Annotated in this window: 101 protein-coding genes (1 of these 101 running past the window's edge); 32 read left to right on the top strand and 69 right to left on the bottom strand. The window is 49.0% G+C overall.

Annotated elements, in window-relative coordinates; genetic code table 11:
* Positions 1–803, bottom strand: partial view of a serine hydrolase domain-containing protein gene (locus Q0577_RS22450; protein WP_298740322.1) — the 5' portion only. Its footprint begins 595 nt before the window's first position; only the first 803 of its 1,398 coding nucleotides appear in the window; it begins with the start codon at positions 801–803; the stop codon falls past the left edge of the window.
* Between the two features lie 205 nt (positions 804–1,008).
* Between Q0577_RS22450 and Q0577_RS22445 the strand changes: the two genes are divergently transcribed.
* The gene (locus Q0577_RS22445) at positions 1,009–4,347 is read left to right on the top strand and encodes a carboxypeptidase regulatory-like domain-containing protein (protein ID WP_298740321.1); all 3,339 of its coding nucleotides are present in this window, start codon (positions 1,009–1,011) and stop codon (positions 4,345–4,347) included.
* A gap of 138 nt (positions 4,348–4,485) precedes the next feature.
* Here Q0577_RS22445 and Q0577_RS22440 read toward each other — a convergent pair whose 3' ends face one another.
* Together Q0577_RS22440 and Q0577_RS22435 are read right to left on the bottom strand one after the other, a co-directional pair.
* Positions 4,486–5,418, bottom strand: a complete 933-nt coding sequence (locus Q0577_RS22440; protein ID WP_298740320.1) for an SPFH domain-containing protein — start codon at positions 5,416–5,418, stop codon at positions 4,486–4,488.
* Between the two features lie 307 nt (positions 5,419–5,725).
* Entirely contained in the window at positions 5,726–6,433 is a 708-nt protein-coding gene (locus Q0577_RS22435) for a LuxR C-terminal-related transcriptional regulator (protein ID WP_298740319.1), read from the bottom strand.
* 324 nt (positions 6,434–6,757) lie between these two features.
* On the opposite strand from Q0577_RS22435, the gene Q0577_RS22430 reads away from it, so the two are divergent.
* Entirely contained in the window at positions 6,758–7,366 is a 609-nt protein-coding gene (locus Q0577_RS22430; protein WP_298740318.1) for a superoxide dismutase, read from the top strand.
* 103 nt (positions 7,367–7,469) lie between these two features.
* Here the strand turns inward: Q0577_RS22430 and Q0577_RS22425 are convergent, their stop codons facing one another.
* The 26 genes from Q0577_RS22425 to Q0577_RS22300 all read right to left on the bottom strand — a co-directional run bounded on the left by Q0577_RS22425 (position 7,470) and on the right by Q0577_RS22300 (position 35,436).
* Entirely contained in the window at positions 7,470–8,270 is an 801-nt protein-coding gene (locus Q0577_RS22425; RefSeq protein WP_298740317.1) for a DUF1080 domain-containing protein, read from the bottom strand.
* A 10-nt stretch (positions 8,271–8,280) separates the two neighbouring features.
* The gene (locus Q0577_RS22420; protein WP_298740315.1) at positions 8,281–9,666 is read right to left on the bottom strand and encodes a Gfo/Idh/MocA family oxidoreductase; all 1,386 of its coding nucleotides are present in this window, start codon (positions 9,664–9,666) and stop codon (positions 8,281–8,283) included.
* A 129-nt stretch (positions 9,667–9,795) separates the two neighbouring features.
* Positions 9,796–10,599, bottom strand: coding sequence for an endonuclease/exonuclease/phosphatase family protein (locus tag Q0577_RS22415; protein ID WP_298740313.1), 804 nt, complete (start codon positions 10,597–10,599; stop codon positions 9,796–9,798).
* Positions 10,600–10,711: 112 nt separating this feature from the next.
* Positions 10,712–12,406, bottom strand: a complete 1,695-nt coding sequence (locus tag Q0577_RS22410; RefSeq protein ID WP_298740311.1) for a RagB/SusD family nutrient uptake outer membrane protein — start codon at positions 12,404–12,406, stop codon at positions 10,712–10,714.
* Positions 12,407–12,414: 8 nt separating this feature from the next.
* Positions 12,415–15,915: a TonB-dependent receptor gene (locus Q0577_RS22405; protein WP_298740308.1), complete on the bottom strand. Its 3,501-nt coding sequence runs from the start codon at positions 15,913–15,915 to the stop codon at positions 12,415–12,417.
* 15 nt (positions 15,916–15,930) lie between these two features.
* Positions 15,931–16,965 (bottom strand): FecR domain-containing protein, encoded by a 1,035-nt coding sequence (locus tag Q0577_RS22400; protein ID WP_298740306.1) that lies wholly within the window; start codon positions 16,963–16,965, stop codon positions 15,931–15,933.
* A 77-nt stretch (positions 16,966–17,042) separates the two neighbouring features.
* Positions 17,043–17,705 (bottom strand): sigma-70 family RNA polymerase sigma factor, encoded by a 663-nt coding sequence (locus Q0577_RS22395; protein WP_298740304.1) that lies wholly within the window; start codon positions 17,703–17,705, stop codon positions 17,043–17,045.
* A gap of 112 nt (positions 17,706–17,817) precedes the next feature.
* Positions 17,818–19,476 (bottom strand): S41 family peptidase, encoded by a 1,659-nt coding sequence (locus Q0577_RS22390; protein ID WP_298740302.1) that lies wholly within the window; start codon positions 19,474–19,476, stop codon positions 17,818–17,820.
* A 121-nt stretch (positions 19,477–19,597) separates the two neighbouring features.
* Positions 19,598–19,792, bottom strand: a complete 195-nt coding sequence (gene yidD / locus Q0577_RS22385) for a membrane protein insertion efficiency factor YidD (RefSeq protein ID WP_298740560.1) — start codon at positions 19,790–19,792, stop codon at positions 19,598–19,600.
* 41 nt (positions 19,793–19,833) lie between these two features.
* Entirely contained in the window at positions 19,834–20,217 is a 384-nt protein-coding gene (locus Q0577_RS22380) for a ribonuclease P protein component (protein ID WP_298740558.1), read from the bottom strand.
* A 21-nt stretch (positions 20,218–20,238) separates the two neighbouring features.
* Positions 20,239–20,394 (bottom strand): 50S ribosomal protein L34, encoded by a 156-nt coding sequence (gene rpmH / locus Q0577_RS22375; RefSeq protein WP_012788729.1) that lies wholly within the window; start codon positions 20,392–20,394, stop codon positions 20,239–20,241.
* A 218-nt stretch (positions 20,395–20,612) separates the two neighbouring features.
* Positions 20,613–21,122: an OmpH family outer membrane protein gene (locus tag Q0577_RS22370; protein WP_298740300.1), complete on the bottom strand. Its 510-nt coding sequence runs from the start codon at positions 21,120–21,122 to the stop codon at positions 20,613–20,615.
* 52 nt (positions 21,123–21,174) lie between these two features.
* Entirely contained in the window at positions 21,175–21,693 is a 519-nt protein-coding gene (locus Q0577_RS22365; RefSeq protein WP_298740298.1) for an OmpH family outer membrane protein, read from the bottom strand.
* Positions 21,694–21,767: 74 nt separating this feature from the next.
* Complete coding sequence (locus Q0577_RS22360) at positions 21,768–24,506, bottom strand: POTRA domain-containing protein (protein WP_298740296.1); 2,739 nt, start codon at positions 24,504–24,506, stop codon at positions 21,768–21,770.
* A complete protein-coding gene (locus tag Q0577_RS22355) occupies positions 24,487–25,248 on the bottom strand; it encodes an isoprenyl transferase (RefSeq protein ID WP_298740295.1) in 762 nt (253 codons plus the stop codon). The genes Q0577_RS22360 and Q0577_RS22355 overlap by 20 nt, the downstream gene beginning before the upstream one ends.
* A 269-nt stretch (positions 25,249–25,517) precedes the next feature.
* Positions 25,518–26,387, bottom strand: a complete 870-nt coding sequence (locus tag Q0577_RS22350; protein WP_298740293.1) for a DUF6089 family protein — start codon at positions 26,385–26,387, stop codon at positions 25,518–25,520.
* A gap of 113 nt (positions 26,388–26,500) precedes the next feature.
* Positions 26,501–27,391 (bottom strand): NAD kinase, encoded by an 891-nt coding sequence (locus Q0577_RS22345; protein WP_298740291.1) that lies wholly within the window; start codon positions 27,389–27,391, stop codon positions 26,501–26,503.
* Between the two features lie 139 nt (positions 27,392–27,530).
* Positions 27,531–28,949 carry a BamA/TamA family outer membrane protein gene (locus Q0577_RS22340; RefSeq protein ID WP_298740289.1) on the bottom strand — a complete coding sequence of 473 codons (1,419 nt, stop codon included), beginning with the start codon at positions 28,947–28,949 and terminating at the stop codon, positions 27,531–27,533.
* Between the two features lie 186 nt (positions 28,950–29,135).
* Positions 29,136–29,798: a CBS domain-containing protein gene (locus Q0577_RS22335; RefSeq protein ID WP_298740287.1), complete on the bottom strand. Its 663-nt coding sequence runs from the start codon at positions 29,796–29,798 to the stop codon at positions 29,136–29,138.
* A gap of 197 nt (positions 29,799–29,995) precedes the next feature.
* A complete protein-coding gene (locus Q0577_RS22330; protein ID WP_298740285.1) occupies positions 29,996–30,769 on the bottom strand; it encodes an alpha/beta fold hydrolase in 774 nt (257 codons plus the stop codon).
* Positions 30,770–30,840: 71 nt separating this feature from the next.
* Positions 30,841–31,383 carry a CvpA family protein gene (locus Q0577_RS22325; protein ID WP_298740283.1) on the bottom strand — a complete coding sequence of 181 codons (543 nt, stop codon included), beginning with the start codon at positions 31,381–31,383 and terminating at the stop codon, positions 30,841–30,843.
* A 7-nt stretch (positions 31,384–31,390) separates the two neighbouring features.
* On the bottom strand, positions 31,391–31,843 hold the full coding sequence (locus Q0577_RS22320; RefSeq protein WP_298740282.1) for a GatB/YqeY domain-containing protein: 453 nt from the start codon (positions 31,841–31,843) through the stop codon (positions 31,391–31,393).
* A gap of 1 nt (position 31,844) precedes the next feature.
* Positions 31,845–32,189, bottom strand: coding sequence for a gliding motility protein GldC (gldC, locus tag Q0577_RS22315; protein WP_298740280.1), 345 nt, complete (start codon positions 32,187–32,189; stop codon positions 31,845–31,847).
* Between the two features lie 36 nt (positions 32,190–32,225).
* The gene (locus tag Q0577_RS22310; protein ID WP_298740278.1) at positions 32,226–33,353 is read right to left on the bottom strand and encodes a glycosyltransferase; all 1,128 of its coding nucleotides are present in this window, start codon (positions 33,351–33,353) and stop codon (positions 32,226–32,228) included.
* A 337-nt stretch (positions 33,354–33,690) separates the two neighbouring features.
* Positions 33,691–34,125, bottom strand: coding sequence for a hypothetical protein (locus Q0577_RS22305; protein ID WP_298740276.1), 435 nt, complete (start codon positions 34,123–34,125; stop codon positions 33,691–33,693).
* 156 nt (positions 34,126–34,281) lie between these two features.
* Positions 34,282–35,436, bottom strand: a complete 1,155-nt coding sequence (locus Q0577_RS22300) for an ABC transporter permease (protein ID WP_298740275.1) — start codon at positions 35,434–35,436, stop codon at positions 34,282–34,284.
* A 118-nt stretch (positions 35,437–35,554) separates the two neighbouring features.
* Between Q0577_RS22300 and Q0577_RS22295 the strand changes: the two genes are divergently transcribed.
* A complete protein-coding gene (locus tag Q0577_RS22295; protein WP_298740274.1) occupies positions 35,555–36,766 on the top strand; it encodes a glycosyltransferase family 87 protein in 1,212 nt (403 codons plus the stop codon).
* A gap of 104 nt (positions 36,767–36,870) precedes the next feature.
* Here Q0577_RS22295 and Q0577_RS22290 read toward each other — a convergent pair whose 3' ends face one another.
* Together Q0577_RS22290 and Q0577_RS22285 are read right to left on the bottom strand one after the other, a co-directional pair.
* Positions 36,871–38,004, bottom strand: coding sequence for a glycosyltransferase (locus Q0577_RS22290; RefSeq protein WP_298740273.1), 1,134 nt, complete (start codon positions 38,002–38,004; stop codon positions 36,871–36,873).
* Between the two features lie 105 nt (positions 38,005–38,109).
* Positions 38,110–38,910 (bottom strand): alpha/beta hydrolase, encoded by an 801-nt coding sequence (locus Q0577_RS22285; RefSeq protein ID WP_298740271.1) that lies wholly within the window; start codon positions 38,908–38,910, stop codon positions 38,110–38,112.
* A gap of 197 nt (positions 38,911–39,107) precedes the next feature.
* Here Q0577_RS22285 and Q0577_RS22280 point away from each other — a divergent pair, with 197 nt between their 5' ends.
* The 4 genes from Q0577_RS22280 (at position 39,108) to Q0577_RS22265 (ending at position 44,428) form a co-directional block, all read left to right on the top strand.
* Positions 39,108–40,901, top strand: coding sequence for an acyl-CoA dehydrogenase family protein (locus tag Q0577_RS22280; RefSeq protein ID WP_298740269.1), 1,794 nt, complete (start codon positions 39,108–39,110; stop codon positions 40,899–40,901).
* 160 nt (positions 40,902–41,061) lie between these two features.
* Positions 41,062–42,801, top strand: a complete 1,740-nt coding sequence (locus tag Q0577_RS22275; RefSeq protein ID WP_298740266.1) for an N-acetylmuramoyl-L-alanine amidase — start codon at positions 41,062–41,064, stop codon at positions 42,799–42,801.
* Between the two features lie 172 nt (positions 42,802–42,973).
* Positions 42,974–43,318 carry a carboxymuconolactone decarboxylase family protein gene (locus Q0577_RS22270; RefSeq protein WP_298740264.1) on the top strand — a complete coding sequence of 115 codons (345 nt, stop codon included), beginning with the start codon at positions 42,974–42,976 and terminating at the stop codon, positions 43,316–43,318.
* Between the two features lie 75 nt (positions 43,319–43,393).
* Positions 43,394–44,428 (top strand): 2-oxoacid:ferredoxin oxidoreductase subunit beta, encoded by a 1,035-nt coding sequence (locus Q0577_RS22265; RefSeq protein WP_298740262.1) that lies wholly within the window; start codon positions 43,394–43,396, stop codon positions 44,426–44,428.
* Positions 44,429–44,506: 78 nt separating this feature from the next.
* On the opposite strand, the gene Q0577_RS22260 is transcribed toward Q0577_RS22265, so the two are convergent.
* Both Q0577_RS22260 and Q0577_RS22255 read right to left on the bottom strand, forming a co-directional pair.
* A complete protein-coding gene (locus Q0577_RS22260; RefSeq protein WP_298740260.1) occupies positions 44,507–45,148 on the bottom strand; it encodes a LysE family transporter in 642 nt (213 codons plus the stop codon).
* A gap of 129 nt (positions 45,149–45,277) precedes the next feature.
* The gene (locus Q0577_RS22255) at positions 45,278–46,816 is read right to left on the bottom strand and encodes a GH3 auxin-responsive promoter family protein (RefSeq protein ID WP_298740258.1); all 1,539 of its coding nucleotides are present in this window, start codon (positions 46,814–46,816) and stop codon (positions 45,278–45,280) included.
* A gap of 165 nt (positions 46,817–46,981) precedes the next feature.
* Between Q0577_RS22255 and Q0577_RS22250 the strand changes: the two genes are divergently transcribed.
* Complete coding sequence (locus Q0577_RS22250; RefSeq protein WP_298740256.1) at positions 46,982–47,752, top strand: inositol monophosphatase family protein; 771 nt, start codon at positions 46,982–46,984, stop codon at positions 47,750–47,752.
* Between the two features lie 12 nt (positions 47,753–47,764).
* Entirely contained in the window at positions 47,765–48,799 is a 1,035-nt protein-coding gene (thiL, locus tag Q0577_RS22245) for a thiamine-phosphate kinase (RefSeq protein ID WP_298740254.1), read from the top strand.
* A 20-nt stretch (positions 48,800–48,819) separates the two neighbouring features.
* On the opposite strand, the gene Q0577_RS22240 is transcribed toward thiL, so the two are convergent.
* From Q0577_RS22240 to Q0577_RS22175, 14 genes are all read right to left on the bottom strand, one after another.
* Positions 48,820–50,502, bottom strand: a complete 1,683-nt coding sequence (locus Q0577_RS22240) for a glycosyltransferase family 39 protein (protein WP_298740250.1) — start codon at positions 50,500–50,502, stop codon at positions 48,820–48,822.
* A 14-nt stretch (positions 50,503–50,516) separates the two neighbouring features.
* The gene (gene nagA, locus Q0577_RS22235; protein WP_298740248.1) at positions 50,517–51,635 is read right to left on the bottom strand and encodes an N-acetylglucosamine-6-phosphate deacetylase; all 1,119 of its coding nucleotides are present in this window, start codon (positions 51,633–51,635) and stop codon (positions 50,517–50,519) included.
* A gap of 10 nt (positions 51,636–51,645) precedes the next feature.
* On the bottom strand, positions 51,646–52,029 hold the full coding sequence (locus tag Q0577_RS22230) for a VOC family protein (RefSeq protein WP_298740246.1): 384 nt from the start codon (positions 52,027–52,029) through the stop codon (positions 51,646–51,648).
* Positions 52,026–52,820 carry an amidohydrolase gene (locus Q0577_RS22225; protein WP_298740244.1) on the bottom strand — a complete coding sequence of 265 codons (795 nt, stop codon included), beginning with the start codon at positions 52,818–52,820 and terminating at the stop codon, positions 52,026–52,028. Before Q0577_RS22225 ends, Q0577_RS22230 begins: the two co-directional genes overlap by 4 nt.
* Before the next feature lie 137 nt (positions 52,821–52,957).
* Positions 52,958–53,419, bottom strand: coding sequence for a regulatory protein RecX (locus tag Q0577_RS22220; RefSeq protein ID WP_298740242.1), 462 nt, complete (start codon positions 53,417–53,419; stop codon positions 52,958–52,960).
* Between the two features lie 99 nt (positions 53,420–53,518).
* Complete coding sequence (locus tag Q0577_RS22215; protein ID WP_298740240.1) at positions 53,519–55,867, bottom strand: ATP-dependent helicase; 2,349 nt, start codon at positions 55,865–55,867, stop codon at positions 53,519–53,521.
* Positions 55,868–55,919: 52 nt separating this feature from the next.
* The gene (locus Q0577_RS22210) at positions 55,920–56,420 is read right to left on the bottom strand and encodes an RNA polymerase sigma factor (protein ID WP_298740238.1); all 501 of its coding nucleotides are present in this window, start codon (positions 56,418–56,420) and stop codon (positions 55,920–55,922) included.
* 507 nt (positions 56,421–56,927) lie between these two features.
* A complete protein-coding gene (locus Q0577_RS22205; RefSeq protein WP_298740236.1) occupies positions 56,928–58,511 on the bottom strand; it encodes a M28 family peptidase in 1,584 nt (527 codons plus the stop codon).
* Between the two features lie 138 nt (positions 58,512–58,649).
* On the bottom strand, positions 58,650–59,108 hold the full coding sequence (gene rpiB / locus Q0577_RS22200) for a ribose 5-phosphate isomerase B (protein ID WP_298740234.1): 459 nt from the start codon (positions 59,106–59,108) through the stop codon (positions 58,650–58,652).
* A 34-nt stretch (positions 59,109–59,142) separates the two neighbouring features.
* Positions 59,143–60,006: a twin-arginine translocase subunit TatC gene (tatC, locus tag Q0577_RS22195; protein ID WP_298740232.1), complete on the bottom strand. Its 864-nt coding sequence runs from the start codon at positions 60,004–60,006 to the stop codon at positions 59,143–59,145.
* A 607-nt stretch (positions 60,007–60,613) separates the two neighbouring features.
* Positions 60,614–61,870 carry a hemolysin family protein gene (locus Q0577_RS22190; protein ID WP_298740230.1) on the bottom strand — a complete coding sequence of 419 codons (1,257 nt, stop codon included), beginning with the start codon at positions 61,868–61,870 and terminating at the stop codon, positions 60,614–60,616.
* Between the two features lie 163 nt (positions 61,871–62,033).
* A complete protein-coding gene (gene gmk / locus Q0577_RS22185; RefSeq protein ID WP_298740228.1) occupies positions 62,034–62,600 on the bottom strand; it encodes a guanylate kinase in 567 nt (188 codons plus the stop codon).
* A gap of 75 nt (positions 62,601–62,675) precedes the next feature.
* A complete protein-coding gene (gene murA, locus Q0577_RS22180) occupies positions 62,676–63,986 on the bottom strand; it encodes a UDP-N-acetylglucosamine 1-carboxyvinyltransferase (RefSeq protein ID WP_298740223.1) in 1,311 nt (436 codons plus the stop codon).
* Positions 63,983–64,690, bottom strand: a complete 708-nt coding sequence (locus Q0577_RS22175) for a DUF4290 domain-containing protein (RefSeq protein ID WP_298740222.1) — start codon at positions 64,688–64,690, stop codon at positions 63,983–63,985. Before Q0577_RS22175 ends, murA begins: the two co-directional genes overlap by 4 nt.
* 216 nt (positions 64,691–64,906) lie before the next feature.
* Here Q0577_RS22175 and Q0577_RS22170 point away from each other — a divergent pair, with 216 nt between their 5' ends.
* Positions 64,907–65,659 (top strand): glucose 1-dehydrogenase, encoded by a 753-nt coding sequence (locus Q0577_RS22170; protein ID WP_298740220.1) that lies wholly within the window; start codon positions 64,907–64,909, stop codon positions 65,657–65,659.
* An 18-nt stretch (positions 65,660–65,677) separates the two neighbouring features.
* On the top strand, positions 65,678–66,364 hold the full coding sequence (locus Q0577_RS22165; protein WP_298740218.1) for an alpha/beta hydrolase: 687 nt from the start codon (positions 65,678–65,680) through the stop codon (positions 66,362–66,364).
* A gap of 140 nt (positions 66,365–66,504) precedes the next feature.
* Here Q0577_RS22165 and Q0577_RS22160 read toward each other — a convergent pair whose 3' ends face one another.
* On the bottom strand, positions 66,505–66,972 hold the full coding sequence (locus Q0577_RS22160) for an Lrp/AsnC ligand binding domain-containing protein (RefSeq protein WP_029465139.1): 468 nt from the start codon (positions 66,970–66,972) through the stop codon (positions 66,505–66,507).
* Between the two features lie 517 nt (positions 66,973–67,489).
* Between Q0577_RS22160 and trmB the strand changes: the two genes are divergently transcribed.
* From trmB to Q0577_RS22125, 7 genes are all read left to right on the top strand, one after another.
* The gene (gene trmB, locus Q0577_RS22155) at positions 67,490–68,197 is read left to right on the top strand and encodes a tRNA (guanosine(46)-N7)-methyltransferase TrmB (RefSeq protein WP_298740216.1); all 708 of its coding nucleotides are present in this window, start codon (positions 67,490–67,492) and stop codon (positions 68,195–68,197) included.
* Positions 68,169–68,381: a DUF5522 domain-containing protein gene (locus Q0577_RS22150; RefSeq protein ID WP_366884893.1), complete on the top strand. Its 213-nt coding sequence runs from the start codon at positions 68,169–68,171 to the stop codon at positions 68,379–68,381. Before trmB ends, Q0577_RS22150 begins: the two co-directional genes overlap by 29 nt.
* The gene (locus tag Q0577_RS22145) at positions 68,299–68,703 is read left to right on the top strand and encodes an MGMT family protein (protein ID WP_366884891.1); all 405 of its coding nucleotides are present in this window, start codon (positions 68,299–68,301) and stop codon (positions 68,701–68,703) included. The genes Q0577_RS22150 and Q0577_RS22145 overlap by 83 nt, the downstream gene beginning before the upstream one ends.
* An 11-nt stretch (positions 68,704–68,714) precedes the next feature.
* Positions 68,715–69,158: an IPExxxVDY family protein gene (locus Q0577_RS22140; RefSeq protein ID WP_298740215.1), complete on the top strand. Its 444-nt coding sequence runs from the start codon at positions 68,715–68,717 to the stop codon at positions 69,156–69,158.
* Positions 69,159–69,243: 85 nt separating this feature from the next.
* Positions 69,244–69,474 (top strand): 4a-hydroxytetrahydrobiopterin dehydratase, encoded by a 231-nt coding sequence (locus Q0577_RS22135; protein WP_298740213.1) that lies wholly within the window; start codon positions 69,244–69,246, stop codon positions 69,472–69,474.
* 17 nt (positions 69,475–69,491) lie between these two features.
* Complete coding sequence (locus Q0577_RS22130) at positions 69,492–71,573, top strand: histidine kinase (RefSeq protein ID WP_298740212.1); 2,082 nt, start codon at positions 69,492–69,494, stop codon at positions 71,571–71,573.
* A 35-nt stretch (positions 71,574–71,608) separates the two neighbouring features.
* The gene (locus tag Q0577_RS22125) at positions 71,609–72,352 is read left to right on the top strand and encodes a response regulator (RefSeq protein ID WP_298740210.1); all 744 of its coding nucleotides are present in this window, start codon (positions 71,609–71,611) and stop codon (positions 72,350–72,352) included.
* Between the two features lie 170 nt (positions 72,353–72,522).
* On the opposite strand, the gene rho is transcribed toward Q0577_RS22125, so the two are convergent.
* Positions 72,523–74,220 carry a transcription termination factor Rho gene (rho, locus tag Q0577_RS22120; RefSeq protein ID WP_298740553.1) on the bottom strand — a complete coding sequence of 566 codons (1,698 nt, stop codon included), beginning with the start codon at positions 74,218–74,220 and terminating at the stop codon, positions 72,523–72,525.
* Between the two features lie 477 nt (positions 74,221–74,697).
* Here rho and asnS point away from each other — a divergent pair, with 477 nt between their 5' ends.
* The 5 genes from asnS (at position 74,698) to chrA (ending at position 81,062) form a co-directional block, all read left to right on the top strand.
* The gene (gene asnS / locus Q0577_RS22115) at positions 74,698–76,134 is read left to right on the top strand and encodes an asparagine--tRNA ligase (protein WP_298740209.1); all 1,437 of its coding nucleotides are present in this window, start codon (positions 74,698–74,700) and stop codon (positions 76,132–76,134) included.
* A gap of 333 nt (positions 76,135–76,467) precedes the next feature.
* Positions 76,468–76,992 carry a biopolymer transporter ExbD gene (locus Q0577_RS22110; protein WP_298740208.1) on the top strand — a complete coding sequence of 175 codons (525 nt, stop codon included), beginning with the start codon at positions 76,468–76,470 and terminating at the stop codon, positions 76,990–76,992.
* A gap of 195 nt (positions 76,993–77,187) precedes the next feature.
* Positions 77,188–78,606, top strand: coding sequence for an FAD-binding oxidoreductase (locus Q0577_RS22105; RefSeq protein ID WP_298740207.1), 1,419 nt, complete (start codon positions 77,188–77,190; stop codon positions 78,604–78,606).
* A 157-nt stretch (positions 78,607–78,763) separates the two neighbouring features.
* The gene (locus Q0577_RS22100; RefSeq protein ID WP_298740206.1) at positions 78,764–79,723 is read left to right on the top strand and encodes a 2-oxoglutarate and iron-dependent oxygenase domain-containing protein; all 960 of its coding nucleotides are present in this window, start codon (positions 78,764–78,766) and stop codon (positions 79,721–79,723) included.
* Between the two features lie 136 nt (positions 79,724–79,859).
* A complete protein-coding gene (chrA, locus tag Q0577_RS22095) occupies positions 79,860–81,062 on the top strand; it encodes a chromate efflux transporter (RefSeq protein WP_298740205.1) in 1,203 nt (400 codons plus the stop codon).
* Positions 81,063–81,086: 24 nt separating this feature from the next.
* Here chrA and Q0577_RS22090 read toward each other — a convergent pair whose 3' ends face one another.
* Genes Q0577_RS22090 through Q0577_RS22075 form a run of 4 tightly spaced genes read right to left on the bottom strand, consistent with a single transcriptional unit; the run spans position 81,087 to position 85,663 of the window.
* The gene (locus Q0577_RS22090) at positions 81,087–81,566 is read right to left on the bottom strand and encodes a hypothetical protein (RefSeq protein ID WP_298740204.1); all 480 of its coding nucleotides are present in this window, start codon (positions 81,564–81,566) and stop codon (positions 81,087–81,089) included.
* 42 nt (positions 81,567–81,608) lie between these two features.
* A complete protein-coding gene (ligD, locus tag Q0577_RS22085; protein WP_298740203.1) occupies positions 81,609–84,167 on the bottom strand; it encodes a DNA ligase D in 2,559 nt (852 codons plus the stop codon).
* Entirely contained in the window at positions 84,164–84,961 is a 798-nt protein-coding gene (locus Q0577_RS22080) for a Ku protein (protein ID WP_298740202.1), read from the bottom strand. Before Q0577_RS22080 ends, ligD begins: the two co-directional genes overlap by 4 nt.
* A 21-nt stretch (positions 84,962–84,982) precedes the next feature.
* Positions 84,983–85,663, bottom strand: coding sequence for a DUF6766 family protein (locus tag Q0577_RS22075; RefSeq protein ID WP_298740201.1), 681 nt, complete (start codon positions 85,661–85,663; stop codon positions 84,983–84,985).
* A gap of 90 nt (positions 85,664–85,753) precedes the next feature.
* Between Q0577_RS22075 and Q0577_RS22070 the strand changes: the two genes are divergently transcribed.
* Positions 85,754–86,101 carry a hypothetical protein gene (locus Q0577_RS22070; RefSeq protein WP_298740200.1) on the top strand — a complete coding sequence of 116 codons (348 nt, stop codon included), beginning with the start codon at positions 85,754–85,756 and terminating at the stop codon, positions 86,099–86,101.
* 90 nt (positions 86,102–86,191) lie between these two features.
* Here Q0577_RS22070 and Q0577_RS22065 read toward each other — a convergent pair whose 3' ends face one another.
* The 4 genes from Q0577_RS22065 to Q0577_RS22050 all read right to left on the bottom strand — a co-directional run bounded on the left by Q0577_RS22065 (position 86,192) and on the right by Q0577_RS22050 (position 88,700).
* Positions 86,192–87,253 (bottom strand): DNA topoisomerase IB, encoded by a 1,062-nt coding sequence (locus tag Q0577_RS22065; protein WP_298740199.1) that lies wholly within the window; start codon positions 87,251–87,253, stop codon positions 86,192–86,194.
* A 3-nt stretch (positions 87,254–87,256) separates the two neighbouring features.
* Positions 87,257–87,775 carry a CinA family protein gene (locus Q0577_RS22060; RefSeq protein WP_298740198.1) on the bottom strand — a complete coding sequence of 173 codons (519 nt, stop codon included), beginning with the start codon at positions 87,773–87,775 and terminating at the stop codon, positions 87,257–87,259.
* A 90-nt stretch (positions 87,776–87,865) separates the two neighbouring features.
* Positions 87,866–88,468, bottom strand: a complete 603-nt coding sequence (locus tag Q0577_RS22055) for a ferritin-like domain-containing protein (RefSeq protein WP_298740197.1) — start codon at positions 88,466–88,468, stop codon at positions 87,866–87,868.
* Between the two features lie 40 nt (positions 88,469–88,508).
* Positions 88,509–88,700 (bottom strand): hypothetical protein, encoded by a 192-nt coding sequence (locus Q0577_RS22050; RefSeq protein WP_298740196.1) that lies wholly within the window; start codon positions 88,698–88,700, stop codon positions 88,509–88,511.
* 283 nt (positions 88,701–88,983) lie between these two features.
* On the opposite strand from Q0577_RS22050, the gene Q0577_RS22045 reads away from it, so the two are divergent.
* Positions 88,984–90,402 carry a sensor histidine kinase gene (locus Q0577_RS22045; protein WP_298740195.1) on the top strand — a complete coding sequence of 473 codons (1,419 nt, stop codon included), beginning with the start codon at positions 88,984–88,986 and terminating at the stop codon, positions 90,400–90,402.
* Between the two features lie 104 nt (positions 90,403–90,506).
* Entirely contained in the window at positions 90,507–91,940 is a 1,434-nt protein-coding gene (locus Q0577_RS22040) for a hybrid sensor histidine kinase/response regulator (RefSeq protein WP_298740194.1), read from the top strand.
* Positions 91,941–91,946: 6 nt separating this feature from the next.
* Here Q0577_RS22040 and Q0577_RS22035 read toward each other — a convergent pair whose 3' ends face one another.
* From Q0577_RS22035 to Q0577_RS22020, 4 genes are all read right to left on the bottom strand, one after another.
* On the bottom strand, positions 91,947–92,456 hold the full coding sequence (locus Q0577_RS22035; protein WP_298740193.1) for a low affinity iron permease family protein: 510 nt from the start codon (positions 92,454–92,456) through the stop codon (positions 91,947–91,949).
* Positions 92,457–92,467: 11 nt separating this feature from the next.
* Complete coding sequence (locus Q0577_RS22030; RefSeq protein WP_298740192.1) at positions 92,468–93,904, bottom strand: sigma-54 dependent transcriptional regulator; 1,437 nt, start codon at positions 93,902–93,904, stop codon at positions 92,468–92,470.
* A 61-nt stretch (positions 93,905–93,965) separates the two neighbouring features.
* On the bottom strand, positions 93,966–94,328 hold the full coding sequence (locus Q0577_RS22025; protein ID WP_298740191.1) for a response regulator: 363 nt from the start codon (positions 94,326–94,328) through the stop codon (positions 93,966–93,968).
* A gap of 4 nt (positions 94,329–94,332) precedes the next feature.
* Positions 94,333–96,615, bottom strand: coding sequence for a glycosyltransferase (locus Q0577_RS22020; RefSeq protein ID WP_298740190.1), 2,283 nt, complete (start codon positions 96,613–96,615; stop codon positions 94,333–94,335).
* A gap of 446 nt (positions 96,616–97,061) precedes the next feature.
* On the opposite strand from Q0577_RS22020, the gene Q0577_RS22015 reads away from it, so the two are divergent.
* A complete protein-coding gene (locus Q0577_RS22015; protein ID WP_298740189.1) occupies positions 97,062–97,193 on the top strand; it encodes a hypothetical protein in 132 nt (43 codons plus the stop codon).
* A gap of 123 nt (positions 97,194–97,316) precedes the next feature.
* Here Q0577_RS22015 and Q0577_RS22010 read toward each other — a convergent pair whose 3' ends face one another.
* The 8 genes from Q0577_RS22010 to Q0577_RS21975 form a co-directional block, all read right to left on the bottom strand.
* On the bottom strand, positions 97,317–98,342 hold the full coding sequence (locus Q0577_RS22010) for an NAD(P)H-dependent glycerol-3-phosphate dehydrogenase (protein WP_298740187.1): 1,026 nt from the start codon (positions 98,340–98,342) through the stop codon (positions 97,317–97,319).
* Between the two features lie 112 nt (positions 98,343–98,454).
* Positions 98,455–99,843, bottom strand: a complete 1,389-nt coding sequence (locus Q0577_RS22005; protein ID WP_298740186.1) for an efflux RND transporter periplasmic adaptor subunit — start codon at positions 99,841–99,843, stop codon at positions 98,455–98,457.
* A 28-nt stretch (positions 99,844–99,871) separates the two neighbouring features.
* Positions 99,872–101,320: a TolC family protein gene (locus tag Q0577_RS22000; protein ID WP_298740185.1), complete on the bottom strand. Its 1,449-nt coding sequence runs from the start codon at positions 101,318–101,320 to the stop codon at positions 99,872–99,874.
* 178 nt (positions 101,321–101,498) lie between these two features.
* Positions 101,499–102,161, bottom strand: a complete 663-nt coding sequence (locus Q0577_RS21995) for an ABC transporter ATP-binding protein (RefSeq protein ID WP_298740184.1) — start codon at positions 102,159–102,161, stop codon at positions 101,499–101,501.
* 11 nt (positions 102,162–102,172) lie between these two features.
* Positions 102,173–104,590 (bottom strand): ABC transporter permease, encoded by a 2,418-nt coding sequence (locus tag Q0577_RS21990; protein WP_298740182.1) that lies wholly within the window; start codon positions 104,588–104,590, stop codon positions 102,173–102,175.
* 13 nt (positions 104,591–104,603) lie between these two features.
* Positions 104,604–106,970, bottom strand: a complete 2,367-nt coding sequence (locus Q0577_RS21985) for an ABC transporter permease (protein ID WP_298740181.1) — start codon at positions 106,968–106,970, stop codon at positions 104,604–104,606.
* A 148-nt stretch (positions 106,971–107,118) separates the two neighbouring features.
* The gene (locus Q0577_RS21980; RefSeq protein ID WP_298740180.1) at positions 107,119–107,808 is read right to left on the bottom strand and encodes an ABC transporter ATP-binding protein; all 690 of its coding nucleotides are present in this window, start codon (positions 107,806–107,808) and stop codon (positions 107,119–107,121) included.
* A 59-nt stretch (positions 107,809–107,867) separates the two neighbouring features.
* The gene (locus Q0577_RS21975) at positions 107,868–109,115 is read right to left on the bottom strand and encodes an efflux RND transporter periplasmic adaptor subunit (RefSeq protein WP_298740179.1); all 1,248 of its coding nucleotides are present in this window, start codon (positions 109,113–109,115) and stop codon (positions 107,868–107,870) included.
* Between the two features lie 267 nt (positions 109,116–109,382).
* Here Q0577_RS21975 and Q0577_RS21970 point away from each other — a divergent pair, with 267 nt between their 5' ends.
* From Q0577_RS21970 to Q0577_RS21950, 5 genes are read left to right on the top strand one after another with little or no spacing between them, the layout of a single operon-like run.
* Positions 109,383–110,726 (top strand): sigma-54 dependent transcriptional regulator, encoded by a 1,344-nt coding sequence (locus tag Q0577_RS21970; protein WP_298740178.1) that lies wholly within the window; start codon positions 109,383–109,385, stop codon positions 110,724–110,726.
* A complete protein-coding gene (locus Q0577_RS21965) occupies positions 110,723–112,060 on the top strand; it encodes an ATP-binding protein (protein WP_298740177.1) in 1,338 nt (445 codons plus the stop codon). The genes Q0577_RS21970 and Q0577_RS21965 overlap by 4 nt, the downstream gene beginning before the upstream one ends.
* 15 nt (positions 112,061–112,075) lie before the next feature.
* Positions 112,076–112,747, top strand: coding sequence for a lysoplasmalogenase (locus Q0577_RS21960; protein WP_298740175.1), 672 nt, complete (start codon positions 112,076–112,078; stop codon positions 112,745–112,747).
* Between the two features lie 30 nt (positions 112,748–112,777).
* Positions 112,778–114,373, top strand: coding sequence for an L-aspartate oxidase (gene nadB, locus Q0577_RS21955; protein ID WP_298740174.1), 1,596 nt, complete (start codon positions 112,778–112,780; stop codon positions 114,371–114,373).
* Between the two features lie 34 nt (positions 114,374–114,407).
* Entirely contained in the window at positions 114,408–115,265 is an 858-nt protein-coding gene (locus tag Q0577_RS21950) for a lysophospholipid acyltransferase family protein (RefSeq protein WP_298740173.1), read from the top strand.
* Positions 115,266–115,343: the final 78 nt, after the last annotated feature.

The raw sequence follows: 115,343 nt of genomic DNA, 5'->3' as shown, positions 1-115,343 counted from the left end.
GCATCTGCAGGGCTTTCTTTCTCGTCAAAGCGGTTGGCCGCACTGGCCTTCTCCATCATCATGCGGTGAGTGGCGGGTTGCAGTCCTTTACCGCGGAGCAGGGCCTGCAGAAAGATATTGAAATCACGCGCGTTGGTGGTCAGGCTGAAAGCGGCGTTGGCGTTGCGATGCCTGTTCTTATCCACACCGGTCAGCCCTTTGGCGGCCGCCGCATCCATATACCGGTTCCACACGTAGCTGCTGTGCTTCATCCCCAGCGGGGTAAATACTTCCTGCTGCATCACCGTATTCAGGGGCTTACCGGTGACCTGTTCTACCGCACGCTGCAGGAACCAGTATCCCTCTCCTGAATAGGAAAAGCAGCTGTCTGGTTTGAACTGCAGCACGGCGCCGCTGTCTGTTCCCCAGCCGGGCAGACCGCTGGTATGCCGAAGAACCATCCGGGCCGTTATCTTAGCGTAATCCGGGTTGGGCTGGGTAAAGCGCTCGTAAGCGCCGCCCAGGTATCCCAGCAGTGGAGAATCGAGGCTGATAAGGCCCTTGTCATACAGGCGGAGCACTGCGTAGGCAAATACCGTTTTACTCAGGGAGGCCGCTTCGAAAATAGTACCGGAGCTCACCTTATGAGGAGCGCCGTCTTTTTCCAGGCCCATGTTATAAATATGGGAAGTATTGTTGTTGGTATACACCAGTTGGATGCCCGGCACATCTGCTTCCGCGATAATGCGGGCCAGCCGCTGGGTTTGAGTAAAGGCAGGCCGGCAGATGAGCAGCAGCATGAACAGGTAGAGCGTGCTTTTCATAACGAATGCCTGGTGGTTAAGTAGAACAGTCTCTTAATAAAAGACACTTAAAACCTGAAAAAGTTGTGTTTACTTATTATCTTGGTAATGCCTTTGTAATTCCCGTCTCATATCATAATTAATGATTTTATAATAGTATCTGCTATTATTAATTGAAAGCTGTACAGACCTTTACCAAAATCTAAAATAAACTTAAGTCGAGCACATGAAAAAACACTACAACCTTGTAGTAAATATGCTGGTATGCATATTACTGCTCTGCCCTATGCTATCATTTTCACAAGAGACTACAGCCGAGATTGCAGGTATTGTAACCGGCCAGGAAGGCCCCGTACCCGGCGCTTCCGTACTGGCGGTACACCAGCCTTCGGGTACCCGGTATATGACCGTTACCCGTAAGGATGGCCGTTACAACCTGCCTAACCTGAGAGTGGGCGGCCCGTATGTGATCACCGTCAGTTACATTGGTTTCCGGGAAGAAAAACAGGAGCACATTCAGCTCTCCCTGGGGCAGGATTTTAAAGCCGATTTCCAGCTGTCTGCTGCTGCCAGTACGCTGGGAGAGGTGGAAATAAGATCCGCCCGGCAGAACAAAGTGTTCAACAACAGCCGTACCGGCAGCCAGGAGATCATTACCCGTTCGCAGATGGACCGGCTGCCTACCATCAGCCGTTCCATGCAGGATTTTACCCGCCTTACCCCTTCTACAGGCAACAGCTCGGGCAACAACGGCCTGAGTTTTGGCGGCCGCAGCAACCAGTACAATAACGTAACGGTAGACGGCGCCAATTTCAATAATACGTTCGGCCTCTCATCCACCCTTGGCGGACAAACCTCTTCCCAGCCTATCAGCCTGGATGCCATTGAGCAGATACAGGTGAACATCTCTCCGTATGACGTGCGGCAAGGCGGCTTTTCGGGCGCGGGTATCAACAGCGTTACCAAAAGCGGCACCAACGAATTCAAAGGCTCTGTTTACACCTACATCCAGACACCGGGACTGCAGGGCCTGAAAGTAGGCAACACCCAGGTGCCCAAACCTGATTTCAGCTACAACCTGCGTGGTTTTTCTGCAGGCGGACCCATTATCCGGAATAAACTGTTCTTCTTTATCAGCGCCGAACAGGAAAGGATCAAAGCGCCTGCTACCAACCTGGTGGCCAACACACCAGGCGGCGTAGCCGGCGGCAACGTATCTCAGGCAGTGGCCGATACGCTGGATCAGCTGAAACAGTTCCTGATAGATAAATACGGCTACGATCCCGGTGAATACCAGGGCTACAGCTACCGCACCCAGAGCGATAAGATCACTGCCAAGATAGACTGGAACGTGAACGATCACAACACCTTTACGTTCAAATACAGCTACCTGAAGTCTTTCAGGGATATTGCCGCCAGCAACAGCGGGGCCCCTGGCAGCGGCCGTCAGCCCAGCAATACGGGGCTTCCCTTCAGCGGCAGCGGTTACACTATCAACAATAACTTCAACATCTTTATTGCAGAGCTGAACACCCGCTTTGGCAATACAGCCGCCAACAAATTACAGGTAGGTTATTCTGCGCTGCGCGATTACAGGAACAGCCTTTCCGGCGGTAATTTCCCGCTGGTGGACATATTGAACGGACAAGGGTCCAGCTACACCGCTTTTGGCTATGAGCCCTTTACCTACAATAACATGCTGAACACAGATGTATACCAGCTGTCTGATATCTTCACGCTGTATAAAGGTGCGCATGAACTGACCTTCGGCACACAGAACTATTACAAGCGTTTCCTGAACGGCTTTGCACCCAACTACAACGGCATCTACCGTTTCAATTCGCTGGCTGATTTTTATAACAGCGCCAATAACGGCGCAGCCACCACTACCCGTTATGCCTTGCAGTACGCCAGCACCAAAGACGGCGCTTTTCCTTACGGCAGGATCAACATGCTGGAACTGGGCTTTTTTGCACAGGACAAGTGGAGGGTGAACAACAATTTCACCCTGACCTACGGCCTGCGTATAGACCTGCCCGTATTTGGCAACAGCTTTACCCGGAATGATTCACTGACAGCGCTTACCTTCCGCGATGGCCTGCAGGTAGACGTTGGACAGAAACCTAAAACGTCTCCCCTGTTCTCTCCGCGTGTTGGCTTTAACTGGGATGTATGGGGTAACAAAACCACGCAGCTGCGCGGCGGCGTAGGCATATTTGCAGGCGCTCCCCCGGCCGTATGGATCAGCAACCAGGCCAGTAACAATGGCGTGCAGTTTGGCTCTTTTGTAGCGCAAACAGGAACCGGTACGCCTGTGATCCCCTATCCCTTCAACCCCGATCCGAATGCTTACCGTCCTGCAGGCGGACAGCTGTCTACCTCCTATAATATAGCCGTTACCGATAAGGACTTCAAATATCCGCAGGTGCTGAAAGCCAGCCTGGCGGTAGATCAGCAGCTGCCCTATGGCATTATTGCCACCCTGGAAGGTAACTATACCAAAGACATCAACGCGGTGTACTTCCAGAACATTAACCTGCCCAACACCGGTGCCAAACTGGACAGCACACCGGATAACCGTATACGTTACAGCGCATCGCAGATCTATGGTCCCCGTACACCCAATACGCTCAGCCAGCCCAATATCAGTGACGCCATCCTGATGCGTAACTCCGGTAAAGGATATGCTTACTTCATCACCCTGCAGGTGCAGAAAACCACGCAGCATTTTTATGCCAGTGCCGCTTATACCTACAGCAAATCACGCAGCCTGAACGACGGCGGCTCTATTGCCCAGAGCAACTGGCGCGACCGCCCGGTAAGCGGCGATCCCAATGCGGATGTGCTGGGCTTTACTAATTTCTACACCCCTCACCGCATTGTGGCAGCGGCTTCTTACCGCATACCTTATGCAAAGTATTTTGCTACCTCTTTCGGTATTGTGTTTGAAGCCACCAACAACGGCGCTGTTTCCTATACTTATAACGGAGACCTGAACAACGATGGTGCGGGCGGTAACAATGACCTGATTTACATCCCCGCCTCGCAGAACGAGATCAGGCTGGTGCCCGTAGGTTATGGCGACAGGAACTACGATCCTGCCACCAATGCAGATAAGCGCACCCCCACACAGATCTGGAACCAGCTCAATAACTTCATTAACCAGGATAATTACCTCAGTCAGCACAGGGGCCAGTATGCAGAACGTAACGGTGTAACGCTGCCTTTCTACAAACGTGCAGACGTGAACATTACGCAGGACATTTACCTGTATACCGGTAAAGCAAAAACCAAGCATACCCTGCGTATCACTTTCGACATCGTGAACGTAGGCAACCTGCTGAACAGAAGATGGGGCACTTTCAAACTGGCCAACTCCACTTCTTTCCTGAAGTATGAAGGCATGGTACGCGACGCCAACGGTGTTGCCACCAATGTACCTGCATTCTCTTTCCCTTACCTGGATCCGGCCAACCAGATACCTTTAACCAGCTCCTGGAGAGATGATACGTCGGCAAGGTCGAGGTGGCAGGGACAGTTGGGAATACGGTACATCTTTAACTAATAATGAAGAATTAAGCATTGCGAAGAGGTGACTTACATGAAACGGCCCCGGACTATGATCAGTCCGGGGCCGTTTTTATTCCAGGTGTTTAAGTATTATTTGCCTTTTGGAATTTGGTATTTGGAATTTATAGTCCCCCTACTTCTTGGGTTCCATCAGCTTGTGCAGTCCCATCATTTGTTGCATGGTATGGTCCATACCTTCTGAGGAGCCGTCGAGGAAGATGACGTTGCCTTTGCCGTTTTCAGCGAAGTGTTTGATGGCTTCGGTCCACATAGAGAAGAGGATCACAGAGGTATCGAGGTTGGCCTGCTGCATTTCTTTAGCCGCCATGGTCATACCCTTGGCCACTTCTTCACGGAAGAGGGCAACGCCCTGGCCACGTAACTGGGCCGCCTGGCGTTCTGCTTCTGCAGCAATTTTGATAGCGTTACCATCGGCTTCGGCAGCTTTGGTTTTGGTGATCAGGAGGGCCTGACCTTCATTCTCGGCAGCGGCTTTCAGGTTGTTGGAGGCCACTACCTGCGCCATGGATTTCATGATGGCATCGTCAAAGGTGATATCGTTCATCTGGAGGTCAAGCAGGTGGTAGCCCCATCCTTCCAGTGTTTTGTCTATCTGCTCTTTTACGTTCTCGGTGATCTCGCGGCGAAGGCCCAGCACTTCAGACTGGCGTTTGGTGGCTACATAGCCGCGGATGGAACCTTCGATGGTACGGATGAGGGCCTGCATAAAGCTACGCTCGTCCATAAACTTGAAGGCAACGTTCTTTACCGTTTCTTCCTCCTGGTTCCAAACGGCGTACAGCAGCATGGCCTTGAAATACACGTTGGCCTGGTCTACCGTAATGGCCTGGAATTCCAGCTCTACGGAGCGGTTCTGGATAGAGATGCGTTTGAAGATCTTTTCGATCAGGGGGATCTTGAAATTTAACCCTGGATAAAGGCTGCGGTTATACTTTCCGAAGATGGTGGTCACCGCTATTGTTCCTTGCTGTACGGTAACGAAGGAAGAAATCAGCACCCATATTGCCAAAAAGACGAGGGCTGCTGTAAGGATTGTACTCTCCATATGTTGTGGTTGTTTAGGGATTTCAGGAGGTAAATATAACCAAATTCCTTTATGGAGACAGGGAAGGAAGGGAGAAGGGAGGGAGAAGGCAAACAATGGATGAAAGAGAGTGCTAAAAAACAACGAATGAATTGTGCAGTAGCTTTGATATATCTTTACATCCCTTGTTTGAATAATGCTTTTTCCATGGTGATCATAGTATCTGTGGCTCTTAATTAATACGAATTCACTAATTTAATAGACATTATCTAGTGGTGAAATACCCAAGCTTGGGTATTTTTGGGGTCTTTCTCCACATAAGTTTAGTTTAATTAAACCCGATCTTCCGGGCTAATGCGACGAGCTCGGTAGTATTACGCACTTTCAGTTTCAGGCGTATGTTTTTACGGTGTGTTTCTATGGTATAACGGCTAAGGCTCAACTGGCTGGCGATCTCTTTGTTGTTTAGTCCGCGTACCGCCAGTGTGAGCACATCTATTTCACGGGCGGTGAGCTTACTGAGCAGGGCTTCGTTCTGGCGGCGCAGCATATCGCTCATAGCTTCTGCCAACTGGTTATGCGTATCCATGGCCACGGTAAGATCCAGCAGGGCGCAGATCACTTCTTTCACTTCACCGTGATCGCCGCGGGTAAAGGGCACGGCCAGGCCCACCAGCCAGCGCCAATCGTTCTCTCCTTTTCTGCGTACACGGGTTACGCCGCCAAAGATATTTTTGTTATCACGGAAAGACTGCCGGGCGATACCCGTCAGCTCAAAATCGTCCGGATGCAGGATGTGGCGGAAAAACTCCAGTCCGAGGTTATTCATTTCACCGAAAGTAAAGCCGGTGATCTCTTCCATGCGCTGGTTACACCAGCTAACGGTATTCAGTTCTGTGTCTGCCGTATAGAGCATTGCCGGAACCTGGTGAAGAATGTTCTCCAGTTGCCGCAGGCGTTCTGTCAGCAAGTAATTCTCCTTTTGCAGGGTTTCGAGGGAAAAGTTTGGGTTCATACCCGGGTTCTCTAGCGACATACATATCAGTTTTAAACAAACAATAGTGAAATTGGGCTCATCTACCGGTACACATGAACAGACGTGCTCAAAATCTGTTACAACACTTATTCTGTAAATTTAAAATAAAATCCCATATGTGCAAGTTTATTTGTGGATGGGCTGTATACTGTCTGAACTGTCCCGGTGGTGCTTATACCGGGGAAGATCACAGGTATAGCAAGCCCATGCTATGGAACATGGACGATGGACGCCCGGCTCCCCTGTTTGATATTTCCCTTATTAGGCAGTAAATTTGAGACCCGTATTCTTCACATACTATTATTAACAATAAAACATTTAGTTATGGCATTTACACTTCCGAGCTTACCGTATGCTACTGACGCCCTGGAGCCGCATATTGATAAAACCACCATGGAGATCCACCATGGCAAGCACCATCAGGCTTATGTAGATAACCTGAATAAAGCGATCGCAGGCACTGAGCATGAAAATAAATCATTGGAAGAGCTGGTTGCCAACGCTGGTAAAATAAGCCCTGCTGTTAGGAACAACGGTGGCGGTCACTGGAACCACAGCTTTTTCTGGAAAATACTGGGCCCCAATGCAGGCGGCGAACCTACAGGTGCGCTGGGCGATGCAATTAAAAGCGCCTTTGGCTCTTTCGAAGCTTTCCAGGAAAAACTGAACGCTGCAGGCGCTACCCGCTTTGGTTCAGGCTGGGCATGGCTGATCGTGAAAGATGGCAAACTGGAGGTAACTTCTACCCCTAACCAGGACAATCCCCTGATGGACGTTGCTGAAGTAAAAGGCACTCCGATCCTGGGCGTTGACGTTTGGGAACATGCTTATTACCTGAAATACCAGAACCGTCGTCCTGAGTACCTGAAGGCTTTCTGGAATGCCGTGAACTGGGATGAAGTGAGTAAGCATTATGAAGCAGCGGTTAAATAAGCTGTTGGCTGTTAGCTTTTAGCTAATGCAGCGAATAAAGAAGGGGGCTGTTTTGAAAACAGTCCCCTTCGTATTTTCTAGCTAATAGCTAACAGCGCTGTTATTACAATGCCTTGACCTTAACATTCTTAAACCATATCTCGCTGCCGTGGTCCTGGAAGCAGATGTGGCCTTTCTTTTTGGCGGCGTATGCAGGAGCGTCTTTCCACTTACCGGTTTCTTTCAGTTTCTTCCATTCGGGAGCGCCCAGCTCATATTCCGCGGTTTTCTGACCGTTGAGCCAGTGTTCCACATGATTGCCGTTTACGATGATGCGGGTATTGTTCCATTCGCCGATAGGTTTGGCGGCAGCTACCAGCGGGCCGCCCATTGCGTAGTTGGCGCCGGTTTTCTGCCAGTCTTCCAGCTTCTCGGGAAAGTTGTTGTCATCGATCAGCTGGTATTCCGGACCGGTTTTATAAGAGGCGTCCTGGTCTTCGTTCACCATGTACAGGATACCGCTGTTGCCCTGTGGCGCCAGTTTCCAGTCTACGCTCAGTTCAAAGTTCTCGAACTGGTCGTTGGTGATCAGGTCTGCACGTTTATCGCTTTTATCTGTTTTGCTGCCCAGGCAGTGAATGGTGCCGGTGGCGCTGTCTACCGTCCAGCTGTCTGCAGGTTTGTTCCTGAAAGTGCGCCAGCCATCGAGGCTTTTGCCATCAAACAGGAGTTTCCATCCTGCACCTTCTTCTTCGGCAGTGAGCATATTGGCAGCGGCAGTATCTACGGTTGCATTTACGGTAGTATTGTCTGTTGCAGTTGCTGAAGAATCGGCAGCTGTTTCAGTAGTAGTGCCGGAACCACAAGCCATTGCTGTAGTGAGCAGCACGGACATTGCAGGTACGAATAATTTTCTCTTCATCATGGTTTCGTGTTTATTTAAGTTTCAGTTGCTGAGGATCCCATTGAATGATCTTGTTCTGGAAGTAGCTGTCGTTACACAGCAGGGCCGGAGCCGCTGCACGGAAACCGAACAGCGCATCTTCAGACACTTTACCACCGGTACGCATGGCGTTGAACAGGTTGTAGAAGTGATCAAAATGGGCGCCTTTGTAACCTTCTTCTGCAACGTATTCCAGTTTCTCGGGAGGCGTCATCTGCTTCCTGTCGTATACATACGGTTTGCTGCCTTCAGGGCCGCTCTTGGTTTGCAGTAAAGGATCGTCTGTTGCAGCGTATGCCTTGTTACGGTACAGTGTTACCTTATCCCATTCTACGGTCATAGAGCCTTCGCTGCCCACCATACGCAGGTAGTTGGTACCACCGGTGCCGTCTACAAAGTTTACACGCAGGGAGAGGTTGAAAGCGGGATGTACTTCTGTAGCAGGATAATCAAACATACCCAGCATGATATCGGGCACTTCACGGCCGTCTTTCCAGTAACGCAGGCCGCCGGTAGCCATCACCTTATCGGGACCTACAGAACCGGTTACAAAGTGCAGGCTGGAGAACAGGTGCACGAAGAGATCGCCGGATACACCGGTGCCATAATCGCGGTAGTTGCGCCAGCGGAAGAAACGCAGCGGATCAAAGTCACGTTTCTTTGTATTGGAAAGATAGGCGTCCCAGCCTACTGTTTTAGCAGATGCATCTGCAGGGATGGGATACTGCCAGGCGCCGAAGGGAGACATACGGGCCCAGAATCCTTCTGCATAGTTCAACTCACCGATAGCGCCTTCTTTCAGCAGCTGTTTGGCCTTTTCATTACCCAGTGAGCTCATGCCCTGGCTACCTACCTGGTATACCACTTTGGAATTCTTCTTCTGCGCTTCCACTACTGCGGGGCCTTCGCTGATGTCGTGCACCATAGGCTTTTCGCAGTAAACAGATTTGCCTTTGTTCATGGCAGCCACAGAAATGTCTTTATGCCAGAAATCAGGTGTGGCAATGATCACCGCATCAATGTCGCTGCGCTCCAGTATCTCGCGGTAGTCGCGGGTGGTATAAATGTCATTGCCCCATTTCTTCTTTGCATCTGCAAGACGGCCGTCGTACAGATCGCAGGCAGCTAGCAGCTTTACACCCGGAACGGTAATAGCCGTATTGGTATCTGCGGTACCCATACCGCCCGCACCGATCACCGCCAGCTGGATCTGATCATTGGCGCTGTACTTTTCATTTTTGCGCGCTGACAGCAATTCGATCACACTGCGTTGCCTGTCGGCAGCCGTAATGATATTCGGCAACAGGGAGGCGCCTACTACTCCTTTGGCGACCTTGCTGATAAAACCCCTGCGGGAGTTCTGATTAGACTTTGGCATGCTTTTCTAAATTATTATAATTAGCGTTCTGGTTACGTGGTGATTAGATTAAAACATCTAAGCTGGTAATTTAAAATTAAAAAGCGGTAAATCATAATTCTTTTGCGGCCAGCGGCCGTTTTCCACCTCTTAATCGTTTACAATCAGTGTGGCGGTCACTGGCAGGTGATCTGATGCATAACGTTCAGGTATCACATCATGGCGCAGCACCCGGAAAGCATTGCCGGGTGCAAAAGTGATGAAGTCGATGGTGCGGTTGGGCTGATCTACCGGTATGGTGAAAGGGCAGCTGTTACAGGTACGTGTAAAGCTGCTGTCCAGCAGCCGGATGGCGGCGCTACCGGGGCGTGCGTTAAAGTCGCCCGCCAGTATCACCGGCATGCCTGCTGATCCCAGTATACGGCTGATCTCGCGCACCTGCAGCAGGCGGTTGGTATCTGGTTTCAATACATCGAGATGCGTGCTGGCCATCATGATCCGGCGGCCGTTGGGTAATGCAGCGGTAACCGTGCATAAGGCCCTTGGTTCTCCCTTTGATCCGGAAGCAGACGGCAAAGCATATCCCTTTCCCTCCAGGATAGGATAGCGTGACAATACGGCTATACCATACTCCCCGCCATCGTAAGGAATGGACTTCGTAAAATAAGCATGCATACCCGTTTTGGCAGCCAGCGCTTCTGCCTCATGTACATCGCGGCCTGAGCGCCCGGTGTGTACATCTACTTCCTGCAGGGCCACGAAATGCGGCTGTTGCTGGCTAATCACCTTTGCAATGGCATCAAGATCTATGTAGTCCTTACGCGATGGCGGATTAGCATGATGAATGTTGTAGGTAAGTACTTTGATGGTGTCTGTGTGAGCGGTTTCCGTTCCTGTTGCCAACCTGTTGGTACTGCAGGCAAACAGGAAAATAAGCAGTGGCAGATATTTCATGGACATTAAGCGTTGGTTGTTTGAGGTTTGATGTTGGTTGAAAGGTTCAGAACAGGTTTGCCAACAAACCTGTTCTGAACCTCCTATTTCAAACCTCACTTCAAACGTTTTGTTATTCCCACCCGGGGTTCTGGCCCAGGTTGGGATTGCGTTGGAACTGTGTTAAAGGAATGGGCCAGAGGTAGTTTTTCGGATCAACGAACCTTCTGCCGGTGTTTACGATCATGTATCCCTGGGCGTCTACGGGTACGCTGGCCACGTAGGGCTGCATGTAGCTGGGCACAAAGGCCTTCTTCATACCTTTTACATCAGCCGCCAGCAGGTTGCCCTGTTTCCAGCGCAGGATGTCGAAATAGCGCTGACCTTCCAGCGCCAGCTCTACACGGCGCTCCCGGCGGATCTCATCGCGAACGTTCATCCCCCAGGCATTGAGTTCGGAGATCACCATGGGATGCATGCCGGCGCGTTTACGCAGCAGGTTAATGCTCATATCAAGATCAGCCTGTGTAAGCTTGCCCTGCATTTCGCGGGCTTCGGCGTAGTTGAGCAGCACCTCGGCGTAACGCATGATGTGGATATCGTTCGGGTCTTTGTTGTAGGTAGCTACCGCCGACACCTGTACGTATTTGGTGAAATAGAAACCGGTAGCGGTTACACATCCTTTCTTATCGGAATTGAATTTAGGCAGCTGGAAAATCTCTGAGGGATTGGCGTCCTGGTCGCCATCATCCTTACCGCCCCATTCACTGCCGGGCGCCAGGATGGTTTGGGACATGCGCGGATCACGGTTCTTAAACACATCGCCATAGGCGGTTTGTGCGCCTTCGTTATAAAGCGGCGATTTATCAATGGGCATGCCATCTGTGCAGAGGTAAGCATCCAGCAGTGATTTGGTAGGATTGAAACGGGCCGTCTGATCGGGTACCTGGGCCTCGCGGCTCATATTATGCATGGATACGTCTATGAGATACAGGCGGGCCAGCATGGTTTCTTTATTGGCGCCGGCGGCCAGCTTGCCTTTGTGCGTAAACAGTTCATTATAGCTGTTCGCGCTGTCTGCAGCGTAATAGAGGCGGTAAACGCCCAGATCCATTACTGCTTTGGCGGCTGCTTCTGCTACATCATACTTGCCATAGAAGAGCGCTACTCTTGATTTCCAGCCCAGTGCAGCGCCTCTGGTAATGCGGCCCAGGTCTGCCGCCCCATAACTAAGGGGCAGTTCTGCCGCGGCGGAGTCCAGCTGCTGGAGAATGAAATCCACCACCTGTGCACGGGGTGTACGCGGCCCGTAAACTATATCATCATCCCCGATGTTCACCGTATTGGTAACAAGGGGTACATCGCCATAGAAGAAGCTGAGATAGCTGTAAAGAAAAGCCCGCAGGAAACGGGTTTCGCCTGCATACTGTTTCAGCTTGGACTCCTGGATGCCCTGTGCTTTCTTATAATTCTCCAGGAAGTGATTGCAACGGCGGATGCCTTTATACTGGTTCACCCATTCGTTGTTGACGGTGCCTACCGTAAAATCAAAATTACCGGTAGAGATGTTCAGGTAGTCAGACAGGGGCGGATAGATGGTATTATCGCCCAGGTTCTCCATATCCACCACATTCTTTCCTTTGAGGTAATCGTAACAGGCATTGGCGGCCAGTTTCAGCTGCTGCTCTGATTTCCAGAACTCATTGTTGGGAATGGCATCCAGCGCATTGCGGTCCAGGAAATTCTTTGAACAGCCAGCCAGGCCCCACGTGATCAGGCCTCCCCAGAAGACGGCACGGATTGAACGGAATATATGCTTTTGCTGCATGGCAGTGATCATTTAAAGTTAATGTTGAGACCAAATACAAATGTTTTCACCTGCGGATATTCACCTCCTGCGCTGGTGACCGTTTCAGGATCATAGGCGTAGAAGAAATCCGTTTTGGTGAGCAGGTTATCTGCAGAGATGTAGGCCCTTAAGCGCTGTATACGCAGCCGCTCTGTCCAGCGTGCAGGCAGGGTATAACCCAGCTGGATATTCTTGAGGCGGAGGTAGGCGGCGTTCTGCAGCCAGTAGTCAGACTGGCGTGCAGTGGTGTTGCGGGTATCCAGGTAAGTGAAGCGGGGATACCAGGCGTCTGTATGCTCCGGCGTCCAGTGATCGCGGTGCACTTCCTGCGGATAAGACCCGTAAGCCTGGAAGGTGTGGATACCGATGCTGCTGATATAGCCGTTGCCTTTACCCACGCCCTGCAGGAAGAAGGAGAAATCAAAATTCTTCCAGCCCAGGTTACCCCTCAGTGAATAGGTGTAACGGGGGAAGGCGTCGCCTATCACTTCCCGGTCTTTATCGGCCGTTATTTTGCCGTCTCCGTTCAGGTCGCGATACCTGATATCGCCGGGGGCTACCTTGCCTTTATCGGCGTCAAAAATGGCAAAATTGGGAATGTATTTACCGGAAGCGTCTTTGGTGAAGTCTGCTTCCTGTGCCAGGCCATCTGTTCTGTAACCGTAGAAGGCGTTGATGGGATAGCCTACCTGCAGGATCCTGTTATCGAGCACAGGCGGTGCGCCGCCCAGGTTCTCCACCCTGTTGCGCACATCAGACAGCTGCGCGGTGAGGCCGTAGGTAACATCGTTGATATGATCGGTCCAACCCAGGCTGAGTTCCCATCCTTTGTTGGACACTTCGCCAATGTTCTGATCGGGAACCTGCAAACCAAGAATATCGGGCATGGGCTTTTTCATCTGGATGTCTTTGGTGCGCTTGTCGAACCAGTCGCCCGTAAAGGTGAGGCGGTTGTTCAGGAAAGCGAGATCGATACCGAAGTTGAGCATGTTCATCTTTTCCCAGCGCAGCAGGGGATTGGCCAGTGTAACCTGTGCCACGCCGCGGGTAAGGATGTTGCCGATGGGCATGGTGCCAACACCTGTCAACACCTCCATATAGGGATACCACTCTGCATAAGAGTTGGCGGCATCTGCACCATACTGGTTACCCAGGCTGCCGTAGGAAGCGCGCAGCTTACCTTCATTCAACCAGCTGAAAGCGCTGTTGTCCTTAATGAAGTTTTCGCGGCTGAAACGCCAGCCTGCTGAAGCGGAGGGGAAGGTACCGTAGCGCAGGTTGGAGGCATACCTGGAAGAACCATCGTAACGTAAGTTCAGCTCCAGCAGGTATTTCTCGTTATAGTCGTAGTTGATGCGGCCAAACCAGGAACGCAGGGCATACTGATAAGCATCGCCGCTGGCGTTCGGATTATCAGAGCCCAGGTTGAAGATGGGTACATCATCACTCGGGAAATTCTGTTTGCTGGCAGCCCAGGATTCATAGCGGTAGGTTTCCTGCTGATAGCCTGCCAGTAGTTTGAAGTTGTGCTTATGCACAGAAAAGGAATAGTCAAGCACCCCGGAAATGTTTTGCAGGCGACTGGTATAATCACGCATTTCAAGACTGTTACTGGTGGCGTTGGAATACCAGAAATCGCCGCTATCCGGGTAGTAGTAATCTATTTTACGGCTAAAAGTAGAACGGCGCTGGTTGATCACATTGGTGCCGTACTGTCCTGTAAAATCAAGGTTCTTCCAGATGTGCACTTTGGCAGACACGTTGCCGGTTACTTCCTGCGAGCGGAAATTGTTATACCCTCCGTCTGTAGCAATGGCCAATGGGTTGCTGGAACCGCCGCCGTAACCCCAGTTACCGTTGGTGAACTTCACCGGGTTCAGGGGCGACATGGTAAGCGATGTATAGATAGGTCCCTGGTCGCCGTCTGTACCGCCGGCGGGCTGGTTCTGCATACGGTCTATATAACCCAGGTTACCATCAATATCAATAAAGTTGAACAGACGGATGGCATTCAGACGCGCCCTTACGTTATTTCTCCAGAACTTGTACTGGTCTCCTCTTACCAGGCCTTCCTGGTCCTGGCGGCCGTAGGAAAGGTAATAGGTAACATCCTGCGAACCGCCGTTGATGCTGAGGTTATGCTCCTGCTGGGGCGCGGTGCTTTTGAACAGGGCTTTGGGCCAGTTGGTGTTGGCAAAGTAATCGGGGTCTGTTCCGTCTTTTGCTTTCTGAATGTCTTCTGCCGTATAGGTTTCAGGCAGGTTCACATTACGCTGCGCCTCATTCAGCATTTCCATATACTCAGCAGAACCCACCATTTTAGGCAACGAATAGGGTTTCTGAAAACCATAGTATCCATTGTAGGAAACGGTAGGTTTCTGGTTCAGCTTACCTCTTTTGGTGGTTACCAGTATTACACCATTGGCTGCGCGCGAGCCATAGATAGCGGCGCTGGCGGCGTCTTTCAGTACTGATACGCTTTCAATATCCGTAGGGTTCAGGAAGTTGATATCACCCGGGATACCGTCTATCAGGATAAAAGGATTGGAATTGTTGGTGGTACCGGTACCGCGTACACGTAAAGTGGTTTTATTATCTCCCGGGAAACCGGTGGCGCTCACAGCCGCCAGACCTGGTAAAAGGCCCTGCAGTGCGGTAGACATAGAGGTTACCGGGCGGCCTGCCAGCTCCTTCTCTCCCACCTGTGCCACAGCGCCGGTGAGGTTTACTTTCTTCTGTGTACCAAAACCTACTACCACTACCTGGTTCAGCTGGCGGGTATCTTCGCTCAGTACCACTTCCAGATGGGCCTGATCTCCTACCAGCACTTCCTTTGGAAGGTAGCCTACATAAGAGAACACCAGTACGGCATTGCCGCCGGGCACATTGATCTCAAAGCGGCCTTCGGCACTGGTAACGGTACCATTGCCGGTGCCCTTCACGCTTACGGTTACACCGGGCAGCAGCTGATTGCCTGCACCTCTAACGGTGCCAGTTACACGCTGTACCGTGATAGCGCTCCAGTTACGGCTGTCAAACAGCTGGGCGTTCACCCCGCTGATACCCGGACTGCTGGGCTGCAGAAGGGCTGGTTGGTCTGTATGATCATCGCGGCGCTCCTCTTCCTTCACAGCGGAGATAGCGAACTGCTGGTCTGTGATCTGTTTCAGGTCAAGACCATAAGGTTTGATCACTGCCACCAGGGAGCGTACAAATGCTTTCTCCCTGAAATTTTCCTTACCGGTGTTGATCTTTATCTGCAACAGTTCTGATCTGCAGATAAAGCTAACATCGTGTTGTTTTTCGATCTGCTGCAGTATCTCTCCTAAAGTTTGCAGCTGTTTGGTCTGGGCCTGGTAAGTGTATACACTGTTTGCAGCCGCGCTGTAGGCTGCGAAGTCCTGTGCATAAAGAGAAGACCCCGCCAGGCAGGCGGCAAACAGCAAAGCGCTTCTGCCTACCGTTTTTAAAGGTACAGTTGTCAGCATATTCCCGGAGTTTTATTACTTACGTTTTGGTTGAATGAAGAGTGTGTCGGCTTTCTTGTCTATCCGGAGATCAAGTGCAAATGCCAGGGTTTCCAGCAGCAGCTTTTCATCTTTCACACGCAGGCCGCCTGACAGCTCTGCTGCTGCCAGACGGCCGTTGCTGATCTGCACATGGTATCCATAGATGTCTTCTATGTATACCGCGATCTCCTTCAGTGTTACATTTTTCAGTTGCCTTCCTTCCTCTTTCCATACAGCATATAGGTCAGCGTTCACACGCTTTTTAGTGATCTTATTATTACGGGCGGAGTATTGCACAAAGTCGCCGGGAGCCAGGTAAAACTGCTTTTCCGGCAGGTCGCCGAAACGTACTTTGATTTTCCCGGTGTTCAGCGTAACGTTGGTATATGCCGCTCCTTCTTTTACGTTAAAGGAGGTGCCCAGTACATCAATATCCGAGTTGGCGCTATGCACAGTAAAGGGATGTGCGGGCGCCTGTTTAATATCAAAGAATGCTTCGCCTTTCAGCCACACTTCACGTTTGGCGCCATGCTGCCAGTCCGGGTGGAAGGAAATGGAAGCCCTGGCATTCAAGATCACCTCAGAACTGTCTGGCAGCCGTACATTACGCACCCCATCTGCAAAACCGCTGTATACCACCAGGCGCGGCTGTTGCTTTTGCAGGAACTGGAAACCCGCCAATGCTACGAGGCCTGTTACTGCTGCAGCTGCGGCCCAGCGCCATACGCGAAGGCTTCTGCGGCGGATAACCGGTGCATCCTGTTCTTTTTCCAGCGCTGCGATCATGGCCAGGTTGCGTTCCAGCGCAGCATCCACATCTGCGGCGGCAGGGCGCTGTTCCTTAAAACGGAGCCCCTGGATAAATGCGCGGGCTGCTTCTACCTGCTGCCGCTTGTGCGGGTGGGCGGCTATCCATCGCTGCCAGAAAGCGTCTGTTGCCGCATCAGGAAACCTTACCCATTGCAGGAAATAATCGTCTGTAATAAAATCTTCAATGTTATAATGCCCGTACTCTTTTTGATGCTCCATTTCGTGTGCTTACAAAAGAAGGAGCCGGGGAAAAGTTGTTTTACCCCACGGGAGCAGCAAATTTTTCAAAAAAAGTTTCAGAGTGAGCGGGGAAGTTGCTGGGCGCAGATCATCATGGATAATTGCATACTGCCCAAAGCGAGTGCCAGCGGCGTTACGGTAAGCAGTGCCCTGAGGAGGGGCTGGGTGTGGTAGGCGTCGCGCAGCATGATAATGGCGCGGGCTACTAATTTATAGGTGGCCTTTACAGAGATATTGAGGATACCGGCAATCTCTTCATAGCTCATGTTTTCGTAGAAACGGAAGAACACGGCTTCTTTCTGCCGGGGCGTTAAACGGCGCATGGCGGCCGCCAGCAATAGTATTTGTTCCTGTTGTTCTTCTGCGTCCATACGCTGCTGCTCTGCGGATACTTCCAGCTCAAAGGCATAATCGTCTGTAGCGGACACGTCTTCCCGGATCCTTTTATGTTGTGAGAGCAGCTTTAACAGGTAGTGCCGAAAGGAAACAAACAGGTAGCTTCTGAGCTCTCTTACGGCGGACAGCTTTTCGCGGTTGGCCCAGAAGCGCACAAAGATCTCCTGTATGCTGTCCTCTACGAGGGCAGCATCTGCAGTAAACTTGCAACCATAGTTAAACAGCCCGGGATAGTACAGTTTATAGATATGCGCGTAGGCATTTTTGTCCCCTTCCTTACAGGCCTCCCAGATGGCAAGATCTATGTGTTGATACTCGTTCATGCGGTGGGCGGAAAGCGTAAAATTATTAATTCTGCTACAGCCGATATGTTATCTTTCAATTAACAGTGGAATGTCAGCACTGACGGCTAACTACTATTGACCAGCGATGTTATTACTTCAGCAATTGCTGATATTTCGCGGGCGTATGCAGCAGTTTGACTGCTTCAGTTACTTCATTGTCCCAGGCTAATGATCTTTCTATACGTCCTTTCTGTAAATAGTAACGGTTTACGATCTCTTCTTCCAGCAGGCGTTTGATCTCTGCTTTATGCTTGAGCAGGTCCTGCTTTTTATCGTGTTTCATCTTCTGCTGCAGGGCTTCGAACTCTTTGGCTACTGCGTCATAATATTTTTCCTTGCGGGCGGTAGATTCGAAGCTTTCCAGCGCTTCTTCGCTGTGTGTTTTATAACTGTAGTCCTTCCCGTCGAGATAGCGTACAAAATTATCAAAATCCTCATCGCTGAGGGAGAAATCGCCGGCGGCGGTTATTGTAGGATGAGCGTAATAATATTCGGTAGCGTAGTCAAAAATGTATTGCCTGCGCAGCAGGGTAATGGCTACCTGGCTAAGGTATACCGGGTCTACCGGGGCGTCTGGCTCTATACCGCCGCCGTCTTTCACTTTACGGCCGGCTATGGTGGTAAAGGAACGGCGCAGTGAATCGGGCACATAGTCCACCTCTCCTTCCTGGTTGCGGTGGGAATAATCTATTGCCTGGATACAGCGGCCGCTGGGCGTGTAGTATTTGGCGGTGGTAACTTTCAGTTTGGCATTATAGGGCAGCGGGCGGGTGGTTTGCACCAGTCCTTTACCGAAGGAGCGCTGGCCCACTACCAGGCCGCGATCAAGATCCTGCACGGCGCCTGCCACTATTTCCGCTGCGGAGGCAGAAGAGCGGTTGGTGAGCACCACCAGGGGGATGTTTACGTCTACAGCCGGTTGCTCAGTCTTGTATTCGCGGTCCCAGTTCTTCACTTTGCCTTTGGTGCTTACTACCAGTTTGTTCTTATCTATGAAGATATTGGATACGGCTACGGCTTCGTCCAGCAGTCCGCCGGGATTGCCCCGGAGGTCGAGTATCACGCCTTTAAGGCCGGGATGTTCCTTTTTCAGCTGTTCAAAGGCCATCTGTACCTGGGCGCCGCTGTTCTCGGTAAACTGCACCATCTTGATATAGCCTACATCGTTGCCTACAAGGCCGGCGTAGCTTACGGGTTTTACGTTGATCTCTTCGCGGGTGATCTTCTTGGTGGTCTGGGCGCCGTTATGAGGGTTTTTAAGCACCATATCCAGCGAGGTACCGGGCACGCCCTTCAGGAGGCGGCTGATCTCTTCCTGGTCCATGCCGTGGGTGGACTTGCCATCCAGGGAGATGAGGATGTCTCCGGGTTTGATGCCTGCTTTGTGCATGGGGCTGCCTTCATACACGTCTGTGATCACGGTGGTATCACCGCTGGTATTGATAGAGGCGCCTACCCCGCCGTATTTACCGGTGGCCATGAATTTGAGATCGTCCAGGTTCTCTTCGGGCACGAAATCGGTGTAGGGGTCTGTTTCTTCCAGCATGGCTTCAATGCCTTTGTGCATCACTTTCTCCGGCGAGAGGTCGTCTACGTAGTAGGTGTTCAGCTCGCGGTAAAAGGCGGCGAAGATATCCAGGTTCTTGGCGATCTGGAAGTATTTATCGCTCTCACTGAAGGCATAGATGCCTGCGCCCAGCAGGATAGCGGCCAGCAGCAGTTTTATCTTGATATTGCGGATCTTTCGCATGATGAAGTAAAAAGTAAGAAATAAAAAAGTAAAAACGCAGCAAAGTGCCGGTGTTAAGCGTAAAAATAGGCAACTATCGGATGATCCGGCTTTCCCTGTTTCATTTTTAACGTTTCATTTGTTATGGTACCGGATCATATCCGTGGCCGCCCCAGGGATGGCAGGAGAGGATCCTTTTGATGGTAAGATAGCCTCCTTTGAAGATCCCGTACTTGCGGAATGCGATGATGCCATATTGAGAGCAGGAGGGTGTATAACGGCATTTTGCGCCTAGTAAAGGCGAAATAACCCATTGGTATATCCTGATCAAGGCTATAAACGGATAACCCAGCCACACTAAAACAGACGGTCTTTTCTTCACGTGAGTTCTTTCAAACGCTCTAAAATTACCGAAATTTTGCGGTGGAGTGTAGTGAAGGGGGCTATTTTTTTGTCGGTATAAATAAGGAAAACCGCTATCTGCCGGGATTGCTGGCGGAGGTGGTCATGGAGGGGTTGTTTCTGGAGGCGCCAGGCTTCGCGGCCCAGGCGTTTTACGCGGTTGCGGTCTACGGCGCGGGGAAAATGGCGGGAACCGGCGCTAAAGCCTACCTGCACGGGATATTTCTGCGTAGGCAGTTCTACCGGCATGTAGATCACGCGGTATGGAAAAACAGAAAACGCTTTTCCGTCCCGAAAAAGCGTTTCAATCAGTTTTCTGCTTTTTAACCTTTCTTCTTTTGTAAAAGAATAAGTCTTTATAGCGCAAATAGTTTTACGATCTTATTTCAGTTTCCGCTCGTCGGATACCGTCAGCTTCTTACGACCCTTTGCCCTGCGGGAAGCCAATACTTTACGGCCGTTAGCAGTTTCCATTCTCTTTCTGAAGCCATGGACGCTCTTTCTGCGCCTGTTATGCGGTTGAAAAGTACGTTTCATTTCTAATTGTTTGTTTTACCTGTACTATACTAAATCCGCCATAGACGGATATCCTGTTTTCAAAATGGAAGGCAAAGGTAGTGTTTTTTTTAAAACAACACAACTATTAACATAAAAACACGCAAACTGCCTGACTTTTATACGAAAACAGCCCTGCCCGGAAAGAAAAAAGCCTGTCCACCGGGTGGCTGGACAGGCTTTCCTGTACTATTTATCAATTATTTAAGGCCCAGTTTGGTCTTTACCAGGGGCAGCAGGTCGTCACCGGTGGGAGATACCAGCAGTACGCCTACAGAGCTGTCCAGTACATAACCATAACCTTTTTCTTTGGCTACATCTTCGATGGCTTTACGGGCTTTATCGTAGATGGGTTTCAGTACTTCCTGTCGTTTTGCATCGATCTTCTGATCAGCAGCGCTGCGGTACTCTTCAATACGTCTCTGGATATCCTGGATCTCTTTTCCTTTAATTTCTTTCATGTTGTCAGTCATGCTGGCAGCTTTCTCATCAAATTCCTTCATCTTTTTGGTGTACTCGTCTACCAGTCCTTTACCGTCAGATTCGAGGGACTGCGCATAGGTTTGCAGGGTGGTCTGTGCTGTTTTGGTTTCGGGCATAGCATCCAACAATGCCTGAGTATTGATGTGTGCTATCTTAGATTGTGCCATTGCATTCACGCTAAACAACCCGGTTACAGCCACAAAGGCAATAATTACGAACTTCTTCATGATGTTGTCTGTGTTTAAAAAAAATATAAAACTTATTGGTTAAAAAAATGGTTTACTGTTTCTTAACGCCCAGCGATGTGAGTATATCCTCGCTCTTGTCCAGCTTGGGATCTGAGAAGATTACCGTGATCCCGCCGGATTTATCCAGCACGAAATCATACATCCTGCTGGCAGCCAGTTTCTGCACCGCGTTATAGATCTTATCCTGTATTGGTTTTATCAATTCCTCTCTTTTCTTGAACAGGTCTCCTTCGTAGCCGAAACGTTTACGCTGCAGTTCTTTCGCTTCCTTCTCCTTGTTTACGATCTCTTCTTCCCTTTTCTGTTTCAGTTCTTCTGTAAGCATTACCTGCTCTGCCTGATATGCTTTATACATCTTATCAATATCCTGGAACTTTGCATCAATTTCCTTCTGCCACTGTTCTGCGATGGCGTCCAGTTTCTTCTGCGCATCCTTATAATCGGGGATGCTTTCCAATATATACTTCGTGTCTATCACACAATACCGTTGCGCATTTACAGCGCAGGTAGTCACCAGGATAACAGCTAATGTGATGAATATCTTTTTCATCTTTTATTTTTTAGTTCGCAATTTTACTAAACTGCAATATATAATTTAAATATCTATTTCGTTCACATTTAACATCATTCCGGTTCAAAGCCTAACATAAAGGTGAACTTAGCTGCATCCTTTAAACCGTTGCCGGGTGTCAACCGGTCAAAACCTATGCCATAGTCAAACCCGAGCAATCCAAACATGGGCAGGTAGAAGCGCATACCCAAGCCGGCAGAGCGACGCAGCCTGAAGGGGTTATATTCGTTGAAATCACGATAACCGTTTGCGGCTTCTATGAATGCCAGGCCAAAGATGGTAGAGCTGGGGCTGAGGCTGAAAGGATAGCGCAGCTCCATTACATACTTGTTGAATATGGTGAACCCTTCGTAACCCACGGGCTGTCCGCTTTCGGGGTTGATCTTCGGGTTGCTGGTATAATATACCGGGTAACCGCGTTGTGAGATGATATCACGATCGTAGATCGCAAAGTTACTCAGACCATCGCCACCCAGCTCAAAGCGTCCGAAGGGCGACAGGGTAGTGCGGTTGTTGTAGCGCGTGATATAACCATACTTGGCGGCCACTTTCAGTACAAAAGATTTGTTATCCGAACCGGTAGGACGGCTCAAAGGCACATACCATTCTGCGTTGAAGCGGTATTTCTGGTATTCTATGAAGTTGAACTGATCGGAGATCGGTTCTTTGGTATAATCCTTTTCAGGATTAAACAAAGAGTAAGGCGGTGTGAACTGACCGCTGATCAGGAAGTTGGAACCGCTCCTGGGGAAGATCTGCTGATCCACAGAAGATCTTGCCAATGTCAGCTTGAAGCTGATGTTGTTGGAAGTTCCGTTATCGAAACCGGCAATGTTGAAGTAGTTATAGTTCTTCAGCTTGTACTGCTGGTAGTTCAGTGCATAGATGAGGGTGAAATAGTCATCCGGCCATTTCAGCTGCTTACCCAGTGATACGGAGGCGCCCAGTACCTTAAAGTATGCATCGGTACTGGTGGTGGTACCATATATATACTGGTTGTAGGCGCTGGGATTCTGGTAGCTGCTGTAGAAGCTTACAGAGAACTGGTTCTGCTTCTTGCCACCCAGCCAGGGCTCGGTGAAAGAGAAGTTGTAAGAGCGGTAGGCTTTACCGTTTGAAGATACCCTTACAGACAACTTCTGGCCATCGCCGCTGGGCAGCGGGTCCCAGGTTTCCTTGCGGAAGATATTACGCAGGGAGAAGTTGTTGAAGGTTACACCCAGGGTACCGGTCAGACCGATATAACCACCCCAGCCGGCAGAGAGTTCCAGCTGGTCATTGGCTTTTTCTTCTACAGTATAATCAATATCCACGGTACCGTCCTGCACGTTGGGCACAGGGTTCATACCTATTTTTTCAGGGTTGAAGTAACCCAGGTTAGCGATCTGGCGGTTAGAGCGGATCAGGTCAGCGCGGCTGAACTTTTCACCGGGCAGGGTACGCAGCTCACGGCGGATCACGTGCTCGTTGGTTTTGTCGTTACCGGCTATACGCACTTCCTTGATGGTAGCCTGCGGGCCTTCGGTGATACGGATCTCGTAATCGATGGTATCTCCATGGATGCCAGTTTCTACCGGGTCAATACGGAAGAAGAGGTAGCCATAGTCCATATACAGGCCGCTGATATCGCCGCCTTCGGGAGACATTTGTTTACCGAGGCGTTTTTCCAGCAGTTCCAGGTTATATACATCTCCTTTCCTGATGCCCAGTACGCGGGTAAGCAGGGAGTCGTTATAGCGGGTATTGCCTTTCCAGGTAATGTTACCGAAGTAGTATTTTTTACCTTCTTCGATGTCCAGGTCAATGTTCATACCGCCGGCCCTTGTTTTGTAGGTGGTATCCCTTACGATCTGGGCGTCGCGGTAGCCCTGTGAGTTATAGTAGGCGATGATCTTCTCTTTATCCTCCAGGTACTTGGTTTCGTTGAACTTGGCGGATGAGAAGAGTTTAAAGCGGAAGTAGGGGTCCAGCTGTTCCATGGTACGGGAAGGTACCAGGAAGCCGAACGTTCTCCAGTAGTCAGACTGTTCGTGTACACTGTCAGGATACACCTGTTCTTTATCAGGATGGATGGTAAAGCGGGTACGCTCGTGGGTGCCCTTCATTTTCTTCTTTACCCTGGAGTCTTTGATATTGGAGTTATTGACGATGTTGATATCGTTGATCTTCACTTTACCGCCTTTGTTCACGGTAAAGATCACGTCTGCAGCGTTCACCTGGGAGGTATCTGTGCGCTCGGTAACGTTCACGGTTACGTTGCGGTAGCCTTTTTCTTCGTAGTTCTTACGCACCACGGCGATCACATTCTGCTTCATGCTTTCTGTTACCACGGCGCCTTTGCGGAGGGATGCCTTTTTGGCGATATCCTCTGCTTCCGACTTTTTAATACCGCGGAAGATGAAGTTGGAAAGGCGGGGCCTTTCGGTCAGGTTTATTTCGAGCCATATTTTACCATCGTCAATCTTGGTAACGTAGATGGCTACGTTGGCAAAGAGGCGTTGTCCCCAGAGGGTTTGGATGGCTTTTGCGAACTGGTCGCCACCGGGGTATACTATTTTGTCTCCCACGTTCAGACCGGAGAGGGAAATAAGCAGGGCTTTATCGAGATACTGGGTACCGGTAACGGAGATCTCGGCAATTTCGTACTGCTGGGGATTTCCAAAAGCCGCTGGTATTTCGGGCTGGCTGGTCACAGGTTCAGGTATGGTATCTGTCTGCTGAGCGGATACACGAATGCCTGCACTGCAACATAAAACTATGGCCAGTAGGCTCTTAGGAAATAATTTCTTCATTCTGCTGAATTTGTTCGCTAGTTTTGCCAAAACGCCGTTCTCTGGTTTGAAAGTTTAAAATGGCTTCATACAGATTTTCTCTGCGGAAATCCGGCCAACGGGTGTCGGTGAAGTACAATTCCGCGTAAGCCAACTGGTATAATAAGAAGTTACTGATCCTGCATTCCCCGCTGGTCCTAATCATCAGTTCAGGGTCTGGCAGGGCAGCTGTACATAGGTATTGCTGCCATACGTCCTGGGTAATATCTGCCGGGTTAAGTTTGCCCGATTTTGCATCTTCTGCGATCTTTTTGGCTGCATTCACGATCTCCCACCTGGCGCTGTAGCTGAGGGCCATGACCAGGTTAAGGCCTTTATTGCCGCTGGTGATGGCAATGGCTTCATTCATTTCACGCTGGGCCTGGGCGGGCAGCATGTCCATGTCGCCGATCACATGCAGGCGTATATTATTCTTGGTTAGGGTGTTCACCTCTTTGCGGATGGTATTCACCAGCAGTTCCATAATGCCGTTCACTTCATAAACCGGACGGTCCCAGTTCTCCGTTGAAAAGGCATATAAGGTCAGGTACCCGATTCCCAGCTCTGCGGTTGCCTCCACGATGTTCCGCACACTTTCTACGCCTTCGTGGTGCCCGTAAAGCCTGTCCTGCCCCTTTTCCTTTGCCCAACGGCCATTTCCGTCCATAATAATAGCTATATGGCGCGGCAACCGTTGCAAGTCTAATTTATCCTTCAAACTCATGAGTGTGTCAGGCGTAATATAATAACAGAATAACAGTGATTTACTAAAAGTGTGCAAAGATACAAAAATAGATATATGCCTTTTGTGGCAAAGTTCGGCAAGGGGTTTTAACGTAGTTTTAACAGCGGAAACGGTTGCCAGCAGGCGGTTTGCCGGATTGGGCGGGGCTTTGGGGGCTTGTTCCGCGGTGTATTTTTCAGCGGGCGCCGGGTATTTTACCCTGAACGCCCGTTATTTGTCGCTAAAAGTTAATTTTCAAAGGGTATACCCTAGAATTTACACTTGTAGGTGGTAAAAAGGATACTTACGGTAAATTCTACGGAAACGAACTGGTCTTTATCCCGGCTGTTACCACGCTGACGGCCGGCTTCCCCGATCATACCGGTACCGGTGGCCCAGGATCGGTCCTGCAGCAGGTAGGCCACGGTATTCTCCCCGTTGGCCTTGGGCGGGAAGAGGGCCTGCCCCGCGTAGGTGGTGCTTACATCGTCCAGGTAATCAGTCCGGCTAAAACGGTAGAGCACTTCCATGCCGATGTTCACGGAGCGGGAGAGGTTGTATTTAAAGCCGCCGCCCAGCAGGAAGGCATAAGACACCAGGCCGTAAGGCTTACGGTCAGGATACTGGGCAGAGCCCTGACCTTCTGTACGGAGCGGCTGCAGATCATATCTTTTTCCATCCAGGTAGGCATAGGGGTTGAAATGGAAGATCCCTGCGCCACCGGTCAGGTAAGGGGTGAAACGGTAATTATAACTGCCCGGTTCAAAACGGAAGAAGTTGAAATCACCCTGCAGGTCAAGTTCCTGCACATTGGTATTGAAGCTCAGGTTACGCCTGCGCTGAAACTCATTCTTGTTATATACATCGGAATACCCCAGCTGGGTGATGCGCAGGTGGGCCCTTAACCCGATATAATCGTTCAGGTATTTACGGTAAAAGATACCAACGGTAGGTTTAATAGTATTGAGCGCACCCCTGGTATTCAGGTCGCCAAAGTATTGTGCACCGCCTACTGAAAATCCCAGCTCTCCAACATACGACAACTCATTCTGCGCCACTGCAGGGCTTGCGCAAAACATTCCCAGCGCAACGAGGGCGGTAGTAACAACACGCTTAGTGTGGAAAATAGGTTTCTGCATAAAATTGTCCTTACTTAAACGCGGTAAGCCCTGCTTTTGGTATTAATATTATAAAAATATGAGACAAAAGTAATTAATAAAGTTTGAAGTTGCTTCAAACCTCCAACCTCAAACTACTTCCACCGGTTCCTGGCATCCACTCCCCACAACAGTTTGTGACGCAGGGTGTTGAGGAAATTATTATCGTCCAGGCGGAGGAGGCTGAGGGTAAAGGCTTCTTTCTTGACGGCCAGCTGCACGGTATTGTCAATGGTTTCCATGCGGCTGTCAAGAGAGCACATAAACAGGTCGCTACGGCCTTCCACCTCAAAAGAAATAATATTGTTATCGGGTACGATAATGGGCCTTACGTTCAGGTTATGCGGGGCTACGGGCGTGATCACAAAGCTGCCCGCTTCGGGAAATACCACGGGACCGCCGCAGCTGAGCGAGTAGCCGGTAGAACCGGTGGGGGTGGCTACAATGAGGCCATCTGCCCAGTAAGTGTTCAGGAATTCGCCGTTCAGGTAAGTATGGATCTTTACCATGGCGGAGGTATCCTTTTTATGGATGGTAAAATCGTTCAGGGCATAGGGCACGTCGCCAAACATGGGGATGTTGGCATCCAGGTGCAGGAGAGTACGTTTATCCACTACGTAGGTGCGGTTAAGCAGGGCCTTTACCGCGGCGTGGATGGCATCTTTACCGATACTGGCCAGGAATCCCAGCCGGCCAAAATTAATGCCCAGCACGGGAATGTTCTTATCTCTTACATAACAAACCGTATCCAGGAGGGTACCATCACCGCCAAGGCTCACCAGGCTGTCTATGGTAAGACTGTCCAGGTCTTCCGGGCGGGAAAAGGTATGGGGCCGTTCCGTGAACTGCACATGTGGCTGCAGGCTATGGTAAAACGGCTCATAGATCACCGGGGTGATCTCTTCTCGTTGTAATTCATCCAGTAATAAGCGGATGTTGGCCAGATCGTCTGTGACAAATCCACGGCTGTAAAGCGCAATCTGCATGGAAAAAAAAGCGATTAGCTGCCAGCTGCCGGCTATTAGCTGATTGCTAAAAGCCGGTAGCTAGCTGCCAGGTATTACGAAATGAGCGATTAGTTGTTAGTTGCCGGCTATTGGCTAATTGCTGGTAGCTGGCTGCTATTTACATGTCAATTTTAGTGTGTAAAAATAGCCCTTTTTGGCCTAACTGGTTTATGCTGTACTCCAAACGGATACAGGTATCGTAAAACGAAACAATATCAAAACCCATACCGCCCGTATATAGCATACGGTTATTCAGGAAGCTGTTGCCGGGAAACTTGCTGTAGGCATAGCCCACATCGCCATAAGCCTTTAGCAGCAGGCGGATGGGAATGGTGTTGAATTTCTGCGGCACCCAGGGCAGGTGAATGTCGAAGGTCAGTATCTGGCGGCGGAGGTTGGACTTTAAGATAAAAAAGCTGGTACCATCCACCACATAATATTCCAGGCCGCGCAGGTAATCTTCCTGGTAACCCATGGCCTTCTGGTTAATATAGGGCTGATCTGCCGGGAACTTGGCCTGGCCCCTCAGTCCCAGTGCGGCGTAAGTACCGGGAAACAGCTGCCAGTATTTGTTGATCCGCGCCCTGAATTTCCAATGATCTATATCGCTGAAAGGGGCAAAGCCCAGTTTCTCTATTTCACCCTGCAGCACAATGCCTCTGAGGGGATAGATCCAGCTGTCTGCCTTTGTATAGGTTACCCGGTACAGCAGGTCAAGATACTGTACCCTGCTGCGGCCATTGCCCAGGTAATTGGGCGTATGATTTGCCACGGTATCGGCTACCTTTTCAAAGTTATAGGTGAGGAACACCTGGTGGCGGGTATTGATGGCACGGCGGTAGGCATAACTAAGGCCGATGGTATACAGTTCACGCAGGAAATTATCCTGGCGGTAAAAGGTTTGTTTGTTAAGGATGGTGCTGTCGTTGATCTCACGGTTACGGCTATAGGCAAAGGTAAGGCCGATACCGTGACGGAAGCCCCTGTCTACATAAGGCAGGCTGTAGGTAAAAGCCAGCTGCTGGGTATAGCCTATCTGGATGATACCATTGAGGTTGTCATTACGGCCGGTGAGGTTACTGTGGTCTCCCCTTAGGCCTACGTTCACACGGTTCAGGCTTTTGCCCTGCTCTACCCACCACTGGTTAAAGTTACGGTCTGCCAGCTTAAAGATGGGAAATGCGAGGAGTGGCCAGCGTTCATACACGGCAAATTCCAGGTCGGCCGTGGTTCCCTCCCAGTTGCGTACATTGGGTATTACGTTCAGGAAAAGGGCGGTATTCATTAACTGGCGGCGGCCTTTCTCCAGTGTGGCGGAAAGGTCCCTGAGGCGGATGGTATCGCCGGGCACCACACCCAGTTCGCGCAGCACATAGCTGCTGCGGGTTCTTTTATTACCGGTGATCAGCACATTGCGCACAATGAAGTAGCTGGTATCTGTTACTACTGCCAGCGGCTGTTGGCCAGGCTCCTGCGCCCTGGAAGGCAACAGGAAGCAAAGACATAAAATGCCCGACAGGAAACAGAATTTGAACATGCAGTTTGGACCGTGCGATTAGCTAAAAATGTGAAAACGGCCAAAGGTAAGAAAAGAGTTTCAGGTTTGAGGTTGGAAGTTTGAAGTTCGTTAAAGGATAAAAGTTTGGGACAAGTCTGTCGGATGCGTCGCTGAACCTTCACCTGCAACTTGTAACAAACAGCAAACTTCAAACATTAAACTGCATTATATGCTGATGTAGTTCATGAGCAGATCGTAGTTCTTTTTAAGGGTATCTTCCTCTTCTTCAGCGGTGATGGTGTATTTGATCACGTAGTATTTGAAGCGCTCGAAGGTGGCAACGAGTGACTGCAGTTCCTGGCGGTTGGTTTTGAGCAGTACTTCCAGGCGGCCGGTAGTGGGATTGGTGATGGTATTGACGCTAAGCAGGATCACATCATTGGATTCTGCGATACGGGCTATCTCACTGAGGCTGTAATCACGCGGTTCTACTTCCAGGGAAAGAATACCGCCGGGTTCTTTTACGCCGTTATACTGGGCCAGTACGGCCAGCAGGCAGTCGCGCGTAAGGATGCCGAGGTATTCATTTTCTTTGGAGATGACCGGTAGTGCAGACAGCTTCTGGTCGTAAAATAATTTCAGTGCTTCGTAAAAGTGTACGGTCTCGTGTATGGCGGGCTTGTTGCCGTTATACTCCATGTTCTCCAGCAGCGTATCCGGATCTTCCAGGTCCAGTATATCGTCTTCTTCTACCAGTGCCAGGTATTTATTTTCCAGCACCATGGGCAGCTGCGTGAGATGGTATTCGTTCATGAGGCGTAAGGCCCTGGCTCCCGAATCCATTGGATGCAGCACCGGTACTGTTGTTATCAGGTCTCTCGCCAACATGACTAAATGGTTATGGTTTCACTAATGGTATAACAAAGAATATTCCAATTTCCTTCTCCCCAATATACCTAACCGTTAGGTCAGGCCGCTATAACAAAGATACGAGTATTCACGGCGCAGAGATTGCAGGGAGCATAATTAAATTACGAATGGGCGTATATGAATTACGAATGGCGTTTTTCACCCCCGGCTATTACTCAGCTAACCTGCTTTTTAAGCTTTTCCAGGAAGCCCCCCAGGATGACATTGAATTCGGCGGGCACTTCCATCATAGGTGCATGACCGCATTTATCGATGAAGTGTAACTCAGAATTCGGTATCAGGTGGTGAAATTCCTCCCCTACCATTGGCGGCGTAATAGTGTCGTTCTTGCCCCAAACAAGCAGGGTAGGGATTTTGATGTCGCGCAGCTCTTCACCCAGGTTGTGACGGATGGCTGATTTTGCCAGTGCGATGATCTTGATCACCTTCAGGCGGTTATTGACAATCTCGAACACTTCGTCTACCAGCTCTTTGTTGGCAATAGCCGGATCGTAGAACGTGAGCTCGGTCTTTTTACGAATATACTCATAATCTCCACGCTTGGGATAGGTTTCTCCCATGCCGTTCTCAAACAGGCCGGAACTACCGGTAAGGGTAAGCGACCTCACAGGCGCTTCCGGGTGTTTGAGCAGGTAAACCAGCGCTACGTGCCCTCCCAGGGAGTTGCCCAGCAGGTGTATATCTTTGTAGCCAAGGGCTTCAACGAATTTATGTACAAACTTGGCCAGTCCGCTAACGGTTGTTTCGAGGATATTCAAATCAAACAAAGGCAACATCGGGATCACAACTTTGTTGGTTTGACGGAAATGCTCCAGCAGGTCCCTGAAATTACTCAGTGCACCAAACAATCCATGCAGCAATACCAGTGGCTCCCCCTCCCCTTCCTCGATGTATTTAAACTTTCCCTGTGTTTTGATTTCGTAATCCATTGCCAAAGCTTGAAAGTCAATTTTGCGCTAAAATAATTCTTTTTATTAATTCAAATAATCTTTGAAGCGAGTCAGATAGCCTGTAATTCTTTAGCTGCATGATCGAAAAAAGACTGTAAACCTGCAAACATATCCTTGAACATCGGTATTACCACACCGATGCCATCCATTGCTATCGGGCCTATAGGTGCGATATAGGGATATGTTACAGACTGCAGCTTTGTTTCAGGGCTCAACCAGTACAGCTGGTTGGCAATCCATAGTAAAATGCTATAATTTATTGTAAATATAACACAGTACAGCAGAATACCACCCAGGCGATTCAGCCACCCCAGCAGGGCCAGCTCCACCAGTTTCTGCAAGGCGGTTGCGCCAAGCCTGACCAGCAGTATAACGCCCAGGAATAGAACGATAAAACATAGTACGGGTAACCATCGCCAATTAGTGTGCCAGTGCTGCTGGGCATACAAGGCTGACACGGCGGTTAGCTTCAGAGCGGCCGCCAGACCCAGCAGCACTGCTATAAAGGAGAACACGGCAACGATGAGACCCCGTGAGTATCCTTTATAGACAGCGATCACCAGGATGATGGCCAGGAGAATATCTATAACCAAGTTAAGGCTATTTACTTAACAATTCCTTCACCAGGGCGGAGATGGCTTTACCATCGGCCTTACCGGCCAGTTGTTTTGTGGCGGCGCCCATTACTTTTCCCATCTCTGCGGGGGTGGTAGCGCCTGTTTCGGCAATGATGCGGGTCACGGCCTCGCGCAATTCGCTCTCAGATAGCTGTTTAGGCAAAAAGCGCTCAATCACTTCCAGCTCTTCCTCTTCTTTTTTGGCCAGGTCTTCACGGTTCTGCTGTCGGAAGATATCCAGGGAGTCTTTCCGCTGCTTGGCCAGTTTCTGCAGCATCTTTGTTTCGTCTGCTTCGGTCAGTTCACCGCTGCCGCCTTCTGCTGTTTTAGCCAGGAGTATAGCGGCCTTAATGGCGCGCAAAGCGCGGAGCTCGGCTTCGTTCTTAGCCAGCATGGCGGTTTTGATAGCGGAGTTAATGGTGAGTTCGAGTGACATACTATTGTTGATTTTTCAGCTTTTCATTCACTTTTTCGAAGAATTCCTTTGCAAACCTGCGCATATCTTCAGACTGGTCTTTATAAGGAGTGGCGCGCTGCCAGGTATCTGCCATGGTCATCATGGTCTGGTAGAAGAAGTCGGCCATTTCGTCCAGCATCATGTCTTTGGTCCAGAGATCGATACGCAGGGCGGTAGATTCTGCCCTGTCCCAAAAGGCGATCATCATGGCCTTGGCCTTATTCATGCGGTCTGCGGTGGTATCAGATGCGTTCCATTCTATTGTTTCCGGTACTTTGTTGTCATCCAGTCCTACCTGGATCTGGATGGTGGATACTTTACCCATATCAGTTATTTTTCTTTCAGAGGGCAAAAATAGGGTTTAATGTGCTGATGTGCTAATCAGGTGGTCAAAGAGCAGTGCCGCGGCATGGTCCCATGATCCGGGAAGCGGCAGTGTTTCCATGTTGGCCAGCAGGCGGGAACGCAGCTGCTCATCCTTGTAAAGCAGGGCCAGTTTGTCTGCCAGGTCTTCCAGGTTTTGGGGATCCGTGTACACTACGGCATCTTTCCCGGCTTCCCGGGCGGCGGCGCCGTCTATTGCGATCACGGGAACCTGGCAGCGGATGGCCGCGTAAACAGGCAGCGCTACCCCGTCTGTACGGCTGGTATATACCATGGCGTAGGCGGCAGCCGTAAGCTTAGCCAGGCTGGGCTGATCTGCCTCCTGCAACCAGATCACATCCTGGCGGAACTTGTAGGTACGCAGACTGGCGGCTATTTCCTGCCCTGCTGCCGTAGCGCTACCCGCCAACACCAGTTTCATATTGGAGCGCAGGCGGCGTTTAAAGGCGGAAAATGCCTTTAACAGGGGCATGATATTGTTACGTGGATGCAGTGCGGCGGTAACTATAAAATATTCCACCCCGTCGGTATATTCTTTCTTTACGGCTTCCCGCTCTTCCCAGGAAAGGGGCTGGCAGCTTTCATGGATGGCCGGCGGCAATACCTGCAGCCGGGAAGCGGCGGCGGGATCATATTGCAGCAGCTCCTGTTCCAGGCTTAGCGAGGGTACGGTCACTTTTGCGGCTTTGGCCAGGTATTTCCGCGTCTGGCGCTGCAGCAGGCGTTGCCAGTTAAGCGGTTCGCCGCTTACCTCATGCAGGAAATACAAGTCTTTGATAAAGAGCAGGGAAGGGATGGAGCTGCGCAGGGGTAAAAGACCGTCCATGGCCAGGAATGCATCCAGCCGGTAGCGTTTCATGGCCCTTGGCAGCTGCCATTGCAGCCACCACTGGCGGCGCCACAGCGCTGCGCCTTTGCGTGGTACCTCCACGGCGCTTGCGTTGGCGGGGAGCGCCAGTCCGGGTGGAGCGGGACGGTCAAAAAAGAAGATAAATGAGTGCTCAGGGTGCTGCAGGCACATCCGCCGTGTTAGTTCCGTTTGTGCGTTGGCCGTATCTGCGGGAGCATCCTGGCTTATACCAATTGCGCTAACTCCAATTATCATGGCCGCAAAATTAGTTGTTAGTTGTAAGTTATCAGTGATGGAGTTTGGAAAGGGGTACAGGGCTTAAAGACGAACAGCACATTACCTGCACTAAGACGGCACTAAGCTGGTACTAAATTAACACTACAAGCATATCCTGGGTAAAAGACAAGGAAAAGGCCAGTAGAACTGAAGTTTAGGTGGATGTAAGGTGGACATGAGGTGGACTTGATGCCGGGTAAAATTGTACCGGCAAGCGGGCGGAAGTAGGTGGAGGGCAGGCGGAAGATGGCATACCTGAAAAAAAAGATCCATGCCGGTGACATGGATCTTTTGTATCGGGAATTTATATATGCGGTTATTGATCTGCCTTATTGGTGATCCAGAACTCCTTGATGATCTGGTTATTAGGATTACTCAGGGAGCTGATGGTCACTATCACCTTTACGGTGCGGATGGGCGGCAGGTCTTTCAGGTTAATGGTAATGTTCTTGCTGTTTACCGGTGAAGGAATAGGATCCTGCGGTATGTTCTGACCTCCCGGGTCTGTAACAACCGATACGGTAACGGATACCCCGCTGGCGGGCAGCTCAGAGGTAATGTTGGCGGTAAAAGAATGCGTTGGACCAAGAGCAGCTGTATAGTTGCCCTCCTGTACGCCGTCAAGCGATGATGTAAGCTGTACTTCCTGGGGAGGAGGTGTATCTCCGCCGGAGCCTTTTTTCTTTTTACAGGCGGTTACAGTGATTAACAACAGGGCACAGCAGGCTAAAAGATATGATCTGATAGGCATAGTCTTTCAAAGGATTTGCATAAAATTATATTAAATTATAATACCAAACAACAAAAGGCAGTTTGAACGTTTGAAAGTTTGAAAGTTTAAAGGTTGGGAAGGGGCTTACATCAACAGGACACCTTCAAACATTCAAACCTTTAATCCCCCAAACCTTCAGCCCCTCTTTACATCCATCGCGTCACGGAGGCCGTTGCCCAGGAGGTTGAAGGCCAGTACCATCAGCATGATGGCTACACCGGGGGCCAGGGCCAGGAGCGGGTTATGGGTGATGATGAAGTTGTAGTTTTCCTTGATCATCAGTCCCCAGGAAGGCTGGGGCGGTTGTACACCTACCCCCAGGAAACTAAGGCCAGCTTCTACTACGATAGCAGTGGCAAAATTTCCTGCCGCCACCACCATTACGGGCCCCAGTATATTGGGCAGAATATGCTTTACTATGATACGTGTATGGCCATAACCCAGGGCGCGGGCGGCTTCTGTAAACTGCAGTTCACGGATGCTGAGCACTTGTCCGCGGATGATACGCGCCACCCCCACCCACATGGTGAGCCCTACCGCAATGAACACCTGCCAGAAACCTTTGCCCAGGGCCAGTGTAATGGCAAATACCAGTAGCAGGGTAGGTATAGACCAGATCACGTTGATCAGCCACATCACCAGATCGTCTACCCAGCCGCGAAAGTACCCGGCCACCGCTCCTAATAAAACACCAATGCTGAGGGATATAAGCACAGCGATACAGCCCACGCTGAGGCTTACACGAGTACCGATGAGCAGGCGGCTGAGGATGTCGCGTCCAAAACGGTCGGTACCCAGCCAGTAAGTTTTTGTGAGGATACGCTCCTGTATGATCTTCTGCTGTATGCTTTGCAGGGGCTCTTTCAGCGGCTGATCATGACCATACCATACGGTGGCCAGGCTGTAGCGTTCGGGGATGGTGGTTTCTTCATCCGCATATTTCTGTACAACCATATCATTGCCTTCAAAGCGGAAAGCACGTATAGGAACATACGTTAGCGCTGCTTCCTTTCCATACAGCAGGCGCTGAAAGAAACCGCCCTTTGCAACAGGACGTTCTTTTTGTATGGCCAGCATCGTGATATGGAAACCGGGGCGCTGGCCGCTTATCTCCAGCACCATACGGTTGGCATAAGGGGTGGAGTCCGGCGCTATCCAGTAAGCAGCCATACTTACCAGGATGGCGCATGTTATGAGACAGAGCCCCGCCATAGCGCCTTTGTTGCGCTGCAGGCGCCTCCATGCCTGGAGACTGAAAGAAGAGCGTATGTTATCAGTGCTGTTAGTCATGAGCGGTTAGCTGTTGGCAGGGCGCCGGCAGCAGGTCAGAAAACTAAGCATTTAAGTTAAAAAATATATATCATTGCCGGGCGGTAAGTTACAAACTCTGCGGACATTCATTCACCCTATGAACACACAAACACATTCGTCTACCGGCTTTGCGCGCTTCTTTGTTACAGTGGCCAGCAAACTTTCATCAGTGCCGGCGAAATATCTTTTCGGGTTCTTCATCCTCCTGGCAATTGGCATATCCTGCCATTCCTGGTTCAGCTCACAGGATATGGCGCAATGGACAAGATATAACAACTATGTGATCTTTAAACAATCGTTCTTTCACCTGGTACATTCGCAGGACCTGTACCCCGAGTACCCGGCAGAGCATTATGATGTATACAAATACAGTCCTTCGTTTTCTTTGTGGATGGGCGTCTTTGCCTGGCTGCCCGACCTGCCGGGCCTGATACTCTTTAACCTGATGAATATTGTAGTGTTCATCATCGCACTGCGTACACTGCCCCTCAGCAAACCCAGGCTGAGCCTGTTCCTGTTCTTTATACTGATAGAGGCCATGATCTCGCTGACCAGCTCACAGACCAATGTACTGATTGCGGGCCTCCTGATACTTGCCTGGCATTTCATGGAAGAAGATAAAGTATGGTGGGCTGCATTAATGGTCATGATCACCATCTACATCAAGATATTCGGTATTGTAGCGCTGGCGCTGTTCCTGCTATACCCATCCCGGTGGAAGGCCGCTATCGCCACCATTGTCTGGGCAGTAGTATTGGGCCTGATGCCGCTGCTGGTGATCACCCCTACCCAGCTGCAGTTCCTCTACAAGAGCTGGGGACAGCTGCTCACCATGGATCATGATGCTTCCACCGGTGTATCGCTCTACGGGTGGTGGCACACCTGGTTTGGTTTCAATATGAACAAACAGGTATTTGTACTGGCAGGCGCCCTGTTGTTTTGTGTGCCCCTGCTGCGTTTCAAAGCATGGGCACAACCGCTGTTCAGGCTGCACATCCTTGCATCCGTACTGATATGGGTAGTGATATTTAACCACAAGGGAGAATCTCCTACCTACATCATTGCCATGACCGGAGTTGGTATCTGGTATTTTACACAAAAGCAAACAGGCATCAATCTGGCTTTATTGCTACTGGCCCTTGTATGTACCTCTTTCTCCTCTACCGATCTTATCTTCCCTTACAAACTTGCCAGAACCTATGTAGAGCCCTTCGCCGTTAAAGCGGTATTCTGTTCCCTGGTGTGGTTCAAGTTGATTTGGGACAGTACCACTGGCAACGGTGCTGAATTAATAGGTAATAATGAATAATTATAGCACTTGTGGCACAGCGGGGTGCTTATCTCACATCCTGTTACTTATAACAACTAACGCCAATTGTATCACCTCCTGACAGCTGTCCCGCTATTGTTAATTTAATTAACGCGCCGCCCCTTCCACTGGTAAGACCCAAATTTCCCCAGCCATCCGGCTACCACAATGTAGGGAATGTGGAAGAGTTGTCCGGGGATAACCCAGCCAAGGAATTTTGTTTTGCCGAAGAAGCGGGCAATGGGGAACATGAAGCATAACTCTGTTATGATCTTGAAGAGCAGAGAGAGCAGCAGCCAGCGCCATACAAAGGGGAACAAAAGGGCGGCGATCCCCATAAAAAGCAGCGCAGCATTCCATAAATATACAATGGCCAGCATCCAGGTAAGGCGCTTATCATCGTATTTATCTGCCTTGGACGACCAGCGGATACGCTGTTGCATAAACGCAGGGAAAGTATCAACGGGGAGGGTGCGTACAATGGCGGCTTCATGCTTCAGGTAACCGATGCTGCCGGGAAATTTGCGGTATACCTTATACATAAGCAGCATATCATCGCCGGAGGCAATATTATCGATGCCTTTAAAGCCGCCCACTTCCAGGAAAGCTTCCTTTTCATAGGCCAAGTTGGCCCCGTTACACATGGTGCCGATACGAAGCTGGGCCACCGCACCGGTAATGCCCTGCATGTTCATAAAGTCAAGCGACTGCAGGATCTTGAAGAAATTAGTCTCCTCGTAAAAGCTGACAGGAGCGGCAATGAATTTAGGGCGGTGTGTTTCATAGAACTGCACCATCGTTTCTATCCACAGCGGCCCCATTACACAGTCGGCATCAGTGGTAACGATCAGCTGACCGCCTGCCTGGCCAATGGCCATTTCAATAGCTTTCTTCTTATAAGAGTTGAGGCGTTGTGTAATATCCAGGTGATCGCTGAGGCGCAGCAGTTTTATATTAGATGCAGGAAAGGAGTTTACCACCTGCGCGGTATCGTCTGTAGAAAAATCGTCTATCACTATCACTTCCAGCAGGTCTGCGGGATAGGTTTGCGACTGCAGCGCTGCCAGGAGGGGCGGCAGGTTGGCTGCTTCGTCGCGTGCGGGGATGATCACGGTAACGCGGGTACGCCCGCTTACAGGTGTTGAAGGAATAAATGCAGGGAGCTGCTTCCACCCAAGCGCGTACCAAAGCAGCAGCAGGCCGTAGCTTATACCCAGTAACGATATAGTAATGAGCAAGATATTCATGTTAATTTCCCGTCAGGCGGCCGTCAAAAGTATATCATTCTCTGTAAATATGCTACTTCAGCTGTTGCAGGTGGCGGATGTATAGTTTTATAGATATTATATCTTGGAAAGGATGGCGCTGCCTAATTCTTCGGATATGAGCTGGTGGCCTTTATTCAATATCACTATCTCACCGGGGAAAGTACCATCTACCAGGCGTTGCCCCACCACTGCAGGGATAATGCGGTCGTACCTGCCATAAAAAAGCAGGGTGCGTATATTATACTGCGCCAGCGACGCCTTGCATTTCTGCAGATCAGGCAGCATGCGCCGCATGCAGGTCCACACATTGTACACCAGCAGGCGTTTATCCAGCTTATCCATACTATGGAATGCAAACTTGTACACGCTCTCATTCAGGGTGCCCAGCTTACGCACCAGGGTAAGTAGCCTGAAGAACAGCTGTGGTTTATAGGTAACATATCTGAACAGGCGGTTACCCAGGGCAGTGCGGGTAACAAACATGTGCCAGGGGTTATTCTTAATACCATCGGGCGCCAGCAGTATCAGATGGCGCAGCCGCGGGGCCATTACAGGTACCATGGAAAGCGCCAGGCGTCCGCCCATGCTGTATCCCAGCAGGGAGAAATGGTGTTGCTGTTCTTTTTTGAGGATCCTCTCTATCAGCACCTGCAGATCCTGCGGGGTGAAAGGGCGGTTTTCCTGCCAGGTGGTCTGGCCGTGAAAAGGCAGATCGATCCCTACAATGGTAAAACGGCTACCCATATATTTTGCCAGGGGTACAAAGTGCATGGCGCTTTCTCCAAAGCCATGCAGGCATATCAGCAGCTGGGGCCCCGTACCTTCCCGGATACCGTGAAAGCGGCTACTGGCATATGTAAAGAAAAACGACGGCATGATAATCAGCGCAATTTTAATCAACTTTTGCCATTTGCCCCAAACTAAGTAAATTACGAAACACCGAACCCAACTCATGTTAAGGTTTGAAAGTTTAAGCGTTTGATAGCCGGAAGGATCACACACAGTAAGCCACCTTCAGACGCAAACCTTTAAACCTTCAAACGCTCAACGCTCAAACTAAAAAATTCGAGGTTATGGACACAACTGTTGAAAAGAAGGCTGCCCTGAAAGGAGCCGAATACCTGGTAAAGGAAAGCAGGCCGGAGGACGTATTTACCCCTGAAGATTTTTCTGAAGAACAGCTCATGATCAAAGAAATGGCAGAGCAATTTGTGACGATGGAAGTAACACCGTTGCTGGACCGTATTGACAAGCTGGAAGAAGGACTAATGCCCTCCCTACTGGATAAGGCGGGCGAACAGGGATTGCTGGGCGCTTCCTTCCCGGAGGCATATGGCGGACTGGGTAAAGACTTTGTGACCGCTACGCTGATCAATGAAGCATTAGGCTCAGGCCACTCTTTCTCTGTAGCCATGGCCGCACATACAGGTATCGGCTCGCTGCCTATCCTGTATTTTGGTACCGAAGAACAGAAACAAAAATATATTCCCAAACTGGCCAGCGGCGAAATGAAAGGCGCCTATGCGCTTACAGAGCCCAACTCAGGCTCTGATGCACTCAGCGCCAAAACCACTGCCAAGCTCTCTGATGATGGTAAATATTACCTGCTGAACGGACAGAAATGCTGGATCACCAATTCCGGCTTTGCGGATGTATTCACTGTATTTGCCAAGATAGACGGCGATAAATTTACCGCCTTCATCGTTGATAAAGACACCCCGGGATTCACGCTGGGTGCAGAAGAACATAAGATGGGCATCAAAGGATCCAGCACCCGGCAGATCTATTTCCAGGACGCTAAGGTACCTGCAGAAAATGTGCTGGGCACTATTGGCAAAGGCCACCTCATTGCTTTCAACATCCTGAACATAGGCCGTCTGAAACTTTGCGCCGCTGCACTGGGCGCCTGTAAACGCTCGCTTACCAGTACCATTCAGTACGCTACCACCCGCGAGCAGTTCAAACAGCCCATTGCCAATTTCGGCGCCATCAAACACAAACTGGCAGAAATGGCCATCCGTACCTGGATGTGTGAATCATCCCTGTACCGCACGGCCCAGCTGATAGAGCAGCAGGAACAGGAATTACTGGCTGCCGGCAAACCCTTTAACGAGGCTGTACTGGGCGCCGCAGAAGAATATGCGGTAGAATGCGCCATCCTGAAAGTAAACGGCTCTGAAGTGCTGGACTATGTAGTGGATGAAGGCGTACAAATACACGGGGGCAACGGTTTCAGCGATGAATACGTGATCTCCAAATCATACCGCGACGCCAGGATCAACCGCATATTTGAAGGCACCAACGAGATCAACCGCCTGCTTACACTGGACATGACGCTGAAACGCGCCATGAAAGGCAAGCTGGATCTTATGACGCCCGCCATGAATGTGATGAAGGAGCTGATGAGCATTCCTGAATTCGGCAACGATGATGAAACACCTTTTGCCGAAGAGAAAAAAATAATCAGCAACCTGAAGAAAGCCATCCTGCTGGTAGCCGGCGCCGCCGTACAGAAACTGGCCATGAAGCTGGAACAGGAACAGGAAGTGCTGATGAACATTGCCGACATGGCCATAGAAACCTTCACCGCAGAAAGCGGTTTACTACGCCTCGTTAAGCTCACAGATAAACAAGGCGAAAGCGCCGCCGCCCTGCAGGCTGATGCGGTTCGTACCTACCTCACCGATGCTGCCGACCGTATACATAAATACGGCAAAGACGCCATCAACAGCTTTGCAGAAGGCGATGAACAACGCATGATGCTGCTGGGGCTGAAGCGTTATACCAAAACTCAGCCTTATAACACCAAGGATGCACGCAGAAGAATAGCAGACAAGCTGATTGCAGAGAACAAGTACATCTGGTAAAGTTTGAAGTTTGAGGTTTGAAGTTTGAAGTTTGTTAGCAGTTAGATGTTTAAATAAGTGTCCGGCATTAAGTTTGAACGTTTAACTTTCAACAAACCTCAAACTTCAAAACCTCAAACTTTTAAACTTTTTGCATCTTTGCGCGTTAGTAGGGATCATTATGAAATTAGTGCATGGCCGGCTGTTGGGAGTAGCCGTTTTGCTTTGTGTATATCAGCTGGGTTACGGACAGGCTTTTATACATCTGAGCCAACCAACACGGGAACAAAACAATGTAAACAACGCTAAACAATATATTTCAGGACGCACCTGCAAAGGCTGCCGTTTACAGGTAAATGGCGACAGCGTTCATGTATATACTACGGGGTCTTTTGCCATCAAACAAGAGCTGAAAACAGGCAGAACACCCCTGGTATTAACTGCCACAGACGCCACCGGTAAAACCTATACAAAGCATATCACCTATTATTATCAACCCGTACCACCACCTGCACCTACCCCCGTTTTCAGGATAGACTATTTTACCATTACACCACAGGGCAACCTGCAGCTTACGGAAGGAGACACCCTGCGCATCAGAATGAAAGCCTTTCCCGGATGCCAGGCCAACTGGATCAATAACGCCCCCCTGCAGGAAGTGACTTCAGAGAACGGCACGCCCGGCTTTTATGAAGGCGCCTATGTGATCAAAGCATCAGACAGCCTGCTGAACGGCCGTATCAGGGTATCATTGCGCAACAGCAACGGCACCACGATTGTTAAGGAGAGCCCGCAACGCTACTCCTACATGCCGAATGAAGGCCTGTTCACCGGCCGTACCATCGACAATATGACCTACCTGACCGTTTCTCCACATGGCGATCGGCTGGGCCCCCAGAAGCTGGGCTACCTGGATGAAGGCGTATTGCTGCAGATCAGCGGCCGGGAAGGGAATTATTATAAGGTAAGACTGGCCGCAGGGCGTTTTGCCTATATACCCGAACCGCTGGTGGATACCGCCACCCTGGCTGAGCCTTCGCCCGTGAGCATCGTGAACCAGGCCCGGGTATGGGCAGATGAAGATTATGACTATGTGTCTATCCCCCTGGCCAACAAACTGCCCTATATCTCCACCCAGGAGGTACGGCCGGGCAGGATCATCGTAGACATATTCGGCGCCTATGCGGAGGCTGGTTTACAAAGCCAGATAGGCAGCACCCTGGAGATACAGCAGGTAGCCTGGCAGCAACCCGAACCGGAAGTATTCCGCACGGTGATCAACCTCCGGCACGCATTTCCCTGGGGATACAAAACCTATTACCAGGGCGATACGCTGACCATACAGGTAAAACGCACACCAGACAGCCTGCAGCTCAGGCACCTTACCATTGGGCTGGATGCAGGCCATGGAGGCAGCAATGTAGGCGCCCTGGGACCCGCCGGCGTTTATGAAAAAGAGCTTAGCCTGTCTATCACCATGCTGCTGAAGGCAGCGCTCGAAAAAAGAGGGGCCACCGTACTGACCACCCGCACCCGGGATCAGTTTGTAGCCAACGAGGAGCGCCTTTCCTATTACCGCCGTACAAACCCGGACCTGCTGCTGAGCATTCACCTGAATTCATCCATCAACCCGGTAGACATTAAAGGAACCGCTACCTACTATAAACATCCTTTCTGTGAACCCCTGGCCCGGGCTATTTATAACCGCATGCTGGAAACCGGCCTCTCGGGCTTTGGCTGTAACGGTGATTTCAACTTTATCCTGAACAATCCCACAGAGTTCCCGGATGCACTGGTGGAAACGCTGTTCATCAGCAATCCCGGCGATGAGGAAAAAGTGCTGGATCCCGCTTTCCAGGCAGCCATGGTGGAAAAGATCATACAGGGACTGGAAGATTATCTTGCTGCCGCAGGGCAATAAGCCGGCTCCGCATAATTTAAAGTTATCACCTATAACCTTTTATTATCCCTCGGAAGAGGCTTACTAGTCTACCCCCACAGTAGATTATTATATATTTGCAACAGGGTTCAAGCAACAAATAATCACTACCTTGCGTATTGAATGATTATTTTTGATAATGTAACCAAAGTATATGCCAGACCAGATCAGGGAATTTAACGATTACAGGGGCAGGATGAATGAGGTGATCCTTGGTAAGCAGAACAAGGTGATCAACCGCCTGTTTAACCTGGACACCAACACCTATATGGAAGGCGCACTCAGCACCAAGGTAAAGGAGATGCTGGGCCTGGTATCTTCCATGGTGCTGCGCTGCGACGATTGCATCAAATACCACCTGGGTAAATGTCACGAACAGGGCGTTACCACCGAGGAAATGTATGAGATCTTTGCCGTTGCCAATATAGTAGGGGGCACTATTGTGATACCGCATACGAGGCGGGCGGCAGAGTACTGGGAGCTATTAATTAATAATTAATAGTGAAGAATTAGTACTTACAGAACAGGTGTCAGGGGGAAGTTTTTAAATTTGCATACTATTTAATATCAAACGATGTCAACAACAACAATTGCCCCGCAGGCGTTAACGGCGAAGGATTTTGCAACGGACCAGGAAGTACGCTGGTGTCCTGGCTGCGGGGATTATTCTATATTAAAACAGGTTCAGACCATCATGCCGGGATTGGGAATTCCCCGGGAAAACATTGTGATCGTTTCCGGTATCGGGTGTTCTTCCCGGTTTCCGTACTATATGAACACTTACGGTATGCACTCTATCCACGGACGCGCTACCGCCATTGCTTCCGGCCTGAAGGCTACCCGCCCCGAGCTGAGCATATGGGTGGTAACCGGCGACGGAGACGGGCTGTCTATCGGTGGTAACCATACCATTCACCTGCTGCGCCGTAATTTTGACCTGAACATCATGCTGTTCAACAACCAGATCTACGGCTTAACCAAAGGACAGTACTCCCCTACTTCTGAAGAGAATAAGGTGACCAAATCCACTCCCTTTGGCAGTATAGACCATCCCTTCAACCCCCTGGCACTGGCAATGGGCGCAGACGCTACCTTTATTGCCCGCAGCATGGACCGCGATCCCAAGCACCTGCAGGAGCTGCTGAAACGCAGCCATGCCCATAAAGGGGCTTCCTTCCTGGAAATATACCAGAACTGCAACATCTTCAACGATGGTGCTTTTGAAATATTCACTGAAAAAGGCAGCAAACCGGAAGAAACCCTTTTCCTGGAACAGGGCAAACCGCTGATCTTTGGCGCACAGAAGAACAAAGGCATCCGCCTGGATGGCTTTAAACCGGTGGTGGTTGAGCTGGGCGCCGGCTACAGTGCTGACGACCTGTGGGTACATGATGAAGCTGATTTCTATAAAGCGCAGGTATTAACCCGTATGTTCGATGACCCGCGTATCGAGGGACACTTACCGCGGCCCTTTGGCGTGTTTTATCAAACCAGCCGTCCTACCTATGAGGATGTAATGGCACAACAGATAGCCGATGCAGTTGAGAAGAGAGGTCCGGGTAACCTGGACAAACTGCTGGCAGGAAACGAAACCTGGACCATCAGGTAGCAAGTAAAAGAAACAAGTAGCAATAAAAAAGGGAGCAGGTGGTGATGCCATCTGCTCCCTTTTTATTTCATTATCTTTTTAGTGACCGGTGAGCGCTGTTACGTCAAACAACACTTTATACAGCAGGATGAGACCGAACATTACCATACAGGCGCCCGCTATCCGATTCAGCCATACCACATTGTTAAGGGTGAGCTTATGGCGGATCTTATCGCTGACAAACACTTTCAGTATATCCATGGATAATACCAGGCTGAGGCACACGCCATACATCACGAAGCGATGGCTTACGGTGGTGGCGCTGTTGGCTACACATACGCCCAGCCAGAAAATAAGTACACCGGGGTTCAGGGTGTTCATCAGGAAACCGGCCAGCCATATTTTAAGATAGTCATGCGTACGGAACATTTCGGGCTTTTCTTCTCCGGTGCTGATCCTGATCTTCTTGAGAAAGAGGCCGTAGAGCCCCATGCCTACCAGCATGATGCCGCCTACAATACCAATGCTGCGCTTATAATCTTCCAGACCTTCGATAAAGGAAGTAGCCAGGTTGCCGATCAGTACAAACATAATATCGCTGAAAGACACGCCCAGCACAAAGCTGATACCGGCCTTAAAACCATTGTTGATACTATATTTGATAATGGCAAATATTACCGGGCCCACCGATACAGATAGAAATATTCCCAGTCCTAAACCTGCTACGATTCCTGCAACCATTTTCAGAAAAATTCAAATTCCAAATCCCAGATCCCAAAGCAAGATGAATGTCAGAAGGAAAAGCAATATGCATTTGGTTCAGACATCCATTTACTCCGAATTTGGAATTTGGAATTTGGTATTTGGAATTTATTTACCCACAGTTTTTGTTTCGAGGAAACTTTCCCAGTCTTTCAGCTTATCACCCTTCATCACCCTGGGAAACTTGTTCATAGCACCTTCCTTGCCTTTGCAACGCAGGTAGTCAATAAATATATCGTTTGGCAGCACTTCCACAAAGATCTCTTTCAGCGCGGAAGTTCTTTCTACTGCATAGTCGTCGTTTACTTCAGAGAGCGTCTGATCGATGATCTCGCGTATCTTGTTGCTGTCTACCGCGGTATCGTCTGTACCAATGTACCAGCGGTGGGCAAACAGGTTCTGATAAGGGAACCCGGCAATGGTAAATTCCTTTACCGTAATACCCAGCTTTTTCTGCACGGTATCAATGGCCTTGTTCATGTTATCAATGCTCATATGTTCGCCGCAGAGGCTCAGGAACTGCTTGGTACGGCCAACAATGATGATCTCATGCTCTTTAACGGAAGTGAACTTCACCACATCTCCTATCAGATAACGCCAGGCCCCTGCACAGGTGCTCAGCATTACGGCGTACTCTACATCTTCTACCACTTCGTGGATCATGTAGGATTTTGGATTGGGCTTCACCTCTCCGTCTGCATCAAAGTTCTCTTCATTAAAAGGAATGAATTCAAAAAAGATACCGGCATTCAGCACCAGCTTAATGCCTTTGGTACCCGGACGCGCCTGGAAACCAAAAGACCCTTCTGAGGCCATGTAGGTTTCAATGAATGTGATGGGCTTGCCCAGCAGTTTCTGGAAACTTTCCCGGTAAGGCTCGAAAGAAACCCCTCCATGTATATAAATAGCCAGGTTAGGCCATATCTCGTGAATATGCTTTACACCGTGGTATTTGATGATCTCTTCCAACACGATCTGCACCCAGGCAGGTACACCGCATACGGTACCTACATCCCACTGGGGAGCCTTACGCACGATGAGCTTGATACGCTGTTCCCAGTTTGGTTTTTTGGAGATCCGGCCGCCGGGCTTATAAAAGCGGCGGAACCAGCGGGGAATATTTTTGGCCTGTATACCGCTCATGTCGCCTTCGTAATAGTCGCCTTTTTCGTACAGGGAAGTAGTACCTCCGAGCATCAGGATACCTTTTTCAAAAGATTTAGGCGGAATATTGAAGTTGACCATGGAATACAGCTGCTTTACCCCTACTTTTTTCACGGTACGCAGCATGTCGCGGGTAACGGGGATATGTTTGCTGGCAGATTCGGAGGTGCCGGAGCTGAGGGCAAAATACTTGATCTTTTCTGGCCAGCTTACATTTTCCTCTCCTTCCAGGCATTTATGCCACCACTCGCGGTACATTTTATTGTAGTTGTGCACCGGGATACGGGCTCTGTACTGGTTTATAAAGCTTGGGCTATCCAGGATCTCCTGGAATTTATAGTGACGGCCAAACTGGGTGTGTTTTGCCTTCTCTAAGAGCCGGTGCAGTACCTGGAGCTGGTATTGGCGCGGTGTCCCTAACTTAACCGTGAATTGTTTACGGATACGGAGTGACCTGGATATAAGATTACCGATGATGGCCATTAATTTTCCTTCACATTATTTGAAATGCAAAAATACGGGAAATAAGTTGTTAGTTGCTAGTTGTCCGTTGTTGGTAGTAAATGCCTGAAAGATAGCGCTTCCTTCACTTAAATCACTGATAACTGACAACTAACAACTGACAACTAAATCTCCTACCTTTGCGACATGTTAAAAGCCACATTACTTAAAGCTACGGAGGCCGGTGGAAAGATCTTACAGCAATATTTTAACGGCAGCTTCCAGATAGACAGCAAAAGCACTGTAAATGACCTGGTTACAGAGGCTGACAAGCAGGCTGAAACCGCTATCCTGAGCGCTATCCGGGAAACCTACCCCGACCATTACATCCTCAGTGAGGAAGCCGGGGAGATCAGCACTCCTTCCAACACGAAATGGATCATAGACCCGCTGGACGGAACAGTGAATTTTGCCCACGGCATTCCCTTATGCTGTGTATCCATTGGCGTGGAAGTAGACGGCGAAGTGATCATGGGCGCCGTGTATAACCCTTTCATGAATGAATTCTTCTTTGCAGAGAAAGGACAGGGCGCCACCCTGAACGGCCAACCTATCCGCGTATCTGCAAAACCCGAGCTGGCAAAGGCTTGCCTGGTGACGGGCTTTCCATATACCTGGGAAGACGAGCCAAACGATCCTGTAGTGGTGTTTGGCCGCTTTATACGGCAGGGACTGCCGCTGCGCCGCCTGGGATCTGCCGCCATTGATCTTTGCTGGGTGGCTGCCGGACGTTTTGATGGTTTTTATGAACATAAGCTGAATGCCTGGGACTCTGCCGCAGGTTTCATTATCGTAGAAGAAGCGGGCGGAAAAGTGACCGATTTCAAGGGCAATCGCTTCTCTCCCCATCAGAAAAAAATCATTGCCACCAACGGGATCATTCATGATGAACTGCTGGCGGCCGTAAACGGTAAATAAATTTTTAGCGCAATGAGCGAAGAAAGGACAGAGGTCGGCTCCCTCGGGGAATTCGGCCTGATAGACTATCTCACAAGAAATATAGAAATTCAGCAGGCCAGCACCGTGCTCGGCGTAGGCGACGATGCGGCCGTAATAGACCATTTTGGCAAACAAACCGTGATCAGCACGGATATGCTGGTGGAAGGCATTCATTTTGACCTGGCATACACCCCCCTGAAACACCTCGGGTATAAATCAGTGGTGGTGAACCTGTCTGACATCTACGCCATGAATGCCACCCCTACCCATATCACCGTCAGCATTGCCTTCAGCAACCGCTTTTCCGTTGAGGCCCTCAGCGAATTTTACGATGGTGTTTATGCCGCCTGCGAAAGATACGGTGTAGACCTGGTAGGAGGCGATACCTCCTCTTCCCAGAAGGGATTTGTGATCAGCGTAACGGCCATCGGCGAAGTTGCCCCTGACCAGTTCGTAAAACGCTCTACCGCCGAAAAAGGAGACCTGATCTGTGTATCCGGCGATCTGGGCGCTGCCTTTCTGGGGCTCACCCTGCTGGAACGCGAAAAACAGGTACACCTGCAGCATCCTCAGCTGCAACCAGACCTGGAAAACCAGACCTATATCATTGGTCGTTTACTGAAACCGGAAGCCCGCAAAGATATTATTGAGTTCCTGGAGTCTTCGGAAATCAGGCCTACCGCCATGATGGACGTGAGCGACGGCCTCAGTTCAGAAGCCCTGCACATCTGCAAGCAAAGCAACCTGGGCTGTGTGATCTATGAAGACAAATTACCCATACATGATCAAAGCAGGCAGCAGGCAATGAAATTCAGCCTGGACCCCACCGCCTGCGCATTGAGCGGCGGCGAGGATTATGAATTGCTGTTCACCATTAAACAGGCGGATCATGAAAAGCTGTTACTCAATGAGCAGATCAGCGTGATCGGCTATATGACAGACATCAGCGAAGGAGCGCATATTATTACCAAAGGCGGTAATAAATTCAAGCTGGTAGCCCAGGGGTGGAATGCATTTGAACAATAATAGCTAACAGCTGCTACTCATTACTCTTCTACTTTTATTTTGATGCTTTCGCTGTTGTGGGTGGGCGGCAGTACGCCTGCGAATACACAGAATTTGAGCTGGTATTCGCCGGGTTGTTCGGGCATGGTTACTTCCATCCGGATCATGTGTCGCTGCAGCGCTTTGGTAAGGCTGATATCTGATCTTACCGGGGCTAATCCTTCTCTTTTACGCATAAACGCATAGCCCAATACCGCTTCGTGGGCGGTGTCTTCGGGTACCGGCTGATGGTAACCGCTACGCATCTTCAGTACGAAAGCCATACGCTCTCCCGGCTTTACCTGCAGCTTTTTCATGGCAGGCACCATCCAGATCAGTGAGTATGAATAGTATTGTGGCTGTATGTAATATTCCCAGGTGCCTTTTACCGTGTGTATACTATCGGTCACCGGCAATTCTGTTCCCGGCTGATAGGCAATCATTACCGGTTTGCCCCATAACTGTTCTTCGGTGTTCCAGTAATTGTATTGATTACGGCGGGCATAACGGCTGTTAACGCTGTAGGCCGGTTCTCCGTCTGAATAGAACATGTACTTGGAGGCCAGCTGGTAACTGTTCAGGAACACTACCGGTATGCCGGCGGCCTTATCTTCCAGGGCCTTTGCCCATTCGCGGTTATGATGGATCTCCGGGCGGATCTTTACCCCCGGCAAAAAATCCCAGGCCATATACACCCTTGTGATGAGCACTACTATCAGTGTGGCAATAGTGAGATAACGCAACAATTTCCAGGAGCCCCTGCGTCGGATAATGGCCTGGTGCGCCAGTATAACGGCTGGCGTAAACACCATCACCGTCCAGTTGGCCTCTACCCGGCCTTTAAAAGTGCTGAACAGGAAAAAGGCCAGCACACCTATCAGGCACACCTTGAGCGTACGTTCAAAACTGCTCTGGATGGGGCAGATAAAAGCATAGTACAATATCAGCCAGCCGGCAATTGGCCCGAAAAGCAATAGCTGTCCGAGGATATAGTCCAGTGAATACGAAATATGGTAACCCGGGGCATTCCTTTCAACCAGGTGGTACTGGATGGAAGGATAGCCGTGGCTGTACTGCCAGTAAAGGTGTGGCAGGTATAGCAGCGCAGTAATGATACACGCTATATAGAACTTGAATACCTGCAGCAGGCTGGGGGTGGATACCAGGGTAAAGAACACCAGCAATATCCCGTGATACTTACTGTAAAACATCAGGGCCATGCTCAGGCTCAGGAGCAGGGTATTCTTCCAGCTTTGCTGTTCGGTGAAACGCCGGTAAACCCAGAAATATAAGGTGGCAAAAAAGATCAGGGGTACATCGGGCACGGCCAGCATTCCGCCTATCTGCATGGCGCCCATCGCACCCATTACCAGGTAAAACAGGCGGTTATGCTTCTGAGGGATCAGTTCCCAGGTAAGCCAGAGGGTCAGCACATTGAGCAGCACCATCACTAAGCGTACTCCAAGCTCATTATGAAAGATAGCGTACCCTGTCTTTATCAGCAGCGCTATCATGGGCGGATGATCAAAATATCCCCAGTCCAGGTGGCGGGAATATACCCAGTAGTAGGCTTCATCATCCATCAGCTCTGTGAACCCTGCCTGCAATAAGCCCAGCAACAGCCAACCCAGTAAAAAGGAATACTTGTAATGATCTCTGGTTAAAAAACGCTTTAGTGCCGACATACAATGTTTGCAGGTTAAGGATTTGTTAACTGCGAAGGTAAAGAATAGTGCACCTCAAAATACTCATCAAATGCCACCATGCTATCGCGGTAACCGGCAGCTATGCGGCCCAGCTCATCACCCTTCCCTGCCAGGGCAGCCGGGTAGGTACTGGCCATGCGCAGGGCTTCATCCAGCGGAATACCCACCTGCTGTACGCAGTTTTTCACGGCCTGTATCATGGTAAGGCAGGACCCTGCAAGGGTTCCCTGTGCATTTACATAACGGTCGTTCTCCCTGATATAGATATAGTCTCCCTCCAGGCATTCTGCTACGGCGTCTGTAATCAGGTAGAGGCGTTCACCCATAATCTTCTTGCTGATGCGGATAGAGGCAAAGTCTACATGGATACCATCTGCCACCACGCTGGCGCATACACGGCTGTGATCATAAATAGCGCCTACCATGCCGGGGGCCCTGCTCTGAAGGGCAGACATGGCATTGAACAGGTGGGTGGCGGCGGGTATACCGTTTTCAAAAGCAGTATAGGCCTGCTGATAGGTGGCATTACTATGCCCGGCGGAAACCAGTATACCGGCGTCCTGCAGCTGTTTAACCAGTGTGGGGTCACAACATTCAGGGGCCAGTGTCATCATCTTAATGATTCCCCTGCCATGTTCCAGCAGGCGGTCAATATCGTATTGCGTTGGCGCTGTGATGTATTGCAGCAGGTGAGCGCCGCGTTTTTCGGGGTTCATGAAGGGGCCTTCCAGGTGAAGGCCCAGTACGCCGGCCCCACCCTCGTCCCAGTATTGTTTTACGGCCTGTATGGCTTTCAGCATCACTTCCCAGGAACTGGTAGGCACGGTAGGCATGAAATAAGCTGCCCCGCCCCCACGGCAATATTCATAGGTAGCTTTCAGTGAAGCCGTATCCAGGTCGTATGGAAACAATTTATTGTTACCTCCGTAGATCTGGAGGTCTATCAGCGAAGGGGCCAGTGTAAGGCCCGAAAGATCTATCCGCTGCGTGTTTGCAGGGATCTCTGAAACCGGCAGTATACCGATGATACGTCCTTCGTCTGTTAATACCGCATGATCTTCCAAAAAGCGGTCTCCGGTGAAAATACGTGCATTAACATAAGTAACTGCCATAGCGGTATGTTTAGGTTTCGTATAATTCCAGCGGCAAGCCGTCGGGGTCTGAAAAGAAGGTAAAGCGTTTACCGGTGTAAGGGTCAACACGTATGGGCTCTGCCGCTACGCCATGCTGCTGCAGCGCTGCCACTGATTGTGCTATATCCTGTACGGTAAAAGCCAGGTGTCTCAGTCCCTGCGCTTCGGGGCGGGTGGGCCGCGGAGGCGGATCGGGGAAGGAGAACAGTTCAATGATATAATGACCGTTCAGGGCCAGGTCCAGCTTCCAGGACCTGCGCTCTTCGCGGTATACTTCTCTTACAATCTGCAGGCCCAGTACCTGGGTGTAGAAGGCCTTGCTGCGTTCATAATCTGCACAGATAATGGCGATATGGTGTACTGCAGTAATCAAAACACCTGGAATTTATCTGCATCCTTCAGGAAGGGCAGGCGCTGCCTGATGTCGTCCAGGCGGTTGCGCTGGAGGGTATATGTGAAGATATCCTCGTCGTGACTTTTCTGGTAAATGATCTCTCCCACCGGGTCAATAATGCTGCTGTCGCCGCTGTGGTAGATATTGTTGCCGTCATTGCCTACCCGGTTTACGCCTACCACATAACTTTGATTCTCGATGGCGCGGGCCTGCAGTAAGGTTTTCCAGGGCGTGCTGCGGGCTTCGGGCCAGTTGGCCACGTTGATCAGCACATCGTATACGGGCGCCCCGGTATCCGGGGAGATGGCGTTACGCGCCCATACGGGGAAACGCAGATCGTAACAGATAAGGAGGTTTATTTTCCAGCCTTTTACCTGGGCTATCAGGCGTTTATCGCCCGGCTGATAATGCTCATGCTCGCCTGCAAAAGCAAATACATGACGTTTATCGTACGTGCCGTATACACCGTTGGGTTGCATCCAGATCAGGCGGTTCAGGTAATGATCGCCTTCCTTAATGATAAGGCTGCCGGTGATGATCACATTCTTTTCTGCTGCTTTCTTCTTCATCCACTGCACTGCGCTGCCATCCATGGTCTCTGCCAGCTTTTCGGGCTGCATGCTGAAACCGGTGCTGAACATCTCGGGCAGCACTACCACTTCCGTACGCTCGGGAATAGCGTTCACTTTTTCATCAAACATCCGCAGGTTAGCTGCAATATCTTCCCAGTGAAGCTGCGTCTGGATGAGTGTTACTTTCAGATCTGACATAATTAAAAATGCTTAACGCTGAATGCTTAACGCCCAACGCCGTCCGCACAATGCATGGAGCATTACGCGTAAACCGTTAAGACTGATTGACAAATTTACGCTCTGCAAGCTTAAAAACTATTGAAAATATTGACGCTTTAACCGGCATCATTTGCAATTCCTTCAACAACAGCCAGTATGAGGTCTGTTTCAAAACCCTTCTGTATAAGGTGCTGGATGGTTTTCTGCTTCCGTTTCAGGGGGTGTTCGCCTTCCAGGGAGGCATATTTCTTTCCGGCCAGCTTATGGAGTGTTTCGCGGTAGTCTGCATCATCTATTTCCTGCAGGGCTTTTTTGATGCAGTAAGGTGATACCTGCCTTTGCTGCAACTCGATGGTTATTTTGCGGCGGCCCCATTGCTTCAGGCGAAACTTACCACCGGCAAAGGCTTTGGCAAAGCGTTCCTCATTCAGGAAATTGTCTGCTATGAGGTCTGCAATGGCTGCATCTGCAGCATCGCCACGCAGGCCCAGTTCGCGGCACTTAGCCGCTACTTCACTGTGACAACGTTCCTGGTAAGCGCAATAATGACGGAGTTTCTGCAAAATGGAAGGATCCATGGGGAGGTAGTGGTGGGCCGATCGTCATTAGCTGTTAGTGATAGATGCCCCGGAGATCTCCTGCGCGGCCATCACTAACAACTAACGATCGGCTTCAGACTATTTTTTCACAATCATTAAACGTGCATAATTCAGCATGATCTTTTTCTCGCCGCCGCCTTGGGGAAACACTACCGTAGCAATACGGTTGTTGGGCGCGCCTTCCAGGCTGAGGATGGTACCGAAGCCAAACTTCTGGTGCTCTACTTCCATACCTGCTTCCATGATAGCCGGATCATCCGGCGTAAAGCCGGGCGAGGGCACATGCGTACCTGCCGCCTGCGTGGCCGGTTTGGGTGCGGGCCTGGATTGGGCAGCAGAAGAGGAGCCGGGAGAAGAAACAGGCGACTTTTTCTGCATGCGGTCAAACATATTGGAACCACCGTTATTCCATAAGCCGCCACCACCGCCGCCAAAGGTGTTGCGCATAGCGCCGCCGCCGGCGTAGCTGCGGTCTATGAACTGCTCGGGCATTTCTTCGAGGAAACGGCTGGGCTCATTCTGTACCAGGCTGCCAAAACGGTAACGGCTGTTGGCGTAGGTAAGCCACAGGCGTGATTTGGCGCGGGTAATGGCCACGTAGAACAGCCGGCGTTCTTCCTCCAGCTCTTCGCGGGTGTTGATAGAGAGCGTGCTGGGAAAGAGGTTCTCTTCCAGCCCCACAGAAAACACCACCGGAAACTCAAGGCCTTTGGCTGCGTGGATCGTCATCAGCTTTACCACATCGCTGTTCTCATCGTTACCCTGGTCTGCATCCGTGAGCAGGGTGATCTGCTGCAGGTAGGACCCCAGGCTTTTATCCAGCAGTTCGCCGTCTTCCGTAGGGGTTTCGGTGAACTCCTTGATAGAGTTGAGCAATTCCTGGATGTTCTCGTAACGGGCCAGGCCTTCAGTGGTTTTATCATTGAAGAGCTCTTTTACGAGGTTGGTGCTTTTACCTACCTGTACGGCCACATCGTAAGCATTCTGCTTATCAATGGTAACCTGGAAACTGCGGATCATGGTAACAAAGCCTTCTATCGCTTCCAGGGTACCGCCTTTGAAACCAAACTCGCGGGCGCGCTCCAGCACTTCCCAGAGCGTGATATTGTGTTCATTGCTGTAAACAACGGCTTTTTCTATGGTGGTTTTACCGATTCCCCTTACCGGGTAATTGATGATCCGTTTCAGGCTCTCCTCATCACGGGTGTTGATAGTAATGCGCAGGTAGGCCAGGAAATCCTTGATCTCTTTACGCTGGTAGAAGGAAACACCTCCGTAAAGGCGGTAGGGAATGGCCTTGCGTCGCAGGTTTTCTTCAAAAGAGCGGCTCTGGGCGTTGGTACGGTAGAGGATCACAAAGTCGCGGTTTTCCAGGTGATTGCGCAGCTTTTGCTCTGCAATGGTATCTGCCACGAACTTGCCTTCCTCGTTATCCGTCATGGTACGCACCAGCTTTATCTTCTCTCCCTCCATGTTGTTGGTCCACAGCGCTTTTTCAATCTGTCCTTTGTTATGCGCTATTACCTCGTTGGCTACATTGAGGATGGATTTGGTACTGCGGTAGTTCTGTTCCAGCTTTACCACTTTGGCATCTTCATAGTCTTTTTCAAACTGGAGGATGTTCTGGATGGTAGCGCCGCGGAAGGAGTAGATACTTTGTGCATCATCGCCCACCACGCAGATGTTCTCGTGTACGGCCCCTAACAGCTTAATGATCTCGTACTGTGCCGGGTTGGTATCCTGGTACTCATCGATCATGATGTACCTGAACTTGTGCTGGTATTTATGCAGTACTTCGGGAAACTGTTTCAGGAGCACATACATTTTGAAAAGCAGATCGTCGAAATCCATGGCGCCGTTCTTGAAACAGCGTTTGGCGTACATATCGTATATCTTACCGATCATGGGGCGGTTACCGCGCATATCTTCCTGCTGAACGTAGTAGTCATGCTGGTATTCTTCCGGGCCCATCAAACTGTTCTTGGCGGCAGAGATACGGTTATATACAAAGTTGGGTTTGTAGTGCTTGTCGTCCAGGTTCTGCTCATTGATGATGGTCTTGAGCACACTCTTGGCGTCATCTGTATCGTAGATAGTAAAATCGTTGGGGTACCCCAGGCGGTGCGCTTCTGCGCGCAGCAGTCTGGCAAATACGGAGTGAAAAGTACCAATGTAGAGGTTACGGGCTTCGCTGCCGCCCAGTATCTTCTCCACACGCTCCTTCATTTCTCTTGCCGCCTTGTTGGTAAATGTAAGTGACAGTATGTTAAAGGCGTCTACCCCGTTCCGCATAAGATGAGCTATGCGGGTGGTAAGCACTTTGGTTTTCCCGGAACCTGCACCGGCCACTATCATCAGCGGTCCGTTGATATGGACTACGGCTTCCCGCTGGCGTTCATTCAGTTCGTCTAAATAGTTTGGCTTCATTCACATTTATTGAAAATGTAAATGTACCAAATTCTAAGTTCAGGCACCGGATTTAATACCGCGCAAGGCGGGATTTCAGCATTTTACGGGCAAAGTGGATACGGCTCTTTACCGTGCCCAGCGGCTCATTGAGGATCACCGCTATCTCGTAATATTTATACCCTTCGAAATATAAAAGAAAGGGTTGCTTGAAGATGGGAGGCAGATTATAGATGGCCATGTGCACATCTTTTACCCGAAGGCCATTTTCTGCATAGTTTCCGATTGCAGGCTGCTGGTGGTGTAGCAGGTAATCGCCCATGGCGTTGTCCAAAAGACGGAACTGCCGGTTACCGCGCCGGTAGTTGTTGATAAAGATGTTGCGCATGATGGTATATAACCATGCCCTGATGTTGGTGCCTGCCAGGTATTTATCCCTGTTGGCCAGCGCGCGGTAAAGTGTTTCCTGGTAGAGGTCTTTGGCAGATTCCGAATCCTTGGTAAGTGTAATTGCGTATGGCCGGAGAAAATCAGCATTTCCCATTAACAAATTGTTGAATTCGGTGGATGACATATTGATACGCTTTTAGGATTAGACAATAGGGTTACGTCTCGGGTCCCAGGTAGCTATCACGCCGGATACATGAACGGCCCGGGGGTACGTACAGCGGGAGGTCTTCTCATGACGGTAAGGTTTTATGGTTACCAATATAACGGGGCACAATAAGCCTGCATTCTACAAATTATGATCGCTGATGCCCATCATTAGACTCTATTAATGACTGTGTTTCAGCTATTTGCACTTATTATACGTGGATTTTCCAGCCTTGCTTGCCTATCGGAAATCACTGCTTACAACAGAAAAATGGAAAGTACGTAAAAATTCTGCTTAGTGTTTGGTATTACTCATACCTAAGTTATTGAAAAAAAAGGGGAATACCTATTTTTTTTGCGGCTATACGAAAAGAATGTAGAAATACACGGGAGAGGGCTACGTGAAACCATGCGTGTTAATGTGCAAATGTGTTGACAGCAGGATATGCCGGTGTGCCGCCTGTGGGCACACCAGCATATTGCCGGCTTATTTTTCGTGCCTGTCCACTTTCAGTCTTTCATCACGGTTGGCTATTTCCCAGGCGGTATAGAATACAAGCTGGGCGCGGCGCGCCAGCAGCGGGTAGTCAATCTTTTCAACGGTATCGGTTATACGGTGGTAGTCCTCATGGGTGCCATTAAAGTAGAAGATCACCGGTATATTGTTGCGGGCAAACATATAGTGGTCAGAACGATAATAGAAACGGTTGGGATCTTCGGGATCATTGTATTTATAGTCCAGGTGCAACCGGGTAAAGGTGGCATTGGCCTTTTCATTGATGTCCCGCAGCGCAGAGCTGAGCTTATCATCGCCGATAACGTATACGTAGTTGGTGTCTTTCTCATGCATGGGATCTATACGGCCGATCATATCAATATTAAGGTCTACCACGGTCTTATCCAGGGGATAGATGGGATTCTCCGTATAGTATTTAGATCCCAGCAGTCCTTTTTCCTCGCCGGACACTGTCATGAAAACAATACTGCGGCGCGGTGCATGCCCCTCCTTTTTAGCCCTGGCAAAAGCCGCGGCAATCCCCAGTACGGCCACTGTGCCTGAGCCGTCGTCATCTGCGCCATAGTAGATCTGGCCATCCTGCGTACCCAGGTGATCGTAGTGGGCGGTAACAAATACCACCTCCTCTTTTTTATCGGTGCCTTCCAGGTAAGCCAGTACGTTGCTGGACTTCAGCTCGCGAACACCTTTCCTGAATTGTATATCTACCGCCCGGTTGATCATGCCCGGTTTCAGCTTATCGGCTGTCTCCTGGTTCAGCAGGGATTCGGGAGATGTTACGGCCAGCAGCGTTGCGGCCATTTCCGGGGAGATAAAATATACGTTTGGCTTGCTGTTATCTTCCTGTTTGCTGTTGCTCGTATATATACTGGTTCTCCGTAAACGGTTGCCGCTTACCTGTTCTATGCGGGTAGCGCCCTCATTTACCACCAGCACCGCGCTGGCCTTGCGGTTGGCCGCCTCAGTGATCTTCTTGCCAAGACCGCCCCAGGTAGAAGCGCGGCGGGCGCCGGTAAGCAGGTAGGCGGTATCATTCTTACGCGGCTCTCCCGGCAGGATGAGCACTACTTTGCCTTCAGCATCCAGGTTCTTATAGTTATCGTATTCCGGAGTGGAAATGCCGTAGCCTGCAAAAAGAATACGGGAAGCCTGCAGCTGTTGGTCTTTACACTCCTTTATGCTGCTGTAATAATCCTTGCCAAAAACATAGGAGTGATTGTTTATGCGGATGCTTCCGCCCGCAAGCGTATCCTGGTACAGGTAAAAGTACTGTTCCCATTTGCCTTTGGCCCCGGGCTGAAGGCCCAGTTTCTTAAACTGTGAAATGATATAGGAAGCCGCCTTACGTTGCCCCTCTGTGGCTGTTTCCCGGCCTTCCATACCGGAGCCCGCAACAATATGCAGCTGGTCTTTAATATTGTCTGCGGTGATGCTTTCCCCGTACCTGGCGGCTACTGCCGGTTGTTCCGCGGGCGCGGCCATACGCCCGTCGTACTGTGCCCAGGCAGGTATACATAACAGCAGTGAGATAGTGATGAGTGAAGTTGATCTCATGTTAAGCAGTTGAAATGAAAGGATGAAAATAAAAGCCGGGAACTGCATAGATAGCTGCATCCCGGCTTTAAAAGTATGATCACAGTCCAGGCAACCCATTACTGATCGCCGGTCATTTTGAATGTCTCTGGCACTGCCTCAGAGGCAGGCGATCTTCCTGACCCTGGTTTCGTGACGACCGCCTTCAAAGGGGGTGGTCATAAACACTTCTACCATTTCCTTGGCCACCGCAGTATCTACAAACCTGGCGGGTATGCAGATAATGTTGGCCTCATTATGGCCACGGGCCAGCCTGGCCAGCTCTTCGCCCCAGCATATGGCGGCTCTTACACCCTGGTGCTTATTGGCGGTAATGGCCACGCCGTTTGCGCTGCCACATACCAGGATCCCAAAAGCCACTTCTTCCCTTTCTACGGCGGTGGCCACCGGGTGGGCATAATCCGGATAGTCTGCGGAGTCTTTTGAATGGGCTCCAAAGTCTTTTACCTGAATCCCTTTTGCTTCCAGGTAGGATATGATCTCTTCTTTGTACTCAAAACCGGCGTGGTCAGAACCAACCGCCACCGGTAATGACATGTTGAACAGTGTTGCGTGCATGATTGCTAGTGTCTAAAACAGTAATCGGAATTTATCAGGACCACTCGTCATCTACTACTACCGGGTTCCTGTCTTTTTCATCCATTTCCTTTAGCGCTTTCCGCGATATAAAGATACTGATTTCATAGAGCAAATACAGCGGCGTAAATACGATCAGCTGATCTATCACGTCCGGAGGCGTAATAACGGCTGCCAGCACCAGGATCACCACAATGGCATGACGACGGTAGGAACGCATAAAATCAGGCGTTATCAACCCTATTTTGGTAAGGAAGAACACCAGAACAGGCAGCTCAAACAAAATACCCATGCCGAGAATGATCTGCGTCATGAGCGAGAAATAGTCGTCCAGGAAGAACTGGTTCACCGCTTTATCGGTGATGGTATAACCTGCCAGGAAGTTGATGGTAAAAGGCGCCATCAGGAAATAGCTGAAGCCTATGCCCAGGAAAAACTGGAAGGAAACCCAGAAGATAACGCCCCTGGCGCCCCTTATTTCCTTTTCCTTTAAAGCCGGCTTAACAAAGCGCCAGAACTCATAGAAGATGTAAGGAAATGCTACTACCAGCCCAATGATGAAGGCGAGCTTAAACTGCAGCATTACCTGTCCGGCCATTTTAAAGTTCTGGAACTGCACCTTTACGGGCGTAATGCAGAGCTTATCTCCCATACCGAGCCAGTGGCTGATCTTGCACATGGCAATATAGGACGGGAAAGATGCATTGGTGGGGCCGAATATCACATTGTCCAGAATCTCTTTCGTGTAAATAAAACCAAATACGCTTACCACCGCTATTGCCGCCACTGATCTGATGATGTGCCAGCGCAGGTCCTCCAGGTGGTCAAAAAAAGACATTTCTGCCTTGTCGCTATTATTCGCAAATATCTTCTTAAACATTTTCCAGTTAGATCAGTGTAGAATGAGTATTCAAGATCACAAATATATAGAAAGGGGAAAAGGAAAACGGAAAAATTAGATAAAGCAGAATTGAGTCGTAGTAAAGGTTTCTGCAGGTGTTGAAGGGACAGGGGGATGCGGATGGTACAGGTATAAAAAAAGAGCCAGCCCAAGAAGAATCAAGAGCCGGCCTTTCATCCATTGTTTGTTAACCCCAAAAAAGTTGAATTCGAGAATGTCTTCTGCTTCCAGATCTGCTACTTATTCGATTGATGGCAAGCTTTCAAAATAAGTTTTATTTCTGGTTGCGTCTAAATTTCTATCACAAAAATAGAAAGAATTATCTTATTACCAATGTTGTAACAATATTTTTTACAACCCTTTAACAAAAATCAAATAATAGTGTTACATCACCTACAGCAAATGTATAAAATCTGTGTTAATTTCCTACTACTTTTTTTAAAAACGATTTAGCTGTCGGTTTAAATCGATTTAGCAGGCTTTTCCCGCTTTCACAATGCAAATATATTAAAAAAAAGACAACAATGTCAAGCAATCCTTTATTTAGGCATAAAAAACTTTTCCCTGCGCCTGAATTGCATCCATCTCAGGCTAAAATCCTCATCTTGACCATTTCTATCCGCGTATCTGTTACGTTCAGTACGTCAAACTCATAGTCGTCTATAATGATCCTTTCTTTCAGCTTCGGGATGGTTTCGTGGTGATTGATAATGTACCCGGAAAGTGTTTCACTCTCATCTTCCGGGAAATCAAAACCATAACGCTCATTCAGGTAATCCAGCTCCAGGCGGCCTGAGAAGATGTATTCTTTCTCAGCGATCTGCTTCTCTACAAACTCCTCCACATCATGTTCATCCTTGATCTCCCCGAAGATCTCTTCCAGTACATCTTCTATGGTAACAATGCCGGCGGTACCGCCAAACTCGTCTACCACCCAGGCAATGCTTTTGCGTTCTTTATTAAACTTGCTCAACAGGTCTATCGCGCTCATCGTCTCCGGCACTACCATAATCGGGTGGATAATAGCCGGGATATCCTGCGGGTTCTTGAACATATCAAGCTGGTGAATGTAACCCAGGATATTGTCTATTGTGCTTTCGTAGATGATGATCTTTGACAGCTTTGTTTCCATGAACTTACGCCGCGCCTCGCTGATAGGGCTGGTAATTTCCAGCGCCTCTATCTCCTTGCGGGGAATGAGGCAGCCGCGGATCTTTACATGGGCCAGGGAGAGCGCATTCTCAAACAGCTCGGTGTTCAGCTCCTGGTTCTCGGCAAAATGCTGCTGCGACTGGCGGATGAAGTGTTCTACATCTACCCGGGCAAAGGAAGGCCTGTTTTCTATAATGCGAACGTTGAACAGGTATTTGAGTATCCATTCAGATACGGACACCAGCAGGTTACCGATCACATACAAAGGCTTGGAGATCACAGACACCGGCAGGGCAAAAAAGCTCAGCAGGGCTTCCGGCCGGGAACGGAATACGGCCCGCGGAATGAAGAAACCCAGTAAAAGCATGATAAAGGTAGCTGCCAGCACTTCCATCAGTAATAAGAAGGGCTGGTACTGCGGCGGCATTACATTGTCCCACACAGGCTGAAACATGCCCGCGAACATGATCCCGTAGACCACCACAACAATGGTCAGGCCCAGCAGGCTGGTGGCCAGAAAACGGCCGGGGCTTTCAGTAAAGCTGGCCAGGATCTTACCGGTAGCCCTGCCCTGCTTCTTTTTCAGCTCTATACTGAGCTTATTAACGTTGGCAAAAGCTGTTTCCAGGCCCGCAAAGAAGCCTGCCAGCAATACCATCATGATGAGTATAAGGGTTGTGTAACTGTCCATGTATTAACAAATATACCAAAAACAAAATTCCAGACTTCAAATACCAAATGCCAAATTCCAAATACCAAATTCCAAATGGTTAAGATAGGCCTCTACCTTCAAGAAATCCGTCATCTGGGATTGTGCATTTGGTTTTTGGAATTTGGAATTTGGAACTTGGAATTTACTTCAAGAAATCCAGCACCAGCGCTTTTACGGTAGCATAAGCCTTTTCCAGCTCATCATTCAGCACAATGGTATCAAATTCATGGGCAAAGGAAAGTTCGTAGCGGGCTTTGGCAAGGCGTTCCTCCAGGGAGTCTGCGGTTTCTGTGCCGCGTTCGCTGAGCCTTGCCCGGAGGGCTTCCAGGGATGGGGGTTGTATAAAGATAGTTAACGCGGCCTCCTGGTAGGTTTCCTTGATGGACAGCGCGCCCTTCACGTCTATGTCTACCATAGGCACCTGCCCATTGCCCCATATACGTTCCAGCTCGCTTTTCAGGGTGCCGTAATATTTGCCTGCATACACCATTTCGTATTCGGCAAATGCATTCTCCTCAATCTTATGATGGAATTCTTCTGTGCTCAGGAAGTAGTAATCCTTTCCGTGCACTTCATTCTCCCGGGGCGTACGGGTACTGGCAGAAATGGAAAAAGCCAGCTGCGGCAGCTCCGATAATAATTTCCTTACGATAGTGGTTTTCCCTGCACCGGAGGGTGCAGTGATGATAATGATCTTTTGTGATGACATCTGTTTAGCTATTAGCTGCTGGCATTTAGCCATTAGCTAAGAGAACAGCTAACGCCTAAATGCCAATAGCTGACTTTACACTCTCTTTATATCCGCGCCCAGCCTTCTCAGCCTTTCGTCGATATATTGATAGCCGCGGTCAATCTGTTCTATGTTCTGGATAGTGCTTTTGCCTTCGGCGCTCAGCGCTGCGATCAGCAGTGCCACACCCGCACGTATGTCTGGCGATGACATGGTAATGCCTCTCAGCAGATGCTGTCGGCCAAGCCCTATAACTACCGCCCTGTGCGGATCGCACAACACGATCTGGGCGCCCATATCAATGAGCTTGTCCACAAAGAAGAGACGGCTCTCGAACATTTTCTGGTGGATCATTACACTGCCCCTGGCCTGGGTGGCTACTACCAGCACAATGCTGAGCAGATCCGGCGTAAAGCCCGGCCATGGGTGATCATATACCGTGAGGATGGAACCATCCAGAAAGGTTTGTATTTCGTAAGACTCCTGTGCGGGAATATAGATATCATTACCCCTCAGCTCCAGCTGAATACCCAGCTGACGGAACTTTTCAGGGATAATGCCCAGGTGCTCCACACCCGCATTGCGGATGGTGATCTCGCTCTGCGTCATAGCTGCCAGGCCGATGAAGGAACCGATCTCGATCATATCCGGCAGCATGCTGTGGCTGCAGCCCTTCAGGGAGTTCACCCCTTCAATGGTAATGAGGTTGGAACCTACCCCCTGTATCTTTGCCCCCATGCTATTCAGCATTTTGCAAAGCTGCTGTATATAGGGTTCGCAGGCAGCATTATAAATAGTGGTGGTGCCTTTTGCCATTACGGCGGCCATAATAATATTGGCCGTACCGGTAACAGAAGGCTCGTCCAGCAGCATATAGGTGCCTTTCAGTCCATCAGCTGCTTCCAGCCGGAAGAAGTTATCATCAGTATCGTATACAAACTGAACGCCCAGCTTCTCAAAGCCGATAATGTGGGTATCCAGCCGGCGGCGGCCTATTTTATCGCCGCCCGGTTTAGGGATATAGGCCTTTCCATAACGGGCCAGTAAAGGGCCGGCTATCATAACGGATCCCCTCAGCCTGCCGGATTTCTTTTTGAATTCCGGGCTCTGGAGATAGGCCAGATCAATATCAGCGGCGGTGAATTCACAGGTATCGCGGCTCACGCGGTTTACCTGCACGCCTATATCGGCAAGTAGCTCTATCAGCAGGTTCACATCTAAAATGTCCGGAATGTTACTGATGGTAACGGTTTCCGGCGTCAGCAACACCGCGCTGATTATCTGTAAAGCTTCGTTTTTGGCACCCTGGGGCACAATTTCCCCCTTAAGGCGGTTACCGCCTCTTACTTCAAAAGCGCTGCTCACTTGTTCCTGTTTTTATTGTATTTATTGCTGTGCTTATTGGTTTTTCCGTTTCCGCTTTTATACTTGTTCTGCTGGTAAGACGATTTGCTGCGTTTGAGGATAACGCCGCTGCCGCTTACATTGGCGCTGCTGCTGCGGTTAAAGTCGCCACCGCCACCTGCAGGCGTGAAAGCAGGAGCCGCCCCGCCGGTATGGAATTCCAGCTTGCCGTCTGTGATAGTGGCCAGCTCTGATCTTACAGCGTCATCATGTACGCTTTCTTTATGCCAGTTGCTGTAGGCCAGCTTCATATAGTTGCCGATGGTCTGGGTAAAGCCTTCCTTCTTCTCCGGGTTCTCTTCGTGCAGCGCTTTATCGATCACCATTTCCAGGTTCTTTCCAAAGTGACGCAGCTTGGGATACTTTTTAGGATAAGGAAGCCGCTCGGGCTTGTACCTTAACGTTTCGCGGGTGGGTATGGGGTAGGGAGATTCTACATCCAGTTTAAAATCGGAGATCAGGAAAAGGTGATCCCACAGTTTATGCCTGAAATCTTCAACGTTCCGCAGGTGGGGGTTCAGGGTGCCCATCAGTTCTATCAGCGCCATGGCATTGGCCTGGCGTTGATCCCTGTCTTCTATGGTCAGCAAATATTCAATCATCTTCTGAATATTCCTGCCATACTCTTTCATTATTAAATGATTACGTGTGGTATTATATTCCATTATCTTAAATTATGAGATAATTTACCGGATTAATTTAATTATTAAGTCAACTTTACGAGAAGGAACAAAGTAAGGAATTAAGTGTACTTTGTACTGTGAAGTAACCGTATGCGCAAACTTAGCAAAAAAACCTCAAATGAAAAACCTAAAACTTAGCGCTGGCAACCTGCTCTTACGGCCGGAAATTTGATGACTCATTTCTTAAAAACAACCCTTATGGAACTGCTTAAAAACAAGATCGCACTGGTAACGGGCGCCGGTTCTGGTATCGGGTACAGTGTGGCTACTTTATTTGCCCGCAACGGGGCCCGGGTAGTAGCCGCAGACATCAACGAAGAAGGAGGCGCGGCCGTAGTGGATGAGATAAAGCGCGCCGGTGGCGACGCCATCTTTATCCGCTCCGACGCCGGGAAAGCCGAAGATGCGGCAGCACTGGTAGAAAAAACCCTGCGGCAGTACCAGCGGCTCGACATCAGCTGCAATAATGCAGGTATCGGCGGCGAAAGCGCGCCGGTGGGCGAATATTCCCTCAGCGAATGGCAGAAAGTGATAGATGTAAACCTCAGCGGCGTTTTCTACGGAATGCGCTACCAGATCCCTGCCATGCTGGCTACGGGCGGCGGCGCCATTGTAAATATGGCTTCCATACTGGGCCAGGTGGGCTTCACAAATTCCTGCGCTTATGTTGCCGCCAAACATGGTGTGGTGGGACTCACCAAAACGGCCGCCCTGGAATACAGCGCCCGGGGTATACGCATCAATGCCGTAGGGCCCGCCTTTATAGAAACGCCCCTCATCACCCGGCATATGACGGAAGAAGCCATTGAGCAGCTGGTGGGCATGCACCCCATGGGCAGATTAGGTAAACCGGAAGAAGTGGCTGAGCTGGTACTATGGCTGAGCGCCCCGGTGTCTTCCTTTGTTACGGGTGCTTATTATGCCATAGATGGCGCTTACCTGGCAAGGTAAAAAGTTATAAATTAGCCTATGAACCCCATTTTACTCCTTCATGGCGCGCTGGGTACCAAAGCGCAGCTGCAACCATTAGCCTCACTGCTGCGGCAGTACGAGGCACATACCATTAACTTCAGCGGTCATGGGGATGCAGGCCCTGCAAAAACAGCCCTCAGCATTCCATTGCTGGCAGCACAGACCGCCGCCTACCTGGAAGAGCATGCCCTGCCGCCGGTTCCCATTTTCGGGTACAGTATGGGCGGCTATGTGGCCATGTACCTGGCCCGGCATTATCCCGGCCGGGTAAGCCGGCTGATCACTTTAGGCACCAAATACCACTGGAATGCAGCTACCGCCGCCAGAGAACTGAAAATGCTGGATGCGGGCGTGATTGAACAAAAAGTTCCCGCCTTTGCAGCGGCCCTGCAGGAACGGCATGCCCCTCATAACTGGAAACAGGTGCTGAGTGCCACCGCCACCCTGATGCAGGCGCTGGGGCAGGCTCCCGCCCTGGGCCGGGAAGATTATGCCGCCATCAGCCAGCCCTGCCTGTTGATGCTGGGCGACCGCGACCAAATGGTGTCTTTACAGGAAACCGTGGATGTATATAAAGCACTACCGCAGGCTCAGCTGGCCGTGCTGCCTGGTACACCGCATCCCATAGAAAAGACGGACCCCAGCCTGGTGGCCGCGCTGGTGCAACGTTTCCTCAATGGCTGACGCCATTATGCGCTTACTATGCTTTTTCGCTTACGTAAATGTGAAAGTATATAATGCTATCCCTGGTGATTCCTTTAACTGCTATAGGTTGATTGCTATAGATTTATCAAATAATTTCACAACGTAGATCCGGGGAGCGTTTACTCCACCACATTAATAGTACGGTAAAAGCTCTCCTCTAAAGAGATGAGCGTCTCTGTTCTTTCTATTCCCTTGATCTTCTGCAGCTCATCATGCAATATGCGGCGAAGCTGGGTAATATCCTTGCAGATGATCTCTGCAAACATGCTGTAGCTCCCGGTAGTATAATTAAGGCGAACCATCTCAGGTATCTTGCGTAACTCTTTGGCTACCGTATCATACATGGAGCTTTTTTCCAGGTAGATCCCGATGAAGGCTATCACATCATAGCCGATCATTTTTAAATCTACATGTAATTTTGTACCTTTAACAATACCCAGTTCTTGCAATTTCTTCATTCTTACGTGGATAGTACCGCCGGAAACAAAGAGTTTCTTTCCCAGATCGGCGTAGGATATCTCCGCATTGTTCATCATCTCACTGATGATCTGAAGATCAAGTTTGTCAATATTCAAATTGTGGCTCATTTTTACAATTTGTTTTTGATTGTTTTAAACACACTTGCAAATATTTAAAAAATATCGAAATTTCAAAAATTTTTCTTAAAAAATTTGCAAAAAATACCCCGCGTCTTTAGATTTGCATCATTGAAAGTTTGAAATCAGAAACGCTGCCGGGTAAATTACCAAGGGCACTTCAGATAAAGAAGCTTTCAATTATAATGTGGGGTGATGGAATTGGCAGACATGCCCTCTTGTCTCGAGGGTGGGGAGTCCGGGATAAACGTAGCATAATGGGTTGACCACTAATCTTATTTGTGCTAAGGCTAACCGCCCCGTGGAGGTTCGAATCCTTCTCCTACAGCTTGGCAAAGGCCGTTTCAGGTAACTGGAACGGCCTTTTTGATATTAAATTCTCATTTCTTCACCCGGGCTTCTCTAAAGGTTTCACATGGGCTTCTCCTTGTTCCGGGTATAATTTCCCTTTTGGGTTAATATAATATCGTTCTGACCGTACCGGGGGAAATCTATACTTTTGCATCCCATGGGACAAAAAAAACTGCAACGTTTTGCCGAAATAGAGACTTTTCCTAATGTGCTGATCTACCCGGAAGGCATGCCCGGACAGTGGAAGCCGTTCTTTAAAAACGATCATCCGCTTACCCTGGAACTGGCCTGCGGTAAAGGCGATTATACCCTGGCGCTTGCCCGCCGCTATCCCGAAAGGAATTTCCTGGGGGTAGATCTTAAGGGCAACCGCATCTGGCGGGGCGCCAAAACCGCCCTTGAAGAGCCCCTGCCCAATGCCGCCTTCCTGCGCAGCCAGATAGACAAACTGGACCATTACTTTGCGCCGGGAGAAATATCCGAGATCTGGATCACCTTCCCCGATCCCTTCCTGCGTAAGTCAAAGTCCAAAAAACGGCTTACCCACCCCAAATTCCTCCAGCTGTATCAGCCATTACTGGCGCCCGGGGCTACCATCAACCTGAAAACAGACTCCCCCGAGCTGTATGCCTTTACAAAAGAGGTAACGGCCGCCTGTAATTGCCAGGTACTGGAAGATATACCAGACGTATATGCATTACCGGAGGTGCCCGAACTGCTGCAGATACGCACTTATTATGAAGGCATGCACCTGGCAGACGGCCGTACCATCCGGTTCATTAAATTTGCACTACCGGAGGCCCCGATAGACTGGCGCCGGGTTAAACTGCCCTCCGATGCAGACGCCGCTGAAGGAACATATTGATTTCTACTACAACGAGCAGGGCTATATGGTGTTCACTGAAAAATACCACCTGGAAAGAGGCCATTGCTGTGGCAACGGATGCAGACATTGTCCATTTGATTATGAAAACGTACCGGAGCAAAAAAGGGCTGCCCTCCTTGCCGCCCGCTGGCAACAGGAAAACCGGCCCGAAGGAACCAGCTGACACACCCTCCTTCTTTGAAAGGATCTATGAGCTGGTACGGCAAATACCTAAAGGCCGCGTAACCACGTATGGCGCACTTGCAGAAGCATCGGGCCTGAAGATCACCGCACGTATGGCAGGCTGGGCCATGTATGCGGCAGACCGCGCCCAACCTCCCATACCCGCACACCGCGTTGTGAACAGCAGTGGTGTACTGAGTGGCAAAGACCATTTTTCAACACCTACCCTCATGCAGGAATTACTTGAACAGGAGGGAATTGTTGTGAAGAAGGATAAAATCCAAGACTTTAAAACCGTATTTTGGGACCCGAAAAGCCCCTGAATAGATAATATATGTCGGCACTGAAACTAAAACTGGACCAGGATCAGCTTATAGAAGATTTCTTTGACAGCACTCACCTGCTTGGCATTGTTTCCACTGCACGCGATTACCAGCTTTGCTGGCAGATCAACCGCCAGCTGCGCTACCATTTCAGGGTGAACAATTCACTGGAGATCAATCTCTCCAAACACCAGCGTTCCTTCTACTTCACCGTGTTTGAATACCAGGAACCTACCAAATCTGTTGCCCATTACTTTTATAATAACCACTGCAAGGCAGAATTTTTACTGCCCGAGCTGAAACATATAGACTACCTCTGGCTGATCAAAGGAGACTTTTATCAACTGCAGGATGTAAAAAAATTAATAGACGAATTGCGCGATGTGGAGCTGGTACAATTAGTATCTTTATTGGATCTTAGAGAGATAAAAAATAAGGTGAATCTTATTTTTTAAAACAGGACAGTAAGCGTACATATTTTTTAAGATCCCCCCTAATATGCTCCCGGCAATATAATTGTTGGATACATAAATTTACTTTATGTGGCAGGAAAAAGATAATCAGCTGTACCGCTCTTTTGAGTTCAGCGATTTTAAAGACGCCTTTGCCTTTATGACAAAGGTGGCACTGGTAGCGGAAAAAATGAACCATCACCCGTACTGGATCAATGTGTACAACAAGGTAGAGATCTACCTCAGCACACACGATGCAGGTAACGTGGTGACGGAGAGGGATCACCGTCTGGCAAAAGCTATTGACGGTTTGTTGTAAAATTTATATTCATTCCCGTGAGTCGTTTTTGCTTTCTGCTATTGTTTTTATGTTACTCCACCGGCATTTTCGCATTAGCCCCCGCTGAAGATACCACCACGCTTGACCTGGCCGCTTTGCCCGCCAGTACAGACATGCGTTTCTATATCTACACGCTGGAAGAAAAAGACCGACAGCCTTACGATCCGTCACAGGTGCCACAGCAAAGCTTTACGGCTAACCCGCGCCTGTTTCACCAGGGCAAACAGAACAACCAGCGCGCACATGCCTTCTGGCTCAAATTATCTGTAAGGAACACCGGCACCATGGATTCCAGCCTTACCTTTTTTACCGGCTGGCATGATTATATGTACTGGTATGCCGCAAAACCCGGCGGTCCCTTAACCCTGGTATCAAAAGCCGGCCTGATGCTGGACAAGGGTGATGTAGACCGATGGGAAAATTATGGTTTCCCGGTACAGGTTCCTGCAGGGCAGACACGCGTTTTTTACCTGCACATCATCAACAAATCGTATAACGAGAATACCCTGATGCCGGTGTTATACAACGCACTGCAGTTTGAGCGCTTCCGTAATCAGCAGATGACCACTTACCGGGCAGAAGCCGTTGTGATACAGGTGCTGCTGGGTATGCTGATGGTGCTCCTCAGCATTGCCATCATTAACTATATACAGCTGCCCGACCGGTCTTACCTTTATTTTGCGGCCTATATCCTGGGCCTCATCCTTTTCTTTGCGCTGCGCCTGGAAAGCAAACCCTATCAGCTGTCTGTTTTCCATAACTGGCCGATGCTCAAATACTACTGGGACATACCGGCGCTGCTCTTTTGCTTTTACCTGATGTACCTGCTTTTTGGCAATGCCTTTCTCAACCTGAAGGAAAGGTACCCATACATGGAGGGCATCTTCACTATTGCGGCAGCATGTACAGGCGGCATTATCATTGTCTGCATGTATTGCATTGCCATTGAACGGTACCATTTACCCCGCATCATTTACAGCTACGTATACCTGGCCACGCTGCTGCCCCTGCTGCTGATATTTGTGGCCCTGGCCAAACGCTCCCGCCATCACCCGCTCGTGCGTTTCTTTTTGCTGGGCTCTGTGTGCTTTTATGCCGCCTGCCTGGGCGCTTTTCTTATGCAGATACGGCCCCTGGGGCTCACCAGCGCCCTGGGAGAGCTCTCCGCCCCTTCCATGCTGATGATCACCGGCGTATTGCTGCAGGCCATGTTCTTCCTGGCGGGGCTCAGCTATCGAAACAAACTGGCGCACCATGAACGGACCAAAACGCAGGAAATGCTCATTAAACAGCTGAACAAGAACAAGGAACTGCAGCGAAAGCTGAACGAGCAGCTGGAAGAACTGGTAAAAGAACAGACCTCCGAAATACTGCGCAAAAAACAGGAGCTGGAAGAACAACGGCAGATCCAGCTGGACATTGAATATGACAAGAAGCTCACCGAAATAGAACTGAAGGCCATACGGGCCCAGATCAACCCCCACTTCATTTTCAACTGCCTGAATTCCATCCAGTTGTTTGTGATGCAGCGGGACTATGAATACGCGCAGAAGTACCTGTCAGACTTTTCTTACCTGATCCGTAAGACACTGGATTTTTCCCGGCGTAACTTTATTTCGCTGGCAGATGAGATCACCTACCTGAATACTTATCTGGGTCTTGAAAAAATGCGCTTTGAGCATAAAATGGAGTACGATATCCGCCTGGACCCCGCCATTGCCACTGCAGAACTGGAAATACCCGCCATGCTGCTGCAGCCTTATGTGGAAAATGCCGTCAAATACGGGATGACCAACCCCAACCAGCCCATAGGACGGCTCACCATCCACTTCCGGCAGCTCCCGGGAGATATGCTGGAATGTATTATAGAAGATAACGGAATAGGTATAAACCGTTCCAAAGAACTCCGTACCTTGCCCAAACATCATCAGTCGTCTGGCATGGAAATCAGTTTTAACCGTGCAGAATTGCTGAATAAAATGTATAATAGCGGTATCCACATTGAAGTAATCGATAAATCAAGCCGTAACTTTGCTGAGAGTGGTACAATTGTGAGAATCTTAATACCGCAACTGTAGTATAGCGAAACCCCATTTTAACTAATTTATAATAAATGATAAAAGCAATTATTATAGATGACGAACGTAACAGCCGGGATATTATAGCCTTGATGCTGGGAAAATACTGCCCGCAGATACAGATCGTCGATACCGCATCAGATTGTAACGACGGTATCAGCAAAATAAAACAACACCACCCGCAACTGGTATTCCTTGACCTCGAAATGCCGGACGGCACCGGGTTTGATGTGATACAAGGCACACAGGGAGAAGCTTTTGAAGCAGTATTTGTCACTGCTTTTGAAAAAAAATTCCTGCACACCATCCGGTTCAGCGAAGTGGAGATCATCCTGAAACCCATTGATAAAGAAAGCCTGCTGCAGGCCGTACAAACCGTTAGCCGGCGTATCCTGGCGGAAGCCAGCAAACATCGCTACAAAGTATTGCTGGACAATTTCAATAACGGTAAACATACCTCCTGGAACCTGTTGCTGCCCCTGATCAATGGATCAGAAACCACTATACCCACCAATGCCATTGAATACCTGGAATCAGCTACCGATAAATGCACCTTTTACCTGGAAGATGGCGCAGTGCTGCAGGCAGACCGGAGTTTCCGGCATTATGCAGACCTTTTTATCCCCCTCAGGTTTTACCAGGTGAATAATACACAAATGGTACAGCTCTCCCATATCCACCGGGTATTGCAAGACAGCCAGCATATTCTGCTGAACAGCGGGGTACAGCTGGAGATCACCGAAAGACGTAAAAAGGACCTGCTGAGCTTCTATAAATAGTGGTGCTGGCATAACCACCGGCAAGGCCAGGAAGATACATGGCACCAAATCAGCCAAACCATTTGCACCCGGGCAACAGAAGAAAGCATACTGAGAAAGTATAAAAGCAATAAAAAAGGACGCGAATAATCTCCGCGTCCTTTTTTCTATTGCTTACTTTTTCTGGTCGGTTATCCGTTCATGGATATCAGGAACTCCTCGTTGTTCTTTGTGCCACGCATGTGCTGCAGCATAAAGTTCATGGATTCTTCCGTATTCATGTCTGCCAGGTGGTTACGCAGGATGTAGATACGTTTAAGCATATCCTTGTCCAGCAGCAATTCGTCACGGCGTGTAGACGAAGCAGTAACATCTATTGCAGGGAATATACGCCTGTTGGCCAGTTTACGGTCAAGCTGCAATTCCATGTTACCCGTACCTTTAAATTCTTCGAAAATTACCTCGTCCATTTTGGAGCCGGTATCTATCAAAGCGGTAGCCAGTATGGTGAGCGAACCACCGTTCTCTATCTTACGTGCGGCGCCGAAGAACTGTTTAGGTTTCTGCATGGCGTTAGCTTCCACACCACCGCTCAGTACCTTACCGGATGCAGGGGCCACCGTGTTGTGCGCTCTTGCCAGACGCGTAATGGAGTCCAGCAGTATCACCACATCATGACCGCATTCTACCAGGCGTTTAGCTTTCTGCAGTGCGATAGCAGATACCTTGACGTGTTTTTCTGCAGGTTCGTCAAAGGTAGAGGCAATCACTTCCGCCTTTACGCTGCGTTCCATGTCTGTTACTTCTTCCGGGCGTTCATCTATCAGCACCACCATCAGGTATACTTCCGGGTGGTTGGTAGCGATAGCATTAGCCACTTCTTTCAGCAACATGGTTTTACCCACTTTAGGTTGCGCAACTATCAGACCGCGCTGCCCTTTACCGATAGGGGTAAACATGTCCATGATGCGGGTAGAGTAGTTATTGGAAGTGGTTGTAAGCCTTAATTTCTCGAAGGGGAACAGCGGCGTAAGGTAATCGAAAGGTACACGGTCGCGCACTTCTTCCGGTTGTTTACCATTGATGGTCTCTACCTTCAGCAGTGCAAAATATTTCTCCCCTTCTTTAGGCGGGCGTACGGAACCTTTCACCGTATCGCCTGTTTTGAGGCCGAATAATTTTATCTGCGAAGGAGACACGTAAATATCGTCCGGAGAGCTGAGGTAGTTATAATCAGAAGAGCGCAGGAAACCATAACCATCGGGCATCATTTCAAGTACGCCTTCGCTTACAATAATACCGTCAAATTCTATGTTGAATACTGGTTCTTTCTTTGCGAAACGCTGTTGCTGGCGGGCCGGAGCAATAGGCTCTACAGGCAGTTCATCCGGTAAAACAAAATCATCCTCATCATCATCCGCAACAACTGGTTCTTCCTCTTCTTCCTGTTCATCTTCTGTGAATGCCGGCAGCACTATGTCTTCATCATCATCAAATGTAAGGGAAGGTATACTGTCAAGATCTATATCGAAGTCTTTTGTTTTGGATTTGGGAGTTTCTGTTTTTGGCTGTTCTTCTTCATGTTCCTGTTCGCCGGCTTTTTTTGTTCCGGGCTTTCTGCCCCTCTTGGCTGGCTTTTCCTCTACTGCGGCAGGTTCTTCAACAGTTTGTGTTTCTTCTTCTTCTTTTTTAACTGGTTTCCGTTTACGTGTTTTCTTTTCTTCGCCGTTGGCCGGGTTACCTTCTGAGGCCATTACAGCCTGCTTGTCCAGGATTTTGTAGATAAGGTCCTGTTTGCTGAGTTTCTTTGCGTTAGTTACATCGAGTTTTTCTGCAATATCAAGCAGCTCAGGAACGAGCATGTCGTTCAATTGTAAGATGTCGTACATCATCGTGAGTTGTCTAATTTTAGAAGTGTGTTGAGGCGGGTACCACTACATACCAACATACACCAATTACAAATAATTGTTTTTTTGAGTCCAATAAATTTAATTTGGTTTATTAAATCTGATAGGGATTGCTGAGTTCAGGACTGCTGATGAAGATGGAAACTTAAACTTAATCAGACAGATTGTAACTGCAAGATTAATACAAGTTTTACTATTATCCAAAAAAAAGTCCCCCTACGAAAGGGGCAGAAACCATTACCCACGGCAGTCCCCAGGCCTTCTAATCTCATACAAATCAATGCCATAGCCAGTCCCGACCATTTCAGATTTTTATCATCTTTAACCTCCTGCTGGATATCCCGTGTAGATTTAACATTTCTTTGCGCTGGCGGCCCTTTTGAGGGAACCCGTAACCCGGGCTATGGACTCTGCGCTTTAACCCTTATTTTTGCAATCCTAAAAATTAAAAAACAAATTATGAGCCAAAGAACGAAAGTCAGGCAAGTCCTGATAGACGACAAGGTCGATTACGACGTAACGGTAAAAGGTTGGATACGGTCTTTCCGTAATAACCAGTTTATAGCGTTAAACGATGGCTCAACCAATAATAATCTCCAGATCGTAATAGACCCTGCAACAGACCCTGCAGTAATTAAACGGCTTACCACCGGGGCAGCTATCAGCGTGAAAGGCACGGTGGTTGCCTCTCTTGGTAAAGGCCAGAAAGTAGAGGTAAAAGCCCTTGAACTGGAAATACTGGGCGACTGCGATCCTGAAAAGTATCCTTTACAGCTGAAGAACAGGCCCAGCCTGGAGTATCTGCGGGAAATAGCACACCTCCGTTTCCGCACCAATACGTTCGGAGCCGTGTTCCGCGTACGTCATGCTTTGGCTTTTGCCGTACACAAATTCTTTAACGACCGGGGCTTTGTATACCTGCACACCCCTATTATTACCGCTTCCGATGCAGAAGGCGCCGGTGAAATGTTCCGTGTTACCACACTTCCCCTGAACAACCCTCCCCGGAATGTAGACGGGGATATTGATTTCACCGAAGATTTCTTTGGAAAAGCCACCAACCTGACCGTATCCGGCCAGCTGGAGGGTGAACTGGGCGCAATGGCTTTTGGTGATATCTACACCTTTGGCCCTACTTTCAGGGCAGAGAACTCGAACACCGCCCGTCACCTGGCGGAGTTCTGGATGATAGAACCGGAAATGGCTTTTTATGACCTGGAGGATAACATGAACCTGGCGGAGGCCTTTATTAAATCGGTGATCGGCTATGTGCTTGAGCACAACCGGGAAGACCTGGAATTCCTGGCGCAGCGCCTGGCAGATGAGGAAAAACAGAAACCTCAGCAGGAACGCAGCGAAATGAGCCTGCTGGAAAAGCTGGAGTTTGTACTCAATAATGAGTTTGTACGGATCACCTACACAGAAGCCATCAATATCCTGAAAGATAGTAAGCCGAACAAAAACAAAAAGTTCCAGTACCTCATAGAAGAATGGGGCGCCGACCTCCAGAGCGAGCATGAACGCTACCTGGTAGAAAAGCATTTCAAAAAACCCGTGATACTGACAGACTATCCCAAAGCCATTAAAGCGTTTTACATGAAGCAGAACGACGATGGTAAAACAGTAAGGGCAATGGATATCCTTTTCCCGGGCATTGGCGAAATAGTAGGCGGCTCACAACGGGAAGAGAATTACGACAAGCTGGTGCAACGCATGGAAGAACTGCACCTGCCCGTGGAAGAACTGTACTGGTACCTCGACACCCGCCGCTTCGGCGCCTGCCCTCATGCCGGCTTTGGTCTTGGCTTTGAACGCCTGGTACTGTTTGTAACCGGTATGGGTAACATCCGCGATGTAATACCTTTCCCCAGAACGCCAAAGAACGCTGAATTTTAATCAACAGCATAAAGTAAAGAGAGGGCGGATCCGCCCTCTCTTTTTTTGTTGCCTCCCAGTCAAACTCCTATCACATTACTATCAAACTCCTGTTTTCCCGGTAGATATCCCGTATGTTACCTGTAACTTACCGGTATATCACCTGGCACTTTATATAAACAGCTTATCTACCGGTATTTACCGGCTGCCTTAAAAAGAAAATATTTATGCGAGATGAATCTTCACCGGCAACGGCGCGGCGCTATGCCTGAAACGATTTTTATGGAATCTGCTTCCTAACGCATCTCTATATACGAAAGCACATCCATTTTCTCATATATAAACCTTTACGCTATGGCAGACATTAACACTGCGGCCTCCGGCCGTAACAGGGGAAATACGCGCCGCAAGATCCACTCCACCCGCGTTGATATGACACCCATGGTAGATCTTGGCTTCTTACTCATCACCTTCTTTATGCTTACCACCACCTTATCACATCCCAAAACTATGGACCTGGTAATGCCGCGGTCAGACGGCGACGCTATGCAGCTGCCGCTTTCCAAAGCGCTCACTATAATACTGGGACGCAATAACCAGATCGCTTATTATGAAGGTATGGGTAATGATCCTGCGCAGCCTCCGCAGGTAAAATATACCGGCTTTGCCTCCCGCAACGGCATTGGCGATGTGATACGCGCCAAACGCAGCCAGGTGATACAAACGTCCGGAAAGAACGACCTGATGGTATTGATAAAAGCGGATGACCAGGCTAACTACAAAAACGTGGTAGATATTATGGACGAAATGCTGATCAATGATGTAGACCGTTATGCCATGGTGGACATTACGCCCATGGAAGCCGCCTTTCTGAAGTGATGCTGTGCTGTTTACCAGTTTTCATCCATTTCTTCCCGTTCTCCTGACGGATTGCGTTAATTAGTAACTATTTATTGTTGCTCATGCAGGTGAAACATAGTTTAGCATTTGGCTTTTAGCCTTCGGCCGTTCGGCCCCGCCGGTAGCCGGAAGCTAAGAGCCAATGCTATTTTTAACTCCCCAAATCATTCGTACATGACAACATTCGCTCCCCCTGAGATCGCGGCCGGTATAGTGCCCGATGAACAGATCGCTTCCTTCAGAGCAACGCTACGCGGAGAATTATTACAACCCGGCGATGAACATTATGATACTGCCCGCAAGGTATACAATGGTATGATAGATCGTCACCCCCGGTTCATAGTGCGCTGCGCCGATGTGGCAGATGTGATCAGCGCCGTTCATTTCTGCCGTGAACACCAGCTGCTGACCGCCGTAAGAAGCGGCGGGCATAATGGCGGAGGCCTGGGCGTATGTGACGACGGCCTGGTAATAGACCTTTCGTCTATGAAAGGGATATCCGTTGACCCGGAAGCCGGCACCGTATGGGTAGCCGCCGGCTGCACCCTCGGCGATATAGATCATGCCACCCACGCCTTTGGGCTATGCACACCCAGCGGTATTATTTCTACCACCGGTGTAGGGGGTATTACACTGGGCGGCGGACTGGGCCACCTTACCCGCAAATGCGGACTGGCTATTGACAACCTGCTGGCGGCCAATGTGGTGCTGGCAGACGGCCGGTTTGTAAAAGCAAGTCCCACCGAACATCCTGACCTGTTCTGGGCTATCCGCGGCGGTGGTGGCAATTTTGGCGTGGTAACCTCCTTCCTGTTCAGGCTCCATCATATCAGCCAGGTGTATGGTGGTCCTATGCTCTGGGAAATGGACAAGGCTGCAGACATCCTGAAATGGTACCGGTCTTTCATCAATATTGCCCCCGAAGAACTGAACGGCTTCTTTGCATTCCTTACCGTACCCCCCGGCCCGCCCTTCCCCGAACACCTGCACAACCGGAAGATGTGCGGCATTGTATGGGCCTATACAGGGCAGGCAGACAAAGCCGAAGCCCTGCTGGGGCCTTTATGCAGCCAGTTCCCACCCGCACTTGACCTGATGGGTTACCTGCCCGTTCCCGCGTTAAACAGTATGTTCGACGCCCTGTATCCCCCGGGCTTACAATGGTACTGGAAAGCCGATTTTGTAAACGAAATAAACGACGAAGCAGTTGCCGAACACGTTAAGTTCGGAGAAACGCTGCCCAGTATGCATTCTACCATGCACCTCTACCCCATTACCGGGGCTGCCCGCCGTCTCAGGAATTCGGATACCGCCTGGGCTTACCGCGATGCCAACTGGGCACAGGTAATTGTAGGAGTAGACCCCGACCCCGCCAGTAAAGACGCCATCACCTCCTGGGCCAGGGCCTATTGGGAGGCCCTTCACCCCTATTCTGCCGGTGGCGCCTACGTTAACTTTATGATGGACGAAGGAGAAGAGCGCGTTAAAGCCACCTACCGGGATAACTACGAACGCCTGGTAGATGTAAAGAATAAATATGACCCCGGAAACATGTTCTGCGTTAACCAGAATATAAGACCAACTGTTGTTTAATAGCGTCACTTCGCTTTTAACCGGTAAGGAGGATGTACATCCTCCTTACTTTTTTAACCTTATATGTCATACTGCCCTTCCGCGTTCCCCGGCTGCTCTGCTGATAGAATGACTTTCGTAATTTTACGGTACCTTTAGTTCTCTTAAAAGATCCATTATGGCAACCATTACCCATTCCATCCCTGTTGTGGACCTCGCCGCCTTTACCTCCGGCGATCCTAAGAGCAAAGCCGGGTTTGTGCAGGCACTTGGACAAGCATATGAAGAAGTTGGCTTTGTAGCGGTAAAAAATCACGGCATTCCGGACGAACTGATCGCAGACCTGTACAAATATGTACAGCAGTTCTTCTCATTACCTGGCGATGCCAAGCACCAGTATGAGCTTCCTGAGCTGGCCGGACAGCGTGGCTATACCTCGTTCGGGAAAGAACATGCCAAGGGGTTTGATGCGCCGGACCTGAAAGAGTTTTTCCAGTTCGGGCAGACCGTGGAAGATGACGATCCGATTAAAAAAGAATATCCGCCCAATGTATCCGTAAAGGAAGTGCCTGAATTCACTCCCACCTTTTTTAAGGCTTACCGGGCATTTGAAAAATCCGGTAAATACCTTTTGCAGGCTATTGCATTGTACCTGGGCCTGGATGAAAACTATTTTGACGACAAGATCCATAATGGCAACTCCATTCTGCGCGCCATCCATTATCCGCCCATTAGGCAGGAGCCTAAATCGGCCATACGTGCAGAACAGCATGAAGACATTAACCTTATTACGCTGCTGGTAGGCGCCTCTGCCGATGGTCTGCAGATCCTGGACAAACAGCAGAACTGGGTGCCGGTTACTTCCCTTCCTGAACAGATAGTGGTAAATGTGGGAGATATGCTGCAGCGACTTACCAATAACCGGTTAAAATCAACTACCCACCGCGTGGTAAACCCGCCCCGGGAAATGTGGCATACCAGCAGATACTCCATTCCTTTTTTCCTGCATCCAAAATCAAGTATGCGGCTGGACAGCCTGGAAAGCTGCATAGACGAAAATCATCCGCCGGAATATGAGCCTATTACTGCAGGAGAATACCTGGATGAACGTCTGAGAGAAATAGGTTTGAAGAAATAGTATTTCAAATTCCAAAATCCAAATTCCAAATTCCAAAACGCGGAGAATATCGTGAAGATGATTGCACGTTTGGAATCTGAGTACTGGGATTTGGTATTTGGAAATTGGAATTTGAAATTTATTTTTAAATTGGGCCGTGTTCCTACGTCACATTCCTTTTTTAAAAGCTGTATTGTTTCATAGCATTACCGCCTATGGCGGCCCTCAGGGCCATCTGGCAATGATGCTCAAAACGTTTGTGCAGCAACGTAAAGATGTTACGGAAGAAGAGTTGATGGAATACAACGCTTTCTGCCAGTTGCTGCCAGGCGCTTCTTCCTCGCAGACGCTTACCCTTATTGGTTACAAACGGGGGGGCGTGCCGCTGGCCGTTCTTACGCTGCTGATCTGGGTTACCCCTGCCTGCCTGCTAATGGGCTCTCTTAGTTTCCTGCTCCAGTATTTTGATAAGAAAGCGCTTAATGTAGATATCTTCAAATTTGTACAACCCATGGCCGTTGGCTTCCTGGCCTTTGGGGGCATCAGGGCTTATAATATCAGCATCCGCAATACGGCCACATTTGGCATCATGCTCGGCGCCATGCTGGCCTCCCTGTTCCTGAAATCTCCCTGGACCTTTCCGGTACTGATCATATTAGGTGGTATTGTTTCCAATTTCAGTAATAAACGCATCCCGGGGTCTACAGAGAAGCCCCGTAAGATCCAGTGGACAAATTTATGGCTGTTTGCATTGCTGTTCATCATGGCTGGCTTTTTCTCAGAGCTGGCCCGTACACATAACTGGATCACCAGGAGACCGTTTAACCTTTTTGAGAACTTTTACCGTTTCGGCAGCCTGGTATTTGGCGGGGGCGATATCCTGATCGCCATGATACTGGAACAATATGTGACCCGCGCCAAAACACAGTTTATGACGGCAGAAGAGCTGCTCACCGGCGCAGGTATTATGCGCGCCCTGCCGGGGCCCACCTTTTCGATGTCCGCCTATGTTGGGGGGATGGTAATGCGCAACCTGGGAATGGGCTACCAGTTCCTGGGCTGTTTGCTGGCGCCGCTGGCCATTTTTCTTCCCAGTTTGTTACTGGTACTGTTCTTCTTCCCGATATGGCATAATCTGAAAAAGTATGTGGTGATATACCGGGCCCTGGAAGGTATCAATGCCGTTGTGGTAGGCATTATGTGGGCAGCCACTGTCATGCTGTTCATCGCGATATTTACCGTTCCTGTTAACTGGTATAACATGGCGGTGATGATCTTTACACTGCTGCTGTTATGCAAAACGCAGCTCCCTTCTCCCTTTATTGTATTGGCCTGTTTGTTACTGGGCTGGTGGTTCTGAGCAGGACGTTATAACCAAAGTATATCAATCCCCACCTGCACTCTTCTGGTTACGTTTAAAATAGGCGGCGCCCATTAAGGCCGCCAGCAAGCCTACTATACCGTTGGAGAAAAGGACGTTACTGATCAGGAATATCCAGAAATTGCGCGGCATATCCACTTCCATTGAGCCCCTGTCACTGGCCATTAATGTGCTGCCCGGGTTAGCCTGCACAATCAGATGCAGGATCACGGTAAAGATGGTAAGCACCACTGTTACTATCAGGGTAATGCGGAAACCAACCATGAACAGCGCTTTTGCAGATGCCCGCTCGCCTTGCTGACGATAGTAGTGCCATACTGCCAGCAGTACGCCCAGGAAAAGCACCAGGTTAACAAAATACCCGGTCCATAATGCCGCGTATATATTGGTCATGTAAAAAATAAGCGTCAGTATAATGGAGATAACGGAAATGGTTATACTATAAACGAGACCAACTTTTACTGGATGATGTATTGTTGCCATAATGTACCAGTTTTAATGTTCTGCTGTTATATTTTACAAACTCTATTCCATTTCCGCCTTTGCCAGCTTCTCTATCTGCTGAATCACTTTTTTCAGATCGTTCTTTTCGCGCTGTACAGGTTGCCAGAGATCGCCTTTGTCCGCTATACGGGTCAGCATGTTCCGGATATTAAAATCCGCTATACGGAGCCGCTCATTCACTTCCTTCCACTCCAGTGGCGCGGACACTGTTGCACCTGGTTGCGGGCGTACTGAATAGGGCGCCGCAACCGTCTGTCCGCGACTGTTCTGCAGATAATCCACATACACCTTCTTTTTTCGCTGCGATTTCGCTCTTACAATACTGGTAATACCCGGTAACTGCTGATGGGTTTGCCGTGCAATATATTCCGCAAACAGGCGGCAGGTTTCGTACGCATATTTCGCACCCGTAGGTATATAGATATGCAATCCTGAAGCTCCGGAGGTTTTACAATAGGCAGACACCTTCATACCGTCCAGTATCTCTTTGATACAAAGAGCGGTTTCTACTACGGCATTAAAGCTGATCGCCTCCGGATCAAGGTCCATCACCACATAATCCGGCTGGTCAAGACGGCTGGTGCGTGACAGCCAGGGGTTCACCTCGATACAGCCTAGATTAACCATGTAGGCCAGTGTAGCTTCGTTATTACATACCAGGTAATCCACATCTTTACCGGTAGAAGAGGCATGCAAGGGAACTGTTTTGATCCAGGCGGGAATCGTTTCCACGTCAAGGTCTTTCTGATAAAAACTGCTGCCCTTGATGCCGTTGGGAAAACGGTGCAGGCTGAGGGGTCTGTCTTTAAGATAAGGCAGCAGGGTGGATGCTACTCCCATGTAATAATCGATCAGCTCACCTTTGGTGATCTTTTCATCCGGCCAGTAGATCTTCTGCTGGTTACTGAGCGGAACATTTTTCCCGTTCAGTTTCATGGACCGCTCGTTTTCCTGCGTGTTGTTAATTTTAGTTTTAGTGGCCATATCAACTGGTTTTGCAGTTTCCTGATGAACTTCTTTTGCCGTTTTATCTTCACGTAAGCCCAGGAAGATCGGCATTCGCATAATACCGCTTTCCGTCCAGACCGAAAATTTAACCTGGCACACCAATACCGGCGACACCCAGGTTACCGGCATATTGGTTTTGATCTTCTCATTAAATACCGGGGGCTGGCGGCGAAGTGGCTGCAGCTGTTCATACAGCATATCTATCAGTTGTGCATTGAGACCTCCTCCGCAATGCCCAATGTATCTCAGGGATCCCTTATCATCCTGTACGCCCAGTACCAAAGCGCCAATCTTTTTGCGGCTGCCACGGGGAGCCGTGTAACCACAAATAATGGCCTCCTGCTGATTGGTAATTTTTATCTTCAGCCAGTTCATGGTACGCCTGTTTTCCTCATACACACTGTCCGCCTTCTTTGCGATAATACCTTCCAGCCCTTTCTCTGCCGCTTTTCTGAACAACTGCTCTCCATTCTTCATTACATGATTGGAATATTGGATGGCTTTATCACCCAGCTGCTTTATCACTTCTTTCAGCAAAGCCTTCCTTTCTGTCAGGGTAAGCTGGCGCGTATCTTCTCCATTCAGGTATAACAGGTCAAACACCATGTAAGTAAGCTTGCCCTTGCCACTGTTTCTGTAGTTCTGGAGGGCCTGGAAGTCTGACTGCCCTTTACTGTCAAGCACAACTATCTCTCCGTCCAGCACCACACTGTGCGCAATTTTCTCTACGGATTTAACTATCTGTGGATAATCTTTGTTAAATGAGGTGTGTTTACGCGAATAGAGATCGGCCTTACCTTTATGTACCTCCGCGATAGCGCGGTAACCATCCCATTTAGGCTCAAACAACCAGCCCTCACGGCTGAATGGCTGGTCTACCAGGGTGGCCAGCGCAGGTTTATACTTCTTTGGCGGAGCGGCGGTTCCGGCCTTCAGCTTTTTTGCCGGCCGGGCTTTTTTTTTAACGGCAACCTTTTTAGCCGGTGCCCGGCCCGGATGCTCCTTTTCCTTAAAACGGATGCCTTTCTCTATTACTCGTTTCGGCGTATAATCTTCGCTGTTATATGCGGCCGTTACTGCATACTTATCTTTATGCTTCAGCAGGAGCCATGAATTTTCTTCACGTCCCTTCATTTTCACCAATGCAAATTCACCTTTCAGTTTCTTTCCTTTCAGCACAATTTTAAGGTTGCCCTCTTTAATTTCTTTCAGCGCGGTTTTGTCAAAATCCTTTCCGTCTGCATGCAAGAGTTCAAACGATCCTTTGTCCCATATATAGACAGTGCCTGCGCCATAATTACCGGCGGGTATCTCTCCTTCAAAATCTTTGTAGTCATAAGGGTGGTCTTCCACATGCATGGCCAGGCGTTTATCTCCCGGGTTCAGGGAGGGCCCTTTTGGTACTGCCCAGCTTTTAAGCACGCCTGCTACCTCCAGGCGGAAATCATAGTGGATACGGGAAGCATGATGGCGTTGCACCACGAATATATGCGTTCCTTTTTTGCTTTTTCCTCCCTCAGGTTCTGCGGTGTTGCTAAAGTTCCGTTTGTTTTTGTACGTGGTAAGACTCATGATGCACGTTTTTTAGTACCGCTCCGGCCGCTGCCATTGCCAAGACTGGCCTTCAGCTGATCGAACAGGTCGTCGCTCTTGGTATGTACGACTTTCATTTTCTTCACTGTAGGACGTTTGCCTGCAGCTTTAGCCTTAATGATCTTCATCAGTTCTGCGGTATATTCATCTTTATACTGGCTGATATCAAAAGGGGCGCTGTATTGTTTCACCAGCTCTTCAGCCATATCCAGTTCTCTTTTACTGATTTTGGTACGGGCGTCGGGCAATGTAAGATCATCGGGTGTGCGTAGTTCCTGTTCAAAACGCAATTGCTGTAAAAGCATGTAATTATCTCTGGGCCTTACCACGGCCAGGTGCTCCTTGCTGCGCAGTACAAACCTGCTTAGCCCCACCTTTTTGGTTTTTTCCAGCGTTTTAAACAGCAATTCATACGCTTTGGCGCCGCCTTTGTCTGGCTCAATGAAATAAGGGGATTCATAATAAATATCATCGATCTCATCTTCCTTAACAAAAGACTCAATTTCGATGATCTTATTTTTCTTGGGGCTGGCCGCTTCAAAATCCTCGTCTTCCAGTATCACGTATTCGTCATTGTACAAATAACCTTTTACGATCTGCTCCCATGGCACCTCTTTACCCGTGTCTTCGTTTACGCGCTGAAACCGGATGCGGGCGTGATTCTTCTTGTCCAGCATATCCAGGTCCAGCCGGCTGTCCTGTACGGCGCTGTATAGTTTCACTGGTATGTTCACCAGTCCGAAACCAATTGCTCCTGACCATATTGATCTCATAAGCGTAGTTATTTACAGTTGTTATTCACCTGTTTGACTATGCGGCGCATCCACCGGTTTTGATTGCGACGATCCCTGTTGCCGCAGGTAAATGGTAAGAAATACAATGGCTGCAACAGACATGAATTCACTTTGCCAGTTCTGAAACGACTCAAACCAGAACCGCTTATTAAGCAGATATTCCCCCACAGATGCCGAAGGCTTATGCATGGCCCGCTGCTCCACATTATAATCACCCCTGCTGCCCTTGAAATGCAACACAAATGATACCATAAATAGGAGAAGGAAAACCAGGGACAGGGAGCGTTTATAGAGGGCCAGTATTAAACCACCCTTTTTCACCGGCCATGGAGCGCCTGGGTGAGGTTGCGGCTCCCGGTCTACCTCTTCCGGCTTATCAAGGTCTTTTGATTCGGCAGAACCCTTCTGTCGCAGCCAGATGGTAAGACAAACAAAGGAAACCATTTGCAGGAACTCACTTTCCCAGTTTTCAAATGTGGCCTCCAGGAAGTGGTTACTTACCAGGTATGGCAAAAAGGAAATGGCGGCGCCTCCTTTTTCAGACAGTTCTTCATTATGTTCCAGCCAGCCGGTATAAGCCTGTCCCCCCAGGGAAAGGATCAATAGCAGCAGAAACGTCAGTGTTAGGCCGTTACGGTAAAAAAAACCGTGGCGCGGGTGTTTATCATCATCATTATTCATGTCGCTGATTTTAAGTTTATTTTAAACTTTACAAATGAAGTGCCGGTGGCATAACTTTTGGATTTTAAACAAGAACTAAATCCCTTTTTTATGCAAGACAAACCAGGTGAAATGACCACGCTTAGCCAGGTAATGGCCAAGATGAAAACCAAGGGTTATGACAACGAGTTTAAAATGAGTGATCATGGAAGGATGCAGCGTGCAGAAGCCAATAAGGTATATAACCCGGAAGACCTGAAGATTGTAAGAACCTTCCGATTTGAAGGGGAGTCAGACCCTGCCGATTCTACAATACTGTACCTGCTGGAAGACAAGGACGGTGAGAAAGGATATGTACTGGATGCGTATGGCGCCTACACTAACCACGAGGAGACCGGCTTTGATGACTTCATTAAAAAGATCCCCGTAGAGGATCGTGAGGAGCAGGAATTATTCTGATATGCTGATGCAATAGTGCTGATGTGCTGATGAAAAAGAGACGATATCGTCCATTTATCAGCACATCGGCATTTGAGGCCCCCTGTACTTTTATTTAAGCTTCTTCAGGAACTTTAACAATATCTTCTCATCGTTATGCAGGTCTCCCTTATCCGGCGCGTTCCTGCTGTTACGCACCTGCTGCAGGTAAGGTTCCAACGCATTGTTCTCATATGCCTGCAGCAATCCCGGGTGCACATAATACTTCTTACAAACGGCCCTGGTATTCCCCAGTTTGGCAGCAACACTATCAATTACGTAAACAATATTGCGCTTACAGCCGGCGGCTGTGGTAAAGGGCGCCAGGTCTGCCAGCTGGTTAAGGGCATGTACCGTACCTGCCCAGGTCCGGAAATCTTTACAGGTATAATCTTCGCCGGTGCACTCCTTCAGGAAATCATTTACATCTCCCGAGTCCAGGGTCTTTGTCTCACCCTGTTCATCATAGTATTGAAACAATTCCTGGCCAGGAATATCCTTCATTTTTCTTAACAGCTTTGCCAGTGAGCTATGTTTGATCACGATACGCTGCACAACTCCTTTCTTACCTTTAAAATGGAAAAACAGCGTATTACCGTTAATCTTTACATGCTGGTTACGGAGTGTGGTAAGCCCATAGGAGCCGTATAATTTCTCATAAGCGGCATTCCCTACCCTTATCCAGGTCTCCTGCAGTACACTCAGTGCAACGGCGGTCACTTTGTCCTTATCCATCGTCTTTTTCCTGAGCCTGGCCTTCAGCATCTTTCTTATCTGAGGTAGTTTTTCCCCAAAATGTAGGAGGCGGTCGTACTTTGTTTCATTGCGTACCTGGGCCCAGGTAGTATGATAACGATATTGTTTGCGGCCCATGGCATCTATGCCGGTGGCCTGCAGGTGGCCATTAGGCCAGGGGCATATCCATACCTGTTCCCATGCCGGTGGCAGTACCAGTTTGCGGATACGTTCCAGTGTATCTTCATCTGTGATCCGCCGGCCGTCCTGGTCCGTATAGTACATTTCATCTCCACGCTTTACCCTTGCATAGCCTGCCGTATTGGGTTTCACATACCGCAGCCTGGCGGCCCGGGCGGTAATAACGGGATCGGCAGCTAATATATCAATGTTCGCCATATACTAACCGTTCTTGGTTGCTCCTCCATTGAGCGTACTGAATCTATATTCCTTAAAACGGCCATAGCAGGTGTAAATGATTTCCCGCGCATATTCCTGCATTACCTCTTCCGGATGTCCTGCCGAAGGTATAATTTTGCCCGAGGCGATGATCCTTCCTTTACAGGCAATGGCATAGTAAGCAAACAAGTCGGTGATATTCAGTTCGGGCACCGGTGCGGCATATCCTGTTACGGCAATGCCGGCATTACAATTGAACAGCGTGCATACGCCCAATGCCATCTCGGCAGCTACCTCAGGCGATACTGCATTTACAGCCTGGGCATGTATAGGTTCTACACCCAGGTGCTTTACTTTCTGCCCAACATTGTAAGCAGTAATGCCGCCCTGGAAAAAACCGGTGGCGCCGCTGGCCCTGCTGAAATGCACCTGCAGATAACCTGCCGTAACACTTTCGGCCACGGCAATGGTAAGGCCCTCCGCCTGGCAGTATTTGCATATATAATCCAGATATTCCTGCATGAATATAGTTTAACACGTTTTACCAGAAAGGCCTCCAACATAGTGTATGCAGAGGCCTTATCGGGTTTCCATCCAACAAATACAGCTTCTTTATTCTGTAGCGGCTTCTTCGTTTATAGAAGTCTCTGCAATTTCGGTAAGTTGCTGATCGGTTTCCTTTTCCTCGTTCAGTGTTTGCTCCAGCAGGGAGGCTATTTCATTTTGCCCCATTTTAGTTGCCAGTGCACAGAGGCTGCCATAAGAAGCTATTTCGTAATGCTCAATTTTCTGTGCGGCTATGATCAGTCCGGCATCACGTACTGCAGTATCCTCATCGGTGTCTTCGATCACTGTCTGACCTTCTGCTATCAGTCCTTCCATAGCTTCGCATTTCTTGCCCATTGCTCTTACGCCGAGCATTTCAAATATTTGTTCCAGGCGGCTCACATGTTCTTTGGTTACTACAGTATGTTCTTCTATTGCTGCTGCCAGTTCTTCAGAGGTAGCGGCCTTTTGCATCTTGGGTAATGCTTTTACGAGATGTTTTTCTGCCCAGTAAATATCTTTCAGTTCATCCAGGAACAGGTTATGAAATTTAGACTGCTCCTCGTTCCTGCCGCGGGAAGAGGATCTGGATGATGCTGATGATGATCTGGAGTTTGTTGTTCTTGACCTGGATGATGTTCTGGAGTTTACTTTTGTTGTACCAGCCATAAGATTAAAATTTGAAGGTGAAGAAATTAGTATTGAATAGTTAAGCTTTTTTGCGGTCTTGCGGATCGGCGGGTTTACGTTTTATTTCCCTTTCAGGAATTTCGTCCGGTATGTCCCGTTTATCCGGAGATTGTTCTGAGGGTGATTCACCTTGTTTCCCGGGCGGATGTTTTATTTCCGGCGGAACTTTCGGGTTGCCTTTTTTATCGCCCTTGTCCTGTCTCGGTTTCATGGCTTAAAAATTTTATTCAGTGAAAAATAGCAACAATGAAAAAAATGTGTGCAGCATAATTATGAAAACAAAGTTCATTCCATTACGGGCATTACGGCAGATAATAGGTTATTCAGGGATAACGCACTTTTATATTATTTTCGAATCCGCTCAAACGCCCACCAGTGCTGTAGAAATAGGTTTTCACACTGTGGAAAATCTTTCCCGCAGAAAAGTTTAATGCCCTATATTTGACAGAGAATCAGTAAATTCGATAGCCTCAGGGTCATCTCTTTTTGGAAGCATGCATAATCCGGTACAACGAAAAATAAGACTGGGCTTTTTTATAGCCTTCTCCGTTATCATTGCAGCATCGTTTTTCTCTTACCTTGTAACGAAAAACCTGTTGGACAACGCGGGCAGGCTCAACCATGCAATTGAAGTATCCCGGCGGCTGGAAACGATCATTAAACAACTGAAGGACGCTGAATCAGCCGTTCGCGGGTTTAACCTTACAGGCGACAGCATGCTGTTAGGTCCGGGCATGAAAGAACGGATCGCCAGGATAAATGCGGAATATAACGCCGTTCGCCTGATCACAAGAGAGAACCCGCGTCAGCAAAGACACCTGGATACGCTCAGACAGCTGTTGAATACAAAATACCGCTTGTTCCTGAAAGCAGCCCACCTGGATACGCCCAAAGCGGAAAAACTGAAGGTCAGGGAAGGCGAAGTATCCATGGACAGAATTGAGCTGAAGGTAGAGGAGATGATGCATATTGAAGATGCCCAGACCCACGAAAAGGCGGAGCTGCTGCGATTCTTCTCTGCGCTATGGGTACCGGTAATCTTTATATCTTCCCTGGTAGCCATTCTGATAGGTATCTATTCCTACATTACGCTTACCAAGGAATTTAAGCTGCAGCTGCATATTGAATCCAAACTAAAATCCTATCAACGCGATCTGCAACAGAACATCACCCTGCTGAACAAAAGTAACCAGGAACTGGAGCAGTTTGCCTATGTAGCTTCGCATGACCTGCAGGAGCCGCTACGCAAGATATCTACCTTCAGCGATCGGCTGCAGGTGAAATACCGGGACCAGCTACCCGCTGATGCCGCCCAGCTCATAGATCGCATGGTAGTGGCAGTAGCCCGTATGCGGGTGCTCATTAATGACCTGCTTATATTTTCACGCGCCGGCCGTATTGCTCCGGAAAGTATTACAGAGGTAGACATCAACATGTTACTGCAAAATGTGCTTAGCGACCTGGAAGTTGGGCTGCAGGAAAAAAATGCGGTGGTGCATGCAGCACCGCTGCCTGTAATTGAAGGGAACGTTACCAATTTTCAACAATTGTTTCAGAACCTGTTGACCAACGCCATCAAATTCGCCAGTCCTGACAGGCAGCTGGAGATCAACATCACTTACCAGATACTGAAAGGAAAAGAGCTCAGCGTGGCGAAAGAAAACCGCTGGGATGAGGAATTCTGTCGTATCTCTATCGAGGATAACGGCATCGGGTTCGACCAGGCCTACGCTGAACGGATATTCCTGATCTTTCAGCGCCTTCATGGCGTGAGCGAGTATTCCGGCACCGGTATAGGCCTGGCCATCTGTAAAAAGATTGTGGACAGTCACCAGGGATACATCATGGCCTATGGGTATCCCCTTAAAGGGGCCGCTTTCGTAATTATTTTACCACTTAAACAGAAAAGGTGAGTTTAAAACACGTGGAGGAAAAGTTTAGCATCCTAATTGCAGATGATGAGGCCACTGTTTTTAATTACTGAAATTGTAGAATCGCCAAATACACGAAGCGTATCATGACAGAACAGCCCATACATATTTTGATGATAGACGATGATGAAGATGATTTCTTCCTGGTAAATGAACTGCTGCAGGATATTTCTCCCGGGCAGTATCAGCTGGAATGGGCCTCTACCTACCCGCTCGCACTGCAGGAAATAGAACGGCGGAAACATGATATTTACCTGGTGGATTATCGCCTGGGCCAGTATACCGGGATTGACATCCTTCATCATTTCCAGCGGCTGGCCTATAAGGCCCCTGTTATTATGCTGACCGGCAAGGGGGATTATAATATTGATAAGGAAGCCATGATGGCGGGTGCATCAGATTACCTTGTAAAAGGCGAGATCAGTGCAGACCTGCTGGAACGATCTATCCGTTATGCGCTGGATGAAATGAATCACCTGCGTACACTGGCGGAAAGCGAGAAAAAATACTACGGCATCTTTGAAAAGGCTCATGATCTTATCATACTGGCAGATTGCGACAAGAACGTCATTGACGCCAACCCGGCAGCGCTGAGAACCCTGCAATATGCCAAGGAAGAAATGATCGGGATGAATCTCAAAGATCTCTTTCTTTTTGAGGAACAATACCGGCATTTTTTTGAACAGATATGCGGTGATAACGGCACTGTGCAGAGCGAATACAATTTCGTGAACAAGCATCAGAAAAAACTGGATGTGCTGGTGAATGCCGTTATGCTGGACGAAGCCGCCCAGATCTTTCTTTGTGTGGTACAGGATATCACCGAGAAGAAAAAGGAAGAGCAGGAGAAGCAGCAGCAGCAGAAATTCGTGATCACAGGCCGCATTGCCCGAGTTATTGCCCACGAGGTACGAAACCCGCTAACCAATATACTGCTGGCAGTAAGCCAGTTCAAGCAGGAACCGGCAGACACGGAAGACAGCCAGCTTTATACTGACATTATTGAACGGAACTGCATCCGTATTAACCAGTTGATCACTGAACTGCTGCACAGCACGAGGATGATAGACCTCCATATTCAGCTGCATGGCGTTAACGAGCTCACCGAAAAAGCGCTCGAACTGGCAAAAGACCGTTTGCAGTTAAATGAGATAAAAGTGCAGAAACGGCTGACAGATCCCGACATAATGATACCAGCTGATGCGGAGAAAATAGAAATAGCGCTGCTCAACATCATCATCAACGCCATTGAGGCAATGGCGCCGGGAAAAGGGGAGCTGGGCATCATCACATCCAGGCACAATGATAAAGCCATTATCCAGATCAGCGATAATGGCGTGGGCATACCTGAAGAAATGAGGACCAAGCTATTTGATCCTTTCTTTACCAATAAACCTAAAGGAAGCGGGCTGGGTCTTACCAGTACCCAGAACATCATCATCAACCATAAAGGGAACATCCATGTAGACAGCGAGCCGGGAAAAGGCACTACATTCAGCATTACGCTACCCGTAAACTGATAACTACTACTTCTTCCCGCCGAGCTTTTCCTCTGTTTTCTCAATGGCATCCTCCACTGAATGGGATTCCTTCGTATCTATCCGTTTCCTGGTCTCTTCTGCCAGCTTACAGTAGTATTTGTGCAGCACATCCAGCTCCTCCTCAGTAAGATCTTCTGCTACGATCAAACGGTTACTGGCCGCCTTATTGGCGGCAATAAGCTCATTTAACTTCAACTGCACAGATTTGGAGTCCTTATTCTGCGATTTCTGGATCACGAACACCATCAGGAAAGTAACGATAGTGGTGCCCGTATTGATAACCAGCTGCCAGGTGTCTGAAAAGCCGAAAACAGGACCGGTAACGGCCCATACAATGACCACTGCCACCGCAATAATGAAGGCCCATACAGAGCCTGTAACATATACTACCTGGCTGGCAAAGCGTTCAAAAAAACCGGACACCTTTCCATTGTTTTCATTAGCATTCCCGCTCCCGTTCTTCGGGGGCTGCTCCTGTTTGGTGTGGTTGTTCATAAATTCGCCAATTAATAATTTATATTAAGCAGGCGTAGCTTATTGTAGAGAGTTTTACGGTCTATATTAAGTAATTGGGCTGCTTTGGTTTTGTTATACTTTACTTCTTTCAACACATTAATGATCTTGTTGTACTCTGCCTGTAAAGCCACCGTTTTAAGATCATTTTCATTGGCAATGGCTGCAAGTTCACCCACATGGTCTTCCTCATAGCTCTGGGAGAAAGCTTCTTTCATCTCCAGCGGAAGGGTAGACATGGTAATATCCTGGTGTTCGGGTGTAAGCAGGCAGGCGCGCCGTATCACATTCTTCAGTTCACGTATATTGCCTGGCCAGGAATATTTCTGGAAACACGCCCATACTTCAGATGTGATCTTGCCGCAATTCTTCTGCAGTTCTTTCTCTACCTGCGATATAAATGCGTTAACAAACAGCGGAAGATCTTCCTGCCGCTCGCGCAATGGCGGTATGTAGATGGTAAATTCGTTGAAACGGTGGAAAAGGTCTTCCCTGAATTTGCCGCGTTGCACAGATTCTGACAGCTTTTCGTTGGAAGCTACAATAATGCGTACATCAACCGGTATCTCTTTGAGACTGCCTACCCGGCGGATCACTTTCTCCTGGATTACCCTTAAAAGCGCCACCTGGATATCATATGAAAGGTTTGACACCTCATCCAGGAACAAGGTACCGCCATGCGCCTGTTCAAAGGCGCCTATTTTAGTATTGATGGCCCCTGTAAAAGATCCCTTTTCATGACCGAATAATTCACTTGCAGCCAGCTCTTTGGACAGGCTGCCACAATCCAGTGCCACAAAGGGTTGGGAACTGCGTTTACTATGATGATGGATGAGATGAGCAACAGACTCTTTACCGGTACCTGTTTCTCCAAAAATGATTACACTGTAATCCGTGGGGGCTACCAGCTTTATCTGCCTGAACAGCTCCTGTGCGCCACTGCTCTCTCCATAAACATACTTGTGGGTTTTGTCCAGCATTTCTGCTACAGGCGCCTGGCCGTTGCTGGTGTCTGCTGCTGTCCGCTGTTCGGGAATAGCCGGTACATTATCACGCTCACTCTCGGCATCTAAGTGGGCAAATGCCTTGTGCACCAGGTTTAATATCTCATCGGGATATAATGGTTTGGAAAGATAATCGTAAGCGCCGTTCTTCACCATTTCTACAGCCACTCTCACATCGGTATACCCTGTTATGATAATGACGATGGTCCGGGGGTTAAGCTGGCGGATGTCTTGCAGTAACTGCGCACCGTCTGTATCTTTCAGACGGTAATCACATAATACCAGATCGTAAGGTTTTTCCTTCATCATTTTTAATGCAGACGCACCAGACATAGTAGTATCCACCTTAAATCCATGCTTGCCGAGGAATTTGCTCAACAACGTACAGATATTGATCTCGTCATCTATGATCATTATATTTCTCATAATGGTAATGTGTGATGTTGGCAATAAAGCCTTTAAAGTTACGAATTAATTTATAGGAGAACTAACTTTTAACATCTTGTATCAGTTCGTCCAAGTTCTTTACACTGAATGGTTTAGCAAGAAAATAACTGGCTCCTGAACTAAGTGCTTTTTGCTTCTCAAGGCCGTTGTCGTATGCACTGATGGTGATGATCATCAACGCCGGACAATTTCTTTTGATGACAGGCAAAGCTTCCAATCCTGATCCATCCGGCAGGTTAATATCCAGGAACAGTATGTCAGGCTGTTGGTGCTGAATATATTGCAGGCCAGCGTGCAGGTTATGCACGTATTTTACGTTAAAACCATGCCTTACTAAACTCATTTGCAGTAATCTGCATATATCCGGTTCATCGTCAATTATAAGGATAAACGAATCTTTCATCTGCTTAATTGAGACTAAGTCTGACAACGGACTCCATCCCTGTTTTCTGTGTTGTAACATACTTGAGTTTATTCCATTGTTCCATTAATAACCTGGCGATCAGGTAACAAACACTTGATTCTGCCCCCTGATTCTGGTTAACGTTGTTCTTTTCAAGTCCATCGTAACAACCGTAGGTAAGCGGATTATATATCAACTGTTTCAAATGGTTATTGCCCAGGTACCAGCTAAAAGCCAGCCGCATCTTTTCCAGGTAGGCAACATTTCCTGTTGCGAGGTAGAAAGTATGCAGGGCCAGCATGGTATAGGCAACCTCAATAGACTGTTCACCACCTTCACAGCTGGTATTGTCGTAATCATCATGCTTGTGGTACCAGGTTTTATTATTAATCACCTTCATATAATTATCCGTAAAGGTTCTGGCACAAAGGAAGTGCAGGCTTTCCTTTGCAGTCTGCAGCCATGCAGGGTTACCGGATATCTGCCAGGACATCATCATGGCTTCGGGCAATACGGCATTACCATAGGTGAGTGATGGCTCAAACCACTTCCACTGTGCATCAGCCTCCTGTTGGTAAGCCTTGTGTAAACGGGATGCCAGCGTGTTCAGTATATCCTCTGATATACCTCCCGGCCTGTATTGCTGGTAATAGTACATGCCTTTTATGGCAAAGGCAATTGCCCTGGGAGCTCTCAGGTTCTCCAGCCAGTTAAAACATGGCTGTAATACCCGATGCGCCTGCTGTACCAGCATTGGCGGCAATTCCCGGTGCAGGTGTAATAAATATCCCAATGCCCACACAGCACGGCCATTGGCATCTTCCAGGTCTACTTCATAGTTCATGGGGTCAAAGTAGCCCCCCACATTTACGTAGTTCAGAAAACTGCCGGAGGGCTGCTGACAATATTCAATGAAATCCAGGTATTTATGACAAAGGGAGTATACAAAGCTGCTTTCTTTCACAGTAGTGGCATACATACACAAGGCAATAAGCGCCCTGGCATTATCATCCAGCGTATAACCGGATGCGGGGTCTGGCTGGTCGTGACGCGAAAACTGGATCATGCCAAATTCATCGGTCATGCGGTCTATATGGTCCAGGTACGCCGGCGGTAAGCTCGGCATGAGCATCTTCTTCTCTGCCAGTATATCCCGGAACAAAGACATATGGGCAATGGCCACATTATCCCAGATTGCGCTGCGCGTTCTTTCAATACCATTATTGCTCATCTCTTTCCTCAGGTCCGGATTTCCGAGCAGGTGGATAGCATATCTGGCCAGCTGTTCATGATCACCCATTTCAATCAGGTAACCGCAACACTCGTCCAGCATTTCCTTTGCCTGTGCAAAAGCAGTGCTCACAACGGGACAGCCGGCACTCATGGCATACAAAAAGGTACCGCTCACCGCCTGGTGGGGGTCTTTAGAAGTGAACAGGTAAATATCTGTCAGGGCAAGATAATCCAGCAAGGCGTCCAGACTAAGGTAACTGTTAACAAATTTCACATGGCGCTGCAGGCCTAATTCTTCAATCAGTTGTTCCAGCCGCTGGCGGTACTGCTCTCCTTCCCGGGCCAGCACCACCGGGTGGGTTTTTCCCAATATCAGGTATACCGCATCCGGAAACTGTTGTGCAATCGGCTTCATAGCCCTGATTGCTGTTTCCAGTCCTTTATTTTCACTGAGAAGGCCAAAAGTGGTAAGCACCAGCTTGTTCTGCAGGCCATACTGTACCTTGAGCGACTCCGTATCTTCCGTGATCCGCGCATGGACACCATGTGGTATATGTACAATCTTATGGGAAGGTAAATGGTACACAGACATTAATATCTCCGCTGAAGTCTGGGTCATCACGATGATCTTTGACGCCAGGGACCCGATAATACTGATCACTTTCAGGCATTTGGCATCAGGATATGGCAATACGGTATGGAAACGTACTATAAAGGGTTTGTCGAGCAGAGAGATCATTGCCAGCATATTATGTCCATATTCTCCACCGTATAGTCCGAACTCATGTTCAAAGCAAACCATGTCTATCTCCGGATCAGCATTCACCTGGTGAGCAAACGTAATACAGCTGTCTATATCAAACGGATTTACGGTATACTTCACCGGCGGCTCAAGCGCTGCCGGCGGTTTGCCGGCTTCTGTTAATGCGCACACACTTATGTTCAGCTTTCCTGAAAATGACTTGTGCAGGGCGTTCACCAGATCCTGCGCAAATGTTGCAATACCGCATTCACGAGGCGGAAAAGATGTAACAAAAAGCAAGGCCTTATTCATGTATTATTAATTTTTACTCCGTTGACAATTCCTGATTTTAGTAGTTAACCTTTTCAAATATCAATCCAACCCCGGCCGCATAATGGTACTGCTGGCCTGATGTAATTTACTGCTCAAATTCTGTGGAAATATTTCCACAGCTTTCTCCACTCATCCACATAAAAAACCTGGCATGCCTTTTAAAAGGCTTACCGCACTTTCTTTTTCCATTAACATAAAATTCACATTTAAGTGCATAGCACCTATTAGATTTGTACAATCGGCACAGCCGTGTTTTCAGCCATATCTATCCTTGACAACGCTATAATTCATTTATTGGGACATTAAAAATCTACGTAATGAGAAACCTCGCTTGTACATTTAATGTAAACGGAATTCCGAGGAGGGTCTTTTTGAAAAAAATTGCAAAGGAGAGGAAATTCCGGGTAACAGTTGAGGGCGTACAAATGGAATATTCCCTCACGGAAGAGGATACTATTCAACCTGTTAATGAGGGACGTTTACCGGACAATGCCTTATTACCTCATATTGAATGGATGATCCGGCATTACTTTAACAACACCAAACAGCTTATATAATTTAGCCTGAGGATCCTGATCAGCAGGCTTGATCAACTTCATCTGAAACAATTATCAGACGGCCGGGCCTTGATGCATTTGTCATTGAACCAACCATTAAAATGACTTGCGGCCCGGCCTTACTTATACAAAGCCTTTCTCGAGGGCCAGGAATGCTTCCGGCGCATTCAGATGCTCCCATAACACTGCATATACCGCCTGGGCAACCGGCATATAAGCGCCGATTTCATCATTAATTTCATAAATGCACTTACTGGCGTAGTAACCTTCAGCTATCATGTTCAGCTCCAGTTGAGCCGCCTTTACACTGTACCCCTTACCGATCATGTTGCCAAAGGTGCGGTTACGGCTGTGCAGGGAATAACAGGTTACCAGCAGATCACCCAGGTAGGCGCTGGCATTATAATTATGCTGCGTAACCGGCATATGAACGGGGCCCGCCCATACCGTATATTTTTCAAGGAAATGCTGCATTTCCCTGAAACAGTTAGTAATCAATACGCTCAGGAAATTATCCCCGTATTCAAGTCCATGGGCTATACCGGCGCCCATAGCATAGATATTTTTCAGCACTGCCGCCAGCTGCACGCCTATCACATCATTGTTGACAATGGTTTGCAGGTAGCTGTTGGTGAACAGATCGGCCATGGCCTGTGTTGTATCCAGCTCCAGCCCCGAAAAGGTGAGGTAAGACAATTTCTCGTTGGCCACTTCCTCTGCATGGCAAGGCCCTGTAATGGTAAAGTATTGCTCCAGGGGTAGGGCAAAGCCGTCGTTAAGATATTCATTGATCAGCATATTGCTGTTAGGCACCAGGCCTTTGATGGCAGAGATTACACTTTTCTGTTGCAGGGCGTTTTCAGGCAAAACCAGCAATACATCTTCCAGGAAGGCAGAAGGCACCGCCAGTATCAATATGTCACTGTCTGCTACAACCTGTTTAATATTGCTGCTCAGTTGAAGCAGGTGGGTATCAAAATATACAGAGGTAAGGTAGTGTTTATTATGGTGGCGCTGCTGCATGTGGCGAATGGTATCTTCATTCCTGATCCACCAGTTCACCTGGCGGCCATTATCCGTTAGGATCTTCGCGAGCGCCGTTGCCCAGCTGCCGCTGCCTATAATACCTACTTTGTTTGCCTTGCTCACGGTCGAATTTTTCGCAAAGTAAATAAAATATAAATGATAAGTCGCCAGCCATTAGCAAAGAGCGGTAATATCCGCCTGACCACTAACGACTGACGACTTAAAACTTTTATTACTATTTCGTAGCTTCAAAAAGCTGTGCCGCGGGCACCACCTTGACCTTCTTCTTATCTTTCAATTCGCGGGAAACGGCGGCATAGGGGGCGCTAACTACCTGGTCGCCTGACTGTAGGCCGGAAACGATCTCAATATTATTATCGTCCTGTATGCCGGTTTTTACTTCCACCTGTTTTACCGTGTTATCCTTTTGCAGCACGAATACCACTTCCCTGGTGTCTTTCTGTTTTTCAGTGGATGCATTGTCGGGCTTCGAACCGCTGCTGTCGGCTTTTTTCTCATTATCCGCTGCCTTTGCCACTTCCACTTCACGGGTAGTTACGGCATTGATCGGAACGGAGAGGGTACTGTTCTTGCGCCGGGTCTGAATATCCACGCTGGCGCTCATGCCGGGGCGGAAGGGGAAGTTTTTGGGACGGCTGGGATCGATCAGGTCTTTATAACTATCGTTGAGAATACGGATGTGTACAATGTAACTGGTCACCTGCTCAGCAGAAGAGGCTGCGGTGCCGGTAGCTCCGGCCGTGGCCGCACCTTTACTGGAGCTGGCAATCTGGGTAACAATACCTTTGAACTTACGGTTGCTATAGGCATCTACTTCAATAATGGCGGTGTCTCCATATTTTACCCGCGGTATATCATTCTCTCCTACATCCACCTGTACTTCCATTACGTTCAGATCAGCAATACGCATGATCTCCGTACCGGTCATCTGCAGGGTACCTACCACGCGTTCTCCCTTTTTTACCGGCAGCAGGGATACGATGCCGTGCATAGGCGATACAATGGTGGTACGGCCCAGGTTCTTATTGGCTTCCGTAAGTCCTGCCTGTGCGCTGGCTACGGCATATTTATAGCTGTTCACCTGCTCTACAGCAGCGTTATAGTCTGCGCGGGCTGCCCGGTAAGTGGCCTCCGCTGTCTCAAATTCACTTCTGGATACTACTTTCTGGGCAAACAATTCCTTGATGCGGTCATAGGCAGCCTGGGCCTGCTCCAGCTTGGCTTTAAAAGCATGGAGGGAGGCGGCGGTATTAGCCATCTGGGCCTGAGACTGACTGAGGGCGGCCATCGCCTTATCGCGCTGGGAGCCGTAGATATCTGCATAGATGCGTACCAGTACCTGGCCTTTCTTTACAGAATCACCCTCCTGCACGGGCAGGTCCACGATCTCGCCGGATACGTCAGAGCTCACCTTTACCTCTATCTCCGGGTAGATCTTACCGGTGGCGGCTACCACTTCGATAATATCTTTCGGAGCTGCTTTATCAACGGCTACTTTGGTGCCTTCATCCTTACCGATAACGCCGGATGCCTTCAGCACCATCAACAGTATTATGAATGCTACAAGAATACCAACTATCCAAAAAAGTGTCTTTTTCTTCATAGAGCGGTTTATTACAAAGGGACAAATTTTACAGGGTTATTTTCTGGTCCCGGTAAAACTCCAGCAGCTTCATTCTGAATATGTAATCATATTGGGCTGAAACTTTGTTTATCTGAGCCTGGAACAGATTATTTTGTGTCGTAATATAATCGATCGTGTTCATTAATCCTAAGTTAAAGCGTTTGGTAGCAAAATCAAAAGCTTTCTGAGAGGCGTCCACTCCTTTGCTGGCGGCGTTGTATTTCTGTATTGCGGCAACAGCGTTGGCATGTGCGGTATATATGTCCTGTCTTAACTTCTGATTATCCTGGTCGCGGGTAAGCTGTTGGTTATATAAGTTTAGCTTTGCCCTTTTGTAGTTGGAGCGCAGCTGCCAGCCGTTCAGGATCGGAATGCTGAGGGTTAGGCCCACCTGCTGCTGAAAGTTATTACTTATTTGTGAACCAAAAGGCGTTTTCCTGCTGCCGGGCTCGAACCGGGGCTGTATCACTTTATAGTCGGTTCCGCTTACATTCACCAGCCCAATGGTATCTACCAATAGTCTTCCGGTGGTGATATCCGTCTCGTTTACGTTATTAGCCCAGTTGGTACCAATGGCGGCGGAAAGGGAGAGTGTGGGCAACATGGCCCCTTTTGCAGCTGCTACTGATCTTTCGTACGATTTTATTGAGAGTGAATCTGCCTTTACGAGTGGATTGGAAGCCAGTGAAGCGCTGTAAACCATTTCCGGGTCTACCTCGTTCAGGCTTGGCAGTGGAATGCTTCCTATATTGGCGGGTATCTCCGGCTGAAAAGGTATATCAAAGCCCAGGTTCAGCAACGCTTTCATCTGCAGGATAGACAATGTTACATTGTTCTGCGCGGTTATCAGGTTGGCGCTATCACGGGCCAACTGGGCCTCCAGGTCGGCCTGGTTGCTTTCGGGCACCGAACCGGCTATTACCAGTTTCTCTGTATTTGCCAGCTGCGCTTTGGTCTGGGCCAGTTGCGTTTCATTTACATGCACCTGCTCATTATTCTGTAATATCTGCAAAAAGGCGGAGGCTACGTTAAAAGCTACATCATTCTTCGCCTTTTCCAGCAAAAAGCCGTAGCTCTGTGCCTGGTATGCGTCAGATGCGATGATATTGCGTTTAGAGAACCAGTTGAACAGCGTAACATTAGAAGATAAGCTGGCGTTAGCTGAATAGAACGTCTGCGTTTCGTATGTATAGGTAGTAAAGTTTACGCTACGGCCGGAGTTCATGTTGCCGGCAACATTGCCGCTCAGATTGGGGATCTGTGACAGCTGGCTTTGTCTTAGCTGCAGCTCTGCCAGCCGCTTTTGTACATCCTGCTGTTTGATAGATATATTATTTGCCATCGCATAATCAACACAACGTTTAAGACTCCAGGTATCCTGAGCAGCTACAGTGTGAGCGTTACCAAACAATAAAAAAATACCCAGGATGGCTCCCGGAAACTGGTATAACTTCATAGCGTAACAAAAATATAGTAATTGTGATGATAGCCTTCGCCACTTCTCTATAAAAGGCAAATTTTTATCAGGCGTGGCGGTTGGCCACACTAATTTAATGTAAAACATAACATTTTATTTATAGTTTTTTTTGAAATGTCTGTTAAATCGCGGTAAAATGCATGTTTACGAAGGCTTACTACCGGATTTTGCCGTCTTTGATTTCAATTACGCGATGGCCGAAAGCCGCATTTTGCTCGGAGTGTGTAACCTGCACTATAGTGATCTTATCAGTTTCATTCAGGTGTTTAAATAACTGCATAATTACCCTGGCCTGGTCTGAATGCAGGTTGCCTGTTGGTTCGTCTGCAAATATCACCCTGGGTTCTGCGACTATCGCCCTGGCGATGCCTACCAGTTGCTGCTGCCCACCAGAGAGCTGGTTAGGGAACAAATCTTTCTTGGCAACTATATTAAAACGGTCCAATACGTCAGCCACCCGGCTCTTACGTTCCGAGGATGGCACGTTCTTATATAACAACGGGGTTTCTATATTTTCATAGACCGTAAGTTCGTCTATCAGGTGGTAAGCCTGGAACACGAAACCTATACTGCCCCTGTGGAGCTGTGTACGTTTCTTTTCACTCATTTTATGTACCGGCTCGCCCTCAAAAAGATACTCACCGCCGGAGGGTTCTTCCAGCAGCCCGAGAATGTGCAACAGGGTAGATTTACCCGAGCCGGATGGGCCCATAATAGACACAAACTCGCCCTCATGAATAGTGAGGTCTATATCGTTAAGTACGTCATTTTTACCGAATCCTACCGGATAATACTTGGAAATATGTTTTAATTGTATCATACCTGTTTTTTTTATTCCACTCTGATTGATTTTACCGGGTTCATTAAGGCCGCCCGGATTGCCTGCACGCTCACCGTTATAATGGCGATCAGCAGCGCCAGAGCCCCAGCCAAAATGAATACGCCTATATTAATATGGATACGGTAGGGATAATCCTGCAGCCATTTCTCCATAAGGTACCAGGCTATGGGACTGGCGATGATCACCGATAACAATACCAGCCTGATAAAATCCCTGGATAATAGGGTCACAATACCGGTAACGCTGGCTCCAAGCACCTTGCGCACCCCGATCTCCCTGGTGCGTTTTGTCATCACCAGTACAGAAATCGTAAACAGCCCCATACAGGAAATAATAATAGCCAGTACAGCGGCGCTCATAAATATACTTGAAAACTGCTGCTCTTTGCGATACTGGCGGTCTGTATTTTCATCCAGGAAAGATGCCTCTGTACGGCGTCCGGGATAGGCTTCTTCCCAACGTTTTTGTACCATAGCCAGTGAAGCCGGGAGGTTGTACGGGGATACCCTGACAAATATATAACGGATAGCGTCTGCGGGGTCCATGTTCATACTCAGCGGCTCAATCTCCACTTTCAGTGATTTGAAGTTAAAGTCCTTCACAATTCCTATCACCGTATAGGGATGTGCGCTGTCGCCCACGGGCAACCGTGCTCCCAGGGCTGCCTCGTTGCCGCCCAGCTGGGCGGCCATTTTTTCATTGATCACCAATGCGGAGGAATCTGTGCCATAAGCCCGCGAAAAATCCCTGCCGGCCACCAGTTGTAATCCAAGGGTTTTAATATAGTCATAATCTATTCTCAACCAGTTGCTATATATCGTGCGGTCCTTATAATCAAAAGATAACCGGGAGGTGGCTGATGAGCCGTCCCTCCCGCGGCCCATATTAATATCCGTACCCGTTATGCTTAATATCCCGGCCCGTCCGGAAAGTATATTACGCATATGTGTCAGCGCCTTTGCCGGATCTACATTATCGGGTACCGGTATGCTCAGCACCTCTTCTTTGTTATAACCCAGGGGCTGGCGTCGCAGGAAATCCAGCTGCTGCCACGCAATAAGCGTGCAGCAGATCAGCAAAGAAGAGATCACAAACTGAGTGATCATCAACGTATTTCGTACCTTGTTGGACTTACCCGCCTCCAGGCTTCCCTTTAATACTTTTAATGTGTTCAGACGGGCAATGATCCAGGCGGGGTAACCACCTGCTGCGAGGGTTACCACCAGGAACGACAACAACATAGCCAATAACAGCCAGGGGGCTGTCAGCAGGGTAAAGCTGATGTGATTATTAAAAAGTGAATTGTACGCGGGCAGGGCAAAAAACGTGATCACTATTCCGAAAGCAAGCGCCAGCAGGCAAGCCAGCACGGCCTCGCCCCAGAGCTGAATTACCAACTGCGACTGAAACGCGCCCAGTATCTTACGCATACCTATTTCCCTGGAACGGCCAAAAGCGCTGGCGATGGTAAGGTTCATGAAGTTAACGCACGCAATGAACAGGATAAAGCCCGCTATCAGCAGCAACAGGTAAGGGAACACCCTGCTCATTTCCCCCCCGGAAGAGCTGATGCTGTTAAAATGGATATCCTGCAGGGGCATCAGGTGCAGGGACATTAAAGCTTCATTATTTGCTCTCCTGGCGCCATCCCGCTCCAGGCCGCGAAGCTGTTCTGTAAAATATTTATTCACGAACGCTTTGGTCCGGCGTTCAAACGCAGCAACAGCAGCGTTGGGGCTTAACTGGAGAAATACTTCATGCGTACTGCTGTTCCAGCTGTTCTTCTGGCTTTCGTAACCCGGTGCATGTTCAAAACGGCATAATATATCAAAATCAATACTGGAGTTATCCGGTACATCTTTGGCAACCGCACTTACAATAAACGTTTCCCAGCGGTTATTCATGTATATTTCCAATGGCTTTCCTACCGGCTCCTCCTTGCCATATATGGCACTGGCCATTTTTTCTGTGATCACTATATCGCTAATTGCACTAAGGGGCTGCCTGGTTTCGCCTTTTACCAGGGGGAAGGAGAAGATTGTAAAAAAATCGGGATCCACCGCCCTCACGTCAGATCCAAACGTTTTGTCCTGGTAACGCACCGATCCGCTGGCACCCATGTAACGGGTAGCCGCCTTTACTTCCGGAAACTCCTGTTTAATTGCCGGGGCTAAGGGCATTGGCAGATTGGAGCGCTCTTCAAGGCGCTCAGGATACTGTACAGATATGTATAATTGCTTTAAGCCTTTACCACGATGGAATTTATCGTATGAAAGCTCCCGGAAAGCCGTCAGCGCCAGCAGTATACTCACCGAAAAAGCAACCGACAGGCCAAGTATATTCACAGCAGTAAGCATTCTGGATTTCCAGAGGCTGCGCCAGGCTATTTTTATATAGTTTCGTAACATAGATCAATTGTTGTTATTCTGTTCGTAACGCTTTTGTAGGGTTCATTAAAGCTGCTTTTACCGATTGCACGCCAACGGTAAGCAGGGCAATGAGCACAGCTGACACCCCCGCTCCAGCCAGCAGCCACCAGGAAATACTGATGCGATAAGCAAAATCCTGCAGCCAGCGGTTCATCACCCACCAGGCAATGGGGCCTCCCAGCAATATGGCTATACCTACCAGCTTCAAAATGTCTTTGGATAATAATGTAACAATACTACCAATACTGGCGCCCAATACTTTCCTGATGCCGATCTCCCTGGTACGTTGCTGCGCTGCCAGGGCTACCAACGCAAATATGCCCCCACACGCAATGAGGATGCTCACCAAGGTAAAAATGCTCACAAGAGTAAATATGCCTTCTGTCCTTTTATACTGTTCATTGAATACTTCATCTGCAAAAGCATAGGTGAATTCCCTGCGGGAAGGTATGTTTCCGAATGCATTTTTCAGTAAGGCGATCACTGCGGAAGCCTGCTGCGGTTTAACGGCAACATTCAGATAACTGAAGCCATCTTTTAAAGCTGAGGGGCCGCCGTAAAAGTGTATCAGCGGCTGCACAGTGCCTTCCAGTGAGCGGTAATGATAATCGGCTGTAACGCCGATCACATGATAAATGTTACTGTTGCTTCCTTTAGGATGCAGCGATTTACCGCTGATGTCTGTCCAGCCCAGCGCTTTCATCGCCGTTTCGTTGATCAGCACTGTTTTGTCATCTGAAGCCTTGTCTGCCGAAAAATTCCTTCCCTGTAACAGTCTGATACCAAAAGTGGGTACAAAACCATTATCTACATAGGTCTGACGCATGGAAACGTATCTGTTCTCAGCTCCGTCAGACACGAAAGTGTTGTAATTCTCCCAGAATTTGCCCGGCACGCGTTGACAGGTGGATACACTATTTACCGCAGTATGCTGCTGAAGCTGTTGTATAAGATGATTAATACCGCTTCTTGCCTGCGCAGTGTCCTTGAAATCAAGGTCCATGTTAACTGTAAGCACCTGCTCCTTATTAAAACCTACATCTCCCTGCTTCATATACTGCAGCTGTTGTTGCATTACCAGGCTACCGGTAATGAACAATACAGCTATAATAAATTGCGCCACTATCAGCGCCTGACGCGAAAAGGTCTTTTGAGGGCTGCCCTTCAGCTTGCCCTGGATGGTGTTCACCAGCTTGAGCGCACTGATATACCAGGCCGGGTAACCACCGGCAATAACGGTAAGCGTTATCCCTGCAACTATCCACATAGTAATAAAGGGCAGGCTGAAAAGCATGGGAATAGTCAGCTGCAGCCCGTACACCTGTTCATTCATTACAGGCAGCAATAAACAGGCGGCTCCCCACGCGAGGATCAGCGATATGGCCACAGAAAGGCCTACTTCCGTAAAGAACTGGAACAATATCGCCCTCCGCCCTGATCCCATTGCTTTGCGTACACCTACCTCCTGCACCCGGGTAAATGACACAGCGATATTGAGATTAACCAGATTAATGGTAACCAGCAGTAAGATCAGTATTGCGATACAAGCTAACCCATATACATAAAAACCGAAGTGTAGTCCGCCGTATTCCTTTGCCACCTGATCGTATGGCAGTAACTTCAGCACACGGTTCCTGTCACTCTCTGCAAAACGGGTAGCTACTACTTTCTTTAATTGTGTTTCTACCGCTGGCTTATCCTTATCAGATCTCAGCAACACGTACACGTTGGTGAACGTGTTGTACCAGTCTGCTATAGAAGCAAATTCAGGGTTATCAGTAAGATGTTTGTTCCAAAGCAAAACAGCAGGCCGGATAGATGCATTAGGCGGTATGGGCTTCATCACACCAGATACTATAAACCTGCGTTTATCGGCAAATGATACTTCCTTTCCGAGCGGATTGTCATGACCAAATAATTTATTTGCTACTTCCGCAGAAAGCACGATAGACGATTTGTCTTTTAAGGCAGTGGTTGCACTTCCATATTTCAGCGGGAATGTGAATACATTGAAAAAGCCGGTATCCACGTAGCTAACTGTTTCACTGATCTCTTTGTCCCTGTATGCTATCCATGGAGCATCCCAGTTTAATATCCGCGTTCCGTTCTGCACCTGCGGAAAATCCTGCTGCATTACATCCAGCAGTGGAAATACGTTCTGCTGAGCCTCGTCTGTCTGCACCAGGAATAAACGGGAAAGATGCTTGTGAAACCTGTCGCGCGACAACATCTGCTGCACGCACAGGTAAAGAAATGCTACACAGGTAAGACCAACCGTAAGGCCCAGGATGTTTACAGCCGCAAAGAGCTTGCGTCTTCCCAGGTTGCGCCAGGCTATTTTTATGTAATTCCATAGCATATTACATGACGTTTAGATCTTTAAAAAAATGTGGGGGCATGTAAACACATCCCCCGTTCATTTGACTTGTTATTCTACTCGTAAACATGTACTAACATATCTCTCCTGTACCAGCATACCGGCAAGGAGCACGAATACGTTTCAGGGGTTATACATGGAATTGTTGTTTTATGTTTTCTGTTACTACCTTACCATCAAACAGGTTAATGATACGGTGGGCAAAACCGGCATCATAGGGACTGTGTGTTACCATCACCATGGTGGTACCAGCATCGTTCAGTTCCTGTAATAACTTCATCACTTCTTCACCATTGGTACTATCCAGGTTACCCGTGGGCTCATCCGCCAGTATCATTTTAGGCTTGGCCACTACGGCGCGCGCTATGGCTACCCTTTGCTGCTGGCCGCCGGACAGTTGTTGCGGAAAGTGATTACGACGGTGCATGATATTCATACGTTCCAGCACTTCTTCTACCTTCTGCTTTCTTTCGCTGGAGGGTACCTTGAGATATAAAAGGGGAAGTTCTACATTCTCGAATACGGTCAATTCATCAATCAGGTTAAAGCTCTGGAATACAAAACCAATAGATCCTTTACGCAATTGCGCCCGCTGGCGTTCGCTCATTCCCGCCACCTCTTTGTCCCAGAAATAATATTCACCGCCGCTGGGGTTATCCAGCAGGCCCAGTATATTCAGCAAGGTAGACTTGCCGCAACCGGAAGGTCCCATGATGGCTACAAATTCTCCATCCTGTATCTCAATGTTAATACCGTTCAATGCGGTAGTTTCCACTTCCTCCGTTGTAAACAGCTTTTGAAGATTGACCGTCTTTATCATTTTTTCTGTGGTTTTAATATTTGATCAAGTTATAACAATACAATGAATAGAAAGGCCGGTTAGAATACCAGTACTTCCTTATCCCCGAAGTTCTCATAAGAAGAAGTGATCACCTGGTCGCCAGGGTTTAAACCTTCCAGTACTTCAAAGAAAACAGGATTCTTCTGGCCGAGGGTGATGTTACGTTTTACTGCACGCTTACCGCCTTTATCCAGCACATATACCCAGTTACCGCCGGTATCAGAGAAGAAGCCGCCAACCGGCAGCAGCACTGCCTCAGATGATTTTCCCAGCTCCAGGCGGATGGGTGAAGACTGCCCGCGACGGATACCTTCAGGTGTTTCCTTGGTAAAGTTCATATCTACATTGAAGCGCCCATTGGTCACCTCAGGGAAAGCTTTGGTCACTGTAAGTTCATACGTTTTACCGTTGAACTCAAACGTTGCTTTCAATCCTGAAAAAACCCTTGAAATATAATGTTCGTCCACTTCTGCGCGCATCTTGAAACCGTTCAGGTCGTCTATCTGTCCGATGTTCTGGCCGGTAGTGATGCTGGAGCCAACTTCCACATTTACGGAGGAAAGCTGGCCGGAAATAGGAGCGCGCACGATCAGGTTATTGAGGTTCTCCCTCATCATCTGCAGATTACGCTGGGTGCGTGCTATGGTGCCTTCCAGCTGCTGTATCTGTAACCTGGCATTTTCTTCCTGGTAACGCTGGCTTTCAATCTCTATTTCCCGTTGTTTTACCAGGCCCTCATATTCCATTTTGTTCTTGTTGAACTCCTGGCGGGCAACGATCTTTTCGTCTACCAGTTGTTTGTTCCTGTCGTACAGATCCTTTGCCTGTTCTATCTTATAGTTCAGGTCTGCCAGCGTTTTCTCCATGGTAAAACGGTTCTGTTTCAGGCTAAGGCGGGTATTCTGCAGTTCATTGATCAGGCGGTACATTTCAGTTTCATGGTTCATGAACTCCATTTGCATGCGCTGGTTCTCCAGGCGAAGAATAGAATCTCCCTGTTTAACCATGCTGCCACCTTCAAGATACTTCTGACTTACATACCCACCCTCGATAGCGTCCAGTCGGATCGTTTTCAAAGGTTGTACTACAGCGGTAACTGCTATATATTGGTCAAAGGTTCCTTTGGTAACTGTGCTGACGGTGATCTTGTCTTTTTCCACATTGAGCCTCGAACGGTGATCGGCAAATATGAGGTTATATAACAACAACAGCACTACCAGGCTACCGCCGCTGATGATCAGGATGCGTTTCCTGGACCAGAATTTCTTTTCTATTTTTCTATCCATAAAAAATGCAATAATATTTGGCTGGCCTGTAAGTTCAACCTACATGCCAAAGCTATAAAACCTTTACCAGTAAGGGCTTCACAAAAAAACAGCGTTTTAAAACGTCCCGTACCGGACAGGCGACGTCCATTTCCGGACACTTTTAAAAGCCGCTGCCGGCAGGGCCTTAAAAAGGAAATCTTTGTTTAATATTGCCAGTGGCTGCCATAGCCATTACCCGATGTAATAAAAGGATATCAGGAATACTGTTTGCTGAAATAAACCATTATGATTACTACCTTACCCGGAAAAATACTGATAGTAGATGACGATATGGACGTGTTACGCGCTGCACGCCTGTTGTTGAAACGCCATTTTGAACAGGTGGATTTTGAACGCAACCCGCAGAAGATCCCTTACCTGGTATCCAATTTTGACTACGACGTCATATTGCTGGACATGAACTTCACCCGCGATCTGAGTAGCGGTAAGGAAGGATTTGAATGGCTGGACCGCATCCTTGACATTAAGCCGGAATCTTCCGTTGTGCTGTTTACCGCCTATGGTGATGTGGAAATGGCCGTACGGGCCATCAAGGCCGGTGCTACTGATTTTGTGCTCAAACCCTGGGAAAATGAAAAGCTGCTGGCCACCATGCAGGCCGCTTATAACAAACGGCAGGCGCTCACGCAAAAGGAAAAGCCGGCCCCTGCTGACGGTCAGTTGATCACCGGCAACAGCACCGCCATGCTGCAGGTAATGGATACGGTGAACCGCGTAGCAGCTACAGACGCCAACATCCTGATTCTGGGCGAAAATGGCACCGGTAAGGATATGCTGGCCCGCCATATCCACCAGCTTTCGCAAAGGAACAAACAGCCGCTGGTGAGCGTGGATCTGGGCGCTATCAGCGAAACCCTTTTCGAAAGTGAACTATTCGGCCATGTAAAAGGGGCCTTTACAGACGCACGGGAAGACCGTCATGGCCGTTTTGAAGAGGCCAGCGGCGGCACTATTTTCCTGGACGAGATCGGCAATATCTCTCTTCCCTTCCAGGCAAAGCTGCTGACAGTGCTGCAAAACCGCTCTATTACCCGGGTAGGCTCCAACAAGGCCGTTCCGGTGGATGTGAGACTGATCTGCGCCACCAACCGCAATATTCAGCAAATGGCAGCGCAGCACCTCTTCCGGCAAGACTTACTATACCGTATCAATACAATAGAGGTACATCTACCCCCGCTGCGTGAGCGGTCTGAAGATATTATTCCGCTCGCGGATCACTTCCTGCAACTGTATCGCGATAAATATAAACGGCCGGTGAGCAGCCTTCATGAGTCGCTGGTACAACAACTGCAGCAATACGAATGGCCGGGCAACATTCGGGAACTGCAGCATGCCATGGAAAGGGCCGTGATACTATCACAGGGTAAAGTGCTGATGCCAAAAGATGTATTCGTAAAAAGTCCCGCACGGGAGCAAGACCTGGATACCGGCTACAACCTGGAGGAAATGGAACGTAACATCATCACCCAGGCCATGAAGAAATGCAATGGCAACATCACAGAAGCCGCCAGGGAACTGGGACTCAGCAGGGCCGCCCTGTACAGAAGGCTGGAGAAGTATAATCTATGAACCGTTTCAGCGTAAATATCTTTCTGCGGATTCTGCTGCTGACAGCCAGCATCACGGCAGGGGTGTGGCTGTGGTATATTGGCGGAATAATACCGGGAATGATCGTTGCCATCCTTATTGCTGTGCAGGTATATGGCATTTACTATTACCTGAACCGCGTAAACCGTAAACTGACCCTTTTTCTGGAATCCATCCGTTACGAGGATTTTTCTATCCGCTTCAATGCAGACAATAAACTGGGAAAAAGCTTCAGGGCCCTGAACCAGCAATTCAATGAAGTACTGGACGCCTTTCGCCAGACGCGGGCAGAAAAGGAGGCGAATCTCAAATACATAGACACCATTGTACAGCATATCAGCATCGGTATGCTTTCTTTTGACGCGGAAGGAAAGATAGAACTGATCAACCCCTCCGCATTCCGGCTGCTCAATATTTACCGCCTGCGGAATATATCAGAGCTGAAAGCTACCCACCCCGACCTGCCCGAACTACTGCTGCAACTGCGCTCCGGTCATAAGATACTATACCGCACCCGGCAGGAGCAACAGCTTTCTATCCATGCGGCCACCATCCGTCTTCAGGGGCGCCTGGTGAAATTAATCAGCATCCAGAACATCCACACGGAACTGCAGGAAAAAGAACTGGAAGCCTGGCAGAACCTTACCAAGATCCTGCGGCACGAGATCATGAACTCTGTTACTCCCATCGTATCGCTCATCAGTACCATGCAGGAAATTGTGGAGCTGGATATTGCGCCGCATACCCAGCATACTGAAGCCATCAGCGACCTCCAGGAAGCGCTGCAAACAGTGGAAAGCCGCAGCAAAGGCATTATGAATTTTGTGAATGCCTATCGTGACTACACCACCCTGCCCAAGCCACAATTTACCAATGTAAACCTGAAAGCGCTGATCACCTCCGTAAGCAACCTGTTGATGCCTGAACTGAAACAGGCCGGTATCCACTACCAATACAGCCTGGAAACGGACAATATCGACATCCATGCTGATATTGCCCAACTGCAGATGGTGCTGATCAATCTTATCAAAAACGCCATGGATGCGTTGGAACATACAGCCGGCCCTTTCATTAACGTAAAGGTCTTTATGAACACACCGCAGCAGGTTTGTATTGCCATCATTGATAACGGGCCTGGTATTGACGCCGATGCATTGAACAAGATCTTCATCCCCTTCTATACTACCAAGAAAAAAGGAAGCGGCATTGGTCTCAGCCTGTCACAGCAGATCATACAGTCACATGGCGGACAGTTAAGGGTGAACAACTCAGGTGGCACAGGCACCACTTTCCATATAATACTTGGAGTGGTATAATGCTTATATTTATACATGCAAAAACAACCCTGGACTATCCTCTATTTTCTTGTACTGCCGGCAGACCTTATCGCCATAGCTGCAGACGCGGAAACGCTCCGGTATATCACCAAACCGCTTTTAATGCCCCTGTTAGGAGCTGGCTTGCTGGCAGCTATTCATCTCCTGCGTCCGGCTGCATTCCGTAACCTGTTGCTGACGGCGCTTTTCTTTTCCTGGCTGGGAGACATACTCCTGCTTTGGGACCAATACTTTCTGCCAGGGCTTGGCAGCTTCCTGCTGGCCCACCTGGCTTACATCGGCTTCTTCCTGAAAGTTCGGTATACCAACTATCCTCTCCCGTTGTGCAAATACCCGCTTATTTTTCTCACAGAGGCGCTTGTACTGGCCTTCCTGTTCTTTATGTTTCCCCACCTGAGAAAGCTCGCCGTTCCCGTTACGATCTATGCCATTGCAATATCGTTCACCCTGCTATGTGCCATGCATGCTTTCCGGTTTAAGGAGCAGACCATGGGCTGGTACTGTATCGGCGGCGCAATACTGTTTATCTGCTCTGATGCGATGATAGCAGTTGCGCGTTTTTACCATTCTTTCCCGGCAGCAGGCATCTGTATTATGCTTACATACGGACTTGCCCAATGGGCTTTAATAAACGGCAGCACCAGGTATTTACTTTCCCGCACCTAAAGTGTAACTTTGGTTCTAGTCGTTTAGATTATGCAAACAGATTTCTTAGTGATCGGTTCGGGTATTGCAGGACTTACCTATGCCTTAAAAGTTGCGGAAGCTTGTCCTGACAAACAAATTACGGTCATTACCAAAACCCGGGAGGATGAGACCAATACCAAATATGCGCAGGGTGGCGTGGCCGTAGTGAATGACCTGGAAAATGACAGCTTCGAAAAACATATAGAAGACACCCTCATAGCAGGAGATGGTCTGTGTAACCAGCGTGTTGTAGAAATAGTGGTAAAGGAAGGCCCGGAAAGAGTGAACGAGATCATTGAGTGGGGGGCCAACTTTGACAAGAACCCCGATGGCGAATATTCGCTTGGAAGAGAAGGCGGTCACTCTGAATTCAGGGTAATACATCATAAGGACGTGACAGGCAAGGAAATTGAAAGAGCGCTGCTTTCCGCCATCCATAAAAAAAACAATATTGAACTTGTTACCCACTGCTTTGTGGTAGACCTTATTACCCAGCACCACCTGGGCTACCTGGTTACCAAAAGCACTCCGGATATTGAATGCTACGGCGTGTATGTGCTGAACCTGCAGACCAATAAAATTGAGAAGATCCTAAGCCGTATTACCCTCCTGGCCAGCGGCGGTAACGGACAGGTGTACCGCAGTACCACCAACCCCGCTATTGCTACCGGTGATGGTGTGGCCATGGTATACCGGGCAAAGGGCAGAATAGAGAATATGGAGTTTATCCAGTTCCACCCTACCGCGTTGTACCAGCCTGGCGTAAATAACTCTTTCCTCATCACGGAAGCGGTACGGGGCGACGGCGGTATCCTTCGTAATATACATGGCGAGGAATTTATGCATAAATATGATCCCCGCCTTTCGCTGGCACCTCGCGACATTGTGGCCCGGGCCATAGACAGTGAAATGAAGATCACCGGTACCGAATATGTATACCTGGACTGCCGGCACATGGATACGGGAAAGTTTATTCACCACTTCCCCAACATATACGAAAAATGCCAGAGTATCGGGATCGATATCAAGAAGGATATGATCCCCATTGCGCCTTCTGCCCACTACAGCTGTGGCGGTATCAAAACCAATGAATGGGGCCGTACCTCCATCAATAATCTGTATGCATGCGGCGAATGCGCCAGCACCGGTTTGCATGGGGCCAACCGCCTTGCCTCCAACTCCCTGCTGGAAGCCATGGTATTTGCGCATCGCTGCTACCAGGAAGCAATACAAAAAATAGACAGCGTCGCGTTCAGGGATAACGTACCTGACTGGGACACTACCGGCACTACCGCCCCGCGCGAAATGATCCTCATTACCCAAAGTCTCAAAGAACTGAAACAGATCATGAGCGACTACGTGGGCATTGTACGCACCAATGAACGTTTACAACGCGCCATGCGCCGGCTGGATATACTGCACGAAGAAACGGAGGCCCTCTACCAACGCACCGAAGTGTCGCCCCAGCTCTGCGAGCTGCGTAACCTGATCACGGTGGGCTACCTGATCGTGAAAGGAGCCGATTTCCGGAAGGAAAGCCGCGGCCTCCATTATAATACAGATTATCCTTATAAGAGCGAACTGGTGCAGAATATAGTCCTGTAACCTTAACTTTGCGCCTTGCAAAGTGTGTGTTTTGATGTATTATGTTCTTCTCATATTTGCATATGCGGTGTCCCTGCTCCCATTATGGGTGCTGTACCGTATAAGCGATTTATTATATCTGCTGGTATACTATGTGGCCGGCTACCGTAAACGGGTCGTGATGGATAATCTCCGCCAGGCCTTTCCTGATAAGCCCCCTGCAGAAATAAAGCGGCTGGCCAGGAAGTACTACCGCAACCTGACAGATATGATGGTGGAGACCATCAAGCTGCTTACCATGAGCCCAAAACAACTGCGTCGCCGTTTTACCTGTGACCTTACGGTATTGCATCAGCTATACGCGCAGGGTAAAAGCTGCCAGCTGCACCTGGGCCACAACTTTAACTGGGAATGGGCCAACCTTTTCTGTATGCAGGGCGTACAATACCCCTTCCTGGTAGTGTACATGCCGATCACCAGCAAACCAGCTGACAGGCTTTTCCGCCATTTCAGGGAAAAGGCGGGCAGTGTACTGCTCCCTGCCAACGATATCTCCAACAGCATGGCGCCCTGGATTAACAAACAATACCTGATTGCACTGGTGGCAGACCAGAATCCCGGCATTGCGCGCCGTTGCTACTGGTACCCCTTCCTGAACAGGATGACCGCTTTCTACAAAGGCCCCGAAATGTCGGCCCGCCGCTATGATATACCTGTTGTTTTTGTGGATATACGAAAAGAAAAACGTGGCTACTATAAAGCCGAACTGAAGCTGATGTTCGAAGAACCGGTAAATGAGCCGGAAGGAAAGATCACGGAAGCTTTTGTGCAGTACCTGGAAAAGAATATACGCGAACAACCGGAAGTTTGGGTATGGAGCCACAAACGCTGGAAACATGAATACAAGGGATAAAAAAATGCTGATGTACCGCAACCTGGGAGTGTAAAATAAACTGTGTCAAATTCTATTTCAATGTTTGGAACCCCACGC

The organism is uncultured Chitinophaga sp. (genome assembly GCF_937898475.1).
In the GTDB taxonomy this organism is placed as follows: domain Bacteria; phylum Bacteroidota; class Bacteroidia; order Chitinophagales; family Chitinophagaceae; genus Chitinophaga.
The sequence above is the reverse complement of the archived record's forward strand: the minus strand, read 5'-3'. Positions and strand labels throughout refer to the sequence as shown.

Bases quoted from the DNA above. Each gene is read 5' to 3' on its own strand.
- thiL (WP_298740254.1), top strand. From the start codon at position 47,765: ATGAGCGAAGAAAGGACAGAGGTCGGCTCCCTCGGGGAATTCGGCCTG.
- Q0577_RS22100 (WP_298740206.1), top strand. From the start codon at position 78,764: ATGGCAACCATTACCCATTCCATCCCTGTTGTGGACCTCGCCGCCTTT.
- Q0577_RS21960 (WP_298740175.1), top strand. From the start codon at position 112,076: ATGCAAAAACAACCCTGGACTATCCTCTATTTTCTTGTACTGCCGGCA.
- Q0577_RS21975 (WP_298740179.1), bottom strand. From the start codon at position 109,115: ATGGATAGAAAAATAGAAAAGAAATTCTGGTCCAGGAAACGCATCCTG.
- Q0577_RS21970 (WP_298740178.1), top strand. From the start codon at position 109,383: ATGATTACTACCTTACCCGGAAAAATACTGATAGTAGATGACGATATG.
- Q0577_RS22175 (WP_298740222.1), bottom strand. From the start codon at position 64,690: ATGGAATATAATACCACACGTAATCATTTAATAATGAAAGAGTATGGC.
- Q0577_RS22060 (WP_298740198.1), bottom strand. From the start codon at position 87,775: ATGCAGGAATATCTGGATTATATATGCAAATACTGCCAGGCGGAGGGC.
- Q0577_RS22310 (WP_298740278.1), bottom strand. From the start codon at position 33,353: ATGATAATTGGAGTTAGCGCAATTGGTATAAGCCAGGATGCTCCCGCA.
- Q0577_RS22320 (WP_298740282.1), bottom strand. From the start codon at position 31,843: ATGTCACTCGAACTCACCATTAACTCCGCTATCAAAACCGCCATGCTG.
- Q0577_RS22050 (WP_298740196.1), bottom strand. From the start codon at position 88,700: ATGAAACCGAGACAGGACAAGGGCGATAAAAAAGGCAACCCGAAAGTT.
- Q0577_RS22045 (WP_298740195.1), top strand. From the start codon at position 88,984: ATGCATAATCCGGTACAACGAAAAATAAGACTGGGCTTTTTTATAGCC.
- Q0577_RS22190 (WP_298740230.1), bottom strand. From the start codon at position 61,870: ATGGACAGTTACACAACCCTTATACTCATCATGATGGTATTGCTGGCA.
- Q0577_RS22070 (WP_298740200.1), top strand. From the start codon at position 85,754: ATGCAAGACAAACCAGGTGAAATGACCACGCTTAGCCAGGTAATGGCC.
- Q0577_RS22005 (WP_298740186.1), bottom strand. From the start codon at position 99,843: ATGAAGAAAAAGACACTTTTTTGGATAGTTGGTATTCTTGTAGCATTC.
- Q0577_RS22285 (WP_298740271.1), bottom strand. From the start codon at position 38,910: ATGCCGTCGTTTTTCTTTACATATGCCAGTAGCCGCTTTCACGGTATC.
- ligD (WP_298740203.1), bottom strand. From the start codon at position 84,167: ATGAGTCTTACCACGTACAAAAACAAACGGAACTTTAGCAACACCGCA.
- Q0577_RS22025 (WP_298740191.1), bottom strand. From the start codon at position 94,328: ATGAAAGATTCGTTTATCCTTATAATTGACGATGAACCGGATATATGC.
- Q0577_RS21965 (WP_298740177.1), top strand. From the start codon at position 110,723: ATGAACCGTTTCAGCGTAAATATCTTTCTGCGGATTCTGCTGCTGACA.
- Q0577_RS22355 (WP_298740295.1), bottom strand. From the start codon at position 25,248: ATGAGTTTGAAGGATAAATTAGACTTGCAACGGTTGCCGCGCCATATA.
- Q0577_RS22330 (WP_298740285.1), bottom strand. From the start codon at position 30,769: ATGGATTACGAAATCAAAACACAGGGAAAGTTTAAATACATCGAGGAA.
- trmB (WP_298740216.1), top strand. From the start codon at position 67,490: ATGGGACAAAAAAAACTGCAACGTTTTGCCGAAATAGAGACTTTTCCT.
- Q0577_RS22420 (WP_298740315.1), bottom strand. From the start codon at position 9,666: ATGCCAAAGTCTAATCAGAACTCCCGCAGGGGTTTTATCAGCAAGGTC.
- nagA (WP_298740248.1), bottom strand. From the start codon at position 51,635: ATGGCAGTTACTTATGTTAATGCACGTATTTTCACCGGAGACCGCTTT.
- Q0577_RS22030 (WP_298740192.1), bottom strand. From the start codon at position 93,904: ATGAGAAATATAATGATCATAGATGACGAGATCAATATCTGTACGTTG.
- Q0577_RS22390 (WP_298740302.1), bottom strand. From the start codon at position 19,476: ATGCGAAAGATCCGCAATATCAAGATAAAACTGCTGCTGGCCGCTATC.
- Q0577_RS22270 (WP_298740264.1), top strand. From the start codon at position 42,974: ATGCCAGACCAGATCAGGGAATTTAACGATTACAGGGGCAGGATGAAT.
- Q0577_RS22020 (WP_298740190.1), bottom strand. From the start codon at position 96,615: ATGAATAAGGCCTTGCTTTTTGTTACATCTTTTCCGCCTCGTGAATGC.
- nadB (WP_298740174.1), top strand. From the start codon at position 112,778: ATGCAAACAGATTTCTTAGTGATCGGTTCGGGTATTGCAGGACTTACC.
- rpiB (WP_298740234.1), bottom strand. From the start codon at position 59,108: ATGCACGCAACACTGTTCAACATGTCATTACCGGTGGCGGTTGGTTCT.
- Q0577_RS22105 (WP_298740207.1), top strand. From the start codon at position 77,188: ATGACAACATTCGCTCCCCCTGAGATCGCGGCCGGTATAGTGCCCGAT.
- Q0577_RS22080 (WP_298740202.1), bottom strand. From the start codon at position 84,961: ATGAGATCAATATGGTCAGGAGCAATTGGTTTCGGACTGGTGAACATA.
- Q0577_RS22135 (WP_298740213.1), top strand. From the start codon at position 69,244: ATGTGGCAGGAAAAAGATAATCAGCTGTACCGCTCTTTTGAGTTCAGC.
- Q0577_RS22110 (WP_298740208.1), top strand. From the start codon at position 76,468: ATGGCAGACATTAACACTGCGGCCTCCGGCCGTAACAGGGGAAATACG.
- Q0577_RS22150 (WP_366884893.1), top strand. From the start codon at position 68,169: ATGCAGACGCCGCTGAAGGAACATATTGATTTCTACTACAACGAGCAG.
- Q0577_RS22410 (WP_298740311.1), bottom strand. From the start codon at position 12,406: ATGCAGCAAAAGCATATATTCCGTTCAATCCGTGCCGTCTTCTGGGGA.
- Q0577_RS22205 (WP_298740236.1), bottom strand. From the start codon at position 58,511: ATGAGATCAACTTCACTCATCACTATCTCACTGCTGTTATGTATACCT.
- asnS (WP_298740209.1), top strand. From the start codon at position 74,698: ATGAGCCAAAGAACGAAAGTCAGGCAAGTCCTGATAGACGACAAGGTC.
- Q0577_RS22400 (WP_298740306.1), bottom strand. From the start codon at position 16,965: ATGGAGCATCAAAAAGAGTACGGGCATTATAACATTGAAGATTTTATT.
- Q0577_RS22280 (WP_298740269.1), top strand. From the start codon at position 39,108: ATGGACACAACTGTTGAAAAGAAGGCTGCCCTGAAAGGAGCCGAATAC.
- Q0577_RS22055 (WP_298740197.1), bottom strand. From the start codon at position 88,468: ATGGCTGGTACAACAAAAGTAAACTCCAGAACATCATCCAGGTCAAGA.
- Q0577_RS22360 (WP_298740296.1), bottom strand. From the start codon at position 24,506: ATGAAGAAATTATTTCCTAAGAGCCTACTGGCCATAGTTTTATGTTGC.
- Q0577_RS22335 (WP_298740287.1), bottom strand. From the start codon at position 29,798: ATGTTGGCGAGAGACCTGATAACAACAGTACCGGTGCTGCATCCAATG.
- Q0577_RS22165 (WP_298740218.1), top strand. From the start codon at position 65,678: ATGAACCCCATTTTACTCCTTCATGGCGCGCTGGGTACCAAAGCGCAG.
- Q0577_RS22265 (WP_298740262.1), top strand. From the start codon at position 43,394: ATGTCAACAACAACAATTGCCCCGCAGGCGTTAACGGCGAAGGATTTT.
- Q0577_RS22260 (WP_298740260.1), bottom strand. From the start codon at position 45,148: ATGGTTGCAGGAATCGTAGCAGGTTTAGGACTGGGAATATTTCTATCT.
- Q0577_RS22300 (WP_298740275.1), bottom strand. From the start codon at position 35,436: ATGACTAACAGCACTGATAACATACGCTCTTCTTTCAGTCTCCAGGCA.
- Q0577_RS21980 (WP_298740180.1), bottom strand. From the start codon at position 107,808: ATGATAAAGACGGTCAATCTTCAAAAGCTGTTTACAACGGAGGAAGTG.
- Q0577_RS22035 (WP_298740193.1), bottom strand. From the start codon at position 92,456: ATGAACAACCACACCAAACAGGAGCAGCCCCCGAAGAACGGGAGCGGG.
- Q0577_RS22225 (WP_298740244.1), bottom strand. From the start codon at position 52,820: ATGTCAGATCTGAAAGTAACACTCATCCAGACGCAGCTTCACTGGGAA.
- Q0577_RS22215 (WP_298740240.1), bottom strand. From the start codon at position 55,867: ATGAAGCCAAACTATTTAGACGAACTGAATGAACGCCAGCGGGAAGCC.
- Q0577_RS22350 (WP_298740293.1), bottom strand. From the start codon at position 26,387: ATGCAGAAACCTATTTTCCACACTAAGCGTGTTGTTACTACCGCCCTC.
- Q0577_RS22000 (WP_298740185.1), bottom strand. From the start codon at position 101,320: ATGAAGTTATACCAGTTTCCGGGAGCCATCCTGGGTATTTTTTTATTG.
- Q0577_RS22090 (WP_298740204.1), bottom strand. From the start codon at position 81,566: ATGGCAACAATACATCATCCAGTAAAAGTTGGTCTCGTTTATAGTATA.
- Q0577_RS22440 (WP_298740320.1), bottom strand. From the start codon at position 5,418: ATGGAGAGTACAATCCTTACAGCAGCCCTCGTCTTTTTGGCAATATGG.
- rpmH (WP_012788729.1), bottom strand. From the start codon at position 20,394: ATGAAACGTACTTTTCAACCGCATAACAGGCGCAGAAAGAGCGTCCAT.
- Q0577_RS22425 (WP_298740317.1), bottom strand. From the start codon at position 8,270: ATGATGAAGAGAAAATTATTCGTACCTGCAATGTCCGTGCTGCTCACT.
- Q0577_RS22145 (WP_366884891.1), top strand. From the start codon at position 68,299: ATGAAAACGTACCGGAGCAAAAAAGGGCTGCCCTCCTTGCCGCCCGCT.
- Q0577_RS22295 (WP_298740274.1), top strand. From the start codon at position 35,555: ATGAACACACAAACACATTCGTCTACCGGCTTTGCGCGCTTCTTTGTT.
- gmk (WP_298740228.1), bottom strand. From the start codon at position 62,600: ATGTCATCACAAAAGATCATTATCATCACTGCACCCTCCGGTGCAGGG.
- Q0577_RS22250 (WP_298740256.1), top strand. From the start codon at position 46,982: ATGTTAAAAGCCACATTACTTAAAGCTACGGAGGCCGGTGGAAAGATC.
- Q0577_RS22160 (WP_029465139.1), bottom strand. From the start codon at position 66,972: ATGAGCCACAATTTGAATATTGACAAACTTGATCTTCAGATCATCAGT.
- Q0577_RS21950 (WP_298740173.1), top strand. From the start codon at position 114,408: ATGTATTATGTTCTTCTCATATTTGCATATGCGGTGTCCCTGCTCCCA.
- Q0577_RS21995 (WP_298740184.1), bottom strand. From the start codon at position 102,161: ATGATACAATTAAAACATATTTCCAAGTATTATCCGGTAGGATTCGGT.
- Q0577_RS21985 (WP_298740181.1), bottom strand. From the start codon at position 106,970: ATGCTATGGAATTACATAAAAATAGCCTGGCGCAACCTGGGAAGACGC.
- Q0577_RS22370 (WP_298740300.1), bottom strand. From the start codon at position 21,122: ATGAAGAAGTTCGTAATTATTGCCTTTGTGGCTGTAACCGGGTTGTTT.
- Q0577_RS22040 (WP_298740194.1), top strand. From the start codon at position 90,507: ATGACAGAACAGCCCATACATATTTTGATGATAGACGATGATGAAGAT.
- Q0577_RS22210 (WP_298740238.1), bottom strand. From the start codon at position 56,420: ATGTCATCCACCGAATTCAACAATTTGTTAATGGGAAATGCTGATTTT.
- rho (WP_298740553.1), bottom strand. From the start codon at position 74,220: ATGTACGACATCTTACAATTGAACGACATGCTCGTTCCTGAGCTGCTT.
- Q0577_RS22220 (WP_298740242.1), bottom strand. From the start codon at position 53,419: ATGGATCCTTCCATTTTGCAGAAACTCCGTCATTATTGCGCTTACCAG.
- Q0577_RS22140 (WP_298740215.1), top strand. From the start codon at position 68,715: ATGTCGGCACTGAAACTAAAACTGGACCAGGATCAGCTTATAGAAGAT.
- Q0577_RS22405 (WP_298740308.1), bottom strand. From the start codon at position 15,915: ATGCTGACAACTGTACCTTTAAAAACGGTAGGCAGAAGCGCTTTGCTG.
- tatC (WP_298740232.1), bottom strand. From the start codon at position 60,006: ATGTTTAAGAAGATATTTGCGAATAATAGCGACAAGGCAGAAATGTCT.
- Q0577_RS22395 (WP_298740304.1), bottom strand. From the start codon at position 17,705: ATGAACGAGTATCAACACATAGATCTTGCCATCTGGGAGGCCTGTAAG.
- Q0577_RS22125 (WP_298740210.1), top strand. From the start codon at position 71,609: ATGATAAAAGCAATTATTATAGATGACGAACGTAACAGCCGGGATATT.
- Q0577_RS22170 (WP_298740220.1), top strand. From the start codon at position 64,907: ATGGAACTGCTTAAAAACAAGATCGCACTGGTAACGGGCGCCGGTTCT.
- Q0577_RS21990 (WP_298740182.1), bottom strand. From the start codon at position 104,590: ATGTTACGAAACTATATAAAAATAGCCTGGCGCAGCCTCTGGAAATCC.
- Q0577_RS22305 (WP_298740276.1), bottom strand. From the start codon at position 34,125: ATGCCTATCAGATCATATCTTTTAGCCTGCTGTGCCCTGTTGTTAATC.
- Q0577_RS22345 (WP_298740291.1), bottom strand. From the start codon at position 27,391: ATGCAGATTGCGCTTTACAGCCGTGGATTTGTCACAGACGATCTGGCC.
- Q0577_RS22445 (WP_298740321.1), top strand. From the start codon at position 1,009: ATGAAAAAACACTACAACCTTGTAGTAAATATGCTGGTATGCATATTA.
- Q0577_RS22075 (WP_298740201.1), bottom strand. From the start codon at position 85,663: ATGAATAATGATGATGATAAACACCCGCGCCACGGTTTTTTTTACCGT.
- gldC (WP_298740280.1), bottom strand. From the start codon at position 32,189: ATGGGTAAAGTATCCACCATCCAGATCCAGGTAGGACTGGATGACAAC.
- Q0577_RS22240 (WP_298740250.1), bottom strand. From the start codon at position 50,502: ATGTCGGCACTAAAGCGTTTTTTAACCAGAGATCATTACAAGTATTCC.
- Q0577_RS22415 (WP_298740313.1), bottom strand. From the start codon at position 10,599: ATGAAATATCTGCCACTGCTTATTTTCCTGTTTGCCTGCAGTACCAAC.
- Q0577_RS22275 (WP_298740266.1), top strand. From the start codon at position 41,062: ATGAAATTAGTGCATGGCCGGCTGTTGGGAGTAGCCGTTTTGCTTTGT.
- Q0577_RS22340 (WP_298740289.1), bottom strand. From the start codon at position 28,949: ATGTTCAAATTCTGTTTCCTGTCGGGCATTTTATGTCTTTGCTTCCTG.
- Q0577_RS22065 (WP_298740199.1), bottom strand. From the start codon at position 87,253: ATGGCGAACATTGATATATTAGCTGCCGATCCCGTTATTACCGCCCGG.
- Q0577_RS22015 (WP_298740189.1), top strand. From the start codon at position 97,062: ATGGAATATTCCCTCACGGAAGAGGATACTATTCAACCTGTTAATGAG.
- Q0577_RS22255 (WP_298740258.1), bottom strand. From the start codon at position 46,816: ATGGCCATCATCGGTAATCTTATATCCAGGTCACTCCGTATCCGTAAA.
- Q0577_RS22365 (WP_298740298.1), bottom strand. From the start codon at position 21,693: ATGAAAAAGATATTCATCACATTAGCTGTTATCCTGGTGACTACCTGC.
- Q0577_RS22435 (WP_298740319.1), bottom strand. From the start codon at position 6,433: ATGTCGCTAGAGAACCCGGGTATGAACCCAAACTTTTCCCTCGAAACC.
- Q0577_RS22430 (WP_298740318.1), top strand. From the start codon at position 6,758: ATGGCATTTACACTTCCGAGCTTACCGTATGCTACTGACGCCCTGGAG.